Annotated in this window: 92 protein-coding genes, 2 tRNA genes and 2 other RNA genes (1 of these 96 running past the window's edge); 39 read left to right on the plus strand and 57 right to left on the minus strand. The window is 52.6% G+C overall.

Annotated features, from left to right (window positions below; genetic code table 11):
- Positions 1–549: 549 nt before the first annotated feature.
- Positions 550–1,239: a Crp/Fnr family transcriptional regulator gene (locus PsAD13_RS21615; protein ID WP_063319439.1), complete on the minus strand. Its 690-nt coding sequence runs from the start codon at positions 1,237–1,239 to the stop codon at positions 550–552.
- A gap of 832 nt (positions 1,240–2,071) precedes the next feature.
- Between PsAD13_RS21615 and PsAD13_RS21620 the strand changes: the two genes are divergently transcribed.
- Entirely contained in the window at positions 2,072–2,335 is a 264-nt protein-coding gene (locus tag PsAD13_RS21620) for a hypothetical protein (RefSeq protein ID WP_063319440.1), read from the plus strand.
- Positions 2,336–2,717: 382 nt separating this feature from the next.
- Here PsAD13_RS21620 and PsAD13_RS21625 read toward each other — a convergent pair.
- Together PsAD13_RS21625 and PsAD13_RS21630 are read right to left on the minus strand one after the other, a co-directional pair.
- Positions 2,718–2,793 (minus strand) — tRNA-Lys (locus PsAD13_RS21625).
- 20 nt (positions 2,794–2,813) lie between these two features.
- A tRNA-Lys gene (locus tag PsAD13_RS21630) sits at positions 2,814–2,889 on the minus strand.
- An 860-nt stretch (positions 2,890–3,749) separates the two neighbouring features.
- Between PsAD13_RS21630 and PsAD13_RS21635 the strand changes: the two genes are divergently transcribed.
- From PsAD13_RS21635 to PsAD13_RS21645, 3 genes are all read left to right on the plus strand, one after another.
- Entirely contained in the window at positions 3,750–5,522 is a 1,773-nt protein-coding gene (locus PsAD13_RS21635; RefSeq protein WP_063319614.1) for an acetolactate synthase 3 large subunit, read from the plus strand.
- A 19-nt stretch (positions 5,523–5,541) separates the two neighbouring features.
- Positions 5,542–6,135: an acetolactate synthase small subunit gene (gene ilvN / locus PsAD13_RS21640; RefSeq protein WP_057465780.1), complete on the plus strand. Its 594-nt coding sequence runs from the start codon at positions 5,542–5,544 to the stop codon at positions 6,133–6,135.
- A 199-nt stretch (positions 6,136–6,334) separates the two neighbouring features.
- Positions 6,335–7,093, plus strand: coding sequence for a pyridoxine 5'-phosphate synthase (locus PsAD13_RS21645; RefSeq protein WP_063319441.1), 759 nt, complete (start codon positions 6,335–6,337; stop codon positions 7,091–7,093).
- 72 nt (positions 7,094–7,165) lie between these two features.
- Here the strand turns inward: PsAD13_RS21645 and PsAD13_RS21650 are convergent, their stop codons facing one another.
- Positions 7,166–8,572 (minus strand): glutamine synthetase family protein, encoded by a 1,407-nt coding sequence (locus PsAD13_RS21650; RefSeq protein ID WP_063319442.1) that lies wholly within the window; start codon positions 8,570–8,572, stop codon positions 7,166–7,168.
- Positions 8,573–8,948: 376 nt separating this feature from the next.
- On the opposite strand from PsAD13_RS21650, the gene PsAD13_RS21660 reads away from it, so the two are divergent.
- The 3 genes from PsAD13_RS21660 to PsAD13_RS21670 all read left to right on the plus strand — a co-directional run bounded on the left by PsAD13_RS21660 (position 8,949) and on the right by PsAD13_RS21670 (position 10,913).
- Positions 8,949–9,824 (plus strand): hypothetical protein, encoded by an 876-nt coding sequence (locus PsAD13_RS21660; protein WP_208986863.1) that lies wholly within the window; start codon positions 8,949–8,951, stop codon positions 9,822–9,824.
- Between the two features lie 98 nt (positions 9,825–9,922).
- Positions 9,923–10,504, plus strand: a complete 582-nt coding sequence (locus tag PsAD13_RS21665) for a DJ-1/PfpI family protein (protein ID WP_063319445.1) — start codon at positions 9,923–9,925, stop codon at positions 10,502–10,504.
- A 31-nt stretch (positions 10,505–10,535) separates the two neighbouring features.
- Entirely contained in the window at positions 10,536–10,913 is a 378-nt protein-coding gene (locus PsAD13_RS21670; RefSeq protein WP_063289897.1) for a ribbon-helix-helix domain-containing protein, read from the plus strand.
- 40 nt (positions 10,914–10,953) lie between these two features.
- Here the strand turns inward: PsAD13_RS21670 and PsAD13_RS28520 are convergent, their stop codons facing one another.
- Entirely contained in the window at positions 10,954–12,486 is a 1,533-nt protein-coding gene (locus PsAD13_RS28520) for a triacylglycerol lipase (RefSeq protein ID WP_275496813.1), read from the minus strand.
- A gap of 302 nt (positions 12,487–12,788) precedes the next feature.
- Between PsAD13_RS28520 and PsAD13_RS21680 the strand changes: the two genes are divergently transcribed.
- The 4 genes from PsAD13_RS21680 (at position 12,789) to ilvC (ending at position 15,931) form a co-directional block, all read left to right on the plus strand.
- Entirely contained in the window at positions 12,789–13,310 is a 522-nt protein-coding gene (locus PsAD13_RS21680; RefSeq protein ID WP_063319447.1) for a YeeE/YedE thiosulfate transporter family protein, read from the plus strand.
- Between the two features lie 11 nt (positions 13,311–13,321).
- Positions 13,322–13,924: a YeeE/YedE thiosulfate transporter family protein gene (locus PsAD13_RS21685; RefSeq protein ID WP_063319448.1), complete on the plus strand. Its 603-nt coding sequence runs from the start codon at positions 13,322–13,324 to the stop codon at positions 13,922–13,924.
- Positions 13,925–14,178: 254 nt separating this feature from the next.
- A complete protein-coding gene (locus PsAD13_RS21690) occupies positions 14,179–14,808 on the plus strand; it encodes a TetR/AcrR family transcriptional regulator (protein WP_063319449.1) in 630 nt (209 codons plus the stop codon).
- A gap of 103 nt (positions 14,809–14,911) precedes the next feature.
- The gene (ilvC, locus tag PsAD13_RS21695; protein WP_057465770.1) at positions 14,912–15,931 is read left to right on the plus strand and encodes a ketol-acid reductoisomerase; all 1,020 of its coding nucleotides are present in this window, start codon (positions 14,912–14,914) and stop codon (positions 15,929–15,931) included.
- A gap of 131 nt (positions 15,932–16,062) precedes the next feature.
- On the opposite strand, the gene PsAD13_RS21700 is transcribed toward ilvC, so the two are convergent.
- Both PsAD13_RS21700 and PsAD13_RS21705 read right to left on the minus strand, forming a co-directional pair.
- Entirely contained in the window at positions 16,063–16,542 is a 480-nt protein-coding gene (locus PsAD13_RS21700; protein ID WP_063319450.1) for a carboxypeptidase-like regulatory domain-containing protein, read from the minus strand.
- A gap of 12 nt (positions 16,543–16,554) precedes the next feature.
- Positions 16,555–17,052, minus strand: coding sequence for a hypothetical protein (locus PsAD13_RS21705; protein ID WP_063293866.1), 498 nt, complete (start codon positions 17,050–17,052; stop codon positions 16,555–16,557).
- Between the two features lie 307 nt (positions 17,053–17,359).
- Here PsAD13_RS21705 and PsAD13_RS21710 point away from each other — a divergent pair, with 307 nt between their 5' ends.
- From PsAD13_RS21710 to PsAD13_RS21720, 3 genes are all read left to right on the plus strand, one after another.
- Positions 17,360–18,565 (plus strand): MFS transporter, encoded by a 1,206-nt coding sequence (locus PsAD13_RS21710; RefSeq protein WP_208986864.1) that lies wholly within the window; start codon positions 17,360–17,362, stop codon positions 18,563–18,565.
- 135 nt (positions 18,566–18,700) lie between these two features.
- Entirely contained in the window at positions 18,701–19,903 is a 1,203-nt protein-coding gene (locus PsAD13_RS21715; RefSeq protein ID WP_063319452.1) for an MFS transporter, read from the plus strand.
- A 23-nt stretch (positions 19,904–19,926) separates the two neighbouring features.
- On the plus strand, positions 19,927–20,367 hold the full coding sequence (locus PsAD13_RS21720) for a GNAT family N-acetyltransferase (RefSeq protein WP_063319453.1): 441 nt from the start codon (positions 19,927–19,929) through the stop codon (positions 20,365–20,367).
- A 114-nt stretch (positions 20,368–20,481) separates the two neighbouring features.
- Here PsAD13_RS21720 and PsAD13_RS21725 read toward each other — a convergent pair whose 3' ends face one another.
- The gene (locus PsAD13_RS21725) at positions 20,482–23,499 is read right to left on the minus strand and encodes an SEL1-like repeat protein (RefSeq protein ID WP_063319454.1); all 3,018 of its coding nucleotides are present in this window, start codon (positions 23,497–23,499) and stop codon (positions 20,482–20,484) included.
- Positions 23,500–23,711: 212 nt separating this feature from the next.
- Here PsAD13_RS21725 and PsAD13_RS21730 point away from each other — a divergent pair, with 212 nt between their 5' ends.
- Positions 23,712–25,757 carry an alkyl sulfatase dimerization domain-containing protein gene (locus PsAD13_RS21730; protein WP_063319455.1) on the plus strand — a complete coding sequence of 682 codons (2,046 nt, stop codon included), beginning with the start codon at positions 23,712–23,714 and terminating at the stop codon, positions 25,755–25,757.
- Positions 25,758–25,913: 156 nt separating this feature from the next.
- Here the strand turns inward: PsAD13_RS21730 and PsAD13_RS21735 are convergent, their stop codons facing one another.
- Positions 25,914–27,392, minus strand: coding sequence for an SEL1-like repeat protein (locus PsAD13_RS21735; protein ID WP_063319456.1), 1,479 nt, complete (start codon positions 27,390–27,392; stop codon positions 25,914–25,916).
- 301 nt (positions 27,393–27,693) lie between these two features.
- Here PsAD13_RS21735 and PsAD13_RS21740 point away from each other — a divergent pair, with 301 nt between their 5' ends.
- The 3 genes from PsAD13_RS21740 (at position 27,694) to PsAD13_RS21750 (ending at position 31,989) form a co-directional block, all read left to right on the plus strand.
- Positions 27,694–28,848: a GNAT family N-acetyltransferase gene (locus PsAD13_RS21740; RefSeq protein ID WP_208986865.1), complete on the plus strand. Its 1,155-nt coding sequence runs from the start codon at positions 27,694–27,696 to the stop codon at positions 28,846–28,848.
- A 138-nt stretch (positions 28,849–28,986) separates the two neighbouring features.
- Positions 28,987–29,901, plus strand: a complete 915-nt coding sequence (locus tag PsAD13_RS21745) for a PhzF family phenazine biosynthesis protein (RefSeq protein WP_063319457.1) — start codon at positions 28,987–28,989, stop codon at positions 29,899–29,901.
- 531 nt (positions 29,902–30,432) lie between these two features.
- Positions 30,433–31,989 (plus strand): 2-isopropylmalate synthase, encoded by a 1,557-nt coding sequence (locus PsAD13_RS21750; protein ID WP_063289910.1) that lies wholly within the window; start codon positions 30,433–30,435, stop codon positions 31,987–31,989.
- A 60-nt stretch (positions 31,990–32,049) separates the two neighbouring features.
- On the opposite strand, the gene PsAD13_RS21755 is transcribed toward PsAD13_RS21750, so the two are convergent.
- Positions 32,050–32,586, minus strand: coding sequence for a GNAT family N-acetyltransferase (locus tag PsAD13_RS21755; protein WP_208980682.1), 537 nt, complete (start codon positions 32,584–32,586; stop codon positions 32,050–32,052).
- Between the two features lie 609 nt (positions 32,587–33,195).
- A complete protein-coding gene (gene miaA / locus PsAD13_RS21760) occupies positions 33,196–34,188 on the minus strand; it encodes a tRNA (adenosine(37)-N6)-dimethylallyltransferase MiaA (RefSeq protein WP_343228961.1) in 993 nt (330 codons plus the stop codon).
- Here miaA and serB point away from each other — a divergent pair.
- Positions 34,172–35,065 (plus strand): phosphoserine phosphatase SerB, encoded by an 894-nt coding sequence (gene serB / locus PsAD13_RS21765; RefSeq protein WP_063319458.1) that lies wholly within the window; start codon positions 34,172–34,174, stop codon positions 35,063–35,065. The two genes, miaA and serB, sit on opposite strands and share 17 nt — an antisense overlap.
- Positions 35,066–35,137: 72 nt before the next feature.
- On the opposite strand, the gene PsAD13_RS21770 is transcribed toward serB, so the two are convergent.
- The 5 genes from PsAD13_RS21770 to PsAD13_RS21790 form a co-directional block, all read right to left on the minus strand.
- Positions 35,138–36,622 carry a DegQ family serine endoprotease gene (locus PsAD13_RS21770; protein ID WP_063319459.1) on the minus strand — a complete coding sequence of 495 codons (1,485 nt, stop codon included), beginning with the start codon at positions 36,620–36,622 and terminating at the stop codon, positions 35,138–35,140.
- 164 nt (positions 36,623–36,786) lie between these two features.
- Positions 36,787–36,981, minus strand: coding sequence for a DUF2065 domain-containing protein (locus PsAD13_RS21775; RefSeq protein ID WP_063289914.1), 195 nt, complete (start codon positions 36,979–36,981; stop codon positions 36,787–36,789).
- Positions 36,981–37,868: a protease modulator HflC gene (gene hflC, locus PsAD13_RS21780; protein ID WP_063319460.1), complete on the minus strand. Its 888-nt coding sequence runs from the start codon at positions 37,866–37,868 to the stop codon at positions 36,981–36,983. Before hflC ends, PsAD13_RS21775 begins: the two co-directional genes overlap by 1 nt.
- Positions 37,868–39,037, minus strand: a complete 1,170-nt coding sequence (gene hflK, locus PsAD13_RS21785) for an FtsH protease activity modulator HflK (protein ID WP_063319461.1) — start codon at positions 39,035–39,037, stop codon at positions 37,868–37,870. Before hflK ends, hflC begins: the two co-directional genes overlap by 1 nt.
- A 348-nt stretch (positions 39,038–39,385) precedes the next feature.
- Positions 39,386–39,850 carry a GNAT family N-acetyltransferase gene (locus PsAD13_RS21790; RefSeq protein ID WP_063289916.1) on the minus strand — a complete coding sequence of 155 codons (465 nt, stop codon included), beginning with the start codon at positions 39,848–39,850 and terminating at the stop codon, positions 39,386–39,388.
- A 199-nt stretch (positions 39,851–40,049) separates the two neighbouring features.
- Between PsAD13_RS21790 and PsAD13_RS21795 the strand changes: the two genes are divergently transcribed.
- Complete coding sequence (locus PsAD13_RS21795) at positions 40,050–40,970, plus strand: phytanoyl-CoA dioxygenase family protein (protein WP_208986866.1); 921 nt, start codon at positions 40,050–40,052, stop codon at positions 40,968–40,970.
- 9 nt (positions 40,971–40,979) lie between these two features.
- Here the strand turns inward: PsAD13_RS21795 and PsAD13_RS21800 are convergent, their stop codons facing one another.
- From PsAD13_RS21800 to PsAD13_RS21815, 4 genes are all read right to left on the minus strand, one after another.
- Positions 40,980–41,501 (minus strand): dihydrofolate reductase, encoded by a 522-nt coding sequence (locus PsAD13_RS21800; protein WP_057465752.1) that lies wholly within the window; start codon positions 41,499–41,501, stop codon positions 40,980–40,982.
- Positions 41,502–41,590: 89 nt separating this feature from the next.
- Entirely contained in the window at positions 41,591–42,202 is a 612-nt protein-coding gene (locus PsAD13_RS21805) for a histidine phosphatase family protein (protein WP_063319462.1), read from the minus strand.
- Positions 42,199–43,023, minus strand: coding sequence for a manno-octulosonate cytidylyltransferase (locus tag PsAD13_RS21810; protein WP_063289919.1), 825 nt, complete (start codon positions 43,021–43,023; stop codon positions 42,199–42,201). The genes PsAD13_RS21805 and PsAD13_RS21810 overlap by 4 nt, the downstream gene beginning before the upstream one ends.
- 29 nt (positions 43,024–43,052) lie before the next feature.
- The gene (locus PsAD13_RS21815) at positions 43,053–43,847 is read right to left on the minus strand and encodes a thymidylate synthase (protein ID WP_063289920.1); all 795 of its coding nucleotides are present in this window, start codon (positions 43,845–43,847) and stop codon (positions 43,053–43,055) included.
- Positions 43,848–44,119: 272 nt separating this feature from the next.
- Between PsAD13_RS21815 and ssrA the strand changes: the two genes are divergently transcribed.
- From ssrA to PsAD13_RS21835, 4 genes are all read left to right on the plus strand, one after another.
- Positions 44,120–44,475: a transfer-messenger RNA gene (gene ssrA, locus PsAD13_RS21820) on the plus strand.
- Between the two features lie 127 nt (positions 44,476–44,602).
- Positions 44,603–45,214 (plus strand): ClpXP protease specificity-enhancing factor SspB, encoded by a 612-nt coding sequence (locus PsAD13_RS21825; protein WP_063289921.1) that lies wholly within the window; start codon positions 44,603–44,605, stop codon positions 45,212–45,214.
- Positions 45,215–45,271: 57 nt separating this feature from the next.
- Positions 45,272–45,481: a DUF4169 family protein gene (locus tag PsAD13_RS21830; protein WP_063319616.1), complete on the plus strand. Its 210-nt coding sequence runs from the start codon at positions 45,272–45,274 to the stop codon at positions 45,479–45,481.
- Between the two features lie 9 nt (positions 45,482–45,490).
- Positions 45,491–45,712: a ribbon-helix-helix domain-containing protein gene (locus PsAD13_RS21835; RefSeq protein ID WP_063289922.1), complete on the plus strand. Its 222-nt coding sequence runs from the start codon at positions 45,491–45,493 to the stop codon at positions 45,710–45,712.
- On the opposite strand, the gene PsAD13_RS21840 is transcribed toward PsAD13_RS21835, so the two are convergent.
- Positions 45,705–49,781, minus strand: coding sequence for an AsmA-like C-terminal region-containing protein (locus PsAD13_RS21840; protein ID WP_063319463.1), 4,077 nt, complete (start codon positions 49,779–49,781; stop codon positions 45,705–45,707). The genes PsAD13_RS21835 and PsAD13_RS21840 overlap by 8 nt on opposite strands.
- Positions 49,782–49,953: 172 nt before the next feature.
- Positions 49,954–51,375 (minus strand): FAD-linked oxidase C-terminal domain-containing protein, encoded by a 1,422-nt coding sequence (locus PsAD13_RS21845; protein ID WP_063319464.1) that lies wholly within the window; start codon positions 51,373–51,375, stop codon positions 49,954–49,956.
- Positions 51,376–51,684: 309 nt separating this feature from the next.
- On the opposite strand from PsAD13_RS21845, the gene PsAD13_RS21850 reads away from it, so the two are divergent.
- From PsAD13_RS21850 to PsAD13_RS21865, 4 genes are all read left to right on the plus strand, one after another.
- Complete coding sequence (locus PsAD13_RS21850; RefSeq protein ID WP_063303405.1) at positions 51,685–53,325, plus strand: chloride channel protein; 1,641 nt, start codon at positions 51,685–51,687, stop codon at positions 53,323–53,325.
- 89 nt (positions 53,326–53,414) lie between these two features.
- A complete protein-coding gene (locus PsAD13_RS21855) occupies positions 53,415–54,284 on the plus strand; it encodes an AraC family transcriptional regulator (RefSeq protein ID WP_057465742.1) in 870 nt (289 codons plus the stop codon).
- A gap of 194 nt (positions 54,285–54,478) precedes the next feature.
- On the plus strand, positions 54,479–55,228 hold the full coding sequence (locus PsAD13_RS21860; RefSeq protein WP_063289927.1) for an AzlC family ABC transporter permease: 750 nt from the start codon (positions 54,479–54,481) through the stop codon (positions 55,226–55,228).
- Complete coding sequence (locus tag PsAD13_RS21865; protein ID WP_063319465.1) at positions 55,225–55,548, plus strand: AzlD domain-containing protein; 324 nt, start codon at positions 55,225–55,227, stop codon at positions 55,546–55,548. The genes PsAD13_RS21860 and PsAD13_RS21865 overlap by 4 nt, the downstream gene beginning before the upstream one ends.
- Positions 55,549–55,607: 59 nt before the next feature.
- Here the strand turns inward: PsAD13_RS21865 and PsAD13_RS21870 are convergent, their stop codons facing one another.
- From PsAD13_RS21870 to PsAD13_RS21885, 4 genes are all read right to left on the minus strand, one after another.
- On the minus strand, positions 55,608–57,428 hold the full coding sequence (locus tag PsAD13_RS21870; RefSeq protein WP_063319466.1) for an aminopeptidase P family protein: 1,821 nt from the start codon (positions 57,426–57,428) through the stop codon (positions 55,608–55,610).
- A gap of 680 nt (positions 57,429–58,108) precedes the next feature.
- The gene (locus tag PsAD13_RS21875) at positions 58,109–59,011 is read right to left on the minus strand and encodes a 50S ribosomal protein L11 methyltransferase (protein WP_063293890.1); all 903 of its coding nucleotides are present in this window, start codon (positions 59,009–59,011) and stop codon (positions 58,109–58,111) included.
- An 89-nt stretch (positions 59,012–59,100) separates the two neighbouring features.
- Positions 59,101–60,918, minus strand: a complete 1,818-nt coding sequence (locus tag PsAD13_RS21880; protein WP_063303402.1) for a sodium:proton antiporter — start codon at positions 60,916–60,918, stop codon at positions 59,101–59,103.
- Between the two features lie 74 nt (positions 60,919–60,992).
- Entirely contained in the window at positions 60,993–63,431 is a 2,439-nt protein-coding gene (locus PsAD13_RS21885; RefSeq protein ID WP_063303401.1) for a UvrD-helicase domain-containing protein, read from the minus strand.
- 371 nt (positions 63,432–63,802) lie between these two features.
- Between PsAD13_RS21885 and PsAD13_RS21890 the strand changes: the two genes are divergently transcribed.
- Both PsAD13_RS21890 and PsAD13_RS21895 read left to right on the plus strand, forming a co-directional pair.
- Positions 63,803–64,300, plus strand: a complete 498-nt coding sequence (locus PsAD13_RS21890) for a DUF4142 domain-containing protein (RefSeq protein WP_208986867.1) — start codon at positions 63,803–63,805, stop codon at positions 64,298–64,300.
- 216 nt (positions 64,301–64,516) lie between these two features.
- Positions 64,517–65,128: a hypothetical protein gene (locus PsAD13_RS21895; RefSeq protein ID WP_057465734.1), complete on the plus strand. Its 612-nt coding sequence runs from the start codon at positions 64,517–64,519 to the stop codon at positions 65,126–65,128.
- A gap of 58 nt (positions 65,129–65,186) precedes the next feature.
- On the opposite strand, the gene ligA is transcribed toward PsAD13_RS21895, so the two are convergent.
- Positions 65,187–67,355, minus strand: coding sequence for an NAD-dependent DNA ligase LigA (gene ligA, locus PsAD13_RS21900; protein WP_063319617.1), 2,169 nt, complete (start codon positions 67,353–67,355; stop codon positions 65,187–65,189).
- 217 nt (positions 67,356–67,572) lie between these two features.
- The gene (locus PsAD13_RS21905; RefSeq protein WP_063319468.1) at positions 67,573–68,832 is read right to left on the minus strand and encodes a glycosyltransferase family 87 protein; all 1,260 of its coding nucleotides are present in this window, start codon (positions 68,830–68,832) and stop codon (positions 67,573–67,575) included.
- A gap of 334 nt (positions 68,833–69,166) precedes the next feature.
- Between PsAD13_RS21905 and PsAD13_RS21910 the strand changes: the two genes are divergently transcribed.
- From PsAD13_RS21910 to PsAD13_RS21920, 3 genes are all read left to right on the plus strand, one after another.
- The gene (locus PsAD13_RS21910) at positions 69,167–69,616 is read left to right on the plus strand and encodes a hypothetical protein (RefSeq protein WP_063301498.1); all 450 of its coding nucleotides are present in this window, start codon (positions 69,167–69,169) and stop codon (positions 69,614–69,616) included.
- Positions 69,617–69,785: 169 nt separating this feature from the next.
- Positions 69,786–70,469, plus strand: a complete 684-nt coding sequence (locus PsAD13_RS21915; RefSeq protein ID WP_063319469.1) for an ATP-binding cassette domain-containing protein — start codon at positions 69,786–69,788, stop codon at positions 70,467–70,469.
- Positions 70,466–71,224, plus strand: a complete 759-nt coding sequence (locus PsAD13_RS21920) for an ABC transporter permease (RefSeq protein WP_063319470.1) — start codon at positions 70,466–70,468, stop codon at positions 71,222–71,224. The genes PsAD13_RS21915 and PsAD13_RS21920 overlap by 4 nt, the downstream gene beginning before the upstream one ends.
- 241 nt (positions 71,225–71,465) lie before the next feature.
- Here PsAD13_RS21920 and recN read toward each other — a convergent pair whose 3' ends face one another.
- The 20 genes from recN to PsAD13_RS22020 all read right to left on the minus strand — a co-directional run bounded on the left by recN (position 71,466) and on the right by PsAD13_RS22020 (position 98,053).
- Complete coding sequence (gene recN, locus PsAD13_RS21925) at positions 71,466–73,139, minus strand: DNA repair protein RecN (protein WP_063319471.1); 1,674 nt, start codon at positions 73,137–73,139, stop codon at positions 71,466–71,468.
- Between the two features lie 33 nt (positions 73,140–73,172).
- Positions 73,173–74,039: an outer membrane protein assembly factor BamD gene (locus PsAD13_RS21930; protein ID WP_057465730.1), complete on the minus strand. Its 867-nt coding sequence runs from the start codon at positions 74,037–74,039 to the stop codon at positions 73,173–73,175.
- Positions 74,040–74,192: 153 nt separating this feature from the next.
- Positions 74,193–75,155, minus strand: coding sequence for a UDP-3-O-acyl-N-acetylglucosamine deacetylase (gene lpxC / locus PsAD13_RS21935; protein ID WP_057465827.1), 963 nt, complete (start codon positions 75,153–75,155; stop codon positions 74,193–74,195).
- 247 nt (positions 75,156–75,402) lie between these two features.
- Entirely contained in the window at positions 75,403–77,166 is a 1,764-nt protein-coding gene (ftsZ, locus tag PsAD13_RS21940; protein WP_063319472.1) for a cell division protein FtsZ, read from the minus strand.
- A 110-nt stretch (positions 77,167–77,276) separates the two neighbouring features.
- Positions 77,277–78,599 carry a cell division protein FtsA gene (gene ftsA / locus PsAD13_RS21945; protein ID WP_063289938.1) on the minus strand — a complete coding sequence of 441 codons (1,323 nt, stop codon included), beginning with the start codon at positions 78,597–78,599 and terminating at the stop codon, positions 77,277–77,279.
- Positions 78,596–79,510 carry a cell division protein FtsQ/DivIB gene (locus PsAD13_RS21950; protein WP_208986869.1) on the minus strand — a complete coding sequence of 305 codons (915 nt, stop codon included), beginning with the start codon at positions 79,508–79,510 and terminating at the stop codon, positions 78,596–78,598. Before PsAD13_RS21950 ends, ftsA begins: the two co-directional genes overlap by 4 nt.
- Complete coding sequence (locus PsAD13_RS21955; protein ID WP_208986870.1) at positions 79,498–80,424, minus strand: D-alanine--D-alanine ligase; 927 nt, start codon at positions 80,422–80,424, stop codon at positions 79,498–79,500. Before PsAD13_RS21955 ends, PsAD13_RS21950 begins: the two co-directional genes overlap by 13 nt.
- Positions 80,425–80,470: 46 nt before the next feature.
- The gene (gene murB, locus PsAD13_RS21960; RefSeq protein ID WP_063319474.1) at positions 80,471–81,445 is read right to left on the minus strand and encodes a UDP-N-acetylmuramate dehydrogenase; all 975 of its coding nucleotides are present in this window, start codon (positions 81,443–81,445) and stop codon (positions 80,471–80,473) included.
- Positions 81,442–82,863 (minus strand): UDP-N-acetylmuramate--L-alanine ligase, encoded by a 1,422-nt coding sequence (gene murC, locus PsAD13_RS21965; protein ID WP_063319475.1) that lies wholly within the window; start codon positions 82,861–82,863, stop codon positions 81,442–81,444. Before murC ends, murB begins: the two co-directional genes overlap by 4 nt.
- Positions 82,860–83,984: an undecaprenyldiphospho-muramoylpentapeptide beta-N-acetylglucosaminyltransferase gene (gene murG / locus PsAD13_RS21970; protein ID WP_063319476.1), complete on the minus strand. Its 1,125-nt coding sequence runs from the start codon at positions 83,982–83,984 to the stop codon at positions 82,860–82,862. Before murG ends, murC begins: the two co-directional genes overlap by 4 nt.
- A gap of 28 nt (positions 83,985–84,012) precedes the next feature.
- On the minus strand, positions 84,013–85,170 hold the full coding sequence (locus tag PsAD13_RS21975) for a putative peptidoglycan glycosyltransferase FtsW (RefSeq protein WP_057465725.1): 1,158 nt from the start codon (positions 85,168–85,170) through the stop codon (positions 84,013–84,015).
- On the minus strand, positions 85,170–86,570 hold the full coding sequence (gene murD / locus PsAD13_RS21980) for a UDP-N-acetylmuramoyl-L-alanine--D-glutamate ligase (RefSeq protein ID WP_063319477.1): 1,401 nt from the start codon (positions 86,568–86,570) through the stop codon (positions 85,170–85,172). The genes PsAD13_RS21975 and murD overlap by 1 nt, the downstream gene beginning before the upstream one ends.
- A 12-nt stretch (positions 86,571–86,582) precedes the next feature.
- A complete protein-coding gene (gene mraY / locus PsAD13_RS21985) occupies positions 86,583–87,677 on the minus strand; it encodes a phospho-N-acetylmuramoyl-pentapeptide-transferase (RefSeq protein ID WP_063289943.1) in 1,095 nt (364 codons plus the stop codon).
- A 10-nt stretch (positions 87,678–87,687) separates the two neighbouring features.
- A complete protein-coding gene (locus PsAD13_RS28600) occupies positions 87,688–91,383 on the minus strand; it encodes a UDP-N-acetylmuramoylalanyl-D-glutamyl-2,6-diaminopimelate--D-alanyl-D-alanine ligase (RefSeq protein WP_063319478.1) in 3,696 nt (1,231 codons plus the stop codon).
- A 112-nt stretch (positions 91,384–91,495) separates the two neighbouring features.
- Positions 91,496–93,220, minus strand: coding sequence for a penicillin-binding protein 2 (locus PsAD13_RS21995; protein WP_063319479.1), 1,725 nt, complete (start codon positions 93,218–93,220; stop codon positions 91,496–91,498).
- Between the two features lie 11 nt (positions 93,221–93,231).
- A complete protein-coding gene (locus PsAD13_RS22000) occupies positions 93,232–93,585 on the minus strand; it encodes a hypothetical protein (protein WP_057465722.1) in 354 nt (117 codons plus the stop codon).
- 3 nt (positions 93,586–93,588) lie between these two features.
- Entirely contained in the window at positions 93,589–94,626 is a 1,038-nt protein-coding gene (rsmH, locus tag PsAD13_RS22005) for a 16S rRNA (cytosine(1402)-N(4))-methyltransferase RsmH (protein ID WP_193777090.1), read from the minus strand.
- On the minus strand, positions 94,626–95,096 hold the full coding sequence (locus tag PsAD13_RS22010; protein ID WP_057465720.1) for a cell division protein MraZ: 471 nt from the start codon (positions 95,094–95,096) through the stop codon (positions 94,626–94,628). The genes rsmH and PsAD13_RS22010 overlap by 1 nt, the downstream gene beginning before the upstream one ends.
- Positions 95,097–95,715: 619 nt before the next feature.
- Positions 95,716–96,534, minus strand: coding sequence for a sugar phosphate isomerase/epimerase family protein (locus PsAD13_RS22015; RefSeq protein ID WP_063319481.1), 819 nt, complete (start codon positions 96,532–96,534; stop codon positions 95,716–95,718).
- Positions 96,535–96,820: 286 nt separating this feature from the next.
- The gene (locus tag PsAD13_RS22020; protein WP_063319482.1) at positions 96,821–98,053 is read right to left on the minus strand and encodes an MFS transporter; all 1,233 of its coding nucleotides are present in this window, start codon (positions 98,051–98,053) and stop codon (positions 96,821–96,823) included.
- A gap of 69 nt (positions 98,054–98,122) precedes the next feature.
- Here PsAD13_RS22020 and PsAD13_RS22025 point away from each other — a divergent pair, with 69 nt between their 5' ends.
- Positions 98,123–98,545 (plus strand): helix-turn-helix domain-containing protein, encoded by a 423-nt coding sequence (locus PsAD13_RS22025; RefSeq protein WP_057465717.1) that lies wholly within the window; start codon positions 98,123–98,125, stop codon positions 98,543–98,545.
- Positions 98,546–98,587: 42 nt separating this feature from the next.
- Here the strand turns inward: PsAD13_RS22025 and pepT are convergent, their stop codons facing one another.
- The 3 genes from pepT to PsAD13_RS22040 all read right to left on the minus strand — a co-directional run bounded on the left by pepT (position 98,588) and on the right by PsAD13_RS22040 (position 101,344).
- Complete coding sequence (pepT, locus tag PsAD13_RS22030; protein WP_063319483.1) at positions 98,588–99,829, minus strand: peptidase T; 1,242 nt, start codon at positions 99,827–99,829, stop codon at positions 98,588–98,590.
- 91 nt (positions 99,830–99,920) lie between these two features.
- Entirely contained in the window at positions 99,921–100,541 is a 621-nt protein-coding gene (locus PsAD13_RS22035) for a LysE family translocator (protein ID WP_208986871.1), read from the minus strand.
- 119 nt (positions 100,542–100,660) lie between these two features.
- A complete protein-coding gene (locus PsAD13_RS22040; RefSeq protein ID WP_063319485.1) occupies positions 100,661–101,344 on the minus strand; it encodes an SUMF1/EgtB/PvdO family nonheme iron enzyme in 684 nt (227 codons plus the stop codon).
- Between the two features lie 160 nt (positions 101,345–101,504).
- Between PsAD13_RS22040 and PsAD13_RS22045 the strand changes: the two genes are divergently transcribed.
- A complete protein-coding gene (locus tag PsAD13_RS22045) occupies positions 101,505–102,227 on the plus strand; it encodes an SDR family oxidoreductase (RefSeq protein ID WP_063319486.1) in 723 nt (240 codons plus the stop codon).
- A 159-nt stretch (positions 102,228–102,386) separates the two neighbouring features.
- Here the strand turns inward: PsAD13_RS22045 and rnpB are convergent.
- Both rnpB and PsAD13_RS22055 read right to left on the minus strand, forming a co-directional pair.
- Positions 102,387–102,782, minus strand: an RNA gene (gene rnpB / locus PsAD13_RS22050) — RNase P RNA component class A.
- 44 nt (positions 102,783–102,826) lie between these two features.
- Complete coding sequence (locus tag PsAD13_RS22055; protein ID WP_208986872.1) at positions 102,827–104,260, minus strand: PLP-dependent aminotransferase family protein; 1,434 nt, start codon at positions 104,258–104,260, stop codon at positions 102,827–102,829.
- Between the two features lie 108 nt (positions 104,261–104,368).
- On the opposite strand from PsAD13_RS22055, the gene PsAD13_RS22060 reads away from it, so the two are divergent.
- Positions 104,369–105,181: a pyridoxamine 5'-phosphate oxidase family protein gene (locus PsAD13_RS22060; RefSeq protein ID WP_206599784.1), complete on the plus strand. Its 813-nt coding sequence runs from the start codon at positions 104,369–104,371 to the stop codon at positions 105,179–105,181.
- 169 nt (positions 105,182–105,350) lie between these two features.
- Here the strand turns inward: PsAD13_RS22060 and PsAD13_RS22065 are convergent, their stop codons facing one another.
- From PsAD13_RS22065 to PsAD13_RS22075, 3 genes are all read right to left on the minus strand, one after another.
- Entirely contained in the window at positions 105,351–105,848 is a 498-nt protein-coding gene (locus PsAD13_RS22065) for a lytic transglycosylase domain-containing protein (protein ID WP_057465711.1), read from the minus strand.
- A gap of 269 nt (positions 105,849–106,117) precedes the next feature.
- Positions 106,118–106,876, minus strand: coding sequence for an N-acetylmuramoyl-L-alanine amidase (locus PsAD13_RS22070; protein ID WP_063319487.1), 759 nt, complete (start codon positions 106,874–106,876; stop codon positions 106,118–106,120).
- Positions 106,873–107,565, minus strand: coding sequence for a DnaJ family molecular chaperone (locus PsAD13_RS22075; protein ID WP_063319488.1), 693 nt, complete (start codon positions 107,563–107,565; stop codon positions 106,873–106,875). Before PsAD13_RS22075 ends, PsAD13_RS22070 begins: the two co-directional genes overlap by 4 nt.
- A gap of 351 nt (positions 107,566–107,916) precedes the next feature.
- Between PsAD13_RS22075 and PsAD13_RS22080 the strand changes: the two genes are divergently transcribed.
- Positions 107,917–109,995, plus strand: coding sequence for a bifunctional diguanylate cyclase/phosphodiesterase (locus tag PsAD13_RS22080; protein WP_208986873.1), 2,079 nt, complete (start codon positions 107,917–107,919; stop codon positions 109,993–109,995).
- 103 nt (positions 109,996–110,098) lie between these two features.
- A complete protein-coding gene (locus PsAD13_RS22085; protein WP_063289959.1) occupies positions 110,099–111,004 on the plus strand; it encodes a DoxX family protein in 906 nt (301 codons plus the stop codon).
- Positions 111,005–111,036: 32 nt separating this feature from the next.
- On the opposite strand, the gene PsAD13_RS22090 is transcribed toward PsAD13_RS22085, so the two are convergent.
- On the minus strand, positions 111,037–111,579 hold the full coding sequence (locus PsAD13_RS22090; RefSeq protein WP_057465707.1) for a winged helix DNA-binding protein: 543 nt from the start codon (positions 111,577–111,579) through the stop codon (positions 111,037–111,039).
- Between the two features lie 235 nt (positions 111,580–111,814).
- Between PsAD13_RS22090 and PsAD13_RS22095 the strand changes: the two genes are divergently transcribed.
- Positions 111,815–115,343 carry the 5' portion of a hydantoinase B/oxoprolinase family protein gene (locus PsAD13_RS22095; protein ID WP_084404797.1) on the plus strand. The gene runs 71 nt beyond the window's last position, so 3,529 of the gene's 3,600 nt are visible here — the first part of the coding sequence; it begins with the start codon at positions 111,815–111,817; the stop codon falls past the right edge of the window.

Genomic DNA, 115,343 nt, shown 5'->3' on the forward strand with positions numbered 1-115,343 from the left:
TTCCTCGGATTTTAAGTATTTGTAATGTGGTCGTTGGACTGCGAAAATCAGAGAACTTCAATCTTCAGTATTGAAGGAATGGTCCATATTTGGCCCTGAATACAGCATGCCGAGAGGTGAGAAAGTGAGGATGATTTATGCTCGTGCACTTAATCCAGCGGAGAATACTCCCGCAGTCACCGGCATCCACACCACCAACCAGCGGAGCAGAGATGCAAACAGGGGGTCTTGCGTTTAATGGCAACTCGCGGAGGACTGAGTCTGAGCTTTGAACCAACGCCCTAAAAGGCTATCTCTGGCGCGCTCGCAGATGTGTTTGACCGCATGCATAGAATGCCCCCTAGGCGTAGTCGCTAAAGATTTCTCTCCCCAGTCACTCGCCAGACGACGCTCTGATATTCAGATGACAGCGGCCAAATGCTGACACTTGAATATCAATGGGATAAAATTACAGAGGGATTGTACGTAGTCGGCAGAGCAAAGAATGCTAAGAACTTAGCAATCTGGCTATTTACTCAGATTTGTGCACACGGCATGAGCGAGCAGACCTCAGAGAGACAAATGCTCGGCTCTGGCGGCATCAATCCAGTCTGACAGGGCTTGTTCATCCGGCACGGCAATTGCGCCATACTTCAGCACGATCAGGCCATTTTTTTCCAGCTGTTTGAGCGCTTTACCCATAGAAACACGTGAGGTGCCCACAGCAATAGCCAACTCAGACTGGTTCCAGTTGAGCATCCCTGGCACTTCTGAAGCTTCGAGCATATTCTGCAAGAACACCGCTGTATAAGCGGGCAAAGGCAGCAAACGCAGATCGTCAAGCATGTTCAGCGCCACATTCAATCGGCTTAACGTCGCTGGCAAAGCTGCGCGGGCGATCTCGGGATGAACGTCCATTAGCGTCAGAAAATCAGCTTTGTGAACATAACCAATTGTCGTTTTACCAACTGCTGTAGCATTTTGCGTCCGCTTGCGGCCGGTCAGCACGCCTATGATGCCAATGAAGTGGCCCTCGCCAAGCACCGCAAGAATTGTTTCCCGACCACTGGGGCTGAAAAGCCCCATTCTAACTGCCCCTGTACGCACAATGAGCAGGCGATCACCCTCATCGCCAGTCGAGAAGATCGTGCGGCCGTCCTGATAGGTGTGGCACTGCTCGACAGCTGCAAAAGCGGCCTCGACCTTTGGACTGAGCAAGTCAAGGAACTTGAGGCTCCCGTGATCCAGCAATCCTGTCATGGCCAAGGTTCCTTAAAATGCGTTGAGGGCGTACACTTCATCACGTACCCTGAACATCGCCCTGGTTGTCAACACACCATACTGTTAGTTGCAGAGTTTCAACTGTGGCCGCAGCTAGCGATATTCACGAATGTCTGCAATTGGTCATGAGTAATTGCAGATCGCCAATAAGAGCTATTGTAGAAGTCTACAGGTGAGCGCGATTCAGCTCATAATGGGAAAGTCCGATGGTCGAATTTTAGCTCATTCTGAATTGCAGGGCTCATAACTTCTTTACTTCATGAAGCTGTTAGGCCTTTTCAGTAAAAACAGGCATTGACTTTAGCTATCCTAAAGAGCGGCAAATGCTCGTTAGGCTGGATATGATCCAATCTCTTCTTCTTCAAGATTTCACGGGTCCTTCCTAGGCCTTTGCCTGCCTACGGGTAGTTCGAGACCACGGTGCAAGCGACTATGTGGTTTTCGCGAGGGCTTGATGTTTATGTTCATGTTGTTGTTCTCACATTTTCGCCCCACTAATCCTATGGGTTTGTGGAGGAATTCAGTTTCCTTGCATTGACACCTTGTTCCAATCATCGCATGTTCATCTTGAGGCGTCGAAACCTCTACGAAGCGGTAACCGCATCCGTTTATTGGCGGTTTTTTTGTGTCTGGAGTTAGCTTTCCAAACGCAACTCTCGCTTATGGGCGGGAGGGCGGTGAATACAATACCCTTTGCGGGGGAATAAACCCGCCTGTCTTCGTCAGGTTTCGAACCTCCCGCTCGCCAGTGGGTTGTCGAAAGCTCTCTGTCGAGTGGTTTGTTCAACAAGCCAACGAAGAGGGCTTCGTAATGACTGATACTGGTAAAGAGAAATGTGCCCATACTTCCCTTCGCAATGAAGTGGATCAGCTTCACCTCACAGCCAACCACCTCAAAAATCTAGTTTATTCCATGAGTGTGGTTCTGAGCGAACGCATGGAGCACACACAGGAATATGAAGCGTTGCTGACGCTGTTTGATACTGTGCGCAATCACATTGAAGATGTGCAGGGAAGTAGCGAGAAGATTTCCGAGCTGCTTGAACCTTGCACGCTGGAAGTCTCCAAAGACTAAAAATACGAAATGAAGAGGGGTTTTGCCTCTCACGGAATATTCTGGCTTGGGAAGCGTGATGCTTCTCAGGCCTTTTTGATGTTCGCTTGAAGCAGATATGCCCTTTATCAAAAGCACTAAAATTGCGCTCTGACGACAAGCAACAGTTCTCTGACGGCTTTTCAGCGCTCTAACTTTATGGGAAGCCTGCGTATTGACGACCAGTGACGACATTAACAGCTTTTCCAGAATTAATTTGAAAGGGTACTTGCAGGAGCTGAGAGGGGTGAAATCGTGCTTTCAAACGCTCTCATTTGCTTACATAGTGTTGACACAAGGCACAAAAGCAAAAAGCTCCCGGGAGGGAGCTTTGCTAAACCTCTTTATATACCATGAGGTTAAATGGTGAGCCCGCACGGGTTCGAACCGTGGACCTACTGATTAAAAGTCAGTTGCTCTACCAGCTGAGCTACGGGCTCACTAAACACGAGACGTTTGTTGGTGGGTGCATAGGGATTCGAACCCTAGACCGGCTGATTAAGAGTCAGCTGCTCTACCAACTGAGCTATACACCCAAAACGTTTCCCGCCGAAGCGATGGCGGGTGTATATAAAGCCTTTAGCAAGAGCGCAAGGCCCTAGGTGCAACTTTTCAAAAATGTCTTGTGTAAAGTAAACTTATCCCAGACTAACCTATGCAAATCTACGAATTTTCGCAGCACAAACACAATTCAGAAGTGCGAAACGCGAAAAAACACCGCAAATTTCACAAGACTGACCTCTTATCAATTAGTCCAACGCAAATTTTTCATCAAACAACCAACTACGGGCCACCCCAGCTCTCCTTAGCAGTCAGCGGCGTGCACTGCAGCTAAAGTGGCCTCGCCGGCATCGCACTGCAAAATCCCGTATTTCTGCGGGTTCACTCAAGTGCAACAATTGCGCCTGGAAAAGCCAATACAAACAGAGCGAGTAGGACTTTTCGCCACGCAACTTCTGCAAAGCACGCTGACTATTGCAGATAACTCAAGGAAACGAGAGGTCTTTGCGGCGCAACATTAAGAAGAAGCCACTTGACGCTTTTACGTATCTAAGCCTAATCTCACCCCGAATTTCAGAGTTTACCTGAGCGATTCAATGGTGAAGCGCGGTAATCTCTTACACGGTTGGAATTATGTTAAGGGAGAGTGGAGCCCTGAGGCTCCCAATACCAGAATGCAAACTTCAATTCTTCTTATCGTGGTGGGACGCGCGTCGCCGGAGTGAGCTAGCTCACTCGGAACGGTTAGACGCGCACAAGGAGCCAAACGGCTCCTTTTTTTATGGCTAATTCGCAGCGATGTTTAAAAGAGCACCCCTGCAAAACAAACAGTCGGATTGATTGCACACCCTTCAATCAGGCAAAACGAGCAGATACAGGCAACAAGGACTTGATGATGCAACGGGAGATGACAGGCGCTGAAATGGTTCTCCAGGCGCTGAAGGACAACGGGGTGGAACATGTATTTGGATACCCTGGTGGTGCAGTTCTACCCATTTATGATGAGCTGATCCAGCAGGATGCGATCCAGCACATCCTTGTCCGTCACGAGCAAGGCGCAGGCCATGCTGCTGAAGGCTATGCGCGCTCTACCGGAAAAGCCGGCATTGCTCTGGTGACCTCTGGTCCGGGCGCAACCAACATGGTGACTGCCCTGACAGACGCCATGCTCGACTCCATCCCTATGGTCTGCATCACCGGTCAGGTCCCAACCAACCTCGTTGGGTCTGATGCGTTCCAGGAGTGTGATACCGTTGGCATCACCCGCCCGTGCACCAAGCACAACTGGCTGGTGAAGGACGTTGATGATCTGCCTCGCATTCTCCATGAAGCGTTTTATGTTGCACAGTCTGGTCGTCCAGGCCCTGTTGTTGTCGATATTCCAAAGGATGTTCAGTTTGCCACCGGCACCTATGAAGGCCCGCAGGCAAACCCGAGCAACCACAAAAGCTATCGCCCGCAGCTGAAAGGCGACATGACTGCCATTCGCGCAGCTGTTGAGCTGATGTCAAAAGCCAAACGCCCTGTGTTCTATACAGGCGGCGGTGTCATCAACTCTGGCGCGGCTGCAAGCCAGCTGCTGCGTGAGCTGGTAGACCAGACAGGCTTTCCGATCACATCCACCCTGATGGGTCTGGGCGCTTATCCGGCATCCGGTGAGCAGTGGCTCGGTATGCTGGGCATGCACGGCACCTATGAAGCCAACATGGCTATGCACGATTGTGATCTGATGATCTGTATCGGTGCACGCTTTGATGACCGCATCACGGGCCGCCTGGACGCCTTCTCACCGAACTCCACCAAGATTCACGTGGACATCGATCCATCCTCCATCAACAAGATCGTTCATGTTGACCTACCGATTGTTGGCGATGTGGCTCACGTTCTGGAAGACATGGTTCGCATCTGGCGCGCTTCCAGCTTCCGCTCTCAGCCAGAGCTGAAGGAATGGCAGACACAGATCGCCAAGTGGCGCGCACGCGATTGCTTGTCTTACCGCCACAGCGATGATGTCATCATGCCTCAGTACGCATTGCAGCGTCTGAACGCAGCTATCAAAGGCCGCAAGGATGTTTACATCTCCACCGAGGTTGGACAGCACCAGATGTGGGCGGCGCAGTACCTTGGCTTTGAATCTCCAAACCACTGGCTGACTTCAGGTGGTTTCGGCACAATGGGGTATGGCCTGCCAGCAGCTATTGGCGCACAGGTTGCTCATCCAGACGGGCTGTGCATCAACGTTGCAGGCGATGCTTCCATCCTGATGAACATTCAGGAAATGTCGACAGCTGTTCAGCATGGTCTGGCGCCTAAAACGTTCATTTTGAACAACTCCTACATGGGTATGGTTCGCCAGTGGCAGCAGCTGCTGCACGGCAACCGCCTCTCCCACTCCTACACGGACAGCCTGCCTGACTTCGTAAAACTGGCAGAAGCCTATGGCGGCAAAGGCATTCGTGTCACCAAACCGAGTGAATTGGATGATGCCATTCAGGAAATGATTGAAACACCTGGCCCGGTTCTGTTTGATTGCTGCGTCGCTCAGCTGACCAACTGCTTCCCAATGATCCCATCAGGCAAAGCCCACAACGAAATGTTGTTGCCAGATGAAGCAACTGATGAAGCCGTTGCAAACGCCATCGACACCGCTGGCAAGTCATTGGTATAGGTAAGCTGGGAGAACCATTATGAACGCACAGAAAACAGACGCTCTATCGGCTTATTTCCTAGCCGAAACCAGCGATGTCCTCGAAACACATACCCTATCAATCATTGTAGACAATGAACCGGGTGTTCTTGCCCGCGTGATTGGTCTGTACTCTGGCCGTGGCTACAACATTGACAGTCTCAGTGTTTCTGAAACGGAGCACGAGAAGCACGTTTCCCGTATCACGATTGTGACCACAGGTACTCCTCAGATCATCGAGCAGATCCGTCACCAGCTGGATCGTCTCGTACCGGTGCATATCGTCCGGGATCTGACCGTTGCAGCACGCAACTCCAATCAGGAAAAGCCGCTTGAGCGAGAGCTGGCGCTGATCAAGGTGCGTGGTGAAGGAGAAAAACGTCTGGAGGCCTTGCGTCTGTCAGAAGCTTTCAGGGCAACTGTCATTGATGCAACCATTGATCACTTCGTTTTCGAGATCACAGGCCGCACCAATAAAATCGATCAGTTCATCGAAATCCTGACACCACTGGGTCTTGTTGAGGTTTCACGTACGGGCGTTGCCGCACTTTCACGTGGGTCCCAAGGTCTTAAAGACTTGCAGGATGAAATTTAACAGTTAGAGGACAATTTTGTCCTATTGATATTGAGCGGCGTCTTTTGCAAGTCTGTGAAGACGCCGTTTTATTTTGATAATCTAGAGCGTATCCCCGACAGGTGGGAACCGGTTCTCGGATAAGGGTACGTGAAGAATAAAAAAGTCAGAGCATGGCGTATAAAGGCGACATGCCCTGACTCAAAAAAGAGTATGCTCCATGAAGACGCCTAGCCGCTTATCCGTCAACGTAAACGCTGTAGCAGTTCTGCGAAATCGCCGCGACGTTCCGTGGCCAAGCGTGACGCATTTGGCAGCCCTCGCCCTCAATGCAGGTGCCAAAGGCATCACCGTGCACCCACGCCCGGATGAACGCCATATTCGCCGCACAGATGTTGAAGACATTTCCAAAATGCTACGTGAGGAGCTGCATGGCAAAGAGCTGTGCCTCGAAGGCTATCCGGATGAGCGTTTCATGGAGTTGGTGGAGCAAACCCGCCCGACGCAGGTTCTGTTTGTACCGGACGACCCGTCCCAGCAGACCTCCGACCATGGCTGGGATTTCTCCCAGAACATGGATCTCCTGAAAGAAGCCATCAGCACTGCGAAGTCCTGGGGCGTGCGCACATCACTTTTCGTGGATCCGGAACCAAGCCAGCCAGCTCTTGCAGCTGAAGCAGGCGCTGAGCGTATCGAGATTTACACCGGCCCTTATGGAGCCTGTCATTCTGACAAGGAAGCCGAGAAGGTCGAGCTGGAAAAAGTCGTTGCCACCGCAGAAGCGGCAAGAGCAGCAGGCCTTCTGGTCAATGCAGGTCACGATCTCACCGTTGAGAACCTGCCTGCTCTAATTGAGCGCGTGCCATACATCTCAGAGGTCTCTATTGGCCACGGCTTCACCGCTGACGCTCTGGAACACGGTTTCACTCAAAGCGTTCGCCGCTTCCGCCACGCCCTTGGTGAGCCGACAGAACTCTAAGAATTATCCCGTTTCAAAGAAAAGCCTGCTGTGATCCGTTACAGCAGGCTTTTTTGTATGTAGCTGCTGAATTCAAACCCCTTCAAAATACCGCAGAAACTCAAAGCTGGTGATGTCCTTCTCAATCCATGCCTTGAACGCCTTCAGCTCATTCTCCCGGCTACGTGCATACTGATCCGCCAGCGACGCCCCCAAGGCCTCCTTCACAAATTCACTCTCCCGGAAAAGCTCCAGTGACGCTTCTAATGATCGCGGCAACTTCTCCAAGCTTTCATCCTTCCCCGGATCACCAATCAGCATTGCCGGTGGCTCCTCCCCCTTATGAAGACCTTGCAGCCCAGCGGCAGCAATCAAAGGCACGATGATATACGGATGAGTGTCAGCCCCCGGACACCGATGCTCCGAGCGGACCGCTTGCGGGTCAGGACTGGAAATCACGCGCACCGCACTCACGCGGTGCTCATCTCCCCAACACACTTCTTCAGGGCAACCAGTAAATCGGGAAAGCCGGCGGTAAGAATTGATCGTTGGCCGAAACGCCAGATGAGATGACTGCATCTGCGCCAGAAGTCCGGCCACAAAGAACCTCCCCCGCTCACTCAGCACCGCCTCCCGATCATAAAACACATTGTGCCCCATCTCGTCATAGAGGCTGATGTGCACGTGGGTTCCGCACGCAGAATCCTGCCCCATTGGCTGATAACGCGCCATGAAGGTCGCAATCAGATCATGCTCCCGGCACAGCTCTTTCAGGTGATGACGTGCTCGTACTGCATTGTCAGCAGCCTGCAGTGGTGAAGTCGGCGACAAGGCAATCTCATACATGCCCCAACCAATCTCACTCTCCATTGAGGAAACCCCAATGCCAAGCGAGCCCATACGCGCACGAAACGCTTCCATCAGGTCCATGTAGTCCGGATCACGGTTGACTGAGTCATATTGCAAGGAATGACCAAACGGCTTGAGCTTGTGGTGGTGCCCCGCTTCAACCAATGCCCGGTCAAAATGAAAGATCCCTAGCTCAAACTCCATTCCAATCTTCATGGTGAGTTTCAGCTCGGCAAGCTTTTCTTCCAGCATCTCCAATGGACGCCGCAAGTCCAATGAAAAGCGCGCACCATCCCGCTCATAACAATTCAGCAGAACCTCCGAGACCTCAGATCGCCACCCCAGCTGAAACAGCGTGTTGCCATCTGCCAGACTGTGCAAATTGCCAAAGCCGGTGTGATACCAGACGTGCGGAGACTCGTAGATCTGCTCACCAGCAGGCTGCCCGTCTCCGTGAGGAATAAGATAGAGCGAGGAGTTGGTGGAACACCCCTTCTCCAACCCATCCAGAGGCTGAAGCCGGCACCGCAAAAGCCCGTTCATATCTGGCACCTGCGTGATAACCGAATGTACGCCCCGCTGCCTCAACTGCGCGATTTGCTTGGCCAGCCCTTCCTTTGAGGCGGTTTGCTGTTCCCAAAATGTCGTCATGCCTGATCCACTCCAAGATGTACAAAGCACCTTAAAGTCAACGCTGATTGCAAAGCATGGAAGAATTTGGCGACCTTTAAACTAAATCTCGCATCCGCATAAGTTGCAAGTAAATCCTCAAGACTACCTAAGCAGTGTAATTGGTACACAGGCGCATCGGCTGGAATTATCGACAAAAACCACATCAAGCCCATGAAATGATGGAAATAAGTGCCCCCATACCCACCGTGCAGATCAGCAACACTCGTAGAGATAACTAATAGTTTATTGCCAGAAAATTGTAAGGATACGGATTTCTGCTAGGTTGGACATTCCCTAAGGACACCCCATCAAGAATAATAGAAACATGCGCTCTTTATACCTCCTGGCTATCCCCATGGCTCTTGCCGCACATCCACTCAGTGCACAAGAAGCCAACCACCAAACAGAAGCTCCACGAGAGCTTAACGCAGGCGGTTTTGTCGGCGTCAACGTTGGCCGCTCTTTCTTTGAGGCTGATCAGATCGACACGAAAGATCAGGAACCAAACACCCTTGGCTTCTATGGATCTTACGCTCTGCCACTCTTCCAGCAGTTCAGCCTGCAGGTAGATGGAGATCTCGAATACTACCAGTTCGACACCAAGGACGGTGACAACACCCTCCGCGACGGTCTGGGAGCAGTCCACTTCGCTTACAAAGACCCACAGCAAGGCCTATTCGGTGTCTTTGGCGGCGGGGGTGTAACCGTTGACGGCGGAGACGACACCTCCACCAAAACCTTCCAGTTCATCGGCGTTGAAGGCCAGTATTACCTTCAGGACATCACCCTGTTCAGTCAGGCAGGCTTCCTTGATGGTGATGACGACCAGAACGAGACCATCGACAACGGCCTGTTTGCCCGTGGTGGCGCAAGCTACTACTTCACACCAAACACCAAGTTGACCGGCTCTCTGTCTTACGTCAGTGGTGATCGCTACAATCACCCGAACCCGCGCGAAGCACGCAACGGTGAAGTGAACATCTTCAGCTGGGGTGCCGAGTTCAAGCAAAGCTTCACTGCTCTGCCAGTTGGTCTCAGCGCTTCCTACAGCGGCCATGACTTCCAGATCAAAGGTGATGAATCCGACGAACCGGTCATTCATGAGTTCCGTTTTGGCGCATTCTTCCAGTTCGGCACCACAACATTGCAGGAAAACGACCGCACAGCAGCAGGCTCTGATCTGCCACAGCTGAAACGTTGGATTTCCCTCTCAACGAACGAAGTCGACTAAGCCTTCGAGATTAGGCTGAGCTATGTAGTAATACGCTATTACCCGCTCAGCCTCATCCCTTGCTACGTTTCCCTCGCAGCCACATCTGGGAGGGAAACATGTCTGCCAAAAAAGTGCTTATGATCACCGGTGACTTCACCGAGGATTACGAAACCATGGTGCCGTTTCAGACCTTAGGCGCCGTTGGTCATGATGTTCACGCCGTTTGCCCAGATAAAAAGGCAGGCGATACCGTCGCAACATCCATCCATGACTTTGAAGGTGACCAGACCTACACCGAAAAACGTGGTCACAATTTCACACTCAACGCCAGCTTTGACGCCATCAACCCGGCAGATTATGACGCACTCGTTATTCCCGGTGGCCGTGCACCAGAATATCTGCGCCTGAACCCAGCCGTTCTGGAGATGGTGCGTCACTTCTTCAAAGAGAACAAACCGGTCGCAGCCATCTGCCACGGTGCTCAGCTTCTCTCTGCTGCTGGCGTGCTAGAGGGCAGAACCTGCTCCGCTTATCCGGCCTGCGCACCAGAGGTCACCGTGTCTGGCGGCAAATTCGCTGACATCGACGTGGCTGACGCAGTCACCGACGGTAATCTTGTAACAGCGCCAGCATGGCCTGCTCATCCAGCATGGCTCAAGCAGTTCCTTGCTCTGCTGAACCAGCCTGCTTATGCTTAAGAAGCAGCACTAGACAATTGCGGAGGGGACCATGTGTGAGCTTTTCATCAAAGCAGATACTGACCTGTGGGAGAGCACAACACGCTCCCTTCGCATTGACCGTATGGTCACCAGCGTACGGCTGGAAACCTATTTCTGGACCATCCTTGAAGAGATCGCTAAGCGCGATGACATGTCCGTTGGCCAGCTTCTGACACGTCTACACAATGAATCCATCGAAGCAGGGCATGACCTGGGCAACTTCACCAGCTTCCTGCGCGTGTGTTGTCTCCGCTATCTCTCGTTACAGGTGACAGAGGATATCCCGAAGGACAAATCCGTCCCGATCAGCACTCTCAATGCTCCTCAGTTGCTGAAGAACGAACGTGCCTACCGGGCACAAACACGCGCCATAGAAAACGCAAGTTAGGCTCCCCTCACCTTCTTCAGCGAGAGAAGCCAATCAACAGCTACGCAAAGACAAAGTCTTCAGCGCTCAGGCTATGAGTGAACAACCATCCCGTATCCACCTCCAGCACATCATTGCCATAGGATATGGTGATCCATCCTCCCAAAACAGTCTCATCGATGTCCAGCTCTGAAAAGGAGCTCACACCAGCTGCGGAAAGATCAATAGTGTCCTCGCCAACATCGAAGTCATCAATCACATCCTTCACACCATCATCCGCGAAACAAAACGTGTCGGCACCGTCTCCCCCAACAAGAAAGTCACGGCCCGTACCATCTCGCAGAACATCGTTACCATCTCCACCTTCCAGAATGTCATCTCCGGAACCACCAAGCAGCCGGTCATTGCCGTCTTCCCCGCGCAGATGATCATCACCAGCAAACCCTTCCAGCGCATCATCACCATCATTCCCGCGCAGCAGGTCATTGGAGGTTGATCCGAGGATGTAGGCATCCTGTCCATGGTGACCGGTTGGGTCCAGCAGAATTGGAATATCCTCAACCCACGTATCATCACGCTTCTGATCAGAAAGCCCGGAGATAATCACCACGCTGTCCCGGTTCATCTCGCTATAGAACGCGGAGGCGTTGATCGCATTGAATGCCGTGCTGTAGTTGAAAGGCAGATGCGCCGACCAGCTCGGCAGGTTGAGCAAACCGCCCCCATCCCAAAACAGCGGTGTATCATACCAATCATTGAAAATGACGATATTGCTGGTGTCGTAGCCGTAGTCCGTATCGTTACCCGTCAAATCCAGACCATCAGACGAGATCGTCGAGGGCACCGGATCATTTTCCAGATCAAAGCTGAAAAGCTCAGCCCCGCTGTCTAGAACAGCCGCACCATCCTCCGGCGTATAATGGCTGGCAAATGCCATGTAGTTGGCACCCACAAAGAAGCCATCCAGCCAGTCATTGCTGCGCTCTGCCATGTTGGCAACAGCACCGCCACCCAGCGAATGGCCTGTCACAACCAGATCGCTGCCATCCAGTCCATGCCCAACCATGAAATCCTTCAGCGCAGCAAGCAGCCCGCCGAACGCTTCTTCAACGTAATGCGGTTCATCCTTGAAGAACTCAAGATAGTCGATCACATCCCCAATCGTGTCGGTAACAATGTTGTCCAATGTCCCCGTCGTTCCACGAAACGCCAGCGCAACCTGCGTGATGTTGCCTTGATCATCATACTTGGCCAGCACGTCTGCCTGAGCATCTTTGAACTTGAACGTCTCCCCCTGAAACGTCCCGTTGTGATCAACGATTGCACCATCATAGCCAAGATCAGCAGCAGAAAGGACCGTCCATCCCTTCTCCTCAATCCTGTCACGTGCCGCTTGTTCACTCTCCCCGCTCAACAATCCGGCCTGATCTTCAGTTCCCCAAAGAGTTCCGACCAGTGTTCCCAGCGAGAACCCGTTGGCTTGATACGCACTCCCAAGCGCATCATCCAGCCCGTGATAACTATAAAGCATCAAGTCCAAAGCATCAGACATGAGCTGTCGCGCGTCATTCCCTTTATACTCAAATAAAGACATCATCCCTCCCGAATGCAAAGCAACTACATCCTGAAGGAAAACGCTGGTCTCACAATAACCAATAGTAGGACTATGAATTCCATATTTCATATATTTGAAATGCAGATGGATGTTCATCCAATAAACAACAGGTAACCTAACCAACGCTAATGAAACTATTGCGTTATATCTGGATGATCTTGCTGGAAGAACAAATTCATTCAGCTCATCTAAATCACACTTCCCCTACAAATCTCTCTTGTATATTAGTTTATTAGTATATATTAATATACTAAATTAAGGAGAGATCGGAGGGCAATCAATTGGATCTTCTCAGGCAAAACGTTTGGTCCCCCTACCTGGCGGGCATAATCATTGGGCTCCTGCAAATCCCGGCTTTCTTGTTGGTTGATACCGCACTGGGAGCATCATCCTCTTTCGTCACCGGCACCGGCTTCATCTTCTCGCTCTTTGATTCCAGCATCACGGAGATCAAGTATTTCGCCAAGTACATGTCCAAGGACAAGTACTTCTGGCAAAGCGCATTGGTGATCGGCATCGCTCTGGGGGCGCTGATCTCCTACAAAGCAAGTGGCCGTCAAGCCAGCTTCTCCTCTTCAAGCTGGAAGACCATCGGTGCAAGTTCAGCCCCGGTTGTTCGTCTCCTGCAAGGCTTCATCGGTGGCTTCGTTCTGCTGGTTGGCGCTCGCATCGCAGGCGGCTGCACATCAGGCCACGGCATCTCCGGCCTTGCACAGCTCAGCGTTGGCTCCAGCGTTGCTGTTGCAGCCATGTTCGCAGGTGGCATCGTCACCGCCAACCTTCTTTACAAACGCGCATCCTAAGGAGAGGTCATATGGAAATTTTCTGGCTTGTTATCCTCGGCCTCACCATGGGCATCATCTTCGGCGTCGCACTGGAAAAGTCCCGTGTCATGGAACCCGGCGTGCTCATCGGCCAGTTCCTCTTCAAAGACTACACCATGCTTAAAATGTTCCTCGCAGCAACAGCAACTGGTCTGGTCGTCCTCTCTGGCCTGACTGCACTCGGCCTTGCAGAGCTGCACCCGAAAAGCTTTGTTGTTGGCAACATCATCGTCGGCGGCACCATCCTCGGCGCAGGCATAGCCATCGCAGGCGCGTGCCCAGGTACAGTCTTCGCCCAGATTGGCCGCGGCTACAAAGATGCATGGCTCACCATCATCGGCGGCATCATGGGTGCAGCGTTTTACGGCTACAACAAATCCCTCATTGATGGCGTGCTGGACATGGGCAGCCTTGGCAAGATCACCTACGCGGATCTGTTCCCATCCCTGCCCTTCTGGATGCTCGGTCTCATCACCGCAGCTGCCCTCGTCGTCGTCATGATCGCACTGGAAATGTACCGCCCCTGGAAAGTGGATCGTGGCATGGATCAGAACAACAATGCATCTGCCAGCTCAAATACGGCACATGCATAATTTAAGAGCCCCCAACTGAACTGACTTTGGTTCAGATCAGTAATGCCCCGGAGGAGCACAGACCTTCGGGGCATTTTTTTGTGTAATGAGAAAGGATCAAATCAAACTCACCTTAAGACACCTAATTTTATTGCGCCCACACTGTATTTTCCCTCACTTTCCTGTTGCATCCATTTCGATTCTACGGCATAACCGAACCGTACCGTACGGTACAGAAAATCAAACAAGCCAAACCGCTGGAATTAGAACCGCATATGTCCACTGAGCCAGAACAACCAGACTTTACAGACCGCCAGCGTGCGGTACTGGACAAAGCGCTGGAGCTGCTGGTGGAAGGCGGCGAAAAGGCGCTGACAACAGCTGCCATCGCTCGCGCTGCGGGGTGCTCAAAAGAGAGCCTCTACAAGTGGTTTGGAGATCGCGATGGATTGCTGGCTGCAATCGTAACCCGTCAGGCCTCCAAGGTTATTCCGGGTGCTGATCCAGCCGCAAACATGAGCGAAGACGGCCTGCGTGCCGCATTAGAAGAATTTGCCAGAAATCTGCTGGAGACCATCTCCGGCGACGTTTCTCTGGCCCTGAACAGACTTGCCATCGGGCAAGCCAGCAAATCTGAAACCGGTCTTGGCGCCATCCTCGAAAAGAGTGGCCGCGCCCGCATTGGCAGACAGACCACAGCATTGCTGGAAAAAGGATGCACACTTGGCTACCTGCACTGCGAAGGCCCGCAGGAAGCCTACAGCACACTTTACGGGCTGGTCGTTCGCGATCAGCACATCCGCATGCTTCTGGGCGGCACCGCGCAGGCATCGGCAAAAGACTTGGAACTGGCTGCCCAAACAGCAGTCAAACAGTTCATACAGCTCTACGGAGCACAGAATTAAAGCGCCTCTCTGGAAAGTGGAAACAGATTTTCAGGGAAACGCAAACCAAAAACTAGACCATACGTGCTTTGGGAAAGGCACGGGCGAAACAAAGGGTAGTACCATGCGCGTATATTACGACCGCGATTGCGATTTGAACCTGCTCAAGGGCAAGAACATCACCATCATTGGCTACGGTTCTCAGGGCCGTGCACATGCAATGAACCTCAAAGACAGCGGCGTTGCAGGCATCACCATCGCTCTGCGCGAAGGTTCCACAACACGCCTGAAAGCTGAAGCAGACGGCTTCACTTGTAAGACTGTTGCAGAAGCAGCAAAAGACGCAGACCTGATGATGATGGCAACTCCTGATGAGCTGCAGGCAGACATCTGGAAAGAAGATATCGCAGGCAACATCCGTGACGGCGCAGCAATCGCTTTCGCACACGGCCTGAACGTTCACTTCGGTCTGATCGAGCCTAAGTCCACCATCGACGTTCTCATGGTTGCACCAAAAGGCCCAGGCCACACCGTACGCGGCGAATACCAGAAAGGCGGCGGTGTACCTTGCCTGATCGCTGTTCACCAGGACGCAACAGGCAACGCAAAAGACCTCGGTCTGGCATACGCATCCGGCGTTGGCGGCGGTCGTTCCGGCATCATCGAAACCTCCTTCCGTGAAGAGTGTGAAACCGATCTGTTCGGTGAGCAGGCAGTTCTCTGCGGTGGTCTGGTTGAACTGATCCGCGCAGGTTTCGAAACCCTAACCGAAGCTGGTTACGCACCAGAAATGGCATACTTCGAGTGTCTGCATGAAGTGAAGCTCATCGTAGACCTGATCTACGAAGGTGGCATCGCGAACATGAACTACTCCATCTCCAACACTGCTGAGTGGGGTGAGTATCAGACTGGCCCACGCATCGTGACTTCTGAGACCAAAGCAGAAATGAAACGCGTACTGGAAGAAATCCAGAACGGTACCTTCACTTCTGAGTGGATCCAGGAATACAAGGCTGGTGGCGCCAAGTTCAAAGCAACACGCCGCCTGAACGACGAGCACCCAATTGAAGAAGTTGGCGCAAAGCTCCGCGAAATGATGCCTTGGATCTCCGCTGGCCAGCTGGTCGACAAAGCGAAGAACTAATCTGATCCTCATCGCAGGATACGCATAAAACAAAATCAGAGCGGCAGTTGAACTTAACCTCAGCTGCCGCTCTGACTTTTTGTAAAGATCAACTCATCAAAGACCTGACCAATCCAGTCTTCCCAACCGCATTATCTCTGCAGGTTCTGCTCAACCTCAAGCTGAATTTTTCCAGCATCAACGGCCTCAGGCTGCAAACTGAGCATGTTCTGAAAGAAGCTCTTTTCTTTAATCTCTATGGTTTTCTTGTCTCGTCTGCTTGCAACACTGCTGGCAGGCAAAGCTTCATCAGAGGGAGCGACAGAAAACTCTTTTGCTAAACCCTCTGGCAGCTCAATTGAATATTCACCGCTATCCAGATTGTACGCTCTGAAGAAGCCCTGATCATCCGTGAATACAGTAATCGCCTTATCGCTATCCTTGTTTTTCAGCAGCAATGGTGCATTTGCAATGGGCTCATTTTGATCATCGACAGCTTGCCCGCACACGGAGGCTGCTGGTGCACCCGTTCCGGCATCACTCCCCTCGCATCCCCCCATTGAGAACGCTGGTATACTGACCAAAACCAAGGCGCAAAACATCACAAAACGAGCGAAATGCCGGATCATCATCTACGCTCCTCCTTAGCGGTTTTTGCTCAAAACAACGGTCGGTTTAAACTTCTCGCCTGCATTAAAAAATCGGGGAGCAACATCCGGATCACCCAGCGGGACCAGATATCCATTGTAAGACTTCCAGTTGCTGGGAACGGTCAACTTGATCTCAAGCTCTTCCTCGCTCCCCCAACTCTCCACGGAATCCCATTCATCGCTAACAACGGCCAGCGCAACCATGTTGACGGAATGCGGTTGTTCAATTCTGACCGTAGCAACAAGCTCAGTCAGGTTGGGAGCATTGCCAAATTGCTGCAGGCAAAAGACAATCAATCCTCCACCAATGAACGTCACAGCAATCGGTGCCGCGTTTGTTTTCAGCTTGCCAAAAAATGGAAGTTCAAGCTCAACAACACGCCCCTCATTGTCAACAAATCGCTTTTCTTTAATCAGCGCATAGACTGACAAGATGGCGATAAGGCCACCGAATAAAATACCCGTAAGAGCAAGAATAAAGGCAAAGAGCATGCAGACCTCCCACCAACCACTCCAAAAATATCCCAGCCAATTCAAAAAAACCAACCGTCAATATTCGAGAAGCAAAGCAGCGATGCTCAAACAGAATAAATCCAGCTCACCTTTATCCGATCAACAATAATCAATAATCTTCCAAAGGCTTAGAGATACATGACATCCAGAAAAACCCGGGCCTTCACTGTGTTTTTCTGTGCTTAAAATTGCTCACTTTACACGACACCCTCATCAGGTAATTTACGTAGTATTAGAGCGATTGGCCCGAAACCATCTTTTGCAAGGTTAGGGCGTGGAGTTTTTCTTGAATCCTATTAGCAGTCCATTACAAAGACTTGATAAGTTCCCAATTTTATTTTTCGCAGTGATGTTTTTCGGCGCATTTTCGATTGCCTTCGTAATCCCACTATTGAGCACCTACATCATTGAGGAATTGCAGGAACCAGCGTTTAATCTTGCGCTCGTCATCGGCGGTTTTTCAGTCGTGTCTCTTGCCACCAACCGCATTTTTGGTGGTCTCATTGATGGCGGCAACCGCGTCAAGCCATTGCTTCTCATCAACATTTGCGCCTTCACTGTTCATACTCTCATCCAGTTGACTACTCCCTCCTATCTGTCTCTCATCATTTTCGGCATCCCGTTGATCGGCATCAGCGCCGGCGCTCTGTCCACCATGTATTCCACGGGTCGGTTGATTGCAGAGCAGACCGGACGCGATCCGGGCACCTTCAACCTTCACATGCGCATTTGCCTGTCGCTTGGGTGGGTCTTCGGTCCGCCTGCCGCCTTCCTGCTTTATGGCACCTATGGGTTTCAGGAAATCCATCTTGCAGCAGCCATTTCAGCCTTTATCTGGCTCACCCTTTGCCTGCTGTTCATCCCCGCAACGCTGAAAACTCACATCAAGAAGCACGCTCAGGAAAGCAGCACTGCAGACACAGTTCCCATGATGTTGCTGATCGCATGTGTTCCCGTGTTCGCCTTGTCTGCTGCAAACAGCGTATTCTTTTCAGCAGGCCCCGTTTACTTCATTAAGGAGATGGGCCTCTCGGTCTCCGTCCCCGGCTGGGCTTTTGCAACCAAAAGCCTCTTCGAAGTCATCATCATCTATTTTGCAATCAAGCCAACACAGCGGATTGGCGAACGGAATATGATGTTGCTCTCTGGCCTGGGTGCCATGCTCTTCTTTGCAACAATCACAAGCGCCAATTCCGTTGAGCAAGTGCTCATGCTCTGCATCATTGAGGGCATGTACTATGGCATCTGTGCCAGTGTGGGCATCACGTTCATTCAGAACTATGCCCGCCACAAACCCGGCATCGCGACCTCTTACTTCGTCAATGCCATCTTCGTTGGCGGTCTGGCAGGCAATGTCCTCACTGGGCTTGTCGCATCCTACACCACCTTCCAAAACACAATCCTGAGCAGCGTAGTCCTTGCTGCTCTGGCCACCTTGATCCTGTTGGTCATCAAGCCCCCCCAACACCAGCAGCTTGCACAAACATCCTGAGCATTTGCGCTGGCTGGATCAGCGCGCATAAAAGCGCGATAACATCTCCTGCTTGCATTTCGTTCAAGGAGATGTATCAATACGTACATTCCCGCAAGACTCCATAAGTCTTTCCCCATCACCTTTGGATTCCCCATGCGCTCTATTCCTGCGGCTCTGGCAATGCTGGATCGTTTCCCAATACTGATTCACGTCTACATGCTCATTGGCTCTCTGGCGATTGCTTGCCTCATCCCACTCTACAGCTCTTATGTTGTCACAGAGCTTGGCGAGCCAGCATGGAAACTCGCGGTCTACATCGTCGGTTCAACCGCCATCACACTGTTTTCAAACCGCTATTTCGGCGCACGTATTGATGCCGGAGCACGTCTGAAGCCTATCTTGATATTCTGCTCCACGCTTTACATGCTCAACATGGGCCTTCAATCAACAGTGCCAGCCTACTGGATGCTTCTGATGGGCGTGCCGCTCATGGGTGTCTCAGGTGGCGTGCTCTCCACCATGTTCTCTTTTGGCCGCCTGTTCGCAGAACAAACCAATCGGGAACCTGCCAGGTTCAACTCACACCTGCGCATTGCCATGTCGTTAGGCTGGATGGTCGGCACACCGCTGGCCTTCACGCTCTACGGCATGTTCGGCGTCAGCTCCATTTTCCCGACAGCCGGCGTCATCAGCATCTGTTGGCTGGCGATGGGCATTTGGATCGTTCCCAAAAGCTTCACCACCCACCATCCGATCAAGACCAGCGAGAATGGCAGGATTGAACCGGTTCCGTTCGCCCTCATCCTCGCTTGCCTGCCCATATTTGCGCTCACCTCGGCCAACGTCATCTTTGTATCCGCAGGTCCCGTCTTCTTCATTGAGGAAATGGGCTTCCCGATAGCAACCCCGGGCCTCGCCTTCTCAGTGAAGTGTTTCGTCGAGGTTTTAGCCATCTTTTTTGTCGTCAAGCCTGCTCAAAAGCTGGGCCAGAAGAACGCTATGCTGTTCTCCGCTCTGCTTGGAACACTCTTCTTCCTTCTGATTGTACGGGTAACCGATCCCTCACAAATCTACCTGCTCTGCGCTCTGGAAGGTCTGTACTATGGCATCAACGTCGGGCTTGGCCTCACATTCATCCAGGCATACGCACCGCATCGACCAGGGATCGCGACGGCGTCTTACACAAATGCCATTTTCGCAGGCGCCTTGGTTGGCAACATGATGACCGGCACAGTGGCAAGCATCACCACATTCGGAAACACCATCCAGTTTTCCGCTCTACTCACTCTGCTCTCCGCCGCAATTTTGCTGGTCGTCCGGGCTCCAAAGCCTGAAACCAGCCTCCAAACCTCCTGAACGACAGACCTAAGCAGCTCAAAATGACCCAAACTCTGGAAATCGAAATCTCAACCGATAAAGACAAACTTCAGCGCGACAAGATCTATCAGTTCCTCTCAGAAGACGCCTATTGGAGCAAAGGCTTGCCACGGGATGTCTTTGACAGATCCATAGAAAACTCCCTGTGCTTCGGGCTATATCTGCCAAACGGAGAGCAAGTTGCGTTCGCTCGCGTCATCACAGACAAAGCCACCTTTGCTTATCTGGGCGATGTCTTTGTAACGCCCGCTCATCGGGGCAAAGGCCTCTCCAAACAGCTCATGAAAGCAATCGATGCCCACCCCGAGCTGCAAGGCCTCCGCCGCGTCCTGCTGGCAACAGCAGATGCGCACGACCTCTACAAACAATTCGGCTTCACCTCACTTGGAGCCCCCGACCGCATGATGGAACGGCACAACAAGACGGCCTATCAGAAAGTTTGAGAAATTAGCCTTACGACAGTTAGTGCTCGCGATTCATATAACAAATTCGATTTTCTCCAAATAGATCCTTCAAAACGCCTAGTTGTTCGCTTCAACAAGGGTAATACTAGGCCGTTATGAAGACGGGTCATTCAGTCGCGTCTGTCGCCGAACCCATCGTTTATGCTCATACCCATCAGGCTGTTGCTCCGCCCAATAATCGACAAGCAAGTCAATCGCTTGCAGGTTTAGCTGCTCAGCGGCACCCGTCAGCACTTGTAAAGCATCCTCATCAAACCCAGCATCCACTTTCCCTTGCAAAATGAGGCGCGCAACTTGTACCTTCAGAGCAGGCACTTTTGCGCTGGCAATGCGGTACCACATGGCCGCTCTTCGATAGTCTTGCTCAACATGCTGCCCTTGCTCATAAAGCTCAGCTAATCTTTTTTGCCCGCTCGCATAACCAGCATTCGCAGTGATAGTCAATGCTTGCAGTGCCTCCGCAAGCTCAGCAGCCGATGGCGAAGCTTTCTCAAAAATAATAGCGGCAAGCGTATAGCGCACTTCCGGCGAAAACTCCCAGCGATCTGGCTCTGACCGGATGAGCTTTTCTGCAATTTTGGCATTCTTCGGGACTGTAAGGCCGTAGAAAAGATTGATAGCCGTGAGAACCTTGTGGTCCCAGTCACGATTATACCCCTCCTTTTCTTTGAGCATATCTTGTAGGGAGAGGCCGCCAGACAAGGACTTTGTAATCCGATAGGCTTGCGCTCCTCCATGCGTGCGAACAGCTTTTCGCAGCAGGCCCACGCCTCCCTCATAATCACTGGTGTATTCTGAGCCAGAAATGTACTTCCTTGCCAGTTTCAATTGAGCATCTAAATCATCGGCATTGGCTGCGACGTTGTAAAGCTGCTCTTGCAACTTCATATCCTGCTCCAGTCGGCTGAACTCCAAATAGTATGCCGCGCTGTATGCGGCTGAAGCGTCACCACCCAAGCCAAGTTTCTGTTTCCAGTATTGAAGCTTATCCTCACGGAATCCTTCAGGTGGGCTGTGTTTGTAAATCCAGGCCAAACGTTGCGCTGCATACGTGTTCCCGAGTTCTGCAGCTTTCTCAAACCAGACGATTGACTGCTTCATCGCATTTTGTTGGTTCAGTGCCACCTCATCGTAATACGCCCCAAGGTACACATAAGCGTCGGTATAGCCAGTCTCAACAAGCTCCTCGAGAAACCGCTTTGCTCTTGCAACATCCCGGAAACTCCCGTTGGTGAACATATAGATATTGGCAAGCTCAAGCTTCGCCGCATCACTACCCTTCTCCATAGCAGCGTGGTAAGCATTCACGTGTTCAGTAAGCAGTAAGTTTGCGGGATCAGCTTCAGCATCCAAACGAGCAAGATGGTAAAGCGCTTCAGGATTCTCAGAGCTGATCTCTCTGTACAGCTGTTTTGCTCTCTGCAGATTTCGTGGACCGCCTAACCCATCCTCTTCAAGAAAGGCAAGGTCTATTTTTACATCATCAATCCCGAGTGTAAGTGCGTACTCGTACCAATATCGCGCCTCAAATGAGTCCGCAGCAACACCCAACGCATAATGATATTGGTATCCCAAATAGGCGTAGGCACTCTGATTTCCACGATCTGCAGCCTTATGAAACATCCTCAAAGACGTCGGATAATCCTGCTCAGCACCGTCCCCGTAATAGTATATCAAGCCAAGACGATAGGCCCCAAAAGCACTTCCGGCTTCATGTCCTTTCTCATAGAGTTCATTCGCTTTTTTCTGGTCTTTCTCCGTGCCAAGCCCTTGTTCATAAAGGAAACCTAGATCAGCACTGGCCCGCTGATATCCATTATCAACCGCATCCTGATAATAACGGATAGCCTTGGCGTAGTCCTTCTCAACACCAAGGCCTTCATCATACGCGTTGCCTAAGCGAACCAGCGCCAAAGTAGAACCCGCATCGACAGCCATCTCATAATAGTCATTAGCTTTGAGGTGATCGGCCTCCATACCGTAGCCGTCCCGGTAGCAATCCCCCAACCCGACCATTCCGGAGTACGACCCACGCGTGATACTCTCTTCAAGCAAAGCAATCACCTCAGCCGGATCGATCTCATCAGAAACCTCAAAACGCTTCAGATACGCAAGAAAGGCGGACCCGTTGCCATTACCTTGCTTCCGGGCAAGCTGATAATAAGCCTCCGCCTTTTCGTAATCGACCTGCCCAAGTTCCCCGTCCTCGTAGATCTCACCGATTTCAACCAACGCATAAGAGGAGCCCCATTCTGCAGCAAGCTCAAAATACTCCAGCGCTTTGGCGGCATCCCTCGGAACCTCCGTCCCATCCAGATAGATCTCAGCAAAACTGATAGCCGCATTCAGAGAGTAATAGCTGAGGTCTTCCTCTAGCAAAGCAAACACTCGCTCCATATCCACATCGCCCAAATGTCCGGCATAGATCATATCCGCAAGCCGGGAGGCTGCAATATTGCTACCAGCATCACGTGCGCGCTCAAAGTACTCTGCAGCCTGCTCATAATCAGGCGCAATACCTTCCAGCCCCTCACTAGCGTAATCACCTAGATAAACCAGAGCAGCGTAGTGCTCCAAATCTGCCAATTGGCGCAGAAGCTTCAACCCGTAGTTGACATCTTTCCTAACCCCTTCGCCTGAAATATACATAGTAGCCAGCTGGGCAAGCGCCCAGTCATCACCTTGCTGAGAAGCCTCAAAGTAAAGTTCGGCTGCCCGCTTATAGTCAGCCAACACATGATATCCACGCTCATACATAGTTGCTAGCGGAACACGTGCATCCACGTGCTCCTGCTCATTAGCTTTAGTCAGCCAGTAAAAAGCCTTCTCATAGTCCAACGCAACGCCACCTCCCGACCAGAAAGCCCTGCCCAACTGGTACTGAGCGTCCGCATCACCCTGCTCAGCCTGTAGTCTCAACGCATCAAAGTCGATGATTTCCACACGCGCTCGATGCTCTTCCAGTATCGAACGCGGAAACGCGTTCTCTTCTAGCGCTTCCTGGATCCTACCTGAACGGCCTTGTTCAACAACAGATGCAGCTGAAACCTCCTGCACTGAACAAGAAAAAACACCGATCAGAAAAAAGGCAAAGAGCACGCGCGAGTTCATTAAAGCAACACCTTGAAATACCACTGAGCAATCATTCTCTCTCCTTCTGAAGGAAGTCAATCAAAAGCACACGCCCCTCAAGAAAACATCCTGTAACAGCAACACCTCATTAGGCCTTCAGCAACCAAAAACCTCATTTCAAACAGTGGTTGAGCTGAGGCCTTAACCGCACGCCTATAAGGAGAAGGGCAACTCTACTCTGGAGGTCGGGAATGACGCTCAATAAAACCAAGAAATCCCTTGCCCGCCAAATTTTGTGCGCAACTGCCACCGTAAGCATTGCATGGTCTCTCTCGCTCACCGCGACCACCGCAGAGACCATCACCAAACCGGCGACACGCTTCACCGGAGATCTTTATGAAAACATCCTGAAGCAACTGCATTTTGCCGACGAGCAAGACTTCAAGGATGCGCAGGCAGGTTATCTCGCTCCACTGCCAGAAGGCGGTGTAGTCAAAAACGCCAAGGGCGATATCGTCTACGATCTCTCCAAGTTTGACTTCATCATGCAAGGCTCCATTGCCCCTGAAACGGTCAACCCAAGCCTCTGGCGTCAGTCCCAGCTCATTTTGCTGAGCGGCTTCTTTCAGGTGTCAGAACGTATCTTCCAGGTGCGCGCGGCAGACCTCTCCAACATCACCTTCATTGAAGGCGACGAAGGCATCATCATCGTAGATCCGCTGATCTCCGAGGAAACCGCCCGCTATGCACTGGAGCTCTATTATGCCCAGCGCGGCAAGAAGCCGGTCAAAGCCATCATCTACACCCACAGCCATGTAGACCACTTCGGCGGTGTCCGCGGCGTGGTGGATGAAGCCGATGTCGCCAACGGCAAAGTCAAAATCTATGCCCCCGAAGGCTTCATGGAACATGCCGTCTCAGAAAACGTAATGGCCGGCAACGCCATGAGCAGACGCGCCTCTTACATGTATGGCAACCTGCTACCGCACTCTCCGGAAGGACAGGTCGGCGCGGGCCTCGGTCCAACCACATCAAGCGGCACGGTCACGCTCATTCCGCCAACCGATATCATTAGGGACAACGGCGAAACCCATAAAATCGATGGCCTCACCTTCGATTTCTGGATGGCTCAGGATTCAGAGGCTCCCTCAGAGTTCTTCTTCTACATTCAGGAGTTCAAAGCTCTCTGCACCGCAGAAGATGCCACCCACACAATGCACAACACATACTCATTGCGTGGCGCGAAACTCAGAGATCCACTGGGTTGGTCCAAATACATCAACGAGGCCATCTACAAGTACGGTAAAGACGTTGAAGTCCTCTTCGCCCCACACCACTGGCATCTGTCTGGCAATGACACCATCGTGAAACACCTGCGCAACCAGCGCGATCTGTACCGCTACATCAACGATCAGCCATTGCGACTGGCCAACCATGGCTTCCGCATGACTGAGATTGCCGAGATGTTGGAAGTACCGGAAACATTGCAAAATGACTGGAGCACCCGCGGATACTACGGCTCGTTCAACCACAACGTAAAATCCACTTACGTGCGGTATCTGGGCTGGTTCAACGGCAATCCCGCCACACTGCATGAGTATCCAGAACGCCTGTCTGGCCCCAAATACGTCGAGTTCATGGGCGGCTCGGTGATCTTGCTCCAAAAAGCGCAGGAATCCTTTGACAAGGGTGATTACCGCTGGGTGGCAGAAGTGCTCAACCATCTGGTCTTTGCAGAACCAGACAATGAAGATGCCGCACAATTACAGGCAGACGCGTTAGAACAGCTCGGCTATCAGGCAGAATCCGGTCCATGGCGCAACTTCTACCTTTCCGGCGCCAAGGAACTCCGTTCCGGCATTCAGGAACTGCCTGCCGTTGATACGGCCAGCCCGGATATCATCCGCTCCATGGATGTGGATCTGCTCTTTGATTACGCGGCCATGCGTTTGAACAACACAAAGGCGGGCAATCAGCAAATCAAGCTGAACTGGATCTTCCCGGATACAGACCAGAAATATGCAATGGAACTGCAGAACGCAGCGCTCAGTCATATTGAAGGTTACCAGCTGGAGAATGCAGACGTCACGGTGACACTGGACAGAAGCACACTCGACAGCATCATGCTGGGCATGGAAACCTTTGATGAGGCCATCAAATCCGGCATGATCACAGTGGATGGAGAAGCCTCCAAACTGACCGATCTGCTGGCAATGCTGGACAGCTTTGATTTCTGGTTCAACATCGTGCGCCCCGTGCCGATGGACAAGGCCAACCAGAGTACACCAAGCAAATAACAGGCATGCATGAATGCCTGAAAGAGCCGGCTCAACACCGGCTCTTTTTGTATCTAGAGCGTGTTCCCGAAAAGTAGTTCCGGTTTTCGGATAAGAATACGCGCAAAATTAAAGAGTTAGAGCTTGGTGCGTGAATGCATATGAGCGCAACATGCTCTAATTGTTGCTCTGAGTTCTCAAACGCCATTCAAGCTGACGCAGTGCTCTCTCGGCTTCACGATATCCTTGGTCAGCAGCCATCTTGTAAAAGTCACGAGCCTTCACAAGATTACGGCCCAGACACCGCCCGCTTTCATGACAGTATCCAAGCAGATAAAACGCTTCCGGCACGCCCTTGGACGCGGCAAGCAGAAACATCCGCGCCGCCTCACCTGGGTTCGGCTCTTCATTGAAGCCCTGCAAATAGACTTTGCCCAGCAACACGTCTCCCACAGGCTCTCCTCTTTCAGAGGCCTGCTGAAACAGCTTCTTCGCCAGGTCCACATCCTGCCGCACACCGTGCCCATTCAGGTAGAGCAGCCCGGCATTGGTCAAAGCAAACGGAAAGCGCGCTGAGGACGCCGTATAAAACTCCAGCGCCAACTCATAGGACTGTGGTACACCCCGCCCGTTCTCATAAAGCACACCCAGATCATTCAGCGCTTGCGCATTGCCCTGCTTGGCCGATGCTTTGTAAAGCCGGATCGCCTTTTGCAGGTTCGGTTCTGTTCCCTGCCCCAACAGATAGAACCGCCCCAGAGCAAATTGAGACCGTGCCAGCCCACGCCGCGCGGCCCGCTCATAGTGAAAGAAAGCCAGCTCCAGATCACGATCAACCCCGACACCATCTTCATAAAGCGTACCGAGATAATGGTTACCCAGCAAATGACCTTCATTGGCCGCAACGCGGTAATGCCGGATAGCAGCAGCAAGGTCCGCCTCGCCGCCATCCCCATTCTCCAGCAGCTCACCAAGTGGCACATGCGCGTCTATGGAGCCCAGGGAAATAGCTTTGTGATAAAGCATACGAGAACGCGAGGTATCCCGCTCAACGCCAACGCCATCACGATACAGGCCAGCAAGGTTTTCAATGCCCTGCATCAACCCCGCCATGGCAGCACCTTTCACCCAATAAAAGGCCAGCTTCGGATTCCGCGCCACACCGATGCCATGCAGATAGAGAAGGCCGAGATTGTTCTGTGCCCAGGCATCCCCCCAGTCTGCGGCAATCTGGTAAAGCTCACGTGCTTTCTCCGCATCAGGCGCACCATGCTTGCCCTGCCGGTAGATTTCACCCAGATTGTTGTAGGCAGCCGCAAGCCCCATCTCACCAGCTTTTTCATAAAGCTCCATGGCAACGGGCAGATCCCGCGGCACGCCGTGCCCCATCTCATGCGCCACGGCCAGCCCGAAGACGGCCTCCGCATTTCCCGCAAGCGCTTCTGCATTCAGGGAGGTTATCACCGCACTCTTGGATATCTCCGCCCGCGTGGAACGGTGGATCTTTCCTGCCCGGTTATGAAGAAGCGTCAGCCCGCCAACACCCTTGGACAGCAGAAGTTCCTTTTCACTCCCACTTGCTTGCCAACTCACGGCATGAGCGGGCAGGCCATTGGCAACCGCAAGCAAGCAAAGGAGTGGCAAAAAAATGCGCATGAGTACCTTCTCAACTGTGATTGTCACGGGTCAGAAAGAGCGCCATGCGAGAGGGCAAACACGTCATGCTTGCCCAGAAAGCTCTTGTCAGCCTACGAACCTCATGCAAATAGTTAATCGTTAATCTTTTCGGGTTGGATATCCTTCAAATCACATTGGTCACTTGAAACCATTTCCTCTTTTGGGCCACTATTGGCTGGTTGTTTCAACTAGACCGAAAAGAAGACTGGCAAATCTTTGGCCTCAACTTCCTCGGGCTTAAGCACAAACGGTGCTGGTTGAATTTGGAGAATTAAGAAGAATGCATTGCCAGATGCGGCTCGCCGCAAAAAGCCAAGCCATTGCCCTTACAGATATTATGCACGCTGCTAAAGGTCACTGGGGATACGATCCGCAGGACATGCAGGAGTTTCGGGACCATTGGAAAATCACCCCGGAAATGATCGAGGCAGATCCAATCCTTGTCATCACCGATCACGAACGACCACTTGGTTTTGCGCGCATCACCAGGGAAAATGCAGAAACCGCTCTGCTGGATTGTCTGTTTGTGTTGCCCGAAGCACACGGCAAAGGCCACGGAGCCTGGTTGTTGGAAGGGGCTGAAGAAGCAGCCAAACGCATGCAATGCACCCGCATGCGCCTTGAATCAGATGCAAACGCAGCTCCCTTTTATCAGCACCACGGCTATCACAGCACAAGCAACAGACCGAGTGCTTTCAAAGGGGCTGGCCCGATCGAACACATGCAAAAAGATCTCACCCCGCAAATCCATGAGATCGCAGATGTCAGTTTGAACCTTAACACCTCCGATTGCTGGGATTTCGCCACCAATAACAGTGAGGCTATCAAGGAAAACTGGCAGACATTGATTTCCGATAACCCGGATCTTTGGGATGGTAAGGTTCTGTCATTGTACCAATACTCCTTGGACCAGAAGCAATTTTCCGGTGATCTGGTAGAAATCAACTACTCCGAGTTCCTCGCATGGCGCGACTGGGGCTTTCCTGACAGAAGCGCCAAAAACCTGTTTGGCTGCGCAGTCCTCCGTTCCAGTCAGGGCCATCTCGTATTTGGCAAAATGGCAGGAAACACGGCAACCGCCGGTCAGGTCTATCCACCCGGTGGCAATCTTGATCTCAACGATATCACGCCCTCCGGAATGGTGGATATCTTCGGCTCCATCGCCCGCGAGCTGGAAGAAGAAACAGGCCTCACATTGGATCAGGGAGAGTTGGGGGACGTCTTCGCAATCGAAGATGGGCCACGCCTCGCAATCGCGCGTATTTTAACATTGCAACTCACCTCAGACGAAATCCTTTCAAAAATTGCACATTTCAACGCAAACCAGAAAAACCCTGAGTTGGAAGAAGCAGTTATCGTAAAATCCCTTGCGGATCTTAAGGACTACAGCGTCCCCCCATATGCCTTGGCGCTCACCGCACATCTGTTAAATTAACGAGCTATCTTCATTTGCAGACTTGTATTTGGCGTCAAAACAATCTTGAGTGGCGCTCAAGCAAATCTTTTTCGTAAGTTGAGCCCGTGATGCAAGACCACGAGCTCAACACCAAACTGAGATAATTGGACTTTTAAAATGGCCAGACCTTATGCCCTGCTAGACGTTTTCACTGATAAAGCGCTGGCAGGTAATCCGCTTGCAGTTGTGCTGGATGCAAAGGGATTGTCAGACGCTCAGATGCAGCAGATCGCCTGCGAATTTAACCTTTCCGAGACCGTCTTCGTTCTGCCACCAGACAATATCGCTCATAACGCCTCCATCCGCATCTTCACCCCGTCCATGGAACTGCCATTTGCAGGCCACCCAACCGTGGGCACCGCCGTTTTGATGGCCGAAAATCGCTTCGGCGCGCCGGATAACGATATGGATGCATTGGTGCTGCTGGAAGAAAAAGTCGGGTTGGTACGCTGTGCTGTCGCCCTGCAAAAAGGCAAGGCCACCTCCGCTGAGTTTGATGTACCAAGACTGCCGAAGCCAGCTCAGGAGCTTGGCGAAAAAGATGTGATTGCTGCAGCTCTGTCTCTGGAACCAAATGAAATCACATTCGAAAACCACAAGCCCAAAGCTTGGGAAGCCGGCCTGCCATTTGCGTTTGTCCCGGTTGCAGATATGGACGCCATCAACCGCATCCAACCAGTTCATAAATACTGGGAAGAAGCATTCGGCACCATCGCGCACAACAACGCCTTTGCATACTGCCGCCAGACCATCCATGTAGACAGCGCATTCCACGCTCGCATGGTCTATCTGGAAAACGGCCTGCCACGCGAAGATGCAGCAACAGGCTCAGCAGTCGCCGCCTTTGCAGGGTCCATTGCAGAGTTCGACCAGCCATTGGACGGCACACACAAATATCTCATTGAGCAAGGCTTCAAGATGGGACGCCCCTCCTCCATCTCACTAGAAATGGAGATGCGGTCTGGCGCCATTCACGCCCATCGCATTGGCGGGCAGGCAGTTATCCTCGCCCGCGGCGAACTGCTCCTCTGAGCGAGAACACTGGAGGAGAGCACTTTTCCTCCTCCACTTCTCCCGCATATTGGGACTGCTCTGTGAGCCAATTGAGATTATCTCAGCGTGAGCTGCATATACTTTTGAGTAATCAGAGCCCTGTTTTGAGTAAAATTCTTGCGTTTAATCCGCATATCCGCTAGGAAAATTACAGATTAGGCAAAAACGAGACTTACTCGGTAACGCTACAAGAAGATTTGGCTTGTAACTTCAAACAAGTATCCGACACGTAAGTAGTTGGAAAACTTTGATTCCAAGCCATAGCGACGAAAAGGCAGCTGACAGATAATGATCGCGAACCGCGACAATCTGAATGAAAACAGCACCATGCGCCAGCATGGCGGCCTCTTCCTACGCGCGCTCCTTCTACTTAGATGCCCCTAGGCGTCGGCGGCCCCGTATCTGGGCGGGCACTTAGGGGATCACTCTTAAATATCTGAGAATGAAGAAAAATCCCCAGGCGCTATTCAGGACACACAAGGTGTCGGGGCAAAGTTGAAGGCATCACCAATGACCGCATCCGCTAAAGACCAAGTAGTTATTTTCGACACCACTCTGCGCGACGGAGAACAATCTCCCGGCGCGTCCATGACCTTGGAAGAAAAACTGCAAGTCGCTGAATTACTTGACACAATGGGCGTTAACATCATTGAAGCAGGCTTTCCAATTGCCTCTCAGGGTGACTTTGAAGCGGTCAGCGAAATCGCCAAACGCTCAAAAAACTCCGTAATCGCAGGCCTGGCCCGTGCAATCCCAGCGGATATTGACCGCGCTGGCGAAGCAATTAAGCAGGCAAATCAAGGCCGTATCCATACATTCGTCTCCACCTCTCCAATCCATCTGCAATTCCAGATGAACAAAACAGAAGAGCAGGTTCTGGAGATCATCACCAAAACGGTGAAACAGGCACGCAACCTGATCGATGACATCGAGTGGTCCGCAATGGACGCCACCCGAACATCCATCGAGTACCTGAGCCGCTGTGTTGAAGCCGCCATCAACGCTGGTGCAACAACCATCAACCTGCCGGATACCGTTGGTTACGCAACGCCTGCTGAGTATCAAGCCATGTTCGAGCAGGTCATTGCGAATGTACCGAACTCTGATAAGGCAATATTCTCAGCGCATTGTCACAACGACTTGGGCTTGGCTGCAGCAAACTCTCTGGCTGGTGTCGCAGGCGGTGCACGTCAGATCGAGTGTACCATCAACGGTCTGGGCGAGCGCGCTGGCAACGCCGCGCTGGAAGAAATCGTCATGGCCCTGCGCACACGTGGCGACGTACTGCCATATGAATGCACCATCGATCCAGCCTATCTGACCCGCGCATCTAAGCTAGTCTCTGCAGTGTCCTCCTTCCCCGTCCAGTACAACAAAGCAATCGTCGGTAAAAACGCATTTGCCCACGAAAGCGGTATTCACCAGGATGGCATGCTGAAGCACGCAGAAACTTACGAAATCATGCGTCCGGAAGATGTTGGAGTTCGTGCGACCTCTTTGGTTATGGGCAAGCACTCTGGCCGTCATGCCTTCAAAGACAAGCTGTCTGAGCTGGGTTATGAGTTGGGCGACAACGCTTTGCAGGAAGCCTTCCGCCGCTTTAAGGACTTGGCAGATCGCAAGAAAAACGTTTACGACGAAGACATTGAAGCGCTGGTGGAAGACCAGATCACAATTGAAAGCGAGAACGTCAAGGTTATCGCTCTGACAGTGATTGCTGGTACTGGTGGACCTCAAAAAGCCATCTTGACCATGGACGTCAACGGCAAGCACGAAACCCGTGAAGCCACAGGCGACGGCCCGGTTGATGCAACCTTCAACGCGATTAAGGCGATTTGGCCGCATGACGCAAACATGTCCCTCTATCAGGTACATGCAGTGACAGAAGGCACCGATGCTCAGGCTGAAGTTTCCGTTCGTCTGGAAGACAATGGCAAGATCGCAACCGGCAAAGGTGCTGACACAGATACTCTGGTCGCCTCTGCCCGCGCCTACGTCTCTGCACTGAACAAACTGACAATCCGCCGTCAGCGTCAGGTCAACGTGGAAGACGCGATCACCGTTTAAGTCATTCAATTTTCATGGAAAGAGCGCGGGTCGAAAGCCCCGCGCTTTTTTTGTGCCAGTTCAGGCTGGAACAGCAAGCTTCTGACAGCTTGGGCTAAGCACCTGATAAAATTCGCAGGGCAACCCATCAACCAGACGCGTCTCACGAAACTCAAAACCTGCACGCTTCATGACTTTCTTGGAAGCATGATTTTCTGGATGAGCGAAGGCTAAAAGGTGAGAATAATAAGTGTTCTCGAAGAACCACTCCACCAGCGCCTGTGCAATCTCACTGCCAAAACGTTTGTTCCAGAAGTGCTCTAACAAAGTGTAGTCCATCTCGACTTCGGCGGTTTTCTCGTAAAGAGAGAAACCAGCACGGCCAACGAACTCACCCTCATGCGTCGACAGATGCCATTGACTGAAACCCATCAGTTCCTGAGTCTCAATAAAGCTTGCCAACCGTTTTTTCACGATCGAAACATCCCAGGCCACATTAGTGGGCTGTAAGTAACGATTGACCTCTGGATTGCTATGAAGGCTTACAAGATCTGCCAGATCATCAGAGGTAAAAGGTCGTGCCCGCAGCCGTTTCGTTTCCAGGATTGGGAGTGTCACGCTTGCTTCCTCCATTATAATCACACGCCAGCCAGCCAGAAAAACCAGCCACGTAAGACCAACAGCCTCAGGTCACATCTGGAGAGTTCTCCCACAGATTACAACCGCCTTAATGCATGCAATATGCTTTTAAATACCATCAAAATTCAAAGCCGAATGCTTGATGGCACTTCATTATGTCTAAAAAGCGTCAGAAGTCCTGCTACATGCAATCCTTTGAAATTCAGTAGGATTTTCTCGAAGAAAGTATGCAGATAACATTTAATAAGGCAAAATTACGATCTTTAGATACCACAGATTTGCCGGATAACGCCAATTATGCGAGTCGCACAATGACTTAAGGTAAACCTAGTCTTATACAACTCATCACAATCACTTAAAATTAGTACTGGTCGGTGGAGTATACTCACACCGACCAGAGCTCTAAGGAGCCTCAGCTCCGCCGCAAATTAAATTTCTCGGAATATAGTATGGCTTGTTTGGCGGCCTCTGCCAAACGTGCGCCTCTCTTTAAAGAAACCGTAGAAAGATGTCACTCAGAAATTCATCCGTAAAACTATCTATCTGCCAATTTTAACAGGGATTTTCGCCAATCAATAAAAGCCAGCATTAAGATCCATGGGAGAATGCAGTCTTCACAGTTTCAACAAAAGCTTCAGTTTCGCTGGTCTTGAGCGGGTCAATATTCTGCCAGGTCGAAAGTTGTCCCCTGAAGAACGTGGATTGTCGCTTTGCATAGCGGCGTGTTTCAGTCTTAGCTTTCTCAACTGCGCAGTCCATGCTGGTGAGCCCCTGAGCGGCTTCAGCAAGCTGCTTCACGCCAATCGCCTTCATCACTTGCAGGTTTGGATCAAGGCCCTTGGCCCAAAGCGCGCACGCTTCCTCAACCGCTCCCTGCTCCACCATCAAATCAAACCGGCGATGAATCCGATCATGCAGAACTTTGCGATCTGGCGACAACACCACTCTCACAGATTCATCGGTACTCAGCAAAGGAGTGCTACGCTCATTCTGCCAGACTGATAGAGACTTACCCGTCCCCTCAACAACCTCCAGAGCGCGTACAATGCGCTGCGTGTCTGATGGATGCAAACGATCAGACATAATCTGATCCCGCTCTCCCAGAGCGTTATGTAGCACCCCAGCAGCTGCATCCTGTGAGAACACCCTCCAATGCTGTCGCACATCCTCAGGAATGTCGGGCATCAGGGATAGTCCCTCCAGCGCGGACCTGAAGTAAAGACCAGTCCCACCAACAACAACCAGCGGGCGCCCTGATTGTCGGGCATCCGACAACAGTTCTTCAAACTCCGTCAGCCAGTTCATCACGCTGTAAGGTTGGTCACTGGGCACATGGCCGAACAGGTGGTGCGGTGCCTGCGATTCTTCTTCCACGCTTGGACGCGCGCTCAAAATGTGCAGATCAGAATAGATTTGCATGGAATCTGCATTAACAACCCACGCATTAAGCTCTTTTGCCAGTTGAATGGAAAGAGCTGTCTTGCCGCTGGCCGTCGGTCCGGCTATCAACACCGCAACAGGCCTTTTACCAGCGCCATTCACTTGCCCAGTCCGAGAGCTGCTTATGTCGTTTGTTGTCACGCTCATTTCCAATCCAGCCAAACCTGCTGTCACTGAGGATATCGTTGAGAAGGTCAGTGCCCTTCTTCCCGCGGCTCCTCAGGTTAAGGTTCTCAACCCTCACATCGCTGTAGACCTGACAATTGAGGGTCACGCAGAACCTGAAGAACTCGAAAGCTCTATTCGCACAAACCTTGCAAATGCACCAGTTGATGTTTTCATTCAACCCCAGAATGGCCGTAGAAAGAAACTCCTGATCGCAGATATGGATTCCACCATGATCCAGCAGGAGTGCATTGATGAGCTTGCAGCGGAACTGGGATTGAAAGAGAAAATCTCCGAGATCACCGAGAGCGCCATGCGCGGCGAAATTGAGTTTGAACCTGCTCTGCGACAGCGCGTTGCCCTGCTTAAAGGCCTGGGCACAGAAGTCATCGGCAAGACTATCAAAAACCGCATTACGTTGACACCTGGCGGACAAGAACTCGTGCAGACCATGAAAGCCAATGGCGGGTATGCCGCACTGGTATCTGGTGGTTTTACCTCGTTCACGCAGAAGATTGCCGAAGTCATCGGCTTCGATGAAAACAGGGCCAATATCCTTCTGGAAGCGGAATCCAAGCTCTCAGGTGAAGTTGCTGAACCGATCCTTGGCAAACAGGCGAAACTAGACCGCCTCAACAAGCTTACTGAGGAGAAGAACATCGCACTGGAAGACGTCATCGCAGTGGGTGATGGCGCCAATGATCTGGCCATGATCTGCGCTGCTGGTCTGGGCGTTGCCTTCCACGCAAAGCCCAAAGTGGCCGCGGAAGCTCGCGCTAAGATCAACTACGGCGACCTGACGGCCCTGCTCTACATTCAAGGTTACAGCCACGACGAATTTGCAAAGACCTAAGTTTCCTTGCCTTCAAATAAAAAAGCCGCCTCCAATCTGGAAGCGGCTTTTTTCATGTCTGATAAAAACGGACTAGTCTTCGATACGAACTGCAACAAACCGCAGTTCCCCAGAACCGTTGGAAAGCAACAGCAACGCAGAGCGACGTTTATCAGCCTTAAGAGCTTCAATCATATCAACCACGTCTTTTGGCGCGGCAACAGGCTCCTGAGCCACCTCAACAATCACATCACCAGCGCGAACCCGTTTGTCTTCAGCAGAACTGCCTTCAGCAACGCGGGTAATCACAACGCCTTCGATTTCGTCTGACAGGGCAAAACGTTCACGCAAAGGTTCATCGATTTTGGCCAGAGACAATCCAAGCACAACGGTTTCATCCGCTTTGCTCTTTGGACTTTCCTGCTCTTCCTCAACCTTTTCAATTTCAGCCACCTCATCAAGACGTCCGAGCGTGACTTCAAGCTCGACTTCTTCACCACGGCGCAAAACCATGAGCGGAACAGTACTGCCAATCGTTGTCGTAGCAACCATGCGCGGCAGATCGCGCATTTCAGGAACACTCCGACCATCAAAGCTCAGCACAACATCACCTGGCATGATGTCAGCTTCCTGTGCAGGTCCACCCTCAGTTACACCAGCAATCAAAGCACCACGCGCACTTTCCATACCGAGACTCTCAGCGATCTCTTCAGTGACATGCTGAATACGCACACCAAGCCAGCCGCGACGGGTTTCACCAAACTCACGTAGCTGCGCAATCACACGGGTTGCAGTCTCTGCCGGAATGGCAAAGCCAATGCCGATAGATCCACCAGAAGGCGAGAAAATAACAGTATTGATCCCGACAACTTCGCCATCCATGTTGAACAGTGGTCCACCCGAGTTGCCTCGGTTGATGGCAGCATCAGTCTGAATAAAATTGTCATAAGGACCGGAGTTGATATCGCGGTTCCGTGCAGAAACGATACCCGCTGTAACTGTACCACCAAGACCGAACGGGTTACCGATCGCCATCACCCAGTCACCAACACGCAGCACTTCAGAGCTACCAAACTTCACAGAGTCCAAGGTCGACTGAGGCTCAACCTTCAAAACAGCAAGGTCCGTCTTCTCGTCAGAACCAAGCAACTGTGCTGACAGTTTGGTCCCGTCATTAAAGTTAACGGTAATCTCATCCGCACCTTCAATCACATGGTTGTTGGTAACGATAATGCCTTTTTCACCGTCAATGACAAAACCTGAACCAAGCGATTGAACACGCTGCGGGCTTTCACCCTCAGGTTCCTGCCCATTGAAAAATTCTTCGAAAAATTCCTGAAAAGGAGAACCCTCGGGGACATCCGGCAGTTGAAGAGATCGCTTGGCTTTCACTCTTTGCGCAGTAGAAATGTTGACCACAGCATCACCAAGCTCTTCAGCAAGGTCTGCCAGAGATTCTGGGCCGCTTGCACGAGCACTATCGAAGCTGCCGGCCACTGCTGCAGTTCCAAGTATACATGCAAAAACAATTGCCTTGATTGATCGTCCAAGCTCAAGGCGAGGGAAAACACCGGCCATAAGCCATCTCCTCAAATTATCAGGTGAACGCAAACACTTCACCAGAACGCATACTGAAAACAAATATGCCCGCGCTTGGTTAATAAAGCGCGGGCAAAACTAACATTTATTTCTTAACTGCGTCAGGCTGATTTCTCGCAGTTGTATCATTGGCAAATCTGCGTCTAGCCACTGAGGGAACGCACCAACCAAACAATCAACACACCCAGCCCCATCGCAGCAACACCACCAAGGCGGAGAGACTGATCAGGAATATCCTGAGCTTTCCGCATGAATTCCTTCAAATGGCCTGGGGCTAGAGCATAAACAACTCCCTCAACAACGAGGACAAGTCCCAGAGCCACAATAAAATCATTCATTACTGTGGTGCACCAACCGCCGGAGCACTCCGCGTTCCACTTGGATCATTGAAGTAGCGGAAGAAGTCTGAGTCAGGAGACAGCACCAGAGACGTATCGCCACCTTCCAGAGCATTGGTATATGCCTGCATGGAACGATAGAACTGGAAGAAGCTTGGGTCTTTGCCATAAGCCTCTGCGAAGATTTGGTTGGCAGCCGCATCACCATCACCACGGATGATATCAGCATCACGCTGTGCTTCAGCAACAAGAACGGTTGCATCGCGATCAGCACGAGACTTAATACGACGAGACTGTTCTTCACCCTGTGCGCGGATTTCAGTCGCTTCACGCTGACGCTCAGTCTGCATACGACGGAAAATCGCCTGAGAGTTCGCCTCTGGCAGATCAGCACGACGGATCTTCACGTCAATCACATCAATACCGATCGCAGCAGCGCTCTTGTCCACGTCCTGACGGATCTTTTCCATCAGATCGGAACGATCATCACGCACCACTTGCACGAAGGTTGCTTTTGCCAGTTCAGAACGTAGAGAAGACTGCAGGAACGTCGCAAGACGACGTGCACCTTCATTTACGTTGTTCACAGACTGGTAGAAGCGCACTGGATTGGTGATGCGGTAACGAGCAAACGCATCAACAGTCAGACGTTTCTTATCAGCAACGATTGCTTCCAGAGGAGGCATGTTGAGATCAAGGATGCGTTTATCAAGAACGATAACGTTCTGCCAAGGCAACTTGAATTTCAAACCTGGCTCAGTTTCCTGTGTTTTCACCTCACCAAACTGCAGAACAAGAGCCTGCTCAGTTGGGGTAATGATGTAAGCCGACCAATAAAGAACCAGAGCGACAGCAGCTATAACAATGCCAAGAAGACCGCTTTTCATTAGTTGTTTCCTCCAGCACGTTTGTTCAGCTGGTCAAGCGGCAGATAAGGCACAACACCATTTTGCTGACCATTTCCATCGATGATAATTTTCGGATTTTTACTCAAGACATTTTCCATAGTCTCAAGGTAGAGGCGTTGGCGAATAATATCAGGAGACTTCGCATACTCCTCATAAATCTTGCTGAATCGCTGTGCCTGACCATTTGCATTTGCAATGGTCTTGTCACGATACGCCTGAGCAGCTTCGGAAACACGAGCGGCATTACCGCGAGCTTCAGGAACGATCTTGTTAGCGTAAGCTTGTGCTTCGTTCTGGATACGCTCTTGGTCAGCACGAGCTGCCTGAACATCACGGAACGCTTCGATAACCTGCGCAGGAGGGTCAACCTTCTGCATCTGAACCTGAGTGACTTCGATACCAGCTTTGTAGTTATCGAGAGTTTCCTGCATCAGTTTTTGCACCGCGATCTGAATTGGGGCACGGTTTTCAGTCAGAATTGAATCAATGCGAGAGCTGCCAACAACTTCACGCATCGCACTTTCAGCAACAGCTTTCACAGTGCCTTCAGGGTTTTGAATGTTGAACAGGAATTCCTGAACACCAGTAGGAGTATTCTGAATGCGCCACTGAACCTTGAAATCTACGTCAACGATGTTTTCATCGCCGGTCAACATCAGGCTCTCTTCAGGCACATCACGCTGGTTGATGGAGCTGCCTCGAACAAACTCTTCCATACCAACAGTCAATTCGCGAACACGCAGCACTTCTGGAGTGCGCACTTCGCCAACTGGATATGGCCAGTTGTAGTTCAGACCTGGATCAGTTTGTCCAACGACCTTACCAAATACCAGTTCCACACCAACTTCACTTGGTTCGACGCGGTAGATACCGGTAGCAAGCCAGATAACAACGGCAACGAGAATAGCGAATAAGATGCCTTTAAAGCCAAGGCCGCCACCATCACCAGGTAGAACGGATTTCAGCTGATCCTGACCACGTTTGAGGATTTCCTCAAAATCAGGTGGATTACCGCCGCCACCGTTTCCGCCGCCACGCTGTGGGCCACCGCCGCCACCCCAAGGGCCACCACCGCCCTTGTTGCCGCCGGAGTTCCCCCAAGTGCCGCCGTCATTGCCGCCACCTCCGCTTTGATTGCTCCAAGGCATAGAGAGATCCCTTTACTAGGTATGTTGCCGGACAAACCGACAAATAGATGAGAGTTAGACTAAGCCAACTATTACTTGATTAGGGTTATAGGCAAGTTACCAGCGCCTTTCAACGAATGCAGATACGCCAAAAGGCTGCACTTTATGGAAAAACACCAAAACCCCACAGAAACCAGACATTATTCAAGAAGATAAGCCTTCTTTCGCACGTTTCAACCGACGTACAAGAGCCTATCTGTAAATTTCAGCTGTAAGAATTAGAGGCACAATCAGGCAAATTCTTGCTGTTTTGCTCAACAAAACGTAAACCAAGCCAACACACAGCGGAAACGTGCAGAGTTTCAAGCCTCAGCTTTCAGGCGGCACCCTTAAACGCATGTCAATGTGCGGAATACCATCGTCCAGATAAGTCTCCGAAGTGGCGTAGAAGCCAAGCCCGCCATAGAAGTCCTTCAGATAGTCCTGTGCCTGCAGTTCCACGCGCGCATCATCATTGGTCGCTGCACAATAAGAAAGCGCAGCATTCATCAACTTACCGGCAATACCCTGCCCACGCGCATCCTTTGAGACCAACACACGGCTAATCTTGAACACATCGCCATCGTCGTATTTCTGAAGGATTCGCAGCGCCCCAAGAATATGCCCGGCATCATTCATCACGAGAATGTGTTTACTGACAGGATCGAGCCCATCAATATCTGGATATGCGCACTGCTGTTCAACAATAAACACATCGCAACGTAACTTTAGCAAAGCATAGAGCTGTTCAACGTTGAACTCGTTGAAGTCTTTAAGCTCAAGAAACTGGGACATTCCACCTCAAAAATTCCGCGGCTCGCTCCCGAAAAGCAAGCCTCAAACCCTTATTTATCTTGGTGGTCAGCGTTCAAATTGCAAGCCAATTACTGCCAGAAACTAATCTTTAGGCAGATTTCACAAGCAGAAACAGAAGGAAAGACCCAAAGCACCGATCCCCTTAACCTCTCGTTAATGAAGAGCGGCGGGGATGCAAATGCGGGCAATAAAGCCAAAACACCTCATGAACAGCTTGCAGCGCAGGTTCCTGCCTTCGTCCTCCCATCAATCGGAGTGGGACGAAGAAACGATACCCAATTGGTTTCATAGCGAGCTGACCGATCTTCATAGCCAGAAGATCGAAAAGCAGGCGAAATTGTATTCAACCCTGCCACTCTCTTGCGCTCAGGCTTTGCAAACCCACGGCATCTGGATCAAACATGATGTGTTGCCGCGGGAGTTCTTTCGCAGGCTCAAGTTTGAAGCCTTTGACTATTTTGTCGGGCAGAGAGATCGGAATAAGCGGCTTCTCTCCAACTGGCATAACGCACAAAGCTTCACACTGCCGTTGAACTATACACACCTTCTCAGGCAACCCTTTTTGCAATCTGCCATCACAGACGAACTTATTCCACCGCCGCTACAGTTCGCAGCAGGCAGAAAAGCCAAGCCTGCGTACCATATCGAGGCAATGGCACAATGCACGCCGTCCTTCCGCTTTGAAACGGAAGGCAGCAACACACCACCTTTTGAAATTGAGCACGATGCATTCTCGCCCGGCGCAATTGCATTGCTTTTTCTGGAAAAAATCACACCAGAAGACGGCGCAATGTTTTACATCCCCGGCTCACATCGCATGACAGAACAGCGTATTTTCTGGGAGTACCAGCGCCATCTTGACTATACAGAGATGGAAGAAGAGGACGATGAGCCCATCACAGGGCTGAGTGATCTGCAAGAGCTGGATTTGCCACCTCTCCTACCTTTAAAGGTAGAGGCAAACACACTGCTGATTATGGACCGCTCAGGTTTCCATGGCCGTTTGCCAAGCACAAACAACGCGCACAACGCCCATACAGCTCACCGCCTTGCTTTGCGCGCAGACCTCACAACAAAGTCATCAACGCGCAACAACTAACAGGCTGCATCAAAGCTTGCGACGATAAATTTCCAGTGAGGAATCAGCAGAGTCCTTTTCCCCACGATCAAACGGCGTGCGCTCAGCAAGCTCCCATTCGCCCTCATAGATATCCGGGAATTTCGTGTCACCGTCTGGCTGCGCATGAATACGGGTAATGTAGAGAGTGGAAGCCTTTGGCATAGCTTCTTTATAGATCTGCCCCCCACCCACAATCATAATCTCATCGACGCCATCATTCTCAGCAATGTCATTTGCGAGCGTGAGTGCATCACCAAGACTGCTGACCACTTCAACACCTTCATAAGCGTAGTTCGGATCACGCGTGATGACGACATTTTTGCGGTTTGGAAGAGGCTTGCCAAGCGTCGTGCAAATACTCTCAAAGGTCCGCCGCCCCATGATCACGGGCTTACCTGTTGTCGTTTTGCGAAAGAACTTCAGATCGGTAGAAACAGACCATGGCATGTCATTGTTTGCGCCAATCACACCATTTTCAGCCACAGCTGAGATCATCGAAATTTGCTTCATCCTATCCTCAATCGGCAAGAGACAAGTCGTACTCAGTTGATGAGAGCATCAAGCTCCCATCTAAACCAGTTCAGGCAGCAGGAAAGAACCTACGGCCTCACATTCCAACTAAGCATTAACGGCAGGCCTTCGTCTGTAACATCGAACACACCATAGGCCGCTGTCTTCAGTTTCAAATCAGCACCAGCACCTTGATCAGCCAATGCTTTCAATGCAAAGCGTGCAATCCCGTTACTGGTCACCACAAGAAGGGTCTGACCTGGGAACTTCTTGGGAGCAGATGCAAAGAACTCCTGCCAGCGTCCAATCACAGCGTGCGGGTCAATGTGCCAGCCATTCGGCGGCACACCTTCTTCTTCCCATGCACGAAGAGCCTCATCACCAATCCGGGCCAGAACCTCTTCCTCAGGTTTATTTTCATCCGGGCCGTAATCGATCTCCACCAAAAACGGCAGAACCTTCAAATCAACCTCTTCAGCCTGCGTTTTCAGTGCAATCTGCGCTGTTTGCTTCGTTCTCTGCAGCGGAGAGCAAAACGCCATATCAAAGCTCACACCCAGATCGGCAAAGTGCTCAGAGAGCTTCTCAGCCTGACCCAGACCAGAAACACTGAGAGGCAAGTCTGTGCGGCCACCAACACGAGTGACAACATCACCCTTATCAAAAGTATTGCCGTGTCTAAGAATATAAACGCGCGTCAAAGGCCAGTCTCCAAATGATCAAACGGGTCGCCAAATTTAGCAATCAATTGTGCAGCAAGCTCCGCATCGCTTGGCGTATCCACACCAGACATGGAAAGTTTAGGCGGCTGCACTTCTTCCGCATGAACAACCATACCGTTTTCCAGAAAACGAAGCTGCTCAAGTCCTTCCATCTGCTCGTAGTACCCAAGCCCAAGCTCATTGAAGCGCTCAAGAGCATCAACACGGTAGCCATAAAGCCCGATATGGCGGAAGACAGGTGAAAGCTTGTCGCTCTCCCGCAGTTTCTCTTCTTTACGAATGGCCGGAAGAATATTCTTGGAGAACCACAGAGCCGTTCCATCATCCCTGCGCACACAAGTTGTGCCGGAAAACGGATGAGCCTTCTTGTGCTCACGGAGCTCGTCCAACCCGTTCCAGTCCAGCCGAATAACAGGCGTGAACACATCCGCATCAGGGCGCATTGCAGCAGCCTGGATCAACGCAGAAACATGCTCAGGCGGTGTAAACGGCGCATCACCCTGCAGGTTCAAAACGAACTCAGGATGCGTGCCATGCACTCTGGAGGCAGCAAGCGCCCGGTCCGTACCCGATGGATGCTCCGGATCAGTCATCACGAAGGGCGCACCGATATGGCGGCAATGCTCAGCAACCTCTTCATGGTCCACCGCGACCACATAGTCAGAACCAGTTTGTTTCGCAGCAACACGAGCAACTTGTACAACACGCTCCAGCAAGCTGCGGCCACTGATTGGGTGCAGCGGCTTGCGCGGGAAACGGGTTGATCCAATACGCGCCGGAACGCAAATAAGGGTTCGCATGGGAACTCCTTTAAAAAAACCAAAGACAACTAGACCGCAACAACACCTTTGATGTGTGGATGCGGGTCATAACCTTCCAAAGCAAAATCCTCGTAGCAGAACCCGAAGATATCCTTCACTCCTGGATTGATATGCATAACAGGCAAGGCCCGCAGCTCTCTGGAAAGCTGAAGCTCAGCCTGCTCCATATGATTTGAGTAGAGATGCGCATCACCAAGCGTATGAACAAAATCACCAGCTTCCAGATCGCAAACCTGTGCAATCATCATGGTCAGCAATGCATAAGATGCGATGTTGAACGGAACACCCAGGAACACATCTGCAGAACGTTGGTAGAGCTGACAGGAAAGCTTGCCGTTTGCCACGTAAAACTGGAACAGCGAATGACAAGGCGGCAACGCCATATCGTCAACAAGCGCAGGGTTCCAGGCAGAAACGATCAACCGACGGCTATCCGGGTTCGTTTTGATCTGCTGCACCACATTGGCAATCTGGTCGATAGAGCCACCATCAGGCTTAGGCCAGGAGCGCCACTGATAACCATAGACTGGCCCCAGGTCGCCATTCTCATCTGCCCACTCATCCCAAATGCGCACCTTATTGTCTTTAAGGTACTTGATGTTGGTATCACCCGCCAAAAACCAGAGCAGCTCATAAATGATAGATCTCAGGTGCAATTTCTTGGTCGTAACAACCGGAAAGCCCTTGGACAGATCAAACCGCATCTGATGACCAAAGACAGACTTGGTGCCTGTACCAGTGCGATCTTCCTTGACCACACCTTCATCCATGATACGGCGCATCAGCTCTAGATATTGCTGCACTAAGGATCATCTCCTGTTTTACGATTCGAGTCGCGCACAGTATAGCCAATCTACCGAAAATCGCCTCTGTGCCATCTTGCATACGGGGTCTTACCCCAAGCTTCCGTCGATAAAAAGACCGGGAAAATAGCTTGAGTGCTTCCGCCTTAGGCAAATCCCAGCAAAAGCGTCATTTACAAATCTTCAACACCACCACTTGTTCAAATTGGCCTGTGAATATGCCGCTTTGTCAACAGGTTCTCTTAGCCCTGCGACAGTAACCGATAGTTTTTGCCCTTCCATTTGCCAGTGCGTGCACCTATATTCCCCCTGCCAGTTCGCTGGCTACGGCAATAAATTGCGAGCGCAATAAACCATTCGGACCCGGGGGCGGTACCCGGCGCCTCCACCAAAGCCCGTTGTACTCCAGCGGTCTTCGGGGGGGCGAAACAGGATCGACGAGGGCGTAAAGGCTTTGTTTTTGCTCGGCATGGTACCACCGTTATCGGACCAAAATGATAGTTGCAAATGACAACTACGCTATGGACAACGCTGTAGCTGCGTAATGCAGTTCCGGTAGTCCACTAAGTCCCGTTGGTTAGCACCTTCAGGCGGGGTTCGGAGGCACCTGGCAACAGAAGCCTCCACTTTAGTGTTAAAAGGCTCTTTCCTTATTCTATGCCTATTCAAGGTATAGAAATAAAAGACAGGCCTTTTTGTCGCCTCTACGCTATAGTTAGGCCGAATAAGAACGCAAAGGATGAGCGGTGCCGGACATGGCTGAAGATTTAATCCGCTATGACATCATCATTCAGGACGCGTTGAGAAACGCAGTCCGAAAGATATTGGTTGAGGTCAACCGGGCAGGACTTCCCGGAGAGCACCATTTTTACATTGCCTTTGAAACCACGGCCCCTGGCGTCAAGATTTCAAACCGCTTAAGGGAACGTTACCCGAAAGAAATGACGATCGTGCTGCAGCACCAGTTCTGGGACCTGCAGATCACTGAGCACGCTTTCGAGGTTGGTTTGTCCTTTGGTGGTGTTCCGGAGCATTTGTATGTTCCGTTCTCTGCAATCAAGGGTTTCTTCGACCCGTCTGTCCAGTTTGCTCTTGAGTTTGAGCCTGGCAAGACCGGTGAAGAACTGCCTGCGGAATTCCGCATTGCGGAACGTGATCTGGACTCTGTGGAAGAGTTCCATGCACGTCTGGAATCGGCTGTCGAACAGGACGAAAAAGAAGAAGCTAACGCAGCTGCTTCCGAAACAGAAGAGACAGCTTCAGACTCTGTGGAAGAAAAAGAGAAAACTGACTCTGACGAGACTTCCAAAGATGACAACGGAAGTGCGCAGGTTGTTTCTCTGGATGCTTTCCGCAAGAAGAGCTGATCCTTCCGATCAAGATAAGAGCGGTCGGCTCATCAACGTCATGTAATGGGTGATTGTATGAGCGCGACCGTTGTTAACCTGCGTCAGGCCCGCAAACAAAAGGCCAGAGACGTCAAAGCCCAGTCCGCTGCGGAAAACCGCCGGAAGTTCGGCCGTCCAAAAGCCGAAAAATCTCAGGAAAATGCAGAAGCAGACCTGCAGACAAAGCGCTTTGAAGGTCATAAGTTGACCTCCCTCTCCCCTTCATCACCAGCAGATAAAGAGTGAGGCATCCTTATGAGCCTCAAGAAACGCTCGATCACCCTACACGGACATAGAACCAGCATCACGCTGGAGCCGGAGTTCTGGTCTGGGCTGGAAGACTTTGCGCGAAGTCAGGGTAAAAACATTACCGCGACCATCGCCTCAATTGATGATGAGCGAAACCCGGAAAACAATCTCTCAAGCTGCATCCGCGTCGCCGTGCTCAAACACTTTCAGACCCAACTGGTCAGTTAACCTGCAGCAGGCGACCACCTGGCAGCTCAATGAACTTAGGCGCTCCCCGCTCATCAGTCTGCAAATCCGGTAGTGGTCCACGCAAAACCTGATTGTCATTGCCGGCCTCAAGCACACCAAGATTTTTCGGAGCACCTGACTGGATGATAGGCCCAAGCAGGTCAACCTCTCCCGCTGGCACCGTCGCCTCGTTCACGCCACCAATGGTCACCGGAGCTTCCAATGCAGGTAGACTGGATTTCGCGCGCGGTTTCGGTGGGTCAACGATTGCAACAGAGGGGCTAACGGGCTTTTTTGCAGTGGCGTCTCCGTCAAGAACTGACCGAATACGCGCACTAAAGTCCTGTACAGTGCTCTTGTTGCTCTCAGCATCGGCCTTAGCTTGCGCTTCAGCCGCAGCTTTGGCCTCCGCAGCAGCTTTCGCCTCTGCTGCTTTCTGAGCTTCCTCAGCCCGCTTCACAGCCTCAACAGCTTTCGCCTTGCGCGCTTCTTCCTCAGCAGCCAAGCGGGCGGCACGGGCTTTCGCCTCTTTGTCTGCCTGCGCCTGTTGCCTACGTTCAGCGGCGGTGGCAGCTTCAGCTTGCCGAGCCTTTTCCGTGTCCTCAGCAGCCTTCGCTTTTTGGGCGGCTTCCTCTTCCCGCTTTTTCTTCAGTTCATCAAGCATGCGCTCTTGCTCAGCAATCTTGCGCTGCTCTTCCTCAATGCGTTTCACATTCAGTTCAATCGCACGAAGATTGAGATAGGAGAGCAAAGGCCCAGTATCCAGCTTGCGCACTGGGTTTTCCAGCGGACCAGAATACAAGATAGCGACCTGAGGCTCAGCACCCGCAACCTTTTGCGCTTCATCACGGGTCTTCATGGAAACATCGCCCGTCAGCGCCCACTTCTCCAGATCAACAAGCGCAGAGCCAAACAGCGTGGTCCCGGCAGTATCAACGGAGATGTTACGCGCCCGGATCCGCCCACTGGCAATGCCCAGGGACCCGTCAACCCGGTTGAACGATATAGAGCCCGCATCCAGATGGTCCGCAAAGGTGTTTTGAATAGCAGCCTCATCCAGCTCAAGACCTGCATCCGCAGCCTTGATCACGAGGTCAAAGGCCGCTGGGTTGATCCGGCGAATTTCACCATCAGTAACGCTGAAAGTACCACCACCTGAAAGACCAGCCACAAGACCGGAGATTGTGCGTCCGCTTCCTTCAAACTCAGCAATCGCCTGCAGCTTACCTGTTGCTAAAGCGCGACCTTCATCAGTCCAGGCCAGCTCTTCAAAATCAACATCATCGAGCCGGAACCTGCCAGAAAGGCTCGCTTGTCCCTGATCCCGCCGCAAATCAAAGGCACCAGAGAACTCGCCTCCTGCAAACCGGCCAGACCCTTCATTGATAGACAGCTGATCCGAACGTAGCCGAAGCTGACCACTTGCAGCATCCAGTCGGAACTCATCACTGAACAAAGCGCGATCGCTCTTCACATCAAGGGTCAGATCCACACCATCAGCAAGACCTTGCCCCAGCGCCTGCGAAGACCAGACAGAATCTTCCTGAAGCACACCGACCCAAACATTGGCTCCCAGCAGCAGCTCACTCAAACTGCGCATATCAAGCTCAGACAGTTCCAGTTTTCCGGATGCTTCTAAAGGTCCACCTTTTTTCAAAGTACCTTCAAGATCACCAGACAGATCCATATTGGCCAGTTGGCCTTTCAGATCTGAGAGTTTGAAGTCCCGCCCGCGGCCTTCAAACTGACCACTCAGGTTCGCTTTAAGAGGACCGGAGTAAATTGGATAAATCTTGCCAAATGCCAGTCCATAGTCCGCCAGATCATCAGACTGCAACGCAACCTTGGCAGACCAGACAGCAGCAGACCGGTTCGGAACCCGCACGGTGCCATCGGAAAGGATCTTCAACCCAACAAGGTCACTTGAAAAACCAAAGGCCAGTTGATCGCGCGGGCTGCCAGACAAGGAAAGACGAACCTCTCCCGGTTGCAATTGCGTGATTGGGATAGCCTCAAACCCAAGCTGTCGAAGCACTTTGACGCCATCTTTGCCACCAAGCGTCATTTCCGCATAAAGGTCACCTTCTGCGAAATCATCAATGCGGCCTTCAAAGGTGCCATTCAAATCCAGATCGCTGACACCAACCTCACCAAAAAGGTTCAAAGACATATCCGTCCGCCCCTTCTCAGCATAGGCAGAAAGCTCAGCTTTCAGGCTGGCAGGTGCAAGATCCGGAGCAGCTGTTTTCAGGCGCTCAATCAACGGATGGTCAGGTGCATATTCTTCCAAAACAGCAACCGCTCCAGTCAGAGACGATGCTGTCAGCGTGCCTTTGATGTTCCCCTGCGGCGTCGTACTCAGGTCATCAATGCGGCCCTTCATATCAATGTACGCACCAGCAAAGTCGCGAATTTTCAACTGCTCAATGGAAAGCGTATCCCTACTCAGGCTCGCACTCACAGCCATGCTTTTCGCTTTGACACCACTGGCAACAAGCTCATCTGCGTAAAGCCGCATGGACATATCAACTGCGCTTGGCTTGATCTTTTTGCCTGTAAACGCTTCCACATAACGCTGGATCTCATCCAGATTGACGCGGTCACTATCCATATCAACGGTGATCAACGGGCTGCGATCAAGCGGATGTTCAAATGAAATCAAACCAACACTGCGCACATCTCCGGCATCAATCCGCAAATCAGGAAGTCGCAGAGCACCGGAACCAGCTTCAACACGGCCTCTCAACGCAACCGGAGACAGACGTTTGGAAGCATCCTTCCGCTCTCCCAACCACCAATGCGCCAGCTGATGTGGCTGACGGGAAGAAATCTCCCAGTCTCCCTGATAGCCAGCAGAGCCGCGCAGCTCCAAGTAACCACTGGTCTTGAAGAGGCTACGACCCGGCAACTCACCAGAGAGCTCATCAATCTTCCAGCCAGTGCCTGTCGATTCAAGCAATGCGCTCAGATTGGAAACAACAGAACCACCCGCCACCACAACAGGTACGGTCAGGTCCATATTGCCTTTCACATCCAGCAGGGGCAGAGACTGCAAGCCGCCAGCCAGTCGCGTCAAAACAGCATCAGTCGGAACCAGCGGACGCTGTGGCCCACCACCAATCATCCGGTCCAGATCAACCTGTTTAAACTGAGCAACGGCCTGAAATTCTGGCTCTGGACCAAAACGATAAATACCGCCACCTTCAGCGGTAATCGGACGATCTTCTGAGCCGAGACGCAAAGTGCTCTCAGTCAGTTCCAGCCGCTCACCGTCCAGATTAAACTTACTCTTCCCAGCCCATTCCAGCGCATCAGAGCCTTCACTGACAACAGATTGAACCTCGGCATCTCCGTAATAGGAGACCACACCGTTCTGGTGTGTCAGGAATCCATCAGTTGAAAATTGAGCCGCAACATTTGCAGGAGACACCTGCGTCTTAACCCGGATCTGACCATTGCGTTCAACACGGCCACTACCAATTTTCAGCGTGTAAGGCACACCTTCATAAAGCATCGCTCCTTCCGCTTTGAAAGGCCCCTGCAAACCGCCAGCATAAAGCTCAAGGTTCGCATTGCCTGCGCGGCGTACTTCTCCCGTCCGTGCATCAGTCAGTACGACAGAACCATTTTGAACGCTCACGCCTTCCAGAATAAGCGAGGTCGGGTCGATTTCAGAAATAACGGAACGGCGGGAATTGGTTTGCAAAACATCAAGACGGCCTTCCTCATCAAGAGAAAGGTTAAGTTCTGGCGCGTTGAGTTTCATCTCAGTGACGTGCACTTCTCCGCGCAAAAGCGAAGGCAACTCAATACGGCCTTCAAATCCTTTGATGGTCATCAGCGGATCTTCGACAGAACCAACACGAACGTCAGAGAGCTTCACGTAGGGAGCAGGTAGCAGCTGGACATCGGTCTCACCGAGGATCGTCACCTGATGCCCCAGAACTTTCTCACCATAGCTTTCAAACAGGGAACGATAAGCTGACCAATCGATGACCAAAGGGCCAACAAGCGCGATGACCAGCGCCAAGATCAAAGTCCCACCGACGGTGATGTAAACCGAATTCAACGTTAAGCTCCTTTACCCACTTCGAACCTCACGCCTTGCCGCGCTGTCCGCCTATGAGCTGCATGCAAACACTTGTTTGTCTATGTGAATTACAGCAGGAACAAGACGACAGCAACGACTTAAGGCAATGTTTCCGAACGGATCGAAGCAAGTGCGTATTTATGGCACTTCTTTACTCGGTATCTAAGGCAACAATCTTACCGGGGTTCATAATATTCAGCGGGTCAAGACTACGCTTGATCGCAGCCATCACAGCCAACCCTGCACCATGTTCCTTAGGCAGATACTTCATCTTGCCCTGGCCTACACCATGTTCACCAGTACAGGTTCCACCCAGCTCAATCGCACGATAGTTCAGCCGTTCAACAAACGCCTCAGACTTGGCAATGTCCTCAGGGTCAGTCAGATCCGTCAGCACAAGCACATGAAAGTTGCCGTCACCAACATGGCCAACTATCGGACCAATCAGACCATTTTCTTCGATGTCATCATGTGTAGCTGTCACACAGTCGGCCAAACGAGAGATCGGCACACAGACATCTGTCGACAATCCGGTTCGCTCAGGTGCCAGTCCAAGGCCAGCCCAATAGGCGTCATGCCGCGCGGCCCAAAGCTTGTTGCGCTCTTCAGGATCCGTCGCCCATTCAAATTTTTTCAGAGAGTTTTCAGCCGCAATCTCACCAAACCGCTCAGCCTGTTCTCTCACACCAGCCTCAGAGCCGTGGAATTCCACAAGCAGCAACGGTGATTCAGGCAAATCCAGCTTTGAGTAAGCATTGACGGATTGGACGGTCAGTGTGTCCAATAGCTCCATACGGGCAACGGGAATGCCATACTGTACCGCCTCGATAACCGTGTTGCAGCAATCTGCAATGCTATCGAAAGAAGCAATTCCACCTGAAATTGCTTCAGGTATGCCCTTCAGCTTCAACGTAATCTCAGTGATCACCCCGAGCGTGCCTTCCGAGCCAACCATCAAGCGCGTCAGGTCATATCCCGCAGATGATTTCTTGGCACGGCTTCCAGTCTTCACAATGGTCCCGTCAGGCATGACAACCGTCAGCGCCAGAACCATATCCTTCATCGTCCCATAAAGCACCGCATTCGTACCGGAAGCACGTGTCGCTGTCATACCGCCAATGGTGGCATCAGCGCCCGGATCAATCGGAAAGAACAAGCCAGTATCACGCAAATAAGCATTGAGCTGCTTGCGCGTCACACCCGGTTGAACCACACAGTCCAGATCCTCAGCATGAACTGAGACAACCTCATTCATTTGAGAGAGATCCAGCGAGATGCCGCCGCCCGGTGCATTCAAATGCCCTTCCAGAGAAGAACCACTGCCAAACGGAATGACCGGCACACGTAGGTCAGCACAAAGCATTACGATTTCAGAGACTTCCTCGGTCGACTGCGCAAAGACAACAGCATCTGGCGGCTGGTTTGGTAGCCATGATGTCGTATGCCCGTGCTGCTCCCGCAAGCTCATGGATGTCTGGCAGCGATCGCCAAACTTCTCACTCAAGAGCGCAATCGCTTTGTCGATCCCCTCGGCATTACGTGTAACATTCAGCTGCATCCCCGTCAGAGACATGGCAGACCCCCCTTATATTCCAGATACTTCCCCCCGGAAGCACACTTCCAAGCATATAGTCGAAACTTCGAGACACGCCTCGGCATTTATTGGAATTATAGTATTCTGCATGGTCAGCATAATTGAGCTTTTGGCAAGGCTGAACCCACCTTGACGTTGCGGCCTCTTGAGGTTCCTTAAGTGTTTCTCAGTGCTTATCGAAAATAATGATCCGAAATCCGATGATCAGAGCATATCCTGATTAGCGTTTGCCGGGGAATCTCGTTAAAGACAGTGCCAATCATTCATTGTCGTATCGCTTAATCTATTATGCCAAACCAAGCTAACCCGCTGAAAATCGCAATGCGTATAGCCTATAAATGGGTCGAACCTAACTTACGTTTGTTCATGTCATCGCGGCTCCCGCTTGTCTGGCTCCTTGCGCTGATCATCGGAGCTGCTGTGGGCGGGTCTGCGATCCTGTTTCGCATTGGCATCGGTCTGGTTCAGTGGCTATCGCTCGGCACCGTCTCCGAACGCATGATAAGCGCGGCCAACGCGCAACCATGGTATGTGATTGTTCTGGCACCCGTCATAGGCGGCGCAATTGTGGGCCTCCTTTTGCAAACCATCCAGAAGAAGCAACGTGCTGGCGGCGTAGCAGACGTGATTGAAGCACGGGCTCATGGAGGAACCGGCCTGCCCTTTTGGCCTGGTCTCAGCTCCGCGCTCATCACAGTCATCTCACTCGGCAGCGGCGCCAGTGCTGGCCGTGAAGGCCCCATGGTTCATCTGGGCGCCACACTCGGCACCTCCGTCTTCTCCAAGCTGAAACTCCCTGATTCAACAATGCGTATCCTGCTTGCTGCAGGTGTCGCAAGTGCAGTTTCTGCAAGCTTTAACGCACCAATCGCAGGCGTATTGTTCGCGCATGAGGTCATCCTCGGACACTACGCAATGTCCGCCTTCGTTCCAATCGTGCTCTCATCAGCCATGGGAACGCTCGTGTCTCGCCTCTATTTCGGCGAAGCAGTAGCCTTCATTCTGCCCCACTACCAGATCAACACATACTGGGAATTCCCGGCTTTCGTGCTGCTCGGCATCATCTGCGCGATTGTTGCCATCTCGTTCCAGTTTGCATTGATCGGCTCAGACTGGCTTGCCAGAAACATCAAAATGCCAATCTGGCTCCGCCCGATCATCGGCGGCGCATTGGTTGGCTCAATCGCTGTCTTCTATCCGGAAATCATTGGCGTTGGCTACGAGGCAACAGATGGAGCGCTCAACTCAGAACTACCGCTCACATTGATGCTCTCGCTGCTCGTCGTGAAAACAGTAGCAACAGCCATCACGCTCGCCTCGCGCTTCGGTGGTGGCATCTTCTCACCCTCACTGTATCTGGGCGCGATGACGGGTGGTGCCTTTGGTCTGATCGCGGCAAATCACCTGCCCGAAATGGCTTCCAGCCACGGCCTCTACGCTATTTTAGGCATGGGAGCGGTCGCCTCAGCCGTCCTTGGCGCACCAATCTCAACCACCATGATCGTGTTCGAGCTGACAGGTGGTTACGAGTTGTCCATTGCACTGCTGATCGCTGTCTCCGTTTCAACAGGCCTCAATCAGGCAATCCATGGCCGTTCCTACTTCCATTGGCAGCTGGAAATGCGCGGTGTCATGCTGCAGGACGGTGCCCACAAATGGCTCGTCCGCATTGTTCATGTTGAAGATTTCGCAGATCCACCTAGGCCGGACTCCGATACCACCTTCGACCCAGTGTCAGAAGAACCGTTCCTTGCACCGCTCGACACGCTCGAAAAAGCGCTCAAGACCTTCGATGATGCAGGCAAATCCACCCTGCCCGTCATAGACCCCAAGAACCCGGCGGAAGTTATCGGTTACGCAAGTCACGTGAAGGCTCTGCGTTACTTCAATTCAGCTCTCATTCAGGCGAATGTTGAGGAGCACCGCTAGCCAAACCCCAGATAATCTCCATTGACCCATCCGCAAAAAACAGCAATCTCATTCAAGACATCCTTGTCTTCGCTGGATAAATTGGGTCTATGAAGCCGGTTACTCAAAAAATTGCCTTAGAAGCAACTCCGCTCAATTCGGGAGAGAACGCACAATTCTGGTGTGCGCCTCGCTTTGATGGGTTGGAATGTCTTGCGGCAAGTTTCAGAACCCATGTTTACGAACCTCACACTCACGACACGTTCGTTGTTGGTGGTATTCTCTCGGGCTGTCAGTGCTACTGGCAACGCGGACAGCAGATATTCGCAGGTCCCGGAGATCTGGTCTTCGTCAACCCATTCGAGCTTCACGACGGCATACCGGAGGGCTACGGCTACACCTACCGGATGACCTACCCCAGCATCTCACTGTTGCAGAAGATCGCTGAGGATCTGACGGACAAGCCACAAAGCGGAACGCCGTTTTTCCCGGAGGCCTGTGTCCATGACCCGGAGCTCTGTCAGGAATTCGTTGAAGCACACAAGTCCATACAGAACCGTTCCATTGATCTGGAAGCCGAAGAACCGCTCTATATGATCTTCGCCAAGATGCTCGCAAAACACGGCAGCTTCACTGACAACATCACCGGATCAAAAGATCCCGTCGCAATCAAACGAGCGCGGGAATATCTGGAAGAAAGCTTCATGGGCAGCGTGCATCTGGATGATCTGGTGAACATCTCGGGCCGATCAAAGTATCACCTCATCCGGTCCTTCAAGAAAGCGACTGGGCAAACACCGCATGCCTACCTGACCGATGTGAGGGTACGAAATGCCAGACGCCTGCTCGTGCGCGGAACCTCTCCAAGTGAGACGGCATCACTCTGCGGCTTTGCGGATCAGGCCCATCTCACGCGGCAGTTCAAATCCCGTGTTGGCACCACACCAGCAGCTTTCCAGCGATCTGTGATTTCCATTTAATCACAGCGGCATACCAGAAGCGAAATTTCATTCAAGACGACATCGGCCTCTCTGACTTAAAAGCACTCCATGCTCTGGAGCGAATTCTTGTCGTTTGATTCAATTCAATCAAACGACAAGAATTCGCTGAAAGTAAAGAAATTAGAGCGTGAGGCGTGAATGCAAATGAGCGCAACAGGCTCTAGGAGGGTTTTGTGAAAAGCAATCAGAACAAATCAGCGATCAACGCTGGTCCCAATGAATTTTTCCTCGGTGTAACAACATTCTTCCCGTTGATTTTCGCCGCGACACCCATCGGCCTGTTGTTTGGCGCGCTCGCGGCACAAAAGGGTATGTCTCCTTTGGAAGTCCTGCTGATGGGCTCCTTCGTATTTGCAGGCGGCTCCCAGTTTCTTGCGCTGGATTTGTGGGCCGACCCACTCCCGTGGCTCACCATTGCCTTCTCCACTTTCCTGATCAACCTGCGCCACGTGCTTATGAGTGCATCCCTTGCCCCCAAACTCGGCCATTGGACACCCCTGCAAAAATACCTCGGCTTCTTCATATTGGCTGATGAGGTCTGGGCTCTGTCTGAACAGCGCGCCATCAAGCATCACACCACTTTCAGTTTCTATCTCGGTGTTGGCCTGACCCTGTTCATCACCTGGCAAGTCGCAACAGTGGTCGGAAGCCTGATAGGCGCAGTCATGGGCGATCCATCCCGCTACGGTCTGGACTTCGCGTTCACCGCCCTCTTCATCTGTCTGGTCATGGGCTTCTGGCAAGGCCGCAAAACTGGCGTAGTCCTCGCAGCGAGCGGTATAGCAGCAGTTCTCACTCACAAGTTCGTTCCGGGCGCTTGGTACATAATCGCTGGCGCAATCGCAGGCGTCATCGCCGCAGCAGTCCAGTATGACGAAAAAACCAACGGGCTCCAGAAACCTGCGGAGGCACTTCAGTCATGATGTCAGAAGTCTTCGCAGTTGATCCACTTGTCCTCTTCACCATTATGGCAATGGCAACAGGAACTTACCTGACCCGCATCGCAGGGCTGGTGCTGACAAAGTTCGTCACTTTCTCAGGCAGAACTGAGGCAGCCTTGCAAGCCGTTCCGCCAGCGATCCTCATGTCGGTCGTCGCCCCAACAGCCTTCGCAACCGGCATCGCAGAGACCGCGGCAACAGCCATCACCGCGATTGCAGCCCTGCGCTTGCCAATGCTCGCAGCCATGACACTCGGTGTTGTCAGTGTTGTCGTGCTCAGAATGGCACTCACTGTCATCTAAACAAAAACCCCGCTCCATGAAGCGGGGTTTTCTTTAACCTAATGAGAAGCAGGAGCGGCTCAGGAAACCGGACGGGTCGCCTCTTCCAGCCAAGCTTTGGTCTCACCATCAAGCAGTGGCCCAACCAATTCCCGCACACGAGCATGGTAAGCATTCAGCCAGTTCAGCTCAAACGCGGAGAGAAGCTTGGTATCCACCATACGCAGATCAATCGGCGCCAGCGTCAGCGGCTCAAAACCGAGCATCTTCTGATCACCACCCTCAATGGCAGCAGCAGGCGTCACCAGCTCAAGGTTCTCAATCCGGATGCCGTACTCATCAGCCCGGTAATAACCCGGCTCATTGGAAAGGATCATACCCGGCTTCAACGCGATGCTGTTTGGAGCTTTGGAGATCCGCTGCGGACCTTCATGCACACCCAGATAAGAGCCGACACCGTGGCCAGTGCCATGGTCAAAGTCGAGACCCTGCTTCCAAAGATCGATACGAGCCAGAGTATCCAGTTGTGAGCCGGTCGTCCCAACAGGAAAACGCGCGGTCGCAATAGCAATATGGCCCTTCAGAACAAGCGTAAAGTGTTTGCACTGCTCAGCAGTCACAGCTCCAACAGCAAGCGTACGTGTGATGTCTGTTGTGCCATCCTCGTACTGCGCACCAGAATCGATCAGATACACACTGTTCAGCTCAATCGGCAGATTGCTATCGTTGCTCACACGGTAGTGACAGATCGCACCGTGAGGACCAGCCGCTGAAATGGTGTCAAAGGAAATGTCCTTCAAAACACCCGTCTCACGGCGGAACTCCTCAAGCTTTTCAGCAACAACAACTTCAGTCAGGCCACCAAGAGGCGCCGTCTTCTCAAACCATGCAAGGAAGCCAGCATAGGCAACACCGTCACGCAGATGCGCAGCTTTTGTGCCCTCGATCTCAGCCTGATTTTTAACAGCCTTCGGCAGCAGAGTTGGCTCCTGCCCTTCCACAACATGGCCGCCATTGCCAGCAACCGCATCATAAAGAGCCTGACCCGCAAGACCGGTATCAATGAGCACTCGTTTGCCTTCAGTACCCAATGCTTTCAATGCAGGTGCAAGTTCTGTCGGTCCTGCAATATCAGCAAGAGCGCTCAGCTCATCACGCACTTCATTGGAAAGCTTGCGCCCATCAATAAACAGCGATGGCTTGCCGTTGGTCGGTACCAAAGCAAAGGACAGTGGCAGCGGCGTATGCATCACATCGCTACCGCGAATGTTCAACAGCCACGCAATTGAGTCTGGCTGTGTCAGAAGCGCTGTATCCGCCTCTTTTCGAGCAATCAACTCACCAATACGCTTGATCTTGTCTGCAGCACTTTCACCAGCAAACTGCATCCCGTGCATTTTCACGGCACCAAGCGGCGCTTCCGGGCGATCACTCCAAACGGCATCGACAGGATTGCTTTCAATAGCAACCAGCTGTGCACCAGCCTTCTCACAGGCAGCTTTCAAAGAGCGCACCTGACGAACAGGATGCAACATCGGATCGTACCCGATCTTCTGGCCTTCTGCCGCGTTCTCACGAAGCCAGCCCGTCAGCGGCTCATCAATCAGATGACGATAGGCAAACGCCTCTTCGTCTACCTGATCTCGCACCTGAATGGTGTAGCGGCCATCAATAAAAACAGCTGCCTTGTCACTGAGAACACCAGCAATACCAGCAGAGCCGGTGAAACCCGTCAGCCACTCAAGGCGGCAGTCACTATCAGGAACATACTCACCTTGGTGAGCATCTGCCCGCGGCACCAAAAAGCCATCAAGCCCACGCGAGGCCAGCTCGTCTCGCAGAGCGGCCAACCGAACCGGCCCACGAGATTTATCATTTACTGTGTCAAAGCTTTGAAACATGCTGGAAGGCTAATGCCGATCGTCACACAACTCAACCACACAAACACGGCTCCTAAGAGGAATTTATACTCTCAATTCAGGCGATGAGGATACAGAAGTACACAATCCATGCGTTATACGCAGATCTGCTATGTACTCCATGCAATTTCAGATCATGACAATACAGAGATATGCAAAAAACGCATAAGCGTCATGCGAAACTATCTCTTTTTTTACAAACTAAAATAATAGATAACTCCTCTTGTCGACGGGGCGCTTCCCTCCCAAAGCAAACCGGTGGATCACACCTCCTCCCAAAGTGATCTGCACGACAAAAATGGCCGGCATCCATCAGCTGCTGATAAAGCGCTAGAAATGCCACTCATACAGCTGGATACCTCCTCCCAGTATCTAGCAAGCTAAGCAAATTCCTCCCAGTTGCTTGGCACACAAAAAAACCTTTGCTTCCCCGGCAATTTCCTCCCAATTTGCCGGATCAGGAAGCAAAGGTTTTTTGTTTTTTTGCATTTCAATCAGACATCAAAAAACCCTCACTGCATCAGCAATGAGGGTTCAGAATTATTACAGCGTATCTCCGAAAAGTGGAAACCGGTTTTCGGAGAAAAATACGCAAAAACAAAGGCTAAAGCAGTTCATGCGTTTCCATTTAAATGCGAACTGCTTTAGCAATCTGTCAGGCCTTATGAGTCCCAGTTGCCTTTTGCAAAGGTCAGCGTCAGCCATCCTTCAATCTCGCGGCGATGCACAAGCTTCAATCCCTGCTGTCCATACGCTGAGATGATCCGTGGACCATGCTCAATCCGCAAGCCGGATAGAACCAGCGTAGACTTATGCGCAAGGTGAGCGCACAGTTTAGCGGACATCTGCATCAACGGTCTTGCAAGAATATTGGCAACAACCAAATCAAACGGGCCAAACTCATTAAAGCGGCGGTCATCCACACCAGCACCGGTAAAGGCTTTGAAGTGAGGCCCCACATTGTTCTTACGCGCATTATCAATCGCAGCTTCCACCGCAATCGGATCAATATCGGTCGCCAGAACTTCAGAGCTGGTCAGCTTAGCAAGTGCAATGCCCAGAACACCCGTTCCGGTGCCTAAATCAAGCATACGGTGGTATTTGTGCCGCTTCAACAAGCGCTGAAGCTCCAACAGGCAACCTTCAGTCGTACCATGGTGACCGGTACCAAAAGCCTGTGCTGCTTCAATCTCGATACCAATGTCAGACTGGCCGACAGCATCACGATCATGCGCACCATGAACGATAACCCGATCCGCACGAACCGGCTTCAAACCTTCAAGGGATTTGGCAACCCAGTTGATGTCAGGCAGCGCCTCAACTTCAGCAAAACTTGGAATAACGCCGCCTTCAAACTGATCAAACAAACGCATTTCAACCAGATTGATTGCGTCATCAACCGTAGATTCCAGAACCAGCACTTCTGCGGTCCAAGTTTTTCCGTCCTTGGAGCTTTCAAAGACGGCAACTGGGAACCCGTCATCTTCAAAGCGCGCCTCCATAATATCGGAGAGTGCTTTTGCTTCAGCCTCAGGTGCCGGAATGCGAACCCGGATCGTGTCCATGCAAAATCCCTTAGTTACGATGAGCTATCAAAACTCAGTGAAAACCTTTGCCTAGGCGTATAGAAGGTGCAGCAACGAAAAGCCAGTACTCACGAGGCTTTCTCGCGCTCTGCCGCATATTCGCAGGGAACAAGGCTAAGTATTGTTGAACCAGCAATCGGCATCGCAGGCTTGGTGCCATTCAGTGGGCGAAGCTTCTTGGTCGGGTCTATCAACATCAGCACAATAGCCGTCTCTGGCAAAGCCTCCTGAAACTCGGTCCAGCCATAAGTATCTGTCAGCTCACTGGCTTTGATGAACCAGCCTTCACGGATCTTCGTTTCAAGGTCGTTATAACTGTGTTCTGGTGTCAGGAAGGGACGCCCACCAAGCGTCACAACACGGCGAAACTTTTCCTTCTCGCTTTGCTCTTCTGAGGGTGCAAACTGATACACCTCCCCTCGCCCCATAAGCGGTCCAAAGTTTGTGGTCACCAGCGCGTTGTAATCATCATTATCAGTCACAGCGAGCAAAACGCTGTAATTCTCAAGCGGAAGCTCATTCTCAACTTCCTCAGAAAGAACCTCGCCATAGTGGTTCGTAAGCCCGGCATTGCGCGAAAGCCGCAGCTTACCCCAGTTACGGTCAACGGTAAGGCTCGGAACATCCAGCGTTTTCAGCTTGGTCGCAAGTGCTACGCTAAACCGGCTCGCTCCCACAATCAGCAATCCCGGCCCCGTATGGCTGGAAAGCCCCAGCCACCGTGCAAATGGCCCAAGCGAAAACCCGTGCGCAAACACTGTGGCAACCACAACGGCAAACGACAAAACCGCCAACCGCTCTCCATCAGGAGCTCCATGCTCAACAAGCGACCTTGCAAACAAGCCGGAAACCGCAACGGCCACAATACCACGTGGCGCAATCCACCCAACCAGCAAACGTTCTTTCCAGCTCAAGTGAGCACCAATGGTTCCAACCCAAACAGAGATAGGCCGGATCACAAACAACAGCACCAGAATAAATGCCAAATCCTCCAACCCAAACTCCGCAAGACTGCCAAGCTGAACTGAAGCCGTCAAAACAATGAATACCGAAGACACCAGAATGATCGTGACGGCTTCCTTAAACCGTTTCAGCTCTTCAAGACTGGCAAGACGAGAGTTACCGAGCACCAGCCCAAGAACCGTCACCGTCAGCAGGCCGGATTCCTCCAGCACCAGATCAGAAAGCGCATAAGCGCCCATCACACTCACAAAAATCAGTGGAACTTTGAGAAATTCAGGAACGCGACCACCAACAAACAGCCAGATCAATCCACGCCCCAGCGCCCAGCCACCAACACCGCCAATCAACAACCCAGCCACAGCCCGGATCGCCAGCACCCAAAAACCATGGTCGCCGTGATAAACCAGATACCCTTCAAACATGAACACCGCGAGCAGCGCACCAAGTGGATCAGCAAGGATCGCTTCCCAGCGCAGCAGCGAACTCACCCGTCGCTCTAACCGCGCCTGACGCAGAAGGGGAATAATAACAGTAGGACCGGTAACAATCAGAATGGCAGCAAACACCAGCGCCGAAGGCCAGCTCAGCTCTGCGATATAGTGGGCATTCAATGCGCCCAACAAAAACGCGATAAAAGCGCCCAAAAGAACGAGCCGCCAAACCGCCTTCTCAACACCGCCAATACGTTGAAAGTTAAGAGAAAGACCGCCTTCAAACAGAATAACGGCAACACCAAGCGCAACAGTTGGACGCAATAAATCACCGAACAACGCAGTTGGACTGAGAACACCCGTGGCAGGACCAATGAGAAAGCCAGCAACAAGCAGAAGAACGATCGCAGGTAAAGACCATCGCCAGGCAAGCCATTGTGCACCAACCCCCGCCACACCAATCATCGCAAGCGCGAGAACCACCTCATTCATTGCCATCTCCCAACACAACTTAGAAGAGAGATAGCACAATCTACCCTAAAGGTAATTAACGCTTGAGTTGCAGCTTATGCCCGCTCAACAAAGCTATCGAGCACTTTCTTTTGGCCAGCTTTTTCAAAATCGACGGTAAGCTTGTTCCCCTCGATATCGCCGATCAATCCATAACCGAACTTCATATGGAAGATCCGCTCACCAATCGCAAAATCGCTTCCTGCCTCAGTAACGCTCTTGGCAACCAGCTCGCCTTCAATGGTCATCGGACCAGCCTTCTTGGCACGACGGCTCTGGTTTCCGCCATGCATTTTGCCATACTGCTGACCAGACGCCTGCGCCTTACGCGCACGCTGCCAACCCGGCGTAGAGTACTTGCTCTGGAAGGGATCACTGTTGTCAAACCGGCTGGCACCATAACCACCACCAGCGCTATTCAGACCATACCCACCGTAAGAGCTGGAGGCCTCAACAACCTCAACACTATCTGCAGGTAGCTCATCCAGAAACCGCGAAGGAATGCAGGACTGCCACGAGCCATGAATGCGGCGGTTAGAGGTAAACCACACTTTCACACGCTTGCGGCCACGGGTAAGACCCACATAGGCAAGGCGCCGTTCCTCTTCCAGACCAGCTTGTCCGGTTTCATCCAATGCCCGCTGGTTCGGGAACACACCCTCTTCCCAACCGGGAAGGAAAACACTATCAAATTCAAGGCCTTTTGCAGAATGGAGTGTCATAATCGAGACCGCATCCTCTTCCGCATCGCTGTCCTTATCCATCACCAACGAGATGTGCTCAAGGAACCCAGCCATGCTCTCAAACTCTTCCATCGAGCGGATAAGTTCTTTCAGGTTGTCCAAACGTCCCGGCGCTTCAGCAGATCGATCCTGACGCCACATCTGGGTGTAACCACTCTCATCAAGAATGATCTCCGCCAGTTCCGTATGGCTCATGGTCTCAACCTGATTACGCCAGTTCTCCAACATGCCAAGAACATCCGCGAGCGCAGCACGAGCTTTCGGACGCAGCTCATTGGTCTGCACCAACTCTTCAGCAGCGATCATCAGCGGAATAGCGCGCTCCCGTGCATAAGCATGAACAATCTTCAGCGTCGCTTCACCAAGCCCACGCTTCGGCGTATTCACGATACGCTCAAAAGCCAGATCGTCTGACGTCTGCATCACACAGCGGAAATAGGCGAGCGCATCGCGGATCTCCATACGCTCGTAAAAGCGCGGACCACCGATCACGCGGTAGTTCAATCCAAGCGTGACAAACCGGTCTTCAAACTCGCGCATCTGGAAGGACGCACGCACCAAAATGGCCATTTCATTCAGAGAATGCCCATGGTTTTGAAGAGCTTCAATCTCATCACCAATGGAGCGGGCTTCCTCCTGAGAATCCCAGGCCGAGGTAACCTGCACCTTCTCTTCTTCCTCAGAACCCATCTGGTCGGTGAAAAGGGTTTTACCAAGACGGCCCTGATTGTGTGCAATCAGATGAGAAGCTGCGGACAAGATGTGGCTGGTCGAGCGATAGTTCCGCTCAAGACGAACCACAACGGCACCCGGGAAATCCTGCTCAAATCTCAGGATGTTATCAACCTCAGCACCACGCCAGCCATAAATGGACTGGTCATCATCACCAACACAGGCCACGTTCGGATTGCCCTGCGCCAGCAGACGCAACCACATGTACTGCGCGATGTTGGTATCCTGATACTCATCCACCAGCATGTAACGGAAGCGATGCTGGAAGCTCTTCAAAACATCATCATGCTCTTTGAAGATCGTAATACAGTGCAGCAGCAAATCACCAAAATCACAGGCATTCAGGATCTTAAGCCGTTCCTGATAGGTCTCATAAAGCTTGCGCCCCAAGCCGTTAGCAAAGGCCTGTGCGTCACCAGCTGAAATCTGTGAGGGTGTAAGCCCGCGGTTCTTCCAGCTGTCCAGCAGCCCCGCAAATGTCTTTGCAGTCCAACGCTTTTCATCCAGACCTTCCGCCTGAATGATCTGCTTGATCAAACGAACCTGATCGTCCGTATCCAGAATGGAGAACGAGGACTTCAACTCAACAAGCTCAGCATGGCGGCGCAAAATCTTCACGCAGATGGCGTGGAACGTGCCGAGCCAGGCCATGCCTTCAACGCCATCGCCAATGTAAGCGCCAATGCGCGTTTTCATCTCGCGGGCAGCTTTGTTAGTGAAGGTCACAGAAAGGATCTGCCCCGGAGTGGCGTGACCCGTTGCCAGAATATGTGCAATACGCGTTGTCAGAACACGTGTCTTACCAGTGCCAGCACCTGCAAGAACGAGCACTGGTCCGTTGATCGTCTCAACAGCAAGTCGTTGTTCTGCATTCAATCCTTCCATATAGGCTGGGGCGTTGGTTTGCCGTGCAGCCATGGCCCTCGCTGCGATACCACCTGCCTTGGGCTGTGGTGCAGCCAGAGGATCAGCAGGGTGAGCAGGTATTCCGCGATGAAGTGGGCCAGAAGAGTTTGCCATTGAGCTCGTTAGATCCTTTGAACGCATACCCCTCTCAAATCAGAGGGAGAATCTCCAATACTTAACGAGGAACAATATAGCAACAACATTGAAGAAGCGAGGCATCAGCAAAGAGATACACATCGTTTTGTAGGGCAAGGCATCTTCACTCAGTAACTCTTGCCTCACGCCAGCTTTGCTCTGTGATGTTTTATCAAGCTTGTTCTGAGTTACTTGAAATCCGGGAGGCCCTTTAGTGTTTTAAAGAGGAAGTATGCGTATACCTGCCAACGAGAATAACTCAGCTTAGCAACGGGAATATCTTCACTTCCGAAAGACAAACAACACTGTAACAACCTGAAAGAAAAACTATGAATACTGGTAAGTTACACATGACACGTCGGAACGCCCTCATTGGCATCTCCGGTTCTTTACTGGCAGCACCTGCTCTGGTTTCCTCCGCCCAGGCCAACCACCACGGCTCCACCGATTACACCAACAAGACGCTGACAATCAGCCCCTTCTCACTTGCCATCAGTAAAATGGCGACAATGAAGGCCAGCAATCCATTGGTGCGCCAGTTTGCAGATCTGGAAAGCGAAGAACAAACTGCGGTCTCAAAAGTGATTGAATCCACAGGCGCCACACCTCCCCCGCGTCCCGCCGCTCTGGAAGACATCTACAAGAAGCTGGAGGCCGAAAACGGTGAGGACTTTGACCGTCTGTACATCTCCGCTGAAATCACTGGTCATGAGGACTTGCTGAAGGTTCAATCACCGGAATCCGGTAAAAAACCTGTGAACGTGGATGTGGCTACAGCAACCATTCTGGTCGCTTTCATTCATACCCATCTGGCGATGCTGGCAGAGATCCGCAAGCAAATCGGCTAGGCAACTCCTTCAAACATCTCAGAAAACACCAGTGGTGCGCTCCGGCCCCACTGGTGTTTTCCTGTCAAATTCAGCCAACCCAACGATCACATCTTCAAATTTGGCTCAATTATCGCTGTCTCCCGAGAGATCTTGCTAAGATTTCCTGCCCACTCTCTTAGCCAAGGATGTTGCTTCTGGAGAACATCTGACCGCAACTGGAATGGAGCTTGAGATATGCCGAAGGTCATTTGCAGATATAAGAACTACGATGATTTCTATAAAAACCGCACAAGCATCTGGGCTGAAATCAGACGTCGGATGAACATCCACGCGACGGACACTGCAAGCTTCGACAAACTCATTTTCCAGGGCAAGGCAGCCATCCGGCTGACCTACGACAATCATGTCGAAGACGCGCCGGATATGAAGAAAGCCAGAACGAACATTGCCGCACTTGAAAAAGAGAAAGCAAGAACCTTCCGCTTTGTTCAGGCCTCCAAGTCACTGGAAGAGGACATCTCGACAAAACACAAAATGCTCAAAGTGCTCGAAAGCCAGCTGAAGCAGCAGGAAAAAGACCCCAAAACTGATCCCAACTATCGCGATACAGCGAAAGAGCTCAAAAAACTGCTCAAGCTCCAGCCTGCAGTCAAAAAGAAGATCCAGGAATACGACAGTGCTCTGAAAGCACTTGAAAAAGCTGAAGCAGACTACGACCCGTTGAAAAAGCAGATCGAGAAAACCATCCCCATGAGCGTGCAGACAGATGGTAAGAACATGATGCTCTATATCGGCGGACGCGCCGAAGCATCTGTCCGCCTAAGAGCAACACTGGCGCAGAAGTAGGCTCGCCGCAAGTCTACCAATGCAGCGAGAGGAGCCCCAAAGCTCCCTCGCTCTTTTGCTATTGATCGCCAACCAACTCGAACCAGTCATCTTCGGAGATAACCTGAACACCAAGGCTCTGTGCTTTAGTGAGCTTGGACCCGGCCTTCGGACCCGCGATCACCAGATCGGTTTTCTTGGAAACAGAACCAGACACTTTCGCACCCAGACTTTCCGCACGTACCTTCGCCTCATCCCGGCTCATGCGTTCCAAACTACCTGTAAACACGAGTGTTTTTCCAGCAACGGGGCTGTCAGAGCTATCAGCAACAACCACATCAAGCGGGGTGATCTGGTCAATCAGTGCAGCAAGCGCGTCGCGGTTATGTTCCTCTGCAAAGAACTCGACCAGAGCATTGGCAACCGTACCGCCAATTCCGTCAATGTCATTGAGTTCACGGTAAGCTTCTGAAGTTGCATCAGTTGCTGCAATCATGGCATCAGAAAATGCACTCCAGGAGGAGTACGCCCGAGCCAGAAGCTTGGCATTTCCCTCTCCAACATGGCGAATTCCAAGCCCGAAAATCAAACGATTTAGTTCAATTTGCCGTTTGCTATCAATAGCTTCAAACAGCTTACGCGCAGAAACAGCACCAAACCCCTCACGCGAACGCAGTTTGTTAAGCGAACTCTTGTCCCGTTCCGCTAACGTGAAGATGTCCGCTGGTGTGCGAATCCCACCTTTATCCATGTCATATTCGTAGAACGCTTCCACCTGCTTCTCGCCCAGTCCTTCAATATCGAAGGCGTTACGGGAAACGAAATGCTTAATCTTCTCAATCGCTTGCGCTGGACAAATCAATCCACCTGTACAACGGCGAATAGCATCAACCTTGCCGGAATTCGGATTGACTTCGCGGACGGCATGAGAACCACAGGCCGGACAATTCACGGGATACTCAAACGGAACCGAATCTTCTGCCCGTTTACTCAAGTCCACGTCCACGATTTGTGGGATAACGTCACCGGCACGCTGGATAATCACCGTATCACCAACACGGATGTCCTTGCCATCTCGGATGGGTTCACCATCCTGACCAATGCCTTTGATGTAATCTTCATTGTGAAGAGAGGCATTAGAGACCACAACACCGCCAACCGTGACAGGTTCCAGCTTTGCAACCGGAGCCAATGCACCCGTTCGTCCCACTTGAATTTCAATGGCATTGAGCGTTGTAAACGCACGTTCTGCTGGAAATTTATGAGCAATCGCCCAACGCGGTGAGCGCGATACAAAGCCAAGACGGCCCTGCAGATCCAGCCGGTCCACCTTGTAAACCACGCCGTCAATATCATAGCCAAGACCGGAGCGATCCTCCTCGATCCCATGATAGACTTTCAGGAGTTCCTCAGCGCTCTCACAGCGCCTCATCAGCGGGTTGATCTGGAAGCCCCACTGCCCAAACAGCTCCACCATGCCCATCTGTGTCTCAGCAGGAACCTCACTCATATCCCCCCAGGCATAGGCGAAGAACTTGAGTGGACGCGTCTTGGTGATTTCGGAATTCAGCTGACGCAAAGACCCTGCCGCCGCATTGCGCGGGTTTGCAAACACCTTGCCGCCATTGGCTTCCATACGCGCATTCAGTGCCGCAAAGTCCGCATGGCTCATGTAAACTTCGCCGCGCACTTCAACCACATCCGGCACACCCGCAGGCAACACCTGCGGAATATCCTTAATGGTCAGCGCATTAGCTGTCACATTCTCACCAGTGGTGCCATCACCACGGGTTGCAGCATAAACCAGTTTGCCGCTCTCATAGCGCAAGGAAAGGGAAAGGCCATCAATCTTTGGCTCAGCCGTCACCGCGAGGGCACCCATCAACGGGTCATACTTTAAGAAGCGCCGCACTTTGCCAATGAAGTCCTGCACATCCTCGTCAGAAAACGCATTGTCCAACGAGAGCATCGGTACGGCGTGAGTGACCTTGCCAAAGCCTTCCGCAACAGCACCCCCAACCCGGTTGCTCGGGCTGTCTGCGCGCACCAGTTCCGGATGAGCAGCTTCCAAAGCCTCGTTCCGGCGGCGCAGCGCATCATAGGTCGCATCATCAACAATCGGCGCATCTTTGGTGTGATAGGCTGCATCATACTCAGCTATCAGCCCCGCCAGCCGCTCCAGCTCCAGCGCAGCTTCATCCGCGTTCAGGGCTTCAATTTCTTTTTGAGAGGTATCAGCAAGGCTCACCGGTTTACTCACCTGTTTAATCATCAACTGGGCATTAGTCTTATCGCCACCGGGAATAACACACCAGCCAGAACAGTTAGGATTTAGACAGGAATTACTCTGGACCCGAGAAAAGTTGGTCCATGACTTTACGCAGTTTACGTTGCTTTGTCTGATTTTGCGTTGATCTGCGTTTTTTACGTGAAACCTGCGTTCCTATGTAACGGACGGCCAAGGCTCAGGTTGTCCCGAGCCCTTCATCCTTTTCACGCTCATCAGAAAGGGAGTTATCCCCCTCCTCTGGTTCATCCCCTACACTAACTTGCATCTGATCAATACCAACCATCCGCGTCAACACAGCAGCCAACGCCAGCGCGGTGAAGATTGGCCCCACCGGGAAGCCATGAGCCGCCAGCGCAATATTGACGATTGGCAAAAGATAAACCGCAAACAAAAGGAGCGGCGCCACAAACGGGGAATCTGCATCATCATCAAACAGACCAGTGCGTGTCGCATAAAGGTAGAGCGCCGGAGAAAGAACTGCATAGTCCCAGAGGAACAGGAAAGGCGTTGCCAGCAAAACACACAGCGTCACCGCAAGATTACGGGCGATCGGTTCACGCTCACACATAAACAGCCAGAACACCACCACGAACGCCAGAACAGTGAAAGGCAATTGCACCAGATATCCAGCCGTCGCAGAAAACCCGAGCGCCCGCATCGCCCCAAACGCAGATGGGATCAGATAGAGAAAGCTGCCCTCACCCTGGTCCATGACTGTTGCCAGTAAGGACGGAACCGTATCCAGATAGATCCACCAAAGACCAGACCCAAAGAACACAGCCGAGGCATCAACAAGGAACGCCACTGTCGCAACACACGCACACAGCGCGATGATACTGCGATGGGCAATCAATATGATCGGTATCAGCATGAACAGCTCAGGCTTGATGGAAACACAGCCAAGCAACACCCCCGCCCACGCCGGATGACGGTCCAGCAAACGAAGCCCGCCATAAAGGAACCCGCCCGCCAGCATGCCAAACTGGCCGTAAAACAGGTTCACCAGTGTTGCAGGAGCAAAAATGAAAAAGGTGAACGCACGAATAGGCGCTTTACGGCTAAAGGCGACCGAAAACGAGAGCAAAGCTCCCATCCCCATCCAAAGGCTATAAGCTTGGAGATAGGTCAACCCAGACAGCGGGACCAGAAAGACCAGCAGACTTGGCGGATGCACCCACGCGTAAAAGCCGGAGCCACCAGCCACATTGCGCTGTACTTCATCATAAAACCAGCCAAAGTCATAAAGCTGCGCAGCTTGCCCCGCCACAGCCATGCGAGAGGCAAGCAGGAACTGGTAGAAGTCGCCCCCCACCCTGCGCAGATCGAATCCGTCAAGGCCCATCACCGATCCAAACAGATACAGCGGATAAACCACCACAATCAGCAGCAGCGCGATGACAAAATAGATCTGTAAGCGGGCGAACGAGATAAACATCTACCGGCCTCCATCTATGCATATCCCCGTAAGTGGTTCCGGTTTTCGGATGAGAATATGCGCAAGTATAAAGTCTTGGTTGCCGGAGAGTTTAGAAGATACCAAGTTAATTATTTGAATACGCTACGTAATTTAAGAATATCTTAGGGAAATGAAACAATGTTTTGCGAGAATTCGAGAGCAACGACAATAACCTCAGGACTCCTTAAAAATTTAATAGTTATTAATCTTACAACCTGACGATAATGATATCACCAGAAAAATTATTAAGAAATTTGACTGAATTGTGACATCTGCCTAATTAGCCTCAACGTAAATTTGGGGTAGTTGGGAAATGAAATCCTATTTTGTAGCTGGCGTCGCAGCATCCAGCATTCTCTTGGCCGGTTGCGGCACAGTTGTTCGCGGCACAACTGAAGACATCAAAATCGACGTAAAGCCAGCAAACGCGAAGATCACATCAACAACAGCGCATACTTGCGTTGGACCGTGTGTCATCAATGTTCCGCGAAGTCAGAAACTTACTCTGAAGGCATCTGCACCGGGCTATCAGTCTCAGGTCATCGATGTTGATACTCGCGTCAGCGGCAAAGGTGCAGCTGGCATGGTTGGCAATGTTCTCATCGGCGGCATCATCGGCATAGGTGTTGATACAGTAACCGGCGCATCTTTGGACCACTATCCAAACCCGGTTACTTTCAATCTCAAGCGCGGCACAGGTACACGTAAGCTGACGCCTGTTGAGATGAAACTAATGAACAAAGCTAAAGCCTTAGAATCTTAATTAGGTACTTTTGTGGGGGCATCGGCTCAGACCATGCCCCTTGCACTCAACAAGCACATGACCTTGGCTCACCCAAATAAGGTCCACTCCAAAAACACCATGGCCACCACTCCCTCCTTGATTTTCCAAGGCAACTAGGGAACTCTCCCTCCTGCAATCAGGAGTTCCAATGGCCGCCCCTCAGGACGCAAAGCGTGTGCCTCTTATCGAGGCTCGAAATATCTCAGTCACCAAGCAAGGACGCCAGCTCTTTCACGCCTATTCTTTCAAGCTGTATGAAGGCGATAAACTGTGCCTCCGTGCCCCTTCCGGTCGTGGCAAAACAGTTCTCCTTCGCATTCTCGCAGGGCTGGATAAACCGGAGGCAGGCGAGCTGCTCTTCAATGGCCTCTCTTACACAGCGGGAGGACGAACGCAGCTCCACAAACAGCTTAACTGGCTCCCTCAACGCGTGAGCCCTCTGGCAGACCATATTCGCGAGGCCTTGCTGGCACCGTTTGAGCTGCAAGCCAATCACAAACGCAAGCCATCAGATACTCAGATGCTTCAGGCTCTTAACGTAGCGGGCCTGCCCAACGCAGCACTCGATCAGGCGACAAGCAGCCTTTCTGGCGGCGAACGTCAACGCCTCGCGCTCGCCCGCGCGCTGCTTCTGCAACGCCCTTTGTGGATTGCAGACGAACCCACAGCAGCCCTCGACAAAGCCCATGCCCTCGCCTGTGGTGACCTTTTGATGGAAAACACCAAGACACTGCTGGCTGTCACCCACGACGCCCACCTTCAAAGCAAGATTGATCAGGTAATTGAACTGCCTGAACCAGCACAGCCAGGCTCACAGGAGCGCGTGCAATGACCTCAAATGTCGCGTGGAGTGATCTGGCTCTTTTTTATCTCATAGCAATCATCCCACTGTCCCTGCTCTGGACCATGGGCCTGAAGGACCTCTCCCGGGATCTGGCAATATCCATTGCCCGCATGAGCATTCAGCTGCTGGTCATCGGGTTCTATCTGCAAACCGTCTTCGATCTGGACAATCTGGCCCTCAACCTGCTCTGGCTGGTCGCCATGGCAACAATCGCCGCGATCACATCGGCTGGTCGTGCACAAATGCCCCGCCTCAAATCAGCAGCCCCGCTCACGGCAGCTATACTCATTGCCATGCTGCCAGTGCTGCTGATGTTCATCGTAATCCTCAGCCGCCCTGTGCCGTGGTACTCTGCGCAAGTCACCATCCCAATCGCCGGCATGCTGCTCGGCAACGCTTTGGGGTCACTGGTCATCGCCCTGCGCCGGTTCAACCTGAGAACACCGGAAGATAAGGAACACATCGAGCTGCTCACCACCATGGGTGCGACCAAACTGGAAGCCCGGCGAACACTCGTCAAAGCCTCCCTGCGCGCAGCCGCCTCCCCCGTTATCGCCAGCATGGCAACACTGGGACTGGTCTCGCTGCCGGGAATGATGACAGGTCAGATTCTCGGCGGCTTCAACCCGATCGAGGCGGTCCAATACCAGATCGCCATCATGCTCGGCATCTCCGCCACTCAAACCCTTGCCATCATCCTCGCCCTCCGCTTCACCATCTATATGGAGCCGGAGTACGAGTGATCAGAGACAAAGAAGCTTACACCGGCAATTCTTGGCCATCAGCGATTTTGCGGGAGGGGTGAGCTTTTTCGATATGATGGAATGAGCCAACACACGGGCAATTACTTTGTGACAGTCTACCTGTGTATCGTCGGAGACGCGATTCCGGGTACCTGAGGCTATAAGTAAGTCAATAACTTATCATAGGAGAGGATCAAGTTTACCCTTATGTGTTGCAGGAACTCCGATCGAAGTAGGAGGCTTAAATCAGCTCTTCTTGGCCCATAAGACGCTTGGCCGCGGCACGGGCTTCTTCGGTGATGGTGGAACCGGCGAGCATGCGGGCGATCTCTTCGTGTCGGTCACCCTCGGCGATCTCAGTCACACGTGTCGCCACACGGTCCTTCTCCACCTCATCCTTACGGATCAGGAAGTGACCATTGGCACGCGCTGCCACTTGCGGTGCATGCGTAACCGTCAGCACCTGAACACTGTTCGCAAGGCGGGCAAGACGCACGCCAATTGCTTCAGCCACGGCACCGCCAACACCCGTGTCGATCTCATCAAACACCAGTGTTGGAGACGAGCCCTTATCTGCCAGCGACACCTTCAGCGCCAACAGGAAGCGGGAGAGTTCACCACCCGAAGCAACCTTGAACATAGGCCCCGGACGAGTACCCGGGTTGGTCTGCGCCCAGAACTCGACAGTGTCGATACCGGACGGCCCGCGCTGCTCAACATCACTCTCGATATTGATGATAAACCGCGCCCGTTCCAGCTTCAGTGCCGGAAGCTCAGCATGAACCGCAGCCTCAAGGCCTTTGGCAGCTTTCTGACGCTTCTTTGACAGCGCAGCCGCCAGCTTGTCATAGGTTTGCTTGGCCGCCTCTACAGCGCTTTCCAGCGCCTGCAATTTCTCTTCACCTGCATCCAGATCGGAAAGGTCACCTTCCATCTGGGCCCGCAGTTTAGCAAGGTCATCCGGCTGTACAGAATACTTGCGAGCCGCAGCCCGCAATGCGAACAGACGTTCTTCCGTCTGCTCCAGCTCTTGCGGGTCAAAATCCGTGTCACGCAGCGCCTGCTCCAAACCACCGCGCGCTTCCTCCAACTGGTCCAGAGACCCGCCGATGGCTTCAACCACACTTGTCAGATAGTTCGGTGCAAGATCAACTTTGCGCTCAAGACGGCGCAACAAACTGGAAAGCTCAGGGATTGGAGAGGCTGGTCCGTCAAGTGCCTCATAGCCCTCACGCAGATCGCCTGCAATCTTCTCCACCTGCATCATATCCTGACGACGCAGAGCAAGCTCGTTCTCTTCCCCATCACGAGGATCAAGCGCGCTCAGCTCATCAGCACTGGAGCGCAGATAATCCGCCTCACGACGGGCTTCTTCAATGCGAGCAACATGGTCTTTCAGGGCTTTCTCGGCAGTGCGAACCGCTTTCGCGCTCTGCCCAACCTTTGCAGCATCACCTTCCAGCCCGCCAAAGCTGTCCAGCAGCTGACGATGGCTCTCAGGATCAATCAGGGCGCGGTCGTCATGCTGCCCATGAACCTCAACCAGCAACTCTCCGATCTGCCGCAGCAAACCAGCACTCACGGGCGAGTCATTCACAAACGCACGGGTACGACCATCCGATGCCTGAACACGGCGCAAGATGATGTCGCTGTCGTGCTCTAATTCATTTTCCTGAAGAAGGGTGCGCAGAGGATGCGCCATTGGAACGTCGAAAACCGCGCTCACCTGACCGCGGTCCTGACCATGCCGAACCAGTCCGGCGTCTCCTCGCCCACCAAGGGCGAGGCTCAAACTGTCGAGAAGAATAGACTTACCTGCACCGGTTTCACCCGTCAGAACACTCATGCCGTCGCTGAAATGCAAATCCAGCTTATCAATGAGAACGATATCCCGAATAGAAAGCGATGCCAGCATGGTAGTCTAGGAAACTCCGATTCCTTGAAAGGCTTAAAGGAGTTTCATATCCCCAAATGCCCTGCTAAGCCAGCTGCCTTTGTTCTCATGTGGCTCCAGACCGCCCTTTTTCAAAAGAGAAAACGCATCTTTGTACCACTGGCTCTGCGGGAAGTTGTGTCCCAGCACCGCTGCAGCTGTCTGTGCTTCGTTCGTCACACCAAGTGCGTAATAGCTTTCGGTCAGACGATAGAGCGCTTCTTCAACGTGACGGGTGGTCTGATAATTGCTCACCACAGTCTTGAAGCGGTTGATAGAGGCAAGGTAGTTACGGCGCGCCAGATAGTATCGGCCAACTTCCATTTCCTTACCAGCCAGCTGATCTTCCGTCGCGCGGATACGCTGACGAGCCTGCTTGGTGTATTCAGAATCTGGGTAACGCTGAACAACTTCACGCATTGCGTCCAATGCTTTGGCGGTCACAGCCTGGTCACGACCCACATCTGGGATCTGACGGAAGTAGGACTCACCAATAATGAAGAGCGCGTAGGCGGAATCATCGTTACCAGGATAAAGCGAGGTAAAGCGCTCAGCAGCGGAAATCGCTTCAGGATACTTACCCATTTTGAAGTTCAGGTAAGCAATATTGATCAGCGATTTACGCGCGAATTCGGAGTAAGGATAGATGCGGTCAAGCTCGTAGAACTTTTTCGCAGACGCTTGTACGTCGCCAGATGCACGAAGAGCCAAAGCCTCATTGAACATTACTTCCGCAGGAGTTTCATCCAGCGCAAGATCATCAACATCATCCTTGGTTGCACAGCCCGCAATAACGAGTGCCATCGCCAAAGAGGTATATCTAATCGCTCTTTTGAGGCGATTAGCCCCCAAAGCAGTCCCGGCAGCATCTGAACGCAGCAATGTTTCCGACTCCTATCGTGTTGGGATTCGGGTAAAATCCCTCCCAGTTCACGCTTCTATCTCAATGTTTGGATAACGTCACGTAGTACCACAGCATTTGCCTCGAATTTATGTCGGAATAGAGGCAAAAACCGTTGAATAACTATTTTAGCCTCAGGAGACGTTAGGGCCAAATGCTGCAGCCTGCAGTCCGCCAATCAACTCGGCATGACCTTTTTCGCGTGCATGACGATCTACCAGTGCAACATCAGCTTCGACAATTTCAAAAGCATCCGGGTTCTTGAAAAGCTCCACAAGGATGCAGTGATTCATACGGTGACCGCCTTTGTAAGAGCGGTACTCGCCCAAAATAGGCAGACCAGCAAGAGCAAGATCACCGATCGCATCAAGGCTTTTGTGACGTACGAATTCGTTTGCCCAACGGGTTCCTTCAGGGTTCAGAACGCGATCACCGTCAAGAGCGACGGAGTTCTCTAGGGAAGAGCCCATGGCAAAGCCAAGCTTCCAGAGCTTCTCAACATCCTGCACGCTACCAAAGGTACGGGCACGGGAAATTTCATCACGGAAGTAATCAGGTGTCAGGTCAAACTTGAGCTGCTGACAACCAATTTTCTCGTGATCGAAATCGATGGTGATGTCAAAACGGGTGCCGTCAAACGGGTTGAGTTCACACCACTGATCACCGGAAACGTAACGAACTTTTTCTTTGATGCGAATAAAGCGACGCTTTGTGCCGAGCGTTTTCAGGCCAACGCGGTCGATAGCTTCAACGAATGCTTCGGAGCTACCATCCATGATTGGCATCTCAGGTCCGTCAATGTAAGCGGTCACATTGTCAACGCCCATACCGCGCAGAGCAGCCATCAGGTGCTCAACGGTAGAGATGCCGCTGTCATGAGGATCACCAAGTACGGTGCACAAAGATGTTGCAGTGACTTCCTTCCAGTTTGCTTCCGTCTGCACGTAGCCACCCTTGGTGCTACGATGGAAAACAATGCCGGAGTTCGCGTCTGCTGGGTGAAGTGTAATGGAAGCTGGACCGCCAGAGTGAACCCCAATACCATTCAAGGTTACACTGTCCGCAAGCGTTGTCTGTTTTTCGACACGCATTCCCATATTGTTCCAGCCTTTATCATTCCGCTCCAGGTACATACTGAACCTCACGAGCCACTACTTTCGAATACCCTCTGCGGGTTGGCTGGAACATAGCTCTTGGAGCTTACCAAATAAAATAAAGCTTTATTACGGTTTGTAACGTCCTGAAAATTTTAGGTACATTTACCGACAATTCCATTTAAAAACGCAAAGCAGCAACCCGGAAAAATCCGGATTGCTGCTCGAGAGGCGCGAGTTCTGTTGATAATCAGGTGGCTTGGCGGCGCAGGAACGCCGGGATTTCCAACTGATCATCTTCGATCATTTGTGAGCGTGCAGGCGCGGGGCGTCCACCAGCGTCCAGAGTCCCGGCTGCACCGTGATTCTGAGGCTCGGTTGGACGAGGCGCTGCTGGCTGGCGTGGAGCCTCAGCAAACGCATCTGCCTGTACTGGCTCATGGTGCTCCATGTGCTCATCTTCACGGCGGCCAAGACCACCAGTCAGACGGCGCAGAAGACCCATTGGGCGACGCTCTTCTTCCATGTGATGCTCATCATGCTCTTCAACCTGCTGGGCCATAGTGGCTGGTGCTGGCTGAGGAGTTGCAGATGCCGGCTGTGGTGCAGGCGCTGCAGCAGGAGCATCCGTGCGCGCACGAATTTCACGCTGTGCAATTGGCGGAAAGTCTTCAACACGTGGCATACGTGTCTGAGGCTCTACCTTTTGTGCAACAGGTGGAATAAATGGCTCAGGAATATTGGTAGGCTCATCAAAAGCCTGCGTTGGTTCCTCAAGTGCATCATATTCATGCACAGGCTCATAACGACGAGACTGATAAGGAGAAATTTCCACTTCCGGGTCAGTTGCAACAGCAACCGGCTCAGAGTGCATAAGTGTTTCGGCTGCTGCGGAGCCCATCGCGCGCATCGCACGAACTGGGGTGGGTGCAGGAGCTACTTCTACCGGCGCAGCTACCGCTGGACTGGGCGTAGGCGTAGTAGCGCTCTGCAGACGCTCTGTGAGTTCAGCCATACGAACCTCTGCAGGAGAGATATCTTCACGCAGCTCTTTGTCGATGCCGGTGGCAACAACAGAAACGCGGATAATACCGTCCAGAGATTCATCGAAGGTCGCACCAAGAATGATGTTCGCTTCTGGGTCTACTTCCTCGCGGATACGAGTCGCAGCTTCATCAACTTCAAACAGCGTCAGGTCGTTACCACCAGTGATGGAGATAAGCAGACCGCGCGCGCCCTTCATGGAAGTCTCGTCAAGCAGCGGGTTCGCAATCGCAGCTTCAGCAGCCTGGATGGCACGCTGTTCGCCGGATGCTTCACCGGTACCCATCATCGCTTTACCCATGCCACGCATTATGGAGCGTACATCAGCAAAATCGAGGTTGATGAGACCTTCTTTGACCATCAGGTCAGTGACGTTCGCAACGCCGGAATACAGCACCTGATCAGCCATGGAGAAGGCGTCAGCAAAGGTGGTCTGTGCATTCGCAATGCGGAACAGATTCTGGTTTGGAATAACAATAAGAGTATCAACATTACGCTGTAACTCTTCGATGCCGGCTTCGGCAACACGCATACGTCTGGACCCTTCAAACTGGAAGGGTTTGGTAACCACACCGACGGTCAGTATACCTTGTTCACGCGCAGCTCGAGCAACAACTGGCGCAGCACCGGTACCGGTGCCACCACCCATACCCGCGGTGATAAACACCATATGCGAGCCGGACAGGTGATCGTTGATCTCGTCAATAACTTCTTCTGCAGCAGCTGCACCAACTTCAGGCTGGGAACCAGCGCCCAAACCTTCAGTTACAGCAACGCCCATCTGGATAACACGCTCAGCCTGGCAAAGTGCCAATGCTTGTGCATCCGTATTAGCAACAACAAAGTCACAGCCCTGAAGACCGCTCGTTACCATGTTATTTACGGCGTTTCCGCCACCGCCACCAACACCGAATACGGTGATCCTGGGCTTCAATTCCTGAATATCAGGCATTTTCAGGTTGATTGTCATATTAACCTCGCGACCCTAATAACATGCCCGAAGTCGGGCATGTCGTTCTTCCTCTCGTGCGTCCGCCGCATCTGGCGAAACTCGTGATAGTGGGGGTTATGCGATCCCCACTAGAAACTTTCTCTAATCCACTGACCAACCCGAGCCAGATAGCTCCCGCGCCCTTTAAGGCCGCGGCGTTGGTGCCGGGGTTCGAATTGCTCAATCTGCGCCACCTGCGGATAAATCAGCAGGCCCACAGCTGCCGAGAACGCCGGACCCTTGGCTTCCTCTGGCAAACCGGAAATACCCAGCGGACGCCCCAGACGCACACTGCGCCCAAGAATGCGTCGTGCCGTTTCAGAAAGGCCAGTCAACTGACTGCCCCCGCCTGTCAGCACAACACGTTTACCCACTCGGCCTGCAAAACCAGAAGCGACAATCCGGTCTCGCACCATCTCCAATATCTCTTCAACGCGCGGGCGAATAACCCGCGTCAGCATCGCCCGGGGGATCTGCGTTGGCAGATCGCCATCCGTATCCACGGGCGGCACCTGAATAAAATCACGGTCATCCACCACACTTGGCAGCGCAGACCCATGTAAAACTTTCAAACGCTCAGCAGCTTCCATCCGTGTGGAGAGCGCGCGCGCCACGTCCATGGTGACGTGATTACCGCCAACAGCCAGCGCATCCAGATGCACCATCTGACCATCAACAAAAATCGAAAGCGTGGTTGTGCCACCACCCATATCAATACAGGCAACACCCAGCTCAATCTCGTCTTCTACCAGCGTGGAAAGTCCTGCTGCATAAGGCGTCGCAACCAGTGACTCCACTTGCAGGTGTCCACGTTCGATACAAAGCTCCAGATTACGCACCGGCGGTACTTCTGCAGAAACCACCTGCATGTCCACGCCCAGCTTGCGGCCCATCATGCCGCGCGGATCACGAATGCCGCGGTTGCCATCCAGCCCGTAGGAGATCGGCAGCGCATGCATCACCGCCCGTCCCTCAGTCGCCGTATGGGTAGAACCCGCCGCCAGCACACGCTGAATATCGGCCTCAGTCACACCTTCAGTTCCAAGCGGCACAGTGGCGGAGAAGATCTCGCTCTGCAGACGACCACAGCTGACGGTCACCAGCAGCGTTTCCACCATCACACCAGCCATACGCTCGGCCTGATCAACAGCGCGGCGGATCGCCTGCTCAGCCTGATCCATGTCCACAACAACGCCGGACTTCATGCCTGCAGACGCCTGATACCCGTATCCCAGCACCTCAATGCCATGCGAACGGCCCGGCATCAGGTCTTCTTCATCACCAGGCACCAATTTCGCGATAATACAGCACACTTTCGTGGAGCCGACGTCCAGCACAGAAACCACAACAGATCTGCGGCTCGGCAAAGGCCGCATCCGCGGCAGAAAAATCACGTTCTTATTCGAGCTCATGTGTCCCTCCCGGAGTTGGAGGGCGTACCCCGTTGCTCGATGGTGGTTTTGCGGCGAATGGCGGCGTCATCCGAAAGACGCACCACAACGCGATCCTGCAAACGCAGGTCCACCGCGACGATATCGCGGGAGAGCAAACCACCTTGATCATCCAGCTTCTTAAGTTCCGCCAGCGCATCGCCAACATCAAATTCTGGCAGACGCACTGTAATTCCGTTTTCCAGGGCAAGATCCCAGCGTCGTTCGGAGCGCAGCTTTGCAGCGCGCACCCGGGCACGGATACCTGGGAAATTGTCCAGCTCGCTCATGATCTCACCAGCACGCAACTGCGCACCGTGATTGACCACGCGAAGCAAATTCGCATAACGGCCATCCACCTCATCGGTGATGACCTCGCCTTTTTTGGTGATGACAGACGTAATGTCCCCACGCTGCCAGAGCGCATAAGGCTCTTGCTCTTTGATCATCACACGCAGCGTACCGGGGTAGAACTTCTGGATGGCCGCATTCCGGATCCAGGCAATACCTTCCAGACGCTCTTTTGCGTCAGCCGCATCAAACAACATCAAAGAAGGGCGTTCGTGAAGTTCAAGCGCTTCCAGCACCTGAAACTCGGTAACACGCTGCAAACCTTCCATTTTGATCTCATTCACCGCGAAACCGACGGAGGATGTAACTGATTCGCTCACATTACGGGCGTGTCCACCCAGCGTAATGCCATAAGCAGCGGACAATGCAAGGAAGCCAAAAGCGCCCGCAGTTGGTGCCCAGGATGGGATAAGTGCAAAAAATCCAGTGACCCCCCAAGCGGGTCTCTGGTGCAAACGCGATACGCCACGACTTCTGAAGCGATAGCTCCAGATGCCTGTGCGTTCCCGCAATGCATCAAATTTTGCCTTTATCTTCCGCAACTTGCGTCCTCCACGATCCAACTCACCAATTCTTGAAAATCATGTCCGGCATGTGCCGCGATTTCCGGGAGCAGTGATGTTGGCGTCATGCCGGGTTGAGTGTTCACCTCAAGACAAATCAGTTCTCCTAGGCCACCGGGTCCTTCGTTAAAACGGAAGTCAGCGCGTGTAACGCCGCGACACCCCAGAGCCTGATGTGCCTTGAGACTTGATTTTTGTATTTCTTGGTAAACAGATGGTAAAATTTCCGCAGGAAGTATGTGTTGTGAACCGCCTGGGACGTATTTTGCATCATAATCGTAATAAGTGTGACCCAGCGGTACAATTTCTAGTACCCCTAACGCCACATCACCCATCACCGCGCACGTCAATTCGCGGCCTGGGATGTAACGCTCGACCATGAGCAAATCACCATACTGCCAATCTTCGCGTGTCAATTCCTGCGGAGGATACTCTTGCCCCTCCTTCACAATCAGCACACCGAAGGACGATCCTTCGTTGATTGGTTTGATCACATAAGGCGGTTCCATCACATGACGGCGCGCAGCATCAGCGCGGCTGGCCACAATGGCATTGGCAACCGGAACACCGGCAGCCTTCATCACGGCCTTCGCCTTTTCCTTATGCATGGCAAGCGCAGACGACATCACCCCGGAATGGGTGTAGGGAATATCGAGCACTTCCAGAATACCCTGAATAGCCCCGTCTTCGCCAAACGGCCCATGCAGCGCATTGAATGCCACGTCTGGTTTCAGTTCCTGAAGCACAGCAGAAATGTTGCGGTCAACATCCACACGCGTGATCTGATAACCAGCCGCTTCCAGAGCGTCCGCACAGTCTTTGCCTGAAGACAGAGAAACAGGCCGCTCAGCAACCCATCCACCCATCAAAACTGCAACATGCTTGGTCATCACAAAACCCAATCCTGATTTAAACGCCTAAAACAACACGTGAACGGAATTAGCCCGCTTTACCCAAAAACGGCTCAATCGCCGCTCCGTCCACAAACGCCCCAAGACGCTTGATTTCCCATTCCAGACGCGTCCCTGTCTTTGCCAGAGCATCCCGGCGAACAGTCTCGCCAAGCATTTCCAAATCGTGAGCGGTAGCGTCTGCAACGTTCAACATAAAGTTGCAGTGTAATTCCGACATTTTTGCGCCGCCGATCTGCAATCCACGACATCCAGCCGCATCAACCACCTTCCAGGCACTGTTGCCGTCAGGATTTTTGAAAGTGGAACCACCGGTTTTCTCGCGAATGGGCTGCGCTTTCTCACGATGAGCAACAACTTCAGCCATTTCCGCGCGGATCTCATCTTCACTCTGCGCAAAACCTTCAAACACCGCACTGGTAAAAATCAGGTCCTTAGAGGCAGAAGAATGACGATACGCATAGCCCATTTCCTCATTGGAAAGAGTGAGGATTTCGCCGGATCGTGTCACCGCATTAACGTTAACAACGCGGTCCTTTGTCTCTGTCCCATGAGCCCCTGCATTCATGCGCAAGGCGCCACCAACAGCACCCGGAATACCGGTGTAGAATGCAAATCCACCCGTGCCCGTCTTGGCCGCGTCTTCCGCCAGCTTCTTGTCAGGAACGCACGCCCCTGCCCGCAACTTATGGCCGCCAAGGTATTCAACCTGACCAAACCCGCGGATTGGCAGACGAATAACAACGCCTTCAATGCCACCATCACGCACCAGCAAGTTGGAACCAAGCCCAACCACAGTCACCGGCACATCCTCAGGCAGTGCTTTCATGAACACAGCCAGATCTGCCTCATCCGCAGGCTGGAACATCAACTGTGCAGGGCCACCCACACGGAACCATGTCACAGCAGAAAGCAGCTGGTTCGGAATAAGACGACCACGAATGTCTTCGACAGCATCACCAAGAAGCGGCAGGAGATCAGGGTAGCTTACAGTTTGGCTCATACAGTCTCTCCTTTAGGAGAGAGCGCTTCCAGCTCTACAGGCAACTTGTAAGCCCACTGGGTAATGTTCCCTGCACCAAGGCAAATCACCAGATCACCCGGCTCCGCCAGCTCCGCAATCTTACCAGCCAGCTCATCAGGACCGGCAATGCTGTGAACCGAACGGTGACCACCAGCACGCAGACCGGAAATCAGATCAACCTGACCAGCCCCTTCAATCGGCTGCTCACCAGCCGCAAACACAGGTGTAATCACAACCTTGTCTGCATCATTGAAGCAAGCACAGAAATCGTCAAACAGACTCTCCAAACGCGTAAAGCGGTGGGGCTGCATCACAGCAACCACCTTACCTTCAGCTGCCTCACGCGCCGCATGCAAGACGGACTTAATCTCTACCGGATGGTGCGCGTAGTCATCAAAGAACTCTACGTCGTTCCAGGAGCCAGTGTGCGTAAAGCGACGCTTCACTCCGCCAAAGCTTGCCAGCCCCTTGCGGATGTTCGCATCAGAAATACCGAGAGAATGCGCCAGAGCAATTGCAGCCGTCGCATTGGACACATTGTGCAGACCCGGCATTGGCAGCACCAGATCTTTCAGCTCAGTTACCTTGTCCCCGCGGCGATCATGAATGATCACGGTGAAGATGGACTTGCCACCCTTGGTGGAGACATCAGTAAAGCGAACATCTGACTGCGGGTTGGTGCCGTAAGTGATGATCCGGCGGTCTTCAATCTGGCCCACAAGGCTCTGCACCTCTGGGTGATCCAGACACATAACCGCAAAACCGTAAAACGGAACATTCTCAACGAACTGGGCGAACGCAGCACGGACACCATCAAAATCGCCGTAGTGATCAAGATGCTCAGGATCGATGTTGGTCACCACAGCAATATCAGCAGGAAGCTTGACGAATGTCCCGTCGGACTCGTCCGCTTCAACCACCATCCAGTCACCCTCACCCATGCGGGCATTGGTGCCGTAAGCGTTGATGATACCGCCATTGATAACAGTCGGGTCCATATGACCAGCATCCAGCAGCGCCGCAACCATGGAGGTTGTCGTCGTTTTACCGTGCGTGCCGCCAATGGCAATCGCCTGCTTGAAGCGCATCAGCTCCGCCAGCATTTCAGCGCGGCGCACAACAGGCATGTTGTTTTCGCGTGCAGCCTTCAGCTCAACATTGCTGCCTTTAATTGCGGAAGAGATGACACAAACATCAGCGCCCTCAAGGTTCTCGGCAGCATGACCCACCATGACCTTGATGCCCTTATCACGCAAACGCTGCACATTTGCATTCTCGGACATGTCAGAGCCCTGAACACGGTAGCCAAGATTATGCAGCACCTCGGCAATACCGCTCATGCCAATGCCGCCGATACCGACGAAGTGTACTCCCCCAATGTCTACTGGCATTTTCATGAGGCAATCTCTTTCTGTTCAGTTGCCGGTGCAGCACCAACAAGTGTTTCGGTCAGATCCGCGAGGCGCTGTACAGCTTCCGGCGCGCCCTGCGCCTGTGCTGCGTGTGCTGCCTGTGCAAGACGGCCCGGATTATCCATGAGTTCTTTCAGCTCACGGGCCAGTCGTTGCGGATCAAGTTTTTTTTGTGGGATCGGCCATGCACCGCCTGCCTCAGCAAGCACATTCGCATTCATGCCCTGATCGTTATCAAGAGCACCCGGTAAAGGCACTAAAATTGAAGGACGCCCAATCGCTGCCAGCTCGCATACAGTACCAGCACCGGAACGGCTGATAACCAAATGAGCCGCCGCAATGCGCTCAGGCAAATCAGTAAAGAAAGACGCCACCTGCGCGGCAACACCCATCTCGCGATAAGAGCTTTCAAGCCCCTCCAGATCTTCAGGTCGCGCCTGCTGCACAACGACCAGCTGCTCGCGATCTTCTGGTGCCATCAGCTTCAACGCAGCCGGCAAAATCTGAGAGAATACACGCGCTCCCTGCGAGCCACCAAACACCAGCAGATGAAAAGCGCCACCTTTTTCAGGTGCGTTATAAGTCTGACCACACACCGCAATCACATTGTCACGCAGTGGATTGCCGGTCATCGTCGCTTTAGCAGCCAGATCAGCAGGCAGCGTTTTTAGCGGAAAACTGGTCGCAACCGCAGTTGCGCCTTTGGCCAGCATCCGGTTCGCCCGGCCCATCACAGCATTGGCTTCATGCAAAATGGATGGAACGCTTAAGAGACGGCCAGCAAACATTGGCGGAAAGGTCGGATATCCGCCAAAGCCAACAATCGCAGCAGGTTTAGCAGCGCGGATTGCTTTCATGGCCTGCAACGTACCCAAACCAAGCTTGATCGCCGTTTTGGCGAGAGAAATCGGGTTCTTGCCGCGAATGGTATCGCTCTTGACCAGATGCACGTTATCTGCCGGAAACGCGCTGCCATACTTGTCTGCGCGACTGTCCGTGATCAGCTCAACACCATACCCACGGCGCTTCAGCTCACAGGCCAGCGCTTGTGCAGGAAACAGGTGGCCACCCGTTCCTCCAGCAGTGAGCATAATCTTTGGCTTCATTTCACTCTCCGACACAGGCAAAACTCTTTTAGGCAGGCTGCACAGGGGCAGCACGGGTAACGGTAATAATCGGGTTCTTACGCGGTTGCGGGCGTTTCCGCGTCAGCGCCAGCACAAAACCCATCGTCAGGGAAATCGCCATCAACGACGACACACCTGATGAGATCAACGGAAGGGTCATTCCCTTCGCAGGCATTAGATTGAGGTTCACCGCCATGTTGATGGTGCTTTGCAGGCCAAACATGACGATAAGACCGGAAGACGCCAGACGGCCAAACGGATCCTGATCCTGTGTTGCCATGTAAAGACCACGCAGCACAACGAATGCAAAAACGGTCACCAGCACCACACAAACGATGATGCCGTATTCTTCCGCAGCCACCGCAAAAATGAAGTCCGTATGGCTATCGGGCAAAATTCGTTTCACCGTACCTTCACCCACACCGCGGCCTAGCCACCCCCCGGCAATGAAGGAGTCGATCGCTTTATCGATCTGGTAAGTGTCACCGGAAGACGGATCCAGAAAACGCATGATGCGCCCGCGAACGTGCGGCAGATACGTAAAGCCCGCAGCAACGCCAAGAATGCCCATGATCCCAAGCGGCACAATCGCCAGCCAGGACAACCCGTTCAGGAAGAACAGCGCAAACAGCACAATGGTCAGCAGCATGGTCTGCCCAAAGTCAGGCTGCGCCACCAGCATGGCGGCCACAATGCCGAACAGAAGAATGGAGATCAGCTGCCCCGGAATGTCCTGGGCTTTACGCCCCTCAGACAACAGAAACGCAATGATTACCACCAGCACTGGCTTGATAAACTCTGACGGCTGAATGGAAATACCAAACAAGCTCACCCAGCGCCGCGCGCCTTTAATGTCAGACCCGAAAAACAGCGTGCCCAACAACAGCACCAGCATCACGCAGAACACCACCAGTGCCACCCGGCGGATATAGCGCGGGGAAAGCGCAGAAACGCCCAGCATCACGGCAGCGCTTGGAATAAGGAAAAGCGCCTGCTTCTTCACGAAGTAAAAGCTCTCGAGCCCAAGGCGTTCAGCAACAGGAGGGCTCGCGGCAAGAGACAACACCAGACCGGACACCATCAGCGTGAAGATGCCGATCAGCATGTAACGGTCAATCGTCCAGAGCCATTCTGCAAATGCACTGCGATCCGTACGTGATACCATCAGCGTGCTCCCTCACCTTTCAGCATTTTGGCAGCAGCAACAGCCGCGCTCACAAATGCATCCCCGCGAACTTCAAAGCTCTTGAACTGGTCAAACGAGGCACAGGCCGGAGACAGCAAAACCACCGCCTCACTGCTCTGATCCCGTGCAGCATCTTGTGCCGCCGCCTCAACAGCCAGCTCCAGAGAGCCAAACTTGTGCGCCTCAACAGCACCGGCAAGCTCTTGCTCAAACTCTTCCGCCGCTTCCCCAATCAGATAAGCCTTCACGACTTTCGGGAAGTAGGCTTTAAGCGAAGAGATCCCGCCCGCTTTGGGACGACCACCAGCAATCCAGTAAATCCGGTCAAACGCTGCCAACCCATGGGCAGCAGCTTCCGCATTGGTTGCCTTGCTGTCATTCACAAACAAAACCTTGCCTGCTTCAGCAACCAGCATCAAACGATGCGCAAGACCCGGGAAGGTCGCAAGCGCCCCCGCAATCTCGTCAAGCTCCAGCCCAAGCGCAGCACAAACCGCAACAGCGGCAGAAGCATTTTGTCCGTTGTGAGAGCCACGCAAAGTGTTGGAGGAGGACAGGTCAGCCACAACCACCTGCTCTTCATCAAAAACCTCAAAGACCTTGCCGTCTTCAGCATAAACGCCAAACTCGACAGGCCCCAGACAAGAGATCAGCTCAACCGGCTCACCGCTTTCTGCCCGGCGCTGAGCAATGGCAGCGCTGTACTCATCGTCCACGCCGACAACAGCCAAACGCGCCGCTTTAACAATCCGCTCTTTGATGGACGCATAATTCTCCATGTTCCCATGCCGGTCCAGATGGTCCGGCGACAGGTTCATCATCACCCCGATATCCGGCACAAGACTTGGGGCAAGATCGATCTGGTAGGAGGAGACCTCAACCACATAGACGCGATCCTCGGAAAACTCTTCAAGGTCCAGAACCGGACGGCCAATATTGCCCCCCATCTGAACATCCATGCCGCATTCTTTAAGCACATGCGAGATCAGCGCAGTCGTGGTGGATTTACCGTTGGTACCAGTAATGGCAACAAACGGTGCCTCCGGACAAACCGCTTCCCGCTCATTCACAAAAAGCTCCACATCCCCAATCACCGGAATACCAGCTTGTCTCGCCCGCGCCACACTCCAGTGCGGTGTCGGATGCGTCAGCGGAACACCCGGCGCAACAACCAGCGCTGCGTAGCGGGACATATCCGCATCACGCAGGTCAATGGCAGCAAGCCCGTATTCTTCAGCCGTGGCAACACTGGCCTCATTATCGTCCCACACATCAACCCGAGCCCCGCCAGCCTCAAGCGCACGCGCAGTCACGAGCCCGGACCCTCCGAGCCCGAACAATGCGACTTCTTTGCCTGCAAGATGACGGATAGGGATCATGTGTCGAACCTCCTAGCGCAGCTTCAGTGTGGCAAGACCAACAAGGGCCAGCACAACAGCAATGATCCAGAAACGAATAACCACCTGGCTCTCAGTCCAGCCCAGGTGCTCAAAGTGGTGGTGAATTGGCGCCATGCGGAACACACGCTTGCCAGTCAGCTTGAACGACGCCACCTGCACAATCACAGAAACCGCTTCCAGCACAAACAGACCACCGATGATCGCCAGAACAATCTCGTGCTTGGTCGCAACAGCAATCGCCCCCAGCATACCGCCCAGAGCAAGAGAGCCTGTGTCACCCATAAAAATCGCAGCAGGTGGAGCGTTGAACCATAAGAACCCAAGCCCAGCCCCAATCACCGCACCACACACAACAGCAAGCTCACCAGTGCCCGCCACATGGTGGATCTGCAGATAGCTGGAGAACACAGCATTACCAGTCAGGTATGCGACCAGACCAAACGCGGCAGCAGCAATCATCACCGGCACAATTGCAAGACCATCCAGACCATCAGTCAGGTTCACCGCATTGCCCGCGCCAACAACAACAAAGGCAGCGAATGGGATGAAGAACAGACCAAGGTTCAGCGTCAGCTCTTTAAAGAACGGAAAACCGATGCTGGTGGAAAATGGCTCGGCATCCAGAAGCGTCACCGCAAAAGCCGCAAGACCCGCAATCAGGAACTCAAGACCCAAACGCGCTTTACCGCCAAAGCCTTTGTGCGAAGACTTGGTGACTTTCAGATAGTCATCATAAAAACCAATGAGGCCAAAACCGACAGTCACACCCAGAACAATCCAGGTGTAGGGATTGCGAAGGTCAGCCCACAACAGCGTCGCAACAATCATCCCGGAAAGGATCATCAGGCCGCCCATGGTAGGCGTACCCTTTTTTGTCAGCAGATGGCTCGCAGGCCCGTCTTCACGAATTGGCTGTCCATGTCCCTGACGCGAACGCAGCGCATCAATGATGCGTGGGCCAAACAGGAACACAAACAACAAAGCAGTCATAATCGCGCCGCCGGTACGGAACGTAATGTATTTAAAAACATTCAGCGCAGACAGGGAAGGATAAACCTCTGAAAGCTCCGCCAGCAAATATAGCATTTAGTCAACCTCAGGACTTACCGGTTGCAGCCGGTTCAGGAAAACGTTTCTTCAAGGCATCCACAAGTGGACCCATACGGGTTCCAAGGGAGCCCTTTACCATCACGATGTCGTTGGGACGCACTTCCGACAACAGGTCTTTTTCCAGTTTGTCGGAGGTCTCTGAATAGGCGCCTCTGGTCTGTGCAGGCAACAGGTCCCAGAGCACCTTCATGTGAGTACCCACACAATAAACCACGTCGATCTTTGCGCGCTCCAGTTCACGCGCAAGGTCTGCGTGCAACTTGTCGGAATCTGCACCTAATTCGAGCATATCTCCCAATACGGCGATGCGACGGCCATTCTTCGCAACGGGCAGACCAGCCACCAGATTGATCGCAGCGCGCATACTCGCCGGATTGGCATTATAGCTCTCGTCAACAAGCAACGCCGTGCCACCATTCACATCAAGAACGGTCTGCGCACCGCGCCCTTTCGGTGCAGACATTTCTGCAAGAGCCAGACCAGCAAACGCCAGATTGGCTCCCAGCTCCATAACCCCAGTCAGCACGCCCAATGAGTTGATCACATGGTGTGCGCCCGGAGCGCCGATCTTGTAGGAAATCTCCTGCCCAAGAATATTGGCATTCAGACAAGAACAATCAGGGTTTGCAGCCACTTTTTTGGCAATGGACTGAGCGCCCGGCTGCATGCCAAAGCTAACAATGTTCCGCACCCCGGCCACAGCTGCCAGATAACGAAGCAAGTCATACTGGCGGTTATCCCGGTTCAGGATCGCCACACCACCCTTTTCGATGCCAGTGAAGATCTCAGCCTTCGCACGCGCGATATCTTCAACGGAGTTAAAGGCTTCCAGATGCACCGGCTCCACAGTGGTCACGATTGCCACATGCGGACGAACCATTTTCACCAGTGGCGTGATCTCACCACGGTGGTTCATGCCAATCTCGAAAATACCAAACTCAGTATCAGCATGCATACGCGCCAATGTCAGCGGTACACCCCAATGGTTGTTGAAGCTCGCCACAGGTGCATGGGTGATACCGGACTTGGACAGGCAGAGACGCAAAGCTTCTTTCGTGCCTGTCTTTCCAACAGAACCAGTAACCGCGATGATCCGCGCTTTCGAGCGCGCGCGCGCAGCCACACCAAGGCGCTCCAACGCTTGAAGCACATCATCAACAGCCACATAGCGGCCACCTTCCGGCAGCTCAGCAAGCTTGTCACGCGCAACAACAGCCACAGCAGCACCGGCCTCAACAGCTGTTCCTGCGAACGCATGACCGTCAAAGTTCTCGCCCTTGATCGCGAAGAAGGCTTCACCGGGTTGGATCACCCGGCTATCAATGGAGATTCCGGTTATGTCATCACTCAGATCACCGTAAACATCCCCATCTACTGCCTCCAGAAAATCGTTAAGCAGCCACAGCGGCCCACGGTCTAATTCAGGCAGTTCAATCATTTGCCGCTCATATTCCGGCTTAATGTCCGGGTCCAATAGGTTGATATGGGGGACGATAGTCCACTCAGGCTTGTCTATCGCTGACTTGAGCTTTGGTTTTTCTTCGGTTTTACGCTCAAAAGCAGCGGTCTCAGCCGTCTCAGCAGGTTCCTCAGAAGCAGGTAACCCACCTATTGCTTCTGTACCGTCCTGCTCATCGGGTTGAGTGGACTGCGATACATCTTCCGTGACCTCCGGAGCAACCTCTTCGAGACCTTCATCCGCAAGAAATGCATCCGCATCTGCGTTTGGCACATCATCCGGCTCAACAGCACTCTCTGCAGCGACTTCAGGTTTCTCTTCGGCTTCGGCTTCGGCTTCGGCTTCGGCTTCGGCTTCGATAGCCGCTAGATCACCCAGCAGCTCGTCTTCAAGTGCATCTGGTGTATCTTCCGCAACATTGGGGAAGCCATCCTTGCCAAAATCAGGATCATGGCTTTCAACATCAGCCAGTTCCGCATCTGCAAGATCATCAGCGCCCAGAACATCTTCTTCCAGCGCTAGCCAGTCTTCTTCCTCTTGATCACGTGCATCATCACGATTTTCCGGCAGAGTATCTTCCAGCTCCTCAACACCAGCCTGCACCGCAGCCAACAGATCATCATCATCCAGCGCTTCTGCAGCTGCCAGCTCATCACCTTCGTCAGCCAGCAGGTCCATCTCATCCAGATCAAGAGAGATCTCAGGCAGATCACTCTCAGCAACAGGAGGCCCACCATTTTCAGCAGAAGCTTCTGCAAGCGCTTTCTGGATTTCTTCATGGTCGGAGAAAGGCAGAACTTCCGTTCCAACAATCTGCCCTGTTTCATGCCCCTTACCGGCCACACAAAGCACATCGCCTTCTTGCAGCATCTTCACCGCCTGGCGGATGGCAAGTGCACGATCCCCAATCTCAAGGGCCGCAGGACAAGCAGCAACAATCTCTTCGCGAATTTTATCAGGATCTTCCGTGCGCGGATTATCATCAGTCACAATGGAAACATCAGCAAGACGAGCAGAAATCTCGCCCATCAACGGACGTTTACCCGCATCCCGATCACCGCCACACCCCAGCACACTGATCAGGCGACCAGCCGCAAATGGGCGCAAGGCTGCAAGCACATTCTCCAGCGCTTCCGGCTTATGAGCATAATCAACAAACACCAGAGCGCCGTTTTCACGTGTACCTACATGCTCAATCCGGCCCGGTGCACCACGCAGCACAGTCAGCGCTTCAAGAACAGTTTGAAGCTCCACACCAGCAGAAATAGCCAGCCCCGCAGCAATCAGGGCATTGCTCACCTGAAAATCACCTGCCAACGGCAAGGCGACAGAGAACACACCCTCAGCCGTTTCCAGCTCAAGAACCTGACTGAAGCCCTCTGGCTGAACGCTAAGCACTTTCAGATCATCGCCAAAAACACCAGTCGTAAACGTCTTGAGGCCGCGCTCTTCCGCAATCGCCAGAACTCGGTCAGCAAATTGCGTTTCCGGATCAACAACAACCACACCATCATCCGGCAAAAGATCGCGGAACAAACGCAATTTTGCCTGAAGGTAGTCTTCCACCGTTGGGTGGTAGTCCATGTGGTCTCGGCCAAGGTTGGTAAAGCCAGCTGCAACAATGTGCACGCCATCAAGACGATGCTGGTCCAACCCGTGACTGGACGCTTCCAAGGCCGCATGGGTGATCCCATCCTCTGCCAGACGTTTAAGGTCTTCATGCAAAGACGCAGGGTCAGGTGTGGTCAAGCCACCATAGCTCTGCCCTGTCGATGTGACAGTACCAATGGTTCCAAGACTAGCAGAAACCAGCCCGGCATATTCAAAGATCTGACGCACGAAAACAGCAACAGACGTTTTGCCCGCAGTGCCTGTCACAGCAACCATCTTCTCAGGCTGTTTGCCAGAGAAAGCAGCCGCCATCAAAGCAAGCTCCCGGCGCGCATCTTGTGCAGCGACCAGCGGAACCTGTTTGGCTTGCTTGCGGATATCATCAGAAATTCTGTCCGCATCAATCAAAATGGCAGCAGCACCAGCGTCTACGGCCTGCTCAATAAACTTCGCACCATCAACTTTCGCGCCCTTGAGAGCAGCAAAAACAAAACCGGGCTCCACTGCTCGACTATCAGCAGTAAGCCCCGAAATATTAAGAGTATCAACCCCGTCTGGCCCATCGCCCTCGGCGGAGATTATCTCTTGTTTTGTAAGGTCTTTAAGCAACATAGCGTCGATATGTCCGGCCTATGAGACATGAATGTGGCAAACCAGATTTGGAGAACAGTTGTCTTCATATTTCCCCAAAATCTCCGTGTATTGCCTCATTCAATTCTCCTGTTTAGTTCCGGTTCTGATAGGAAACCGGAATTGTTTCTGCGTCATCTGCGAAATCAGGCACTACGCCGAGCATTGGTGCAATTCTGCGGATAACAGATGCAGTGGTTGGCACAGCATTCCACCCTGCGGTGGAATAACGTTGCCCCTCCACTTTTTGCGGCTCATCCAAAACAATCAAAACGAGATACTCAGGATTGGACATCGGGAACGCCGACATAAAGGAGTTCAGATAAACACCTTCAGCATAACGGCCATTCACAACCTTCTGCGCTGTTCCAGTCTTACCGCCAACATCATAACCCGGCACAGCGGCACGCCGCCCGGATCCACGCAGGACATTTTCACGGTTGAGATACCGAAGGATCTCGCTGGTTTCTGGTTTCAGAACCTGTTGAGCAAGCTTGTCAGCGTCTTCCTCACTGCGAGGTAGGAACGTTGGTTCAAGATACTTGCCGCCATTGACCAGAGTTGCACCCGCAACAGCCATCTGCAGCGGCGTTACACCCAAACCATGACCAAAAGAGATCGTCATTGCAGCAAGGTCATTCCACTTCGGTGGAAGCAAAGGCCGCGCAACGCCAGGAATCTCGGTCGTCATTTTCTGGGTCAGACCAACCTTCTTCAGGAATGCCTTTTGCTCCTCAATGCCAGCTTTCTGCATGACTTTGATGGTGCCGATATTGGAGGAGTAAATGAAAACTTCAGGCACGGACAGAACACGGCGCTTCCCATGGAAGTCATCGATCTTCTGACCTGCAACACGGATAGGCTTGGTAGCGTCAAAGCCGTCTTCCAGCTTCACCTTGCCGCTATCCAGCGCCATCGCAATGGTAATGCCTTTAAAGATGGAGCCCATCTCGAACACACCACCAGTCACCCGGTTCATGCGTGCTTTTTCAAGCGCCTGCTGACGATTGTTTGGATCAAAGTCCGGCAGCGACGTCATGGCGATCACTTCACCGGTGTCCGCTTTCAGCACCACACCCATGGCCGCTTTGGCCTTGTAGTATTCCATGGAACGGCGTAGCTCATCACGCACCGCATGCTGAACCCGCAGATCAACCGAAAGCTTGACAGGCTCCATGGTCCGATCCTGCGTAAAGCCAAGATCCTGCAGATCCTTCAGCCATGCCTGATCGACATACTTCTCCATGCCAGAGAGGCCTTGATTGTCGACATTCACAGTTCCAAGAATGTGACTGACCGTCTGACCACCCGGATAAAACCGCTTATTGCTCTCACGGAAGCCAACACCCGGCAGACCCAGCGCATGAATGGCCTGTCGCTGCTCAACGGAGATCTCGCGCTTGAGCCACGTAAACAGCGCATTGCTCTCAAGACGCTTCTTGATGGATGGCGTATCCAGCTCCGGCAGAACTGAGATCAGCCCGTCAAAGACTTCATCTGTATCAGGGATCTTGCGCGGCTCAGCATAAAGCGCAGCACTCTTGATATCGGTCGCGAGGATTTCACCATTGCGGTCAACAATATCAGGGCGCGCCTGAGCAACAGAACTCTGCGCAGCAAGGAACCGCTCAGCAGGGTCCCCATCCTGCAAACCAAGCAGGATCAGACGACCGGCAATAGCCCCGTACACAAACACAAAAATAGTCATCGCAAAGAAAATGCGCGAGCGTCCCGGACCACGAAGCCGGATCGCACTTGTGCCATGCTTTTGGTTCACATTAGACCGCCGCAAAAAGGAGCTGTCAGCTTTCCTGGCCACGAGCCCCTCCCTTACTGTACGGATGTAACGCGACTGGCGTAACCGCTCATCGCATCAGCAGAGACTGGCTCCATCAGAACAGGTCTAACCGGCAACGCCTTCAGTGTCGTGATCTGTTCCGCACGCAGTGGCTCAAGCTTCAAAATATCGTTGTAACGATCAACGATACCCTGCAAACGCCCCGGCTGATTAAGCACACTCCACTGGGCTTTGTAGTAACGGATATCGTCTTTTTCCTTGGCAATCTCAGCAGAAAGCTGACGCACCTGATCGGCAAGGTTTTCGTTAGACATCTTGATGTCGTAAACGAGCGCAGCACCAATAACCACCGCAACAATAAAGAACAGATTTACGAAGCGCAGCATAGCTTAGCCTCCTAGACCGTAGAATGAAGCAAGGCGCGGAACGCCTGCCGCATGAATATCTAACTCCCGTGAAGGCGTATCCAACCGCCGTCCAGCTCTCAAACGAGCAGAACGTGCGCGAGGATTATCAGTAATCTCCTCAACGCTTGCATCCTGATTGCCCTTCACGATAAATTCAAAAGTCGGAGGAGGAATATCCATCTCCGGCATATGGCGGGATCCGCCACCGCGGGTCTTGCAGCGATCCGCAAGGAACCGCTTTACAATACGATCTTCCAGACTATGGAACGTCACAACAACCAGACGCCCACCCGGACGCAAAATCCGCTCAGCAGCAGCAAGAGCCCCAGCCGCTTGATGCAACTCGCCATTCACATAGATTCGCAGCGCCTGAAAGGTCCGCGTTGCCGGATGAATGCTGGCCTTTTTCGGATTACGCTTCACCACCTTCTCGATAACGCGAGCAAGCTCAAGCGTCGTCTCAAAAGGCTTCTCTTCACGCGCCTGACAAATGGCATGGGAAACACTGGAAGCACGCTTTTCTTCGCCAAGCATCCCAATGATGCGCGTCAAGTGCTGACGCTCCATGGTATTCACCACATCCGCCGCACTTGGACCATCCTGCTCCATGCGCATATCCAGCGGTCCATCGAACCGGAACGAGAAACCGCGCTCCGCCTGATCCAACTGCATGGAAGACACGCCAAGATCCATCACCACGCCGTCAACAGCATCATAGCCAAGCGTGCGTGCATGGTCTTCAAGATCAACAAACTGACCGTGCACCAGCTGCAAGCGTCCATCGGACTCTTGTTCCAGAACGCGACCATCACGGATCGCATCTGGATCCCGATCAACGCCAATCACACTGGCTCCAGCCTCAAGAAAAGCCCTTGAGTAACCACCGGCACCGAACGTGCCGTCAATAATCACATCACCCGGCGCGGGGGCCATTGCCTCCCGCACCCGTTCCAGAAGGACTGGAATGTGACGCGCTGGTCCGCCAGCGATACCGGATTTGTCTCCGTCGCCGCCCGTCATCATAGTGCCCCTCCGGCTGCTGTCCCCGGCGCACCGCCGGAAGACAATACTGCAAGCGCCCGCTTCATAGCCTCGTCGCGGTGCTTGGAGAACCTTGTCGGTTCCCAAATCTGAAACTTAAACCCCTGCCCAACAAACGTGACTTCGCCATCAATGCCGGTGTGGTTGCGGATCATCTCAGAAAGAACAATCCGGCCATCCCGATCAATTTTCAGGGTTTCACTTGCGCCGTAAAGCGCCGTGGACAGAGCGTCGTACTCCATTGAGAGCGTTGAAAACGCATCAAGTCGTTTCTGGATTTCCGCTGTAAGTCCGTTACCGCCCGCATCAACCGCCTCCTGAAAAGGAGATGGGAAACAGTAGAGTCCCTCAAAGCCGTCTTTCGCCAACGCCGCACGAAAGGGTGCAGGGATCGATACACGACCCTTTGCATCCACCCGATTGGTGAAGTGCGAAACAAAACCAGCCATTGGTCCCCTCTTTAATGAGCCAGATCTTCTTGATCTGTCAGCGGCACATCAAACAACTCTCCACTCCTTGGAGAGCCAGCGCTCAAATCAGGCAAAAACAACAAGATTACTGAAGTACAAACCGGAATATCCCGGGAGCCTATGGGATACCATGGGATAGCATGGGACGTCAATGAACCCACCAGCCCAAACCGAAAAGAATGCCCCTTAACATCTGCTAGTTATCACCAATTATGGTAAACGAAGTATTGATAGGAGTTTACGCAGGGATTTCTGTGAGTTACACGCATCCAAAATACGATTACAACCAGAAGTACTCACAGTTTTTACAGAGGTCGAAGAAAGAATTTCGCCGATTGGCTCTAGTGATTTTAACCTATTAGCCTTGGCTAAGCCCCGTTTTTCCCATGCTGGACCATGAAATTCCATACCCATTCTGAGGACGGTGGGGCAGTTTCCCATACCTACCCACGACTGTCCTGAGTCGATAACTTCTGCCAGAAAGACACGTCACGCACCACGATCACAATTGGTTTTGTTGGTTATTTTGATCGCTCAAACAAAGGAGGCCGGCAGCCCTGCCGACCTCAAATCTCATAAGAAGAAGCAAACAGAGCCGTTATCTGGCGAGACCAAGCCTAACCAGATAATCTGCGCCCTTGCGCAAAGTGGTCTCATCCATGATCTCAAGGATCAGGCGTGGGTTGCTCTTCAGTTTTGCCAGTTCTGCAAACAGTGGCTCCCACGGAATAGAACCCTCACCCGGATTCCAGTGGCGGTCAGCATGGCCATCAATGTCCTGAATGTGCACATGCTGCAAAGCATCACCAGCTGACTTGATGAAGTAATCAACCGGCGGTGCGCCATAACAGGAGTGCATGTAGTGAGCGTGCCCAGTATCAATCGAAAGCGCCAGAGCTTCACTCTCAAAACTCTTCAGGATCTCCAACCGGTAGGACGGGTCCAGATCTTCGATGTTCTCCAACACGATGACACAGCCCATGTCCTCCGCCTTGGCAACAACATCCTTCAGGTTCGCATGGATCATTTCCAGCTTCATCTGACGACCATTGTCATAAAGATCGAGGTTGTTGTGATCCCAGATCGTGTAAGGACTGTGCAGCACCATCTGGTCTGCACCCATTTTATCGCACAACTCAATACCTTGATCCAGACGCTTACGAACAGCCTGCTGAAACAACGGATCAGCCGCAGAAAGGTCCAGGTTCCAGAATGGACCATGCAGACCGAGGCGCCCCTCATGTCCATCCAGAAGCTTCTTTGCGTCTGCGACCAGGTCATCACACCCATTGTCCAGCAAGTTCCAATTATAGAAATCCTGCAGCTCAAGATCCCGAGGCAGCTCCAGCAACCATTCACGATGTTGGGGAAGATGTTTGACGCACATTGCTGCGCCTAAAACCGGCAAATCACTCATGCGGCTATTCCAAGATAAGGCCTCAAAAGGCACTGCTTTCAGTTATGCCTTTGCTCTTACATGTCTTGCATGTCAAAGGCATTACATCGCCTAAAGCTGCTTACCTTATTCCGGCTCGCTCTCACTGCTTTAAGCGCTCATCCCGCCGCATATATTTTGCGGCAATCAGAGCACCATGACAGTTTCGTTTTGCACGGTCTACGTACTATTCCAGAGCGATCGAGAGCATCAACAAAAAATGCGCATAACACGTCTAAAAACTGACGCTCTCGTAAGCCCGTTACACTCAGTTTTCCATCCGCACAAACGCCGTTGCCGCCTTACGAACCGAGCGCCAGATAAAGACGAGTAAGCCGATAAGCGCCATGCAGGTCAGCGCAGTAGCCACAATCCGAAACGTCCCGGCAAATCCAACCGCAGCAATCAAAGGAATGCTGACAAAAACAGAGAGGAACTGGCCAAGGAAAACAGAGGAAGTCAGAACCCCACCTGCCATACCACGCCGTGAGCTCGGAGCCACCTGAAGCGCAATCGCTGGAAAGTTCGGCATCGCAAGCGCGTACCCGGCACCCATCGCAGCGGTCCCCAGGAACACGCTCCAGGTTTGCTGAAGGGTCAGCAACATCAGCCCTATCGCCATAAATCCGTAGGCCAGCGTAAATGCCCCACTGTAACCAACACGCGCTTTAATCCGCCCGTAAAGCAGAGCTGCCGTGCCACCAGTCAACATCAATGCACCCAGCGCAGCACCTGTCATAGTCGCACTGTCATAACCATGAGCATCCAGAAAGAACGGCAGCTGTGTCGGCATGAGGAAGAAGATCATATTAGTCAGCATTTGCAGTAAAGCCAATGCCGCCAGCAGCCAGACCCAAGCCGGAGATCCGTCGTCTTCTGCACTTGCAGCCTTCTTTGCAGCAGCAGAGTGCTTCACCGGTTCGCTGATATAACGCCACAAGAACGGCACCATGAGCAACGCAAGCCCATAAATCGCAAACGGCAAACGCGGAGAAGTAACAGCCAGCAAGCCAGCCATTGAGATAAAGAGAAAACCGCCAAAGTTACGAGCCGACGTCTGTAGCCCCATCAGAGAGCTGCGCTGGTTACCGACAAAGTAGTCACCGATCAAAGCTGTTTGCGCCGTCATCACCATGGCAACTGCAATGCCAAGACCCAATCGGCTCATCAATATACTCGTCAGGTCCGGCAGGATCATGCCAGCACTTCCCATCACAGCAAACAGCAGGACACCTGTAAGCAACAGTGCCCGCCGACCATAGCGATCTGCGATCACTCCAGCCAGCGGGGCACAGATAACAACAGTCAGCGAAGGCGTTGAGACCAGAAGCCGGGACAACCAAAGAACATTTGGATCATCCCGGAACATCTCCTCCAATCCAGCAAGAGCAGGACTGATCGTTGCGTTCGCCATGACCGTTAAAGTAGCCGCCATTAAAAGAGCAATCGCTCTGGGGTCTTTCCAGACCTGTTGTTCGGGCTCCACGTGCACTTGTTTCATTTGCTTATCCTCTTGCAAAATTACCCTGTTGAGATCAGGATACGACTTCAAGTCAACTTGAGGTCAAGTATGAAACTGCTGGATATTGGAGAGATCACCGAACGCTCAGGCGTAAAGCCCTCCACACTGCGATATTATGAGGAAGTCGGGCTCATTCAGTCCATAACGCGGCACGGTCTCCGACGTCAGTACGAGCCGCAAATCTTGACGAAACTCTCTCTGATCACACTCGCCAAGGCAGGTGGATTTTCACTGACAGAGATTGCAGGCATGTTTTCTGAAAAAGGACAGCTCCAGATCCCGCGAGAGCAGATCCGTGAACGTGCCGATCTGATTGATGAGCAAATCAAGGAACTCACAGCTCTGCGCGATGTCCTGCACCACGTGGCCGACTGCCCTGCTCCAAGCCATATGGAATGCCCCTCCTTTCAACGCATGCTCAAGGCATCAGACAGAAGGAAACCAGCAAAGAAAAAACCGCCGACCAAGTAGCCGGCAGTTTCATATTCTCATGAAGCGGTTTTTAGGAGCCTCTTACTTCGCAGCGCGCTCAACAAGCTTAAGGCACACCTGCGTCGCACATGCCATGTCCTGCACGCTGATCCATTCCAGCGGCCCATGGATTTCCTGCATGCCGGTGAAGATGTTCGGACAGGATGTCCCCTTCTCCGTCAGCACAGACCCATCGGTTCCGCCACGGATCGGCTTGGCAGATACACTCAAGCCCATGTCCTCATAAGCTGCCTTAGCAAGCTCAACTGGGGTCATATCATCACGCAGCCAATGGTGCATGTTGCGATACTGTTCTTTGACCTCACAAGAGATGGAAGCACGCGGCTCAGTAGCCTGAACTGCAGCACATACCTGCTCCAGCAGATCAGCTTTCGCTTCCAGACCTTCCAGCTCAAAATCACGCAGCACAAAATGCAGCTCTGCTTCAGCTGCATTCCCCACCATGTCGGCAATAAAGATAAAGCCATCACGACCATCAGTGGTCTCAGGTGTCATCGTCGCATGCGGTAGCATGGTGATGATCTTGCCTGCCAGATGCAACGCATTGACCAGCTTATCCTTCGCATAACCAGGATGCACAGAAACACCAGTGATCTTTACCGTCGCACCATCAGCACAGAAGTTCTCATAGTTCAGCTCGCCCACTTTGCCGCCATCCAGCGTGTAAGCAAAATCCGCACCCAGAGCACCTGGCAACTTGTCATGCACACCGCGCCCGATTTCTTCATCCGGCGTAAACGCAATGCGCAGCTTGCCATGAGGGATCTGAGGGTTCGCCAGCAAATGACGCGCAAGGCACATGATGATCGCAACACCGGCCTTGTCATCCGCACCCAGCAACGTGCTTCCACTGGCGGTGATAATGTCATCACCGATTTTCTCACCAAGATAACGCGAGTTTTCAGGAGACAGGGACAACTCAGAGGCATCCGGGAAGGAAATTGCAGAACCATCATAAGCACGATGAACGCGTGGCTTCACACCCTCAGCATGGTAGGCTGGGGCGGTGTCCACGTGCGCCAGCAGGCCAATCACGGGCGCATCAGTCTCGACAGTTGCAGGAATAGTGGCAAGAACAACGCCGTATTCAGTCAGCTCAACGTCACTGGCACCAATCTCCATCAGCTCAGCACGCAGCACCTTTTGTACATCAAGCTGGATCTGAGAGCTTGGGGACTCCGGGCACGTCTCATCGCTCTGGCTATCAATAGCGGCATAGCGAACGAGGCGCTCTTCCAGTTCCTGATCAAATTCTGTTCTCATAGAAGATCTCCTTGCAGTTACCTTCTATCTGCGCGAAGCCCCATCAACTTTCAAGTTGGAACACTGCCATAGGAGCAAAAGCAAACCGCTTTTACCGCACCTCACTCGCAATTTTCCCTGCAAACCCAAAAAGAACAAAGCCCGACAACACACGGAACCGGCGATACCGCGCCTGAGTGATAAAGCGCGCCCGCAACAACGAGGCCAACGCAGAATACCCGCTTAAAGATAGGACAGAGATCCCGCAAAACGTTGCAACAAGAATACTGGCCTGTGGCAGCAGGCCCAACTCAGAGCTCATAACTTGCGGGAACAGAGCAACAAAAAACAGGATCGCTTTTGGGTTGGTCACCGCCAGCAAAAACGCTTCCCAGAACAGTGTCAATCCAGATACAGAAACGCTGACATCGCCTGATAAATCAATCTCCTCACGCTTGAAGACAAACTTAAGCCCAAGCCAGACCAGATACCCAACACCCATCCATCGGAATACGCTCCACAAAATCTCAGAGGTGAGAACAAAACTCACCACACCACCCGCGCAAAATGCACCCGCAATCGCAAGTCCAAGTGTATTGCCGAGAATAGTCGGAAGAACCCGCCCCATCCCCAGCTGCGCAGCCCGTCGCACGGTATTAAGGATCGCTGGCCCCGGCGTCACAATATTCGCCGCAGAAATCAGCACAAAAGAAACCCAAACCCAGAAATCCATTTTGTATTCCACTGTATACATAGATCAGATCTTGGGTAATTGATTGCGTTGGATCAGTCAAGCTTGCAAGACAATACCGGTGTTTTTCTTGGACAGAGGCTTCCTTGCTAGCAAGCAACCTACTTTATTGACCGCGCAACACGAAAACCCAGGTCCTCAACACGAAAGGTTGGGTGACTGCGCCGTCTGTTGGTGACAAGGCAACCCCGTTCATCATCTGCCCAACCACCACCTTTGAACACGCGGTACTCTCCATAAACAGCTGGATCATAAAGATCCCAACACCACTCCCAAACATTGCCCAGCATATCGTAGAGCCCAAACTCATTCGGCTCTTTGCACCCTACTGCCTGCGGAGTTCCAGCTGAGTTTTCGGCAAACCACCCGATATCTTCAAGCGCACCATAGCGCGGTCCTTGAGAACCAGCACGACACGCATACTCCCACTCAGCATCTGTCAGCAGACGATACCCATCGCTTATGGCGCACCGATCAACCAGCCCGTCCCCATGCTCAAGGTAGTAAGGCTTCAGGCCATACCGCTCAGAAAGGCCATTACAAAACCTGACCGCATCAAACCAGCTGACAGAGTCAACGGGCAAATCATCACCAGTAAACTGAGAGGGCCGCTCATCCAGAACAGACGCATACAGCGCCTGTGTAACCAGATATTTCGAAGTATCAAACGACTGAACCTGAGCTGTCCATCGCTCCCTTTTACGATCATCTTTCTGAAGAAGGACACCGGCAGGGATCGTCACCATTTCCGGTATCAAAGTGGAACTCAACTCCCCCAACAGCATTCCAGCATCTCCAACAAACCAATAAGCCCCAACGCGCCGAGTGTGGCACACCAACGAATAGAAGCAAACTTTACGCGCTCCCAACAAGCTTCAGAAAACTATTTTGGCTAATGAATTGAAAGATCATCCCGCTCACAATGATCGGAACATAAGCAGACCCATGACGAAGCCTCTTGTTGTGATCACAGGTGCCAGCTCAGGCATCGGCGCAGCCCTTGCAAAAACCTTCAGCAAAGACGGGCACCCTCTGTTGCTCTTGGCAAGACGCACGGAACCCATGATGGCGATGGACCTTCCCAATACGATCTGCAGCAAAGTCGACGTCACGAACCGCGAGCACATGATCAAGGCCATCCGCCATGCCGAGCAAGCTTTAGGTTCGGCAGATGCCATCATCAACAACGCAGGCTGCATGTTCCTGAGCGAGCTAAAAGATCAAAATCCAGAAGATTGGGAGACAATGATCGACGTGAACCTGCGCGGTGTCTTCAACGGCATCCACGCAGTGCTGCCAGCAATGTACCAACGCGGCTCTGGCACCATCATCAACATAGGGTCCATGACTGCGAAGAAGCCCTTCCCAATGCGTGCGGCTTATGGCGCCACGAAGGTCGCAATCCACGGCCTCAGCGAAGCATTACGACAAGAAGTGGCAGGCCAAAACGTCCGTGTCATCACAATCGTACCAGGTCTGGTTGAAACACCCCTCCCTTCCAGCACACGCGATGCAAAAATCCGCGAAGACTACGAAGAACAGAAGCGGCAAATCGGTGGTGCACTTGCCCCACAAAACGTGGCCGACGCCACCCTATTTGCCTACAACCAGCCCCAAACCGTAAACATTCGCGAACTGGTCATCACAGCAACGAGACAATCTGGCTGATCATACGACAGCACCGCTAACGGCCTACAATCCGCTCCAAATTTGCCGCGCCTTCAAAAGCGCAGCACACCGAAAGGCTCGGAGATGGATCGAAGGACTGCTCGGCAGCTTCTTCACCTTTGCAGGCTACAAGCTGCTGACAAGCGATGTATAAAGAAAAATACCAGTCGGCCTGTAAGCCGGGTTTTGTAAGGCACAAGGTGTTACCCTTGTACGCGACGGCAATTCATCTGGGATGCCCATTACTGAACACCTCTAGCGACCCACCCGGGCGGTCAGGTCTGGAAACATGACTGGAAGTAAACTTCCGCGCCGCCCCTATTCGGTCTTGCTCCCGGTGGGGTTTACCATGCCGTTTTTGTTGCCAAAAACGCGGTGGGCTCTTACCCCACCCTTTCACCCTTACCAATGCATGCACTGGCGGTTTGCTTTCTGCGGCACTTTCCCTAAGGTCACCCTCGCCGGACGTTATCCGGCACCGTGTCTCCATGGAGCCCGGACTTTCCTCCACTGCGGCCTTTCGGCACTTGCAGCAGCAACCGTCCGGCCGACTGGTGCACCTGAACTACGGAGCCTAAGGAAAAAGGTCAAGTAAAGAATTACGCTTGCACACGATCTCCGCTCAGTTCCATTGCTTGCTCAAGAGCTTGAACAAAGCCACTCCGCAACTTCTCATTCGCCTCAGCAAACCCAACAACAAGCCCCTTCTGCGGTGCACCAAGATAAAATACGGAAAGCGGATTAACCCCAAAACCTCTCTGGTTCATCAAATCCGCAACAGCCACATCATCGCAGGTCTCCGGTAGATAGAGACAAGTCTGTAGGCCTCCGGTTGGCATGGAAACACCAACCTGATTGCCAAAACGCTCCCCGATCAACTGGCACAGCGCAACACCGTTTTCATGGTAAGCACTGCGGATCTTGTTCAGATGCGCCCGAAAGTGCCCGCTCTCGATGAAATCAGCAAAGGCCATCTGTACATGCACATTAGCCAGTGCACCCGATGCCCGCTGCGCCAATTCCAATCCCACCACATGCTCTTTAGGAACAACCGCATAAGCAAGCCGAATACCCGGCATGAGCGACTTTGCAGAGGTACCGATATAGATCACAGAGTGACGATCACTCAGCCCCTGAAGCGCTGCAATCGGCCGCCCTTCAAACAAGAACTCACTGTCGTAATCATCTTCTAAAATCACCGCACCTTTGTCATGAGCCTGTTTAAGCAACATAAGCCGCTCACTCATCTCCATGCGCCGGCCAGTTGGATATTGGTGCGAAGGCGTCACATAGATCAAAGAGGCACGTGAAACCTGATCAATCTCAGTTAAAGCCTGCACCTTCAACCCAGCAGCAAAAAAGGCTGATCGCGCGCCCAGATATCCCGGCTCCTCAAGCAGTGCCACGTCCCCTTCCTCAGAAAAACACTGGGACATGAGCGAGAGCGCTGATTGTGTGGTCGGAAAGGCGAGAACCTGCTCAGGAGAGCAGACCACGCCGCGCTCCTGTGCCAGATACTGTGCCAGTACCCGCTGCAACTCAGGCAAACCAGAAGTATGCTCGTATCCCAGCGCATTGCCATGGAGGAGCCGCGCTGCGCGCCGCAAACTCCGAGCCCACAGTTCTTTGGGAAACAACTCCCGTGAAGGTTCACCCGGCTGCATGGAAACACCCCTTCCCGACGGGCTCGTGTAACGGTGATTACAAGAAAATCGCTTGCCACGCGATGAAAGCGGAGGTGTCGTTTCACGAACAGGACCTGCAACAACAGCCCCTTCAACCTCAGGCAAGGCCACCACTTCAGGCCGTGCACCGGACCGCACGTCCACCAGCCCTTCGGAGCGCAGCAAATCATAGGCCGTGTTCACTGTGTTGCGAGAAACGGAAAGGCTGGTCGCCAACTGACGTGAGCTGGGCAACCGCTCTCCTTCAGGAACACGCCGCTTCAGAATTGCATCCCGGTACTGCTGATAAATCTGGCTCGACAGCGGAGTGCTGACCTCACGATTGATCATCACAACATACTCAAACAACTGGCACCCCACAATTAGATTAAGCGGATCTATATGAGGAACCAGTTTTGCAGAGAATACTGATCAGCACAATACTTCTTCGCCCCGCAGCGGGGGTAACGTGCACAAATGAAACAGAAAACCCGGCAAGCAGTCAGAGCACAAACTCAAACCACTTGCCGGGCCAACTGGTCCCATATTGCCGACTTCGCTCAAAACCGGGGACCAGAAACGGTTAAGACAATGACAGCAGAAATGACACTTGAAGCAGCGCCAAGCACCAACACTCGTGAAACCAAGCCACCTAAATTTGCTCGTGTCAGAACAAGTCTGCGCGCGGATTATGATTGGAACACAATCCTCCCAATTCTGGAGAGCTCCCTCGTCGTCCATGTCGGCTTCATGGACGAAGATCGCCCAATGGTCATTCCCATGGCTTTTGCAGTTATGGACCGCACTATCTACATTCACGGCGCGAAAGCAGCGCGGATCGTGAAGAAAATGAGCAAAGACTCCCAAGTCTGTCTCACATTCACACTCATTGACGGCATTGTTGCTGCGCGGTCAGCTTTCCACCATTCCGTCAACTACCGAACCGCCGTCATTCACGGCACAGCCCGCCTTGTCACCGACCATCAGGAAGCATGGGACTCCCTCAAGGCAATCACCGAACACCTTCTGCCTGGCAGATGGGATGAGGTCCGCCCGATGACGGAGAAGGAACAGATCTCAACTGGGGTCATCGCAATCGAGATCGAACATGCGTCAGCAAAAATCCGTCAGGGCGCTCCGGTCGACGATGCGGAGGATTACACGCTACCCTATTGGGCTGGCGTTGTTCCGGTCACAACGTCACTCGGTCAACCGATTGATGATGGGAAACTACTGGATGGCGTGAAGGTGCCCGCTTCGCCAACAAATGCAGCTCGAAAGTTCGCCTAATTTTCGGGGAATTCGCCTAAAATTTTAAGAGTTAGGGTGGTTGACTTTGCCCGGTCAACCACCCCGATATGTCCTTGCAGACAGACTGACCGTCGGTCAGACATTCGTAAAATTCTAAGAAACTTTGAATGGAAACTTACAGTCCCCCGCCCGAATATGCAAGATGCATTTAGCTGCGTGCCATAATATCCTTAACGCGCTTGCAGTACTTGGCACTAATCCGGTTCATACGCTTGGCATAGTGGCCAGCGTTGTATCGCAAAATGGTTCCGCACAGATCTCCGCCAGCGCGCTTATAAGCACCAGCCAGATATCGCATGCCCCATTCGATGTTGTTCTCTGGTTTATAAAGAGCTTTGGTCGAACCACGATAACCCATACCACGTGCGGTCGATGGCTTAATCTGCATGAGACCAACTTCACCGGCACGGCCACGCGCTCTTGCGTTGAAGTTACTTTCCACTTCAACAACAGCCTTCGCAATGTGGTGCGGAACGCCGTGCTTCTTGGCTTTCTGTTCGATCAGCTTGACGTAGCTACCCTTTTTAGTAGCCGCTGCAGCTTCATCAGAGAAGACATTGGTATTCACAACACCGCCGAGCATAACACTTGCAGCAAGAACGGGGATTACTACGTTATTTTTTATTTTTGTAAGGTTCATCTTCATTTCCTGGCAATCATGTTTTGAGCAGGAGTGTTTATCTTCAGAAGATGAGACGAAAATCAGACAGGTCTGATCACGAAAAGTTACAATTTTAATGTTTAAAAACTGGCATAAACCTTAGTTTATGGCACAAAAAGGGCTGATGCAGGGCACATCAGCCTTACTTAAGGAAACTTTTCAGCAAAACAGAGACGTTCCCCTACGTAATCAAATCGTATTCCTATTACGTAGTAGACCCTATTTTACTGATATTTCAATGACATCTATCACAATCAGAAGGATTTTAGCTTTTTCAGCAGGCTATGCAGTGTCGCAATGGTCTGCGCATCAGCAATTCCATCAACTTTTGCAGGACGGAAGTGGCGCTGAAACGCCTCAACAGCATATTTGGTCTTCTCATCAAACACGCCACTGACCAACACATCATACCCATAGAGCCCCAGAAGCGACTGTAGAGCTTCAATCGGCTGTCCTTCGTCCCCCTCCTGAAAGAAGCTCGAAGCCTCAAGCTCCACTGGCTCAATATAATGCCCGACACCAGCCTCAGCCAATCGCGCCCATGGGAAATGGCGTCCCGGATCCTGTTTGCGGGACGGAGCCACATCAGAATGCCCGAGCACCCGCTCTGGTGAAATACTGTTGCGCTCGCAGATATCCCTGGCAAGAGCGATCACGGCCTCGATCTGCACATCAGGATAGCCCTGCGTTCCCTCTTCCTGATCTCCCAGATTGGAAATCTCGATTCCGATACTGCGAGAATTAAGGTCATCCTCGCCCTTCCAACTGGAAACACCGGCATGCCAGGCACGTCGACTTTCCGGTACCATCTGCGTAACCATACCCAGCTCATCAACCAGATAGTGGCAGGAAACTTCAGAGCGCGGATCGCACAGCCAGGAAACAGCCTTCTCAGCACTTTCCATCGCTGTGTAATGCAAGATCAGCATATCAACAGTTGGAGCGCGGCGCTCATTATGATTGGGAGATGGACGAAGACGCGCAGGCACTGCGCATTCAGTTTTAACGCTCATATTCCTCGTTCCGCGCAGATCTGCTCATACGCTTTATTCAATGCAACCAGCTTATCACTGGCGATCTTGACGAACTCTTCAGGGACACCTCGACCAATCAACCGATCAGGATGTGTTTCCCGGACTTGCTTGCGATAGCAGGAGCGTACCTCTTCATCACTCGCCGCCATATCAATGCCAAGAACCAGATATGGATCTCCGTCACCTCTTATATGACGGGCTTTAATCTGCGAGAAGCCAACAGCATCAATTCCAAAGATTTCAGCAATCCGGCTCAGGTAGGCAACTTCTCTTTCATGAATAACGCCGTCTGCCTTGGCTATATAAAACAAGCCATCCAGCACATCCGTACGCGTCGTCTCATCTTCAGCAAACAACACAGAGAGTTTGGAAGCATAGGTCTCAAAGCCCGCCACGTCCTGTTGAGCCAGTTGGAAGAGCCGCGAAACGTTGCGCTCCTCACCCGCTGGCATCTCAAACAGATCGTAAAATGCGATCACTTCGTCATGGGTCACAACACCATCGGCTTTTGCCATTTTCGCAGACAAGGCAATCATAGCGACCGTAAAGGCAACATTCCGGCGCGCTTCACCAACTGACTGAACAAGCTGCTGCAGCCGGTCAACCAACTGGGCACCACCGGTTTGCAGTGCGCCCACAATCTTGTCAAAGCTGCCCCAAAAATTCATTGGCATCCTGCTCTCTGTTCAATCTGCCTGACAATTTCGCCGGAAAAGACAGCAAAATAATTAGTCACCGCAAATCAGGTTTATACCTAACAAATTATTTATCAATCTGAATAGTTTGTTTCCCTTGGGTTTTATTTGCCCACTGCTATCTATAAGTGCCCATTGCATGATTTCAGTTCAAGCCTCAGTCAAGCTTGACCTCAAAATATCTCCCCGCGAAACATATGGGTAATGTTTTACAGATATATTCGCTATTAATTAAGTACACATACAGGCGACAGCGCCAACTAACTTCTCAGTTGCCTGCTGCCAGCGCACATTATTTCGTGCGTTTCGGGATGGGGATTTCAAGTGGAAACGATACCTCCACATCGTAAATTACTTTACGCCGGCATAGTGTTTGCTGTGATTGGTGCCATTGCCACAAGCTTTTATGCCATTGATCAAGCGACTTTATATTATTTATTCAAGAGTGAAGCTCAAAAAGAATTCCATACTGCGAACAACATCATCAATTCACACCACCCTTTCGAGGCCCCTTCGAATGAAGACACGGGACAAAAGGATTCCTCTTCCCCGTTAAACTACGGCCTGCGCGGGTCCAGCTCTGCCCCAACCACAGAAATCATCTCTTCAAGCTGGAAACTGCCTGCAACCAAAGCCATCGCAGTCAAGCAGGCACTGGTAGAACAGTTTGAAGAGTTCGAACTGCTGGTCGTCAACGCTCCCGGTCGTCCATTGGCTGTCCATCCGCGGAACATGACCAATGACCGCGTCAACGAAATTCTGTCTGATCCCTCTGCTTATGATGCCTGGCATTCTGCGCTCCGTTCTGGACAATTGGTGATTTACTCCAACTTCAACTGGCTTGAATGGCGGATACCAAAATTTGGCGTCGTCATTCCTTATGTGAACGACGAAAACAAAGCGCGTGGCGGCTTTATCTTCACCACCAAACCAACGCTCAACACCGTCGTGTTTATGGACGCAATCGCCTTTGGATCGGCCTTTGCATTCCTGCTGGTGCTCGTCGTGGCAATTGCCTCTATTATGTTCGCCTGGAAAGGACTGCATGATCGCTGGAAAACCTCCAAAACGATCCGCTTTCTCGCGCACAATGATCCACTGACTCACTTGCCGAACCGCGCCGTTTTTTCTGACGAGTTAAACAAGGCACTCCGCAAAGCATCCATTACAGCTTCCAATATTTACGTCATTGCCATCGACGTTGATAAGTTCAAGGAAGTGAACGACAACCACGGCCATGCAGCTGGCGATACATTCCTCCAAATCATCTCGGACCGATTACGGCTCGTCTTCACTGATCACCTCGTCTCGCGTCTTTCTGGCGATGAATTCGCCGTGATGATCGAAGGGGAATACACCAGTCACGACATCACCGTGCTCGCCCAGCGCGCCATGGCAACCACCAATTCCAGCTGCGTCATCGACAGCAAAGAAATCCAGATCTCTTTATCTATGGGCATCGCTCAGGCAACCGATGCTGCATGGCGGTCTTCCCGCCTCCTTCATTGCGCTGACCTGGCGCTCTACCGCTCCAAGAACGGTGGCCGCTCCACTTACACCTGGTACGAGTCCAGCATGGATGAAGAGCTGGAACGTCGCCGTGAGCTGGAAACAGAGATGATCCGTGCTCTAAAGCTCGATGGGTTCTCAGTCGTGTATCAGGCTCAGGTTGGTCTGGCAGACAACAAGCTCAAAGCTTTTGAAGCCCTGCTTCGTTGGGTCCATCCGGAAAAAGGCCGTATCTCACCAGAAGTCTTTATCCCAATTGCCGAAGACACAGGCCTTATTGAAGCGCTCGGCGAATATGTGCTCAAAAAGGCTTGCACTGACGCGGCAAGCTGGGCTGACCCAAGCCTGAAAGTCGCCGTCAACTTCTCGCCTGCACAGTTCAAGACCGGATTGATCGAGCAAAAGATTTCAGAAGCCCTCGAAGAATCTGGTCTGGCACCGGAGCGCCTAGAGATCGAGATCACTGAAAGCCTCCTGATTGCTGACACCACCAGCGTGGTGAAGTCACTTAAGAAGATCGGCAACATGGGCGTTTCCATCGCCATGGATGACTTCGGCACTGGTTATTCTTCCTTAAGCTACCTTTCTCGCTTCCCGTTCAACAAAATTAAGATCGACCGCAGCTTCATCATGAACATCGGCAAGGATGCCCACACCGACGCAATCGTTGCTGCGATTATCGGTCTTGGTCGTTCACTTGACGTATTGATCACAGCAGAAGGCGTTGAAGAAGAAATGCAGGCCCAAATCCTGCGAGCCGGCGGCTGCGATATCGTTCAAGGTTACTACTTCGGCAAACCATCTAACGTTGATCCGGCCAATCCGCACGCAAATGTCCGCTGCACGCTTGGAACCCAAGAGGCCAAGCAGATTGAAGCTGCCTACGTCGGATAACCTCTCAAATAAGCCTAGCGAGAATAGCAGGATATCTCTCGCTAGGTGCAGCACGCTACCTTGACACAAATGACCCGCGCTTGGGATTCGCTGTGAGGTAGCTATGGCAGACAAGAGCAATGCAAATACTGAGGACATGAGCGAAGAGGAGGATCTTGCGGAGATTGCACGGCCCTTCCACTACTTGTCTTTCTTCCAGCTGCTTCAATCCCTCATTACAGCTCTATTGCTGGGCGTCGTAGCACTCATCTCTCTGGAAGTGCTCATGTCACCCATTCCAGAATCTGCATTACGACCCATGCTGATCTGGCTTGCACTGGCATTCTTCTTCGTCGTGATCGTCGTGCCGAAAAATTTCACACTCGGCTTTTTGTGCATGTTGCTCTGCCAACTTGTCGCCTGGCGGATTGCCTCACTCTATTATGCCTATCTGCTCAGTTGGCCTCTTGCCTTTGCCTTCTTCGTCAATCTCATCTGGTTCCTCAGCACTATCCAGCGCAACTCATTTGAGACAGCAGGCCGTGGCCTCACGCTTTGGCAATGGCAACTCACCTTCTTCCGTATTCTGGTTGGCTTTGTGATGGTGCCACACTTCACCGACAAGCTGTTTGCCGGGTCTCTCCCTTACATGGAGCACGTGGAATTCTTCTCCCTACTCGGTTATCCCGACCCTGCCATGATCATTGATGCAGCAGGTCTGGCAGAACTGGCCATTGCAATTGGCATCGGCCTCGGGCTGCTCACCCGTCTCTCCTGCTTCTTCGCTGCAGCCTATATCTTGTTTGCAGCCACGCTGAGCGGGGCATTGGAGCACGGCTTCGTCTCCTTCGCCACAGCCGTCTCATGGGAGCTGCCGCTGATCCTGTTTGCGTCTTATCTTAGCTTCACCACCACAGGAGGGGGAGAATTCTCCATAGATGGCGCATTGCGCAGAACCGGAAAGATGCCCGGATGGATCAAACTGCTCATGGGAGACACAGGCCTCGCCCACAATGAGCATGTCGATTGAGTAATCGATAACAGGTTACCGCTGCGATCACATTACATCGCAGCGGCAGAACGAGCGGCTTGATCGTAATGACCTGACACACTGCGCAAAACAGATGCAAGCCGGGACAACTCGGCTTCATCAAGCCCAAGTTCTTTCACAGGCTTCACCAGCAAGGCATCACGCAGCTGCTTGTAAGCATCACAAAGCGCACGGCCCTCCTCAGTAATCTCGGCAATTTTCTCTTTGCCCCGCTTACCGGATTGCACAAGGCCCGCCTTCTCCAGCTTTTTCAAAGCGTAAGACACCGTGTGAGTATCTTCGATATTCAGAACAAGGCATAAATCAGCCAGTGTTTTTGAACGCTCACGGTGATTGACGGAGTGGAGCACCAGCGTTTCCAGAGGGGATAAACCCTCCTGCCCAGCAGCGGCCATGCAGCGCACCATCCAACGATGATAGGCATTCACCATCATCGTCACCGCAAATTCCACCTCAGACAGTGCGGGCAATTCACCCGATGCAAGGTGCGATGAGGACACGACCGGTCCAACGCCCAGCCCACCAGTATTTTTCTGCTCTAAAGCATCACTCATTTTTGACCTCACAACCACCAAGTTAGAATTGCGCAGATTCGCACCATCTCGCGCAACATAATGTCGAGAGTTTACGTAGATCACACAACCTCTCTTAAAAGACCGATCCACGTAAATTTCAATACCAATCGCTGCGTTTCTCCTGACTCTCGCATATTCACATTGACAATATGTCTACATTTTGTAGATGTATCACAGAATAAGATTTCAAATCGAGGTGGGACAAAACATGACAATGGACAAGTGGGACTTCTGGATCGACCGCGGCGGCACCTTCACGGATATCGTTGCACGCACACCTCAAGGAGAAATACGCGCCCATAAAGTCCTCTCCGAAAACCCTGAGGCCTACAAAGACGCCGCCATCCAGGGCATTCGCGACCTCATGGGTGTTGCCAAAGACACCCGCATCCCGTCCGACCAGATCCGGGCGGTAAAGATGGGCACCACAGTCGCCACCAACGCACTGCTGGAACGTAAGGGTGACCGCACCCTTCTGCTCATCACCAAAGGCTTCCGCGACGCTCTGGAAATCGGTTATCAGGCCCGCCCGGACATCTTCGCCAAGGAAATCATCAAACCAGAGCTGCTCTACGATCAGGTTCTGGAAGCTGATGAGCGCGTCCGCGCTGATGGCACCGTTGAAGCTGCTCCAGACCTTGACCAGATCAAGGCCCAGCTCGAAGCAGCCTATGCTGACGGCACACGCTCCATCGCTATCGTCTTGATGCATGCCTACGCGTTCCCGGAGCACGAGAAGCAACTGGCGGAGATCGCGAAGCAAGTCGGCTTCCCGCAGATTTCCGTCAGCCATGAAGTCTCTCCGCTCATGAAGCTGGTTGGCCGTGGTGACACGACTGTTGTTGATGCTTACCTCTCCCCAATCCTGCGCCGCTATGTGGATCAGGTTGCTGGTGAACTCGACATCCAGAACACCGACTGCCGTCTCATGTTCATGCAGTCCTCCGGTGGCTTGACCGACGCCTCCCTCTTCCAGGGAAAAGACGCCATTCTCTCCGGCCCCGCTGGCGGTGTTGTGGGCGCCGTTGAGACCTCCAAAATGGCCGGCTTTGAAAAACTCATCGGCTTCGACATGGGCGGCACCTCTACTGACGTTTCCCACTTCGACGGCGAGTTCGAGCGTGCCTTTGAGACCGAAGTAGCTGGCGTTCGCATGCGCGCGCCGATGATGATGATCCACACCGTTGCAGCCGGTGGCGGCTCAATCCTCCATTACAAAGACGGCCGCTTCCAGGTTGGTCCAGATTCCGCTGGTGCAAACCCCGGACCAAAATGTTACCGCCGCGGTGGTCCGCTCACCGTCACCGACGCCAATGTCATGACGTCCAAGCTCAACGCTTCCTACTTCCCTAAGATCTTCGGTCCAAATCAGGACGAGCCGCTGGCAATCGAAGAAGTCAAAGCAGCCTTCAACGCGCTGGCAGCTGAGATCGGTGATGGCCGCACCGGCGAGGAAGTCGCAGAAGGCTTCCAGAAGATCGCCGTTGAGAACATGGCCAACGCCATCAAGAAGATCTCCGTTCAGCGCGGCTATGACGTCACCGAATACGCCCTCACCTGCTTTGGCGGTGCTGGCGGCCAGAGCGCCTGCATGGTTGCCGACAGCCTCGGCATGAAAACCGTCATCGTGCACCCGCTCTCCGGCATCCTCTCTGCTTATGGCATGGGCCTTGCGGATATCCGCGCCACCCGTCAGCAAGCCGTCGTTAAAGAGCTGAACACCGACAATCTGACAGCTCTTGCAGACCTCGCTCAGCGCCTTGCAACAGACGCAAAAACCGAAGTCGAAAATCAGGGCGTTGCAGAAGACGAGCTCTCCATCCTTCCGCGTGCACACCTGCGTTATGACGGCACCGACACCCCAATCGCGGTGGATCTGAACACCGGTGATCTCGATGCCATGATCACTGCTTTCACCCAGAACCACATCAAGCAGTTCGGCTTTGCCTACGAGAACAAGACCATCGTGGTCGAAGCACTCGAGGTGGAAGCAATCGGCGGCGGCGCTGGTCTGCAGGAACCAGACGAAGCACTGGCAGCAAATGCCCCTGCCATTGCAGAGCAGACCCAATTCTTCGCAAACGGCAAATGGCAGGATGCATCCATCCTCAAGCGCGACGCGTTCCAGCCGGGTATGAAGCTGCAAGGCCCTGCCCTTATCATGGAACCACACGCCACCATCGTTGTGGAACCGGGCTGGCATGCGCAAGTCAACGCCAAGAACCACATCATTCTAACCCGAACCATCCCGCTGGAGAGAAAAGTCGCTCTCGGCACCACCGCAGATCCGGTGATGCTGGAAGTGTTCAACAACCTCTTCATGTCCATCGCCGAGCAGATGGGCGTCACCCTGCAGAACACCGCGTACTCCGTGAACATCAAAGAGCGTCTGGACTTCTCCTGCGCGGTCTTTGACCAAAACGGCGCACTGGTCGCCAACGCACCGCACATGCCAGTGCATCTGGGGTCCATGGACCGTTCCGTTGAGGCGATCATCTCCCTCAACAAAGGCAGGATCAAACCGGGCGACGTGTTCGCACTCAACGCTCCTTACAACGGCGGCACCCACCTGCCGGATATCACCGTTGTCTCTCCGGTGTTTGATGACGACGGCAAGGAAATCCTGTTCTGGGCAGCCTCCCGTGGTCACCACGCTGATGTCGGCGGCTCCGCTCCGGGCTCCATGACCCCGCTCGCCACCAAGGTGGATGAAGAAGGCGTCTTGATCGACAACTTCAAGCTGGTGGACCAAGGCGACTTCCGCGAAGAAGCTCTGGTCGAACTGCTCACCAACCACAAATATCCGGTCCGCAACGTTCACCAGAACGTGGCCGACCTGAAAGCCCAGATCGCCGCTAATGAGAAGGGCGTTCAGGAACTGCACAAGATGACAGACCACTTTGGTCTGGAAACCGTGCAGGCCTACATGGGCCACGTGCAGGACAATGCTGAAGAAAGCGTTCGCCGTGTGATCGAAGCACTCTCCGACAGTTCCTACGAATACCCAACGGATCAGGGCTCAACCATCAAGGTCAAGATCACCGTTGATAAGGACAAGCGCGAAGCAACTGTTGATTTCACCGGCACCAGCCCGATGAAAGAGAACAACTTCAACGCACCGGAACCTGTCACCCGCGCCGCTGTGCTCTACTGCTTCCGCGTCATGGTGGAAGGCCACATTCCGATGAATGCAGGCTGCCTGCGTCCAATCAACATTGTGGTGCCAGAAGGCTCCATGCTGCGCCCGCATTATCCGGCAGCAGTTGTGGCAGGCAATGTAGAAACCTCGCAGCACATCACCAACGCGCTGTTCGCAGCTCTTGGTGCAATGGCAAACTCGCAAGGGTCCATGAACAACCTGACCTTCGGCAATGACACCTACCAGTACTATGAGACCCTGTGCTCCGGCTCTCCGGCAGGTCCGGGCTTCAACGGTACTGATGGCGTTCACGTCCACATGACCAACTCTCGCCTCACCGACCCGGAAGTGCTTGAGTTCCGCTATCCTGTGCTGCTGGAAGATTTCCACATCCGCAAGGAAACAGGCGGCAAAGGCAAGTGGCATGCAGGTGACGGCACCAAACGCACCATCCGCTTCCTGGAAAAGATGGACTGCGCAATCCTGGCCTCCCACAGAACCATTGCTCCAAAAGGCATGCAGGGCGGCGAAGATGGCCAGAAAGGCCGCACCTACGTGCGCCGCAATTCCGGTAGAACCGAAGAGCTGAAAGGCTGCGACCAGA

This window comes from Pseudovibrio sp. Ad13, from assembly GCF_001623225.1.
Lineage (GTDB): Bacteria > Pseudomonadota > Alphaproteobacteria > Rhizobiales > Stappiaceae > Pseudovibrio.

What these genes read in the sequence shown, in the direction of transcription:
- PsAD13_RS21615 (WP_063319439.1), bottom strand. Translation starts at nt 1,239, where the DNA reads ATGACAGGATTGCTGGATCACGGGAGCCTCAAGTTCCTTGACTTGCTC.
- PsAD13_RS21620 (WP_063319440.1), top strand. Translation starts at nt 2,072, where the DNA reads ATGACTGATACTGGTAAAGAGAAATGTGCCCATACTTCCCTTCGCAAT.
- PsAD13_RS21635 (WP_063319614.1), top strand. Translation starts at nt 3,750, where the DNA reads ATGCAACGGGAGATGACAGGCGCTGAAATGGTTCTCCAGGCGCTGAAG.
- ilvN (WP_057465780.1), top strand. Translation starts at nt 5,542, where the DNA reads ATGAACGCACAGAAAACAGACGCTCTATCGGCTTATTTCCTAGCCGAA.
- PsAD13_RS21645 (WP_063319441.1), top strand. Translation starts at nt 6,335, where the DNA reads ATGAAGACGCCTAGCCGCTTATCCGTCAACGTAAACGCTGTAGCAGTT.
- PsAD13_RS21650 (WP_063319442.1), bottom strand. Translation starts at nt 8,572, where the DNA reads ATGACGACATTTTGGGAACAGCAAACCGCCTCAAAGGAAGGGCTGGCC.
- PsAD13_RS21660 (WP_208986863.1), top strand. Translation starts at nt 8,949, where the DNA reads ATGGCTCTTGCCGCACATCCACTCAGTGCACAAGAAGCCAACCACCAA.
- PsAD13_RS21665 (WP_063319445.1), top strand. Translation starts at nt 9,923, where the DNA reads ATGTCTGCCAAAAAAGTGCTTATGATCACCGGTGACTTCACCGAGGAT.
- PsAD13_RS21670 (WP_063289897.1), top strand. Translation starts at nt 10,536, where the DNA reads ATGTGTGAGCTTTTCATCAAAGCAGATACTGACCTGTGGGAGAGCACA.
- PsAD13_RS28520 (WP_275496813.1), bottom strand. Translation starts at nt 12,486, where the DNA reads ATGTCTTTATTTGAGTATAAAGGGAATGACGCGCGACAGCTCATGTCT.
- PsAD13_RS21685 (WP_063319448.1), top strand. Translation starts at nt 13,322, where the DNA reads ATGGAAATTTTCTGGCTTGTTATCCTCGGCCTCACCATGGGCATCATC.
- PsAD13_RS21690 (WP_063319449.1), top strand. Translation starts at nt 14,179, where the DNA reads ATGTCCACTGAGCCAGAACAACCAGACTTTACAGACCGCCAGCGTGCG.
- ilvC (WP_057465770.1), top strand. Translation starts at nt 14,912, where the DNA reads ATGCGCGTATATTACGACCGCGATTGCGATTTGAACCTGCTCAAGGGC.
- PsAD13_RS21700 (WP_063319450.1), bottom strand. Translation starts at nt 16,542, where the DNA reads ATGATGATCCGGCATTTCGCTCGTTTTGTGATGTTTTGCGCCTTGGTT.
- PsAD13_RS21705 (WP_063293866.1), bottom strand. Translation starts at nt 17,052, where the DNA reads ATGCTCTTTGCCTTTATTCTTGCTCTTACGGGTATTTTATTCGGTGGC.
- PsAD13_RS21715 (WP_063319452.1), top strand. Translation starts at nt 18,701, where the DNA reads ATGCGCTCTATTCCTGCGGCTCTGGCAATGCTGGATCGTTTCCCAATA.
- PsAD13_RS21720 (WP_063319453.1), top strand. Translation starts at nt 19,927, where the DNA reads ATGACCCAAACTCTGGAAATCGAAATCTCAACCGATAAAGACAAACTT.
- PsAD13_RS21725 (WP_063319454.1), bottom strand. Translation starts at nt 23,499, where the DNA reads ATGAACTCGCGCGTGCTCTTTGCCTTTTTTCTGATCGGTGTTTTTTCT.
- PsAD13_RS21730 (WP_063319455.1), top strand. Translation starts at nt 23,712, where the DNA reads ATGACGCTCAATAAAACCAAGAAATCCCTTGCCCGCCAAATTTTGTGC.
- PsAD13_RS21735 (WP_063319456.1), bottom strand. Translation starts at nt 27,392, where the DNA reads ATGCGCATTTTTTTGCCACTCCTTTGCTTGCTTGCGGTTGCCAATGGC.
- PsAD13_RS21740 (WP_208986865.1), top strand. Translation starts at nt 27,694, where the DNA reads ATGCATTGCCAGATGCGGCTCGCCGCAAAAAGCCAAGCCATTGCCCTT.
- PsAD13_RS21745 (WP_063319457.1), top strand. Translation starts at nt 28,987, where the DNA reads ATGGCCAGACCTTATGCCCTGCTAGACGTTTTCACTGATAAAGCGCTG.
- PsAD13_RS21750 (WP_063289910.1), top strand. Translation starts at nt 30,433, where the DNA reads ATGACCGCATCCGCTAAAGACCAAGTAGTTATTTTCGACACCACTCTG.
- serB (WP_063319458.1), top strand. Translation starts at nt 34,172, where the DNA reads ATGTCGTTTGTTGTCACGCTCATTTCCAATCCAGCCAAACCTGCTGTC.
- PsAD13_RS21770 (WP_063319459.1), bottom strand. Translation starts at nt 36,622, where the DNA reads ATGGCCGGTGTTTTCCCTCGCCTTGAGCTTGGACGATCAATCAAGGCA.
- PsAD13_RS21775 (WP_063289914.1), bottom strand. Translation starts at nt 36,981, where the DNA reads ATGAATGATTTTATTGTGGCTCTGGGACTTGTCCTCGTTGTTGAGGGA.
- hflC (WP_063319460.1), bottom strand. Translation starts at nt 37,868, where the DNA reads ATGAAAAGCGGTCTTCTTGGCATTGTTATAGCTGCTGTCGCTCTGGTT.
- hflK (WP_063319461.1), bottom strand. Translation starts at nt 39,037, where the DNA reads ATGCCTTGGAGCAATCAAAGCGGAGGTGGCGGCAATGACGGCGGCACT.
- PsAD13_RS21790 (WP_063289916.1), bottom strand. Translation starts at nt 39,850, where the DNA reads ATGTCCCAGTTTCTTGAGCTTAAAGACTTCAACGAGTTCAACGTTGAA.
- PsAD13_RS21795 (WP_208986866.1), top strand. Translation starts at nt 40,050, where the DNA reads ATGCGGGCAATAAAGCCAAAACACCTCATGAACAGCTTGCAGCGCAGG.
- PsAD13_RS21800 (WP_057465752.1), bottom strand. Translation starts at nt 41,501, where the DNA reads ATGAAGCAAATTTCGATGATCTCAGCTGTGGCTGAAAATGGTGTGATT.
- PsAD13_RS21810 (WP_063289919.1), bottom strand. Translation starts at nt 43,023, where the DNA reads ATGCGAACCCTTATTTGCGTTCCGGCGCGTATTGGATCAACCCGTTTC.
- PsAD13_RS21825 (WP_063289921.1), top strand. Translation starts at nt 44,603, where the DNA reads ATGGCTGAAGATTTAATCCGCTATGACATCATCATTCAGGACGCGTTG.
- PsAD13_RS21830 (WP_063319616.1), top strand. Translation starts at nt 45,272, where the DNA reads ATGAGCGCGACCGTTGTTAACCTGCGTCAGGCCCGCAAACAAAAGGCC.
- PsAD13_RS21835 (WP_063289922.1), top strand. Translation starts at nt 45,491, where the DNA reads ATGAGCCTCAAGAAACGCTCGATCACCCTACACGGACATAGAACCAGC.
- PsAD13_RS21845 (WP_063319464.1), bottom strand. Translation starts at nt 51,375, where the DNA reads ATGTCTCTGACGGGGATGCAGCTGAATGTTACACGTAATGCCGAGGGG.
- PsAD13_RS21850 (WP_063303405.1), top strand. Translation starts at nt 51,685, where the DNA reads ATGCCAAACCAAGCTAACCCGCTGAAAATCGCAATGCGTATAGCCTAT.
- PsAD13_RS21855 (WP_057465742.1), top strand. Translation starts at nt 53,415, where the DNA reads ATGAAGCCGGTTACTCAAAAAATTGCCTTAGAAGCAACTCCGCTCAAT.
- PsAD13_RS21865 (WP_063319465.1), top strand. Translation starts at nt 55,225, where the DNA reads ATGATGTCAGAAGTCTTCGCAGTTGATCCACTTGTCCTCTTCACCATT.
- PsAD13_RS21870 (WP_063319466.1), bottom strand. Translation starts at nt 57,428, where the DNA reads ATGTTTCAAAGCTTTGACACAGTAAATGATAAATCTCGTGGGCCGGTT.
- PsAD13_RS21875 (WP_063293890.1), bottom strand. Translation starts at nt 59,011, where the DNA reads ATGGACACGATCCGGGTTCGCATTCCGGCACCTGAGGCTGAAGCAAAA.
- PsAD13_RS21880 (WP_063303402.1), bottom strand. Translation starts at nt 60,918, where the DNA reads ATGAATGAGGTGGTTCTCGCGCTTGCGATGATTGGTGTGGCGGGGGTT.
- PsAD13_RS21885 (WP_063303401.1), bottom strand. Translation starts at nt 63,431, where the DNA reads ATGGCAAACTCTTCTGGCCCACTTCATCGCGGAATACCTGCTCACCCT.
- PsAD13_RS21890 (WP_208986867.1), top strand. Translation starts at nt 63,803, where the DNA reads ATGACACGTCGGAACGCCCTCATTGGCATCTCCGGTTCTTTACTGGCA.
- PsAD13_RS21895 (WP_057465734.1), top strand. Translation starts at nt 64,517, where the DNA reads ATGCCGAAGGTCATTTGCAGATATAAGAACTACGATGATTTCTATAAA.
- PsAD13_RS21905 (WP_063319468.1), bottom strand. Translation starts at nt 68,832, where the DNA reads ATGTTTATCTCGTTCGCCCGCTTACAGATCTATTTTGTCATCGCGCTG.
- PsAD13_RS21910 (WP_063301498.1), top strand. Translation starts at nt 69,167, where the DNA reads ATGAAATCCTATTTTGTAGCTGGCGTCGCAGCATCCAGCATTCTCTTG.
- PsAD13_RS21915 (WP_063319469.1), top strand. Translation starts at nt 69,786, where the DNA reads ATGGCCGCCCCTCAGGACGCAAAGCGTGTGCCTCTTATCGAGGCTCGA.
- PsAD13_RS21920 (WP_063319470.1), top strand. Translation starts at nt 70,466, where the DNA reads ATGACCTCAAATGTCGCGTGGAGTGATCTGGCTCTTTTTTATCTCATA.
- recN (WP_063319471.1), bottom strand. Translation starts at nt 73,139, where the DNA reads ATGCTGGCATCGCTTTCTATTCGGGATATCGTTCTCATTGATAAGCTG.
- lpxC (WP_057465827.1), bottom strand. Translation starts at nt 75,155, where the DNA reads ATGGGAATGCGTGTCGAAAAACAGACAACGCTTGCGGACAGTGTAACC.
- ftsZ (WP_063319472.1), bottom strand. Translation starts at nt 77,166, where the DNA reads ATGACAATCAACCTGAAAATGCCTGATATTCAGGAATTGAAGCCCAGG.
- ftsA (WP_063289938.1), bottom strand. Translation starts at nt 78,599, where the DNA reads ATGAGCTCGAATAAGAACGTGATTTTTCTGCCGCGGATGCGGCCTTTG.
- murB (WP_063319474.1), bottom strand. Translation starts at nt 81,445, where the DNA reads ATGAGCCAAACTGTAAGCTACCCTGATCTCCTGCCGCTTCTTGGTGAT.
- murC (WP_063319475.1), bottom strand. Translation starts at nt 82,863, where the DNA reads ATGAAAATGCCAGTAGACATTGGGGGAGTACACTTCGTCGGTATCGGC.
- murG (WP_063319476.1), bottom strand. Translation starts at nt 83,984, where the DNA reads ATGAAGCCAAAGATTATGCTCACTGCTGGAGGAACGGGTGGCCACCTG.
- PsAD13_RS21975 (WP_057465725.1), bottom strand. Translation starts at nt 85,170, where the DNA reads ATGGTATCACGTACGGATCGCAGTGCATTTGCAGAATGGCTCTGGACG.
- murD (WP_063319477.1), bottom strand. Translation starts at nt 86,570, where the DNA reads ATGATCCCTATCCGTCATCTTGCAGGCAAAGAAGTCGCATTGTTCGGG.
- mraY (WP_063289943.1), bottom strand. Translation starts at nt 87,677, where the DNA reads ATGCTATATTTGCTGGCGGAGCTTTCAGAGGTTTATCCTTCCCTGTCT.
- PsAD13_RS28600 (WP_063319478.1), bottom strand. Translation starts at nt 91,383, where the DNA reads ATGTTGCTTAAAGACCTTACAAAACAAGAGATAATCTCCGCCGAGGGC.
- PsAD13_RS22000 (WP_057465722.1), bottom strand. Translation starts at nt 93,585, where the DNA reads ATGCTGCGCTTCGTAAATCTGTTCTTTATTGTTGCGGTGGTTATTGGT.
- rsmH (WP_193777090.1), bottom strand. Translation starts at nt 94,626, where the DNA reads ATGACGGGCGGCGACGGAGACAAATCCGGTATCGCTGGCGGACCAGCG.
- PsAD13_RS22010 (WP_057465720.1), bottom strand. Translation starts at nt 95,096, where the DNA reads ATGGCTGGTTTTGTTTCGCACTTCACCAATCGGGTGGATGCAAAGGGT.
- PsAD13_RS22015 (WP_063319481.1), bottom strand. Translation starts at nt 96,534, where the DNA reads ATGAGTGATTTGCCGGTTTTAGGCGCAGCAATGTGCGTCAAACATCTT.
- PsAD13_RS22020 (WP_063319482.1), bottom strand. Translation starts at nt 98,053, where the DNA reads ATGAAACAAGTGCACGTGGAGCCCGAACAACAGGTCTGGAAAGACCCC.
- PsAD13_RS22025 (WP_057465717.1), top strand. Translation starts at nt 98,123, where the DNA reads ATGAAACTGCTGGATATTGGAGAGATCACCGAACGCTCAGGCGTAAAG.
- pepT (WP_063319483.1), bottom strand. Translation starts at nt 99,829, where the DNA reads ATGAGAACAGAATTTGATCAGGAACTGGAAGAGCGCCTCGTTCGCTAT.
- PsAD13_RS22035 (WP_208986871.1), bottom strand. Translation starts at nt 100,541, where the DNA reads ATGGATTTCTGGGTTTGGGTTTCTTTTGTGCTGATTTCTGCGGCGAAT.
- PsAD13_RS22040 (WP_063319485.1), bottom strand. Translation starts at nt 101,344, where the DNA reads ATGCTGTTGGGGGAGTTGAGTTCCACTTTGATACCGGAAATGGTGACG.
- PsAD13_RS22045 (WP_063319486.1), top strand. Translation starts at nt 101,505, where the DNA reads ATGACGAAGCCTCTTGTTGTGATCACAGGTGCCAGCTCAGGCATCGGC.
- PsAD13_RS22060 (WP_206599784.1), top strand. Translation starts at nt 104,369, where the DNA reads ATGAAACAGAAAACCCGGCAAGCAGTCAGAGCACAAACTCAAACCACT.
- PsAD13_RS22065 (WP_057465711.1), bottom strand. Translation starts at nt 105,848, where the DNA reads ATGAAGATGAACCTTACAAAAATAAAAAATAACGTAGTAATCCCCGTT.
- PsAD13_RS22070 (WP_063319487.1), bottom strand. Translation starts at nt 106,876, where the DNA reads ATGAGCGTTAAAACTGAATGCGCAGTGCCTGCGCGTCTTCGTCCATCT.
- PsAD13_RS22075 (WP_063319488.1), bottom strand. Translation starts at nt 107,565, where the DNA reads ATGAATTTTTGGGGCAGCTTTGACAAGATTGTGGGCGCACTGCAAACC.
- PsAD13_RS22085 (WP_063289959.1), top strand. Translation starts at nt 110,099, where the DNA reads ATGGCAGACAAGAGCAATGCAAATACTGAGGACATGAGCGAAGAGGAG.
- PsAD13_RS22090 (WP_057465707.1), bottom strand. Translation starts at nt 111,579, where the DNA reads ATGAGTGATGCTTTAGAGCAGAAAAATACTGGTGGGCTGGGCGTTGGA.